This window comes from Pseudocolwellia sp. AS88 (assembly GCF_030551755.1).
Lineage (GTDB): Bacteria > Pseudomonadota > Gammaproteobacteria > Enterobacterales > Alteromonadaceae > Pseudocolwellia.
On the sequence record NZ_JAUPEC010000011.1, the window covers coordinates 1 to 115,343 of the forward strand.

General features: G+C 36.0%; 99 protein-coding genes and 1 pseudogene (1 of these 100 running past the window's edge). 58 read left to right on the top strand and 42 right to left on the bottom strand.

What is annotated here, in order from left to right; genetic code table 11:
- The first annotated feature begins 311 nt into the window (after nucleotides 1–311).
- Complete coding sequence (locus Q5N69_RS09440) at nucleotides 312–854, top strand: gamma carbonic anhydrase family protein (protein ID WP_304368649.1); 543 nt, start codon at nucleotides 312–314, stop codon at nucleotides 852–854.
- Between the two features lie 13 nt (nucleotides 855–867).
- On the opposite strand, the gene Q5N69_RS09445 is transcribed toward Q5N69_RS09440, so the two are convergent.
- The 11 genes from Q5N69_RS09445 to Q5N69_RS09495 form a co-directional block, all read right to left on the bottom strand.
- Nucleotides 868–1,095, bottom strand: a complete 228-nt coding sequence (locus Q5N69_RS09445) for a hypothetical protein (RefSeq protein ID WP_304368650.1) — start codon at nucleotides 1,093–1,095, stop codon at nucleotides 868–870.
- 135 nt (nucleotides 1,096–1,230) lie between these two features.
- Complete coding sequence (aroE, locus tag Q5N69_RS09450; protein ID WP_304368651.1) at nucleotides 1,231–2,046, bottom strand: shikimate dehydrogenase; 816 nt, start codon at nucleotides 2,044–2,046, stop codon at nucleotides 1,231–1,233.
- A gap of 115 nt (nucleotides 2,047–2,161) precedes the next feature.
- Nucleotides 2,162–2,839, bottom strand: coding sequence for an OmpW family protein (locus Q5N69_RS09455; RefSeq protein WP_304368652.1), 678 nt, complete (start codon nucleotides 2,837–2,839; stop codon nucleotides 2,162–2,164).
- A gap of 142 nt (nucleotides 2,840–2,981) precedes the next feature.
- Nucleotides 2,982–3,887 carry an oxygen-dependent coproporphyrinogen oxidase gene (gene hemF / locus Q5N69_RS09460; RefSeq protein WP_304368653.1) on the bottom strand — a complete coding sequence of 302 codons (906 nt, stop codon included), beginning with the start codon at nucleotides 3,885–3,887 and terminating at the stop codon, nucleotides 2,982–2,984.
- The gene (locus Q5N69_RS09465; RefSeq protein WP_304368757.1) at nucleotides 3,884–4,438 is read right to left on the bottom strand and encodes a Sua5/YciO/YrdC/YwlC family protein; all 555 of its coding nucleotides are present in this window, start codon (nucleotides 4,436–4,438) and stop codon (nucleotides 3,884–3,886) included. Before Q5N69_RS09465 ends, hemF begins: the two co-directional genes overlap by 4 nt.
- Nucleotides 4,439–4,492: 54 nt before the next feature.
- On the bottom strand, nucleotides 4,493–5,632 hold the full coding sequence (locus Q5N69_RS09470) for a 5-(carboxyamino)imidazole ribonucleotide synthase (RefSeq protein WP_304368654.1): 1,140 nt from the start codon (nucleotides 5,630–5,632) through the stop codon (nucleotides 4,493–4,495).
- A 9-nt stretch (nucleotides 5,633–5,641) separates the two neighbouring features.
- The gene (purE, locus tag Q5N69_RS09475; protein WP_077339624.1) at nucleotides 5,642–6,124 is read right to left on the bottom strand and encodes a 5-(carboxyamino)imidazole ribonucleotide mutase; all 483 of its coding nucleotides are present in this window, start codon (nucleotides 6,122–6,124) and stop codon (nucleotides 5,642–5,644) included.
- Nucleotides 6,125–6,271: 147 nt separating this feature from the next.
- Complete coding sequence (locus Q5N69_RS09480; protein WP_304368655.1) at nucleotides 6,272–6,832, bottom strand: type I DNA topoisomerase; 561 nt, start codon at nucleotides 6,830–6,832, stop codon at nucleotides 6,272–6,274.
- A 559-nt stretch (nucleotides 6,833–7,391) separates the two neighbouring features.
- Nucleotides 7,392–7,865: a DUF494 family protein gene (locus Q5N69_RS09485; RefSeq protein ID WP_304368656.1), complete on the bottom strand. Its 474-nt coding sequence runs from the start codon at nucleotides 7,863–7,865 to the stop codon at nucleotides 7,392–7,394.
- A gap of 58 nt (nucleotides 7,866–7,923) precedes the next feature.
- Nucleotides 7,924–9,072: a DNA-processing protein DprA gene (dprA, locus tag Q5N69_RS09490; RefSeq protein WP_304368657.1), complete on the bottom strand. Its 1,149-nt coding sequence runs from the start codon at nucleotides 9,070–9,072 to the stop codon at nucleotides 7,924–7,926.
- A 40-nt stretch (nucleotides 9,073–9,112) separates the two neighbouring features.
- Complete coding sequence (locus Q5N69_RS09495; protein ID WP_304368658.1) at nucleotides 9,113–10,198, bottom strand: LysM peptidoglycan-binding domain-containing protein; 1,086 nt, start codon at nucleotides 10,196–10,198, stop codon at nucleotides 9,113–9,115.
- 115 nt (nucleotides 10,199–10,313) lie between these two features.
- On the opposite strand from Q5N69_RS09495, the gene def reads away from it, so the two are divergent.
- Genes def through trkA form a run of 4 tightly spaced genes read left to right on the top strand, consistent with a single transcriptional unit; the run spans nucleotide 10,314 to nucleotide 14,532 of the window.
- Nucleotides 10,314–10,826, top strand: coding sequence for a peptide deformylase (gene def / locus Q5N69_RS09500; protein WP_304368659.1), 513 nt, complete (start codon nucleotides 10,314–10,316; stop codon nucleotides 10,824–10,826).
- Between the two features lie 16 nt (nucleotides 10,827–10,842).
- A complete protein-coding gene (gene fmt, locus Q5N69_RS09505; protein ID WP_304368660.1) occupies nucleotides 10,843–11,847 on the top strand; it encodes a methionyl-tRNA formyltransferase in 1,005 nt (334 codons plus the stop codon).
- Nucleotides 11,847–13,151, top strand: coding sequence for a 16S rRNA (cytosine(967)-C(5))-methyltransferase RsmB (gene rsmB, locus Q5N69_RS09510; RefSeq protein ID WP_304368661.1), 1,305 nt, complete (start codon nucleotides 11,847–11,849; stop codon nucleotides 13,149–13,151). The genes fmt and rsmB overlap by 1 nt, the downstream gene beginning before the upstream one ends.
- Nucleotide 13,152: 1 nt before the next feature.
- The gene (trkA, locus tag Q5N69_RS09515; protein WP_304368662.1) at nucleotides 13,153–14,532 is read left to right on the top strand and encodes a Trk system potassium transporter TrkA; all 1,380 of its coding nucleotides are present in this window, start codon (nucleotides 13,153–13,155) and stop codon (nucleotides 14,530–14,532) included.
- An 84-nt stretch (nucleotides 14,533–14,616) separates the two neighbouring features.
- Here trkA and Q5N69_RS09520 read toward each other — a convergent pair whose 3' ends face one another.
- The 4 genes from Q5N69_RS09520 to Q5N69_RS09535 form a co-directional block, all read right to left on the bottom strand.
- The gene (locus tag Q5N69_RS09520) at nucleotides 14,617–16,098 is read right to left on the bottom strand and encodes a TrkH family potassium uptake protein (protein WP_304368663.1); all 1,482 of its coding nucleotides are present in this window, start codon (nucleotides 16,096–16,098) and stop codon (nucleotides 14,617–14,619) included.
- Between the two features lie 39 nt (nucleotides 16,099–16,137).
- Nucleotides 16,138–16,773: a YigZ family protein gene (locus Q5N69_RS09525; protein ID WP_304368664.1), complete on the bottom strand. Its 636-nt coding sequence runs from the start codon at nucleotides 16,771–16,773 to the stop codon at nucleotides 16,138–16,140.
- A 5-nt stretch (nucleotides 16,774–16,778) separates the two neighbouring features.
- A complete protein-coding gene (gene pepQ, locus Q5N69_RS09530; protein WP_304368665.1) occupies nucleotides 16,779–18,095 on the bottom strand; it encodes a Xaa-Pro dipeptidase in 1,317 nt (438 codons plus the stop codon).
- A 125-nt stretch (nucleotides 18,096–18,220) separates the two neighbouring features.
- On the bottom strand, nucleotides 18,221–20,125 hold the full coding sequence (locus Q5N69_RS09535; RefSeq protein WP_304368666.1) for a transglycosylase SLT domain-containing protein: 1,905 nt from the start codon (nucleotides 20,123–20,125) through the stop codon (nucleotides 18,221–18,223).
- 236 nt (nucleotides 20,126–20,361) lie between these two features.
- On the opposite strand from Q5N69_RS09535, the gene tusA reads away from it, so the two are divergent.
- On the top strand, nucleotides 20,362–20,616 hold the full coding sequence (gene tusA / locus Q5N69_RS09540; protein WP_304368667.1) for a sulfurtransferase TusA: 255 nt from the start codon (nucleotides 20,362–20,364) through the stop codon (nucleotides 20,614–20,616).
- Nucleotides 20,617–20,729: 113 nt separating this feature from the next.
- Here tusA and glyS read toward each other — a convergent pair whose 3' ends face one another.
- The 6 genes from glyS to dnaA all read right to left on the bottom strand — a co-directional run bounded on the left by glyS (nucleotide 20,730) and on the right by dnaA (nucleotide 29,995).
- Nucleotides 20,730–22,796: a glycine--tRNA ligase subunit beta gene (gene glyS / locus Q5N69_RS09545; RefSeq protein ID WP_304368668.1), complete on the bottom strand. Its 2,067-nt coding sequence runs from the start codon at nucleotides 22,794–22,796 to the stop codon at nucleotides 20,730–20,732.
- A gap of 5 nt (nucleotides 22,797–22,801) precedes the next feature.
- Nucleotides 22,802–23,725: a glycine--tRNA ligase subunit alpha gene (gene glyQ, locus Q5N69_RS09550; protein WP_304368669.1), complete on the bottom strand. Its 924-nt coding sequence runs from the start codon at nucleotides 23,723–23,725 to the stop codon at nucleotides 22,802–22,804.
- A gap of 228 nt (nucleotides 23,726–23,953) precedes the next feature.
- Nucleotides 23,954–26,398 (bottom strand): DNA topoisomerase (ATP-hydrolyzing) subunit B, encoded by a 2,445-nt coding sequence (gyrB, locus tag Q5N69_RS09555; protein ID WP_304368670.1) that lies wholly within the window; start codon nucleotides 26,396–26,398, stop codon nucleotides 23,954–23,956.
- 10 nt (nucleotides 26,399–26,408) lie between these two features.
- Nucleotides 26,409–27,497: a DNA replication/repair protein RecF gene (gene recF / locus Q5N69_RS09560; RefSeq protein WP_304368671.1), complete on the bottom strand. Its 1,089-nt coding sequence runs from the start codon at nucleotides 27,495–27,497 to the stop codon at nucleotides 26,409–26,411.
- Nucleotides 27,498–27,501: 4 nt separating this feature from the next.
- Complete coding sequence (dnaN, locus tag Q5N69_RS09565; protein ID WP_304368672.1) at nucleotides 27,502–28,605, bottom strand: DNA polymerase III subunit beta; 1,104 nt, start codon at nucleotides 28,603–28,605, stop codon at nucleotides 27,502–27,504.
- Nucleotides 28,606–28,636: 31 nt separating this feature from the next.
- On the bottom strand, nucleotides 28,637–29,995 hold the full coding sequence (dnaA, locus tag Q5N69_RS09570) for a chromosomal replication initiator protein DnaA (RefSeq protein ID WP_304368674.1): 1,359 nt from the start codon (nucleotides 29,993–29,995) through the stop codon (nucleotides 28,637–28,639).
- Nucleotides 29,996–30,455: 460 nt separating this feature from the next.
- Between dnaA and rpmH the strand changes: the two genes are divergently transcribed.
- The 26 genes from rpmH to Q5N69_RS09700 all read left to right on the top strand — a co-directional run bounded on the left by rpmH (nucleotide 30,456) and on the right by Q5N69_RS09700 (nucleotide 57,584).
- Nucleotides 30,456–30,590, top strand: a complete 135-nt coding sequence (rpmH, locus tag Q5N69_RS09575; RefSeq protein WP_033080930.1) for a 50S ribosomal protein L34 — start codon at nucleotides 30,456–30,458, stop codon at nucleotides 30,588–30,590.
- A 40-nt stretch (nucleotides 30,591–30,630) separates the two neighbouring features.
- Nucleotides 30,631–30,987, top strand: coding sequence for a ribonuclease P protein component (gene rnpA, locus Q5N69_RS09580; protein WP_304368676.1), 357 nt, complete (start codon nucleotides 30,631–30,633; stop codon nucleotides 30,985–30,987).
- Nucleotides 30,954–31,202, top strand: a complete 249-nt coding sequence (yidD, locus tag Q5N69_RS09585; protein ID WP_304368677.1) for a membrane protein insertion efficiency factor YidD — start codon at nucleotides 30,954–30,956, stop codon at nucleotides 31,200–31,202. The genes rnpA and yidD overlap by 34 nt, the downstream gene beginning before the upstream one ends.
- Before the next feature lie 6 nt (nucleotides 31,203–31,208).
- Nucleotides 31,209–32,846 carry a membrane protein insertase YidC gene (gene yidC / locus Q5N69_RS09590; protein ID WP_304368678.1) on the top strand — a complete coding sequence of 546 codons (1,638 nt, stop codon included), beginning with the start codon at nucleotides 31,209–31,211 and terminating at the stop codon, nucleotides 32,844–32,846.
- Nucleotides 32,847–32,979: 133 nt separating this feature from the next.
- Entirely contained in the window at nucleotides 32,980–34,365 is a 1,386-nt protein-coding gene (gene mnmE, locus Q5N69_RS09595; RefSeq protein WP_304368679.1) for a tRNA uridine-5-carboxymethylaminomethyl(34) synthesis GTPase MnmE, read from the top strand.
- A 42-nt stretch (nucleotides 34,366–34,407) separates the two neighbouring features.
- Complete coding sequence (locus Q5N69_RS09600) at nucleotides 34,408–34,851, top strand: flavodoxin domain-containing protein (protein ID WP_304368680.1); 444 nt, start codon at nucleotides 34,408–34,410, stop codon at nucleotides 34,849–34,851.
- Between the two features lie 412 nt (nucleotides 34,852–35,263).
- Nucleotides 35,264–37,153: a tRNA uridine-5-carboxymethylaminomethyl(34) synthesis enzyme MnmG gene (gene mnmG / locus Q5N69_RS09605; protein WP_304368681.1), complete on the top strand. Its 1,890-nt coding sequence runs from the start codon at nucleotides 35,264–35,266 to the stop codon at nucleotides 37,151–37,153.
- Between the two features lie 30 nt (nucleotides 37,154–37,183).
- The gene (rsmG, locus tag Q5N69_RS09610) at nucleotides 37,184–37,810 is read left to right on the top strand and encodes a 16S rRNA (guanine(527)-N(7))-methyltransferase RsmG (protein WP_304368682.1); all 627 of its coding nucleotides are present in this window, start codon (nucleotides 37,184–37,186) and stop codon (nucleotides 37,808–37,810) included.
- 31 nt (nucleotides 37,811–37,841) lie between these two features.
- Nucleotides 37,842–38,636, top strand: a complete 795-nt coding sequence (locus tag Q5N69_RS09615; protein ID WP_304368683.1) for a ParA family protein — start codon at nucleotides 37,842–37,844, stop codon at nucleotides 38,634–38,636.
- A gap of 15 nt (nucleotides 38,637–38,651) precedes the next feature.
- The gene (locus Q5N69_RS09620; RefSeq protein ID WP_304368684.1) at nucleotides 38,652–39,530 is read left to right on the top strand and encodes a ParB/RepB/Spo0J family partition protein; all 879 of its coding nucleotides are present in this window, start codon (nucleotides 38,652–38,654) and stop codon (nucleotides 39,528–39,530) included.
- Nucleotides 39,531–39,717: 187 nt separating this feature from the next.
- Nucleotides 39,718–40,110, top strand: coding sequence for an ATP synthase subunit I (locus Q5N69_RS09625; RefSeq protein ID WP_304368685.1), 393 nt, complete (start codon nucleotides 39,718–39,720; stop codon nucleotides 40,108–40,110).
- Nucleotides 40,111–40,153: 43 nt separating this feature from the next.
- Complete coding sequence (atpB, locus tag Q5N69_RS09630; protein WP_304368686.1) at nucleotides 40,154–40,924, top strand: F0F1 ATP synthase subunit A; 771 nt, start codon at nucleotides 40,154–40,156, stop codon at nucleotides 40,922–40,924.
- Between the two features lie 117 nt (nucleotides 40,925–41,041).
- Nucleotides 41,042–41,263, top strand: a complete 222-nt coding sequence (atpE, locus tag Q5N69_RS09635; RefSeq protein ID WP_304368688.1) for a F0F1 ATP synthase subunit C — start codon at nucleotides 41,042–41,044, stop codon at nucleotides 41,261–41,263.
- Between the two features lie 47 nt (nucleotides 41,264–41,310).
- Nucleotides 41,311–41,781, top strand: a complete 471-nt coding sequence (atpF, locus tag Q5N69_RS09640) for a F0F1 ATP synthase subunit B (protein WP_304368689.1) — start codon at nucleotides 41,311–41,313, stop codon at nucleotides 41,779–41,781.
- A gap of 14 nt (nucleotides 41,782–41,795) precedes the next feature.
- The gene (gene atpH / locus Q5N69_RS09645; protein ID WP_304368690.1) at nucleotides 41,796–42,329 is read left to right on the top strand and encodes a F0F1 ATP synthase subunit delta; all 534 of its coding nucleotides are present in this window, start codon (nucleotides 41,796–41,798) and stop codon (nucleotides 42,327–42,329) included.
- A gap of 12 nt (nucleotides 42,330–42,341) precedes the next feature.
- Nucleotides 42,342–43,883, top strand: a complete 1,542-nt coding sequence (gene atpA / locus Q5N69_RS09650) for a F0F1 ATP synthase subunit alpha (protein ID WP_304368691.1) — start codon at nucleotides 42,342–42,344, stop codon at nucleotides 43,881–43,883.
- 30 nt (nucleotides 43,884–43,913) lie between these two features.
- The gene (gene atpG / locus Q5N69_RS09655; RefSeq protein ID WP_304368692.1) at nucleotides 43,914–44,774 is read left to right on the top strand and encodes a F0F1 ATP synthase subunit gamma; all 861 of its coding nucleotides are present in this window, start codon (nucleotides 43,914–43,916) and stop codon (nucleotides 44,772–44,774) included.
- Between the two features lie 58 nt (nucleotides 44,775–44,832).
- Nucleotides 44,833–46,218, top strand: coding sequence for a F0F1 ATP synthase subunit beta (atpD, locus tag Q5N69_RS09660; protein WP_304368693.1), 1,386 nt, complete (start codon nucleotides 44,833–44,835; stop codon nucleotides 46,216–46,218).
- A 67-nt stretch (nucleotides 46,219–46,285) separates the two neighbouring features.
- Entirely contained in the window at nucleotides 46,286–46,702 is a 417-nt protein-coding gene (locus tag Q5N69_RS09665; protein WP_304368694.1) for a F0F1 ATP synthase subunit epsilon, read from the top strand.
- 132 nt (nucleotides 46,703–46,834) lie between these two features.
- The gene (gene glmU / locus Q5N69_RS09670) at nucleotides 46,835–48,208 is read left to right on the top strand and encodes a bifunctional UDP-N-acetylglucosamine diphosphorylase/glucosamine-1-phosphate N-acetyltransferase GlmU (RefSeq protein WP_304368695.1); all 1,374 of its coding nucleotides are present in this window, start codon (nucleotides 46,835–46,837) and stop codon (nucleotides 48,206–48,208) included.
- Between the two features lie 26 nt (nucleotides 48,209–48,234).
- Nucleotides 48,235–50,148 carry a S9 family peptidase gene (locus Q5N69_RS09675; RefSeq protein WP_304368696.1) on the top strand — a complete coding sequence of 638 codons (1,914 nt, stop codon included), beginning with the start codon at nucleotides 48,235–48,237 and terminating at the stop codon, nucleotides 50,146–50,148.
- Nucleotides 50,149–50,261: 113 nt separating this feature from the next.
- Complete coding sequence (locus Q5N69_RS09680) at nucleotides 50,262–51,023, top strand: DeoR/GlpR family DNA-binding transcription regulator (RefSeq protein WP_304368697.1); 762 nt, start codon at nucleotides 50,262–50,264, stop codon at nucleotides 51,021–51,023.
- 26 nt (nucleotides 51,024–51,049) lie between these two features.
- Entirely contained in the window at nucleotides 51,050–52,882 is a 1,833-nt protein-coding gene (glmS, locus tag Q5N69_RS09685; RefSeq protein ID WP_304368698.1) for a glutamine--fructose-6-phosphate transaminase (isomerizing), read from the top strand.
- A gap of 175 nt (nucleotides 52,883–53,057) precedes the next feature.
- Nucleotides 53,058–53,876: a TnsA endonuclease N-terminal domain-containing protein gene (locus Q5N69_RS09690; RefSeq protein ID WP_304368699.1), complete on the top strand. Its 819-nt coding sequence runs from the start codon at nucleotides 53,058–53,060 to the stop codon at nucleotides 53,874–53,876.
- A complete protein-coding gene (locus Q5N69_RS09695) occupies nucleotides 53,863–55,947 on the top strand; it encodes a Mu transposase C-terminal domain-containing protein (protein WP_304368701.1) in 2,085 nt (694 codons plus the stop codon). The genes Q5N69_RS09690 and Q5N69_RS09695 overlap by 14 nt, the downstream gene beginning before the upstream one ends.
- Nucleotides 55,944–57,584 (top strand): AAA family ATPase, encoded by a 1,641-nt coding sequence (locus Q5N69_RS09700; protein ID WP_304368702.1) that lies wholly within the window; start codon nucleotides 55,944–55,946, stop codon nucleotides 57,582–57,584. Before Q5N69_RS09695 ends, Q5N69_RS09700 begins: the two co-directional genes overlap by 4 nt.
- A 32-nt stretch (nucleotides 57,585–57,616) precedes the next feature.
- On the opposite strand, the gene Q5N69_RS09705 is transcribed toward Q5N69_RS09700, so the two are convergent.
- Entirely contained in the window at nucleotides 57,617–58,024 is a 408-nt protein-coding gene (locus Q5N69_RS09705; protein ID WP_304368703.1) for a hypothetical protein, read from the bottom strand.
- A gap of 307 nt (nucleotides 58,025–58,331) precedes the next feature.
- On the opposite strand from Q5N69_RS09705, the gene tnpA reads away from it, so the two are divergent.
- A complete protein-coding gene (tnpA, locus tag Q5N69_RS09710; RefSeq protein WP_304368704.1) occupies nucleotides 58,332–58,814 on the top strand; it encodes an IS200/IS605 family transposase in 483 nt (160 codons plus the stop codon).
- Between the two features lie 704 nt (nucleotides 58,815–59,518).
- Nucleotides 59,519–59,737, top strand: a complete 219-nt coding sequence (locus Q5N69_RS09715; RefSeq protein WP_304368705.1) for a hypothetical protein — start codon at nucleotides 59,519–59,521, stop codon at nucleotides 59,735–59,737.
- A 27-nt stretch (nucleotides 59,738–59,764) separates the two neighbouring features.
- On the opposite strand, the gene Q5N69_RS09720 is transcribed toward Q5N69_RS09715, so the two are convergent.
- Both Q5N69_RS09720 and Q5N69_RS09725 read right to left on the bottom strand, forming a co-directional pair.
- Nucleotides 59,765–61,393, bottom strand: coding sequence for a Tn7-like element transposition protein TnsE (locus tag Q5N69_RS09720; protein ID WP_304368707.1), 1,629 nt, complete (start codon nucleotides 61,391–61,393; stop codon nucleotides 59,765–59,767).
- The gene (locus Q5N69_RS09725) at nucleotides 61,369–62,922 is read right to left on the bottom strand and encodes a TnsD family Tn7-like transposition protein (RefSeq protein ID WP_304368708.1); all 1,554 of its coding nucleotides are present in this window, start codon (nucleotides 62,920–62,922) and stop codon (nucleotides 61,369–61,371) included. The genes Q5N69_RS09720 and Q5N69_RS09725 overlap by 25 nt, the downstream gene beginning before the upstream one ends.
- Nucleotides 62,923–62,976: 54 nt before the next feature.
- Here Q5N69_RS09725 and Q5N69_RS09730 point away from each other — a divergent pair, with 54 nt between their 5' ends.
- The 4 genes from Q5N69_RS09730 (at nucleotide 62,977) to Q5N69_RS09745 (ending at nucleotide 67,326) form a co-directional block, all read left to right on the top strand.
- Nucleotides 62,977–63,231: a helix-turn-helix transcriptional regulator gene (locus Q5N69_RS09730; protein ID WP_342866531.1), complete on the top strand. Its 255-nt coding sequence runs from the start codon at nucleotides 62,977–62,979 to the stop codon at nucleotides 63,229–63,231.
- A gap of 70 nt (nucleotides 63,232–63,301) precedes the next feature.
- A complete protein-coding gene (locus tag Q5N69_RS09735) occupies nucleotides 63,302–63,466 on the top strand; it encodes an AAA family ATPase (protein WP_304368709.1) in 165 nt (54 codons plus the stop codon).
- 1,162 nt (nucleotides 63,467–64,628) lie between these two features.
- A complete protein-coding gene (locus tag Q5N69_RS09740) occupies nucleotides 64,629–64,850 on the top strand; it encodes an efflux RND transporter permease subunit (protein ID WP_304368759.1) in 222 nt (73 codons plus the stop codon).
- 280 nt (nucleotides 64,851–65,130) lie between these two features.
- Nucleotides 65,131–67,326 (top strand): multiheme c-type cytochrome, encoded by a 2,196-nt coding sequence (locus Q5N69_RS09745; protein ID WP_304368710.1) that lies wholly within the window; start codon nucleotides 65,131–65,133, stop codon nucleotides 67,324–67,326.
- Nucleotides 67,327–67,441: 115 nt separating this feature from the next.
- Here Q5N69_RS09745 and Q5N69_RS09750 read toward each other — a convergent pair whose 3' ends face one another.
- Nucleotides 67,442–67,642 carry a hypothetical protein gene (locus Q5N69_RS09750; RefSeq protein WP_304368711.1) on the bottom strand — a complete coding sequence of 67 codons (201 nt, stop codon included), beginning with the start codon at nucleotides 67,640–67,642 and terminating at the stop codon, nucleotides 67,442–67,444.
- Between the two features lie 36 nt (nucleotides 67,643–67,678).
- Between Q5N69_RS09750 and Q5N69_RS18370 the strand changes: the two are divergent.
- A pseudogene (locus Q5N69_RS18370) lies at nucleotides 67,679–68,074 on the top strand (YfbR-like 5'-deoxynucleotidase).
- Nucleotides 68,075–68,379: 305 nt separating this feature from the next.
- On the opposite strand, the gene Q5N69_RS09755 reads toward Q5N69_RS18370, so the two are convergent.
- Nucleotides 68,380–68,712 carry a circularly permuted type 2 ATP-grasp protein gene (locus Q5N69_RS09755; protein ID WP_304368712.1) on the bottom strand — a complete coding sequence of 111 codons (333 nt, stop codon included), beginning with the start codon at nucleotides 68,710–68,712 and terminating at the stop codon, nucleotides 68,380–68,382.
- A 449-nt stretch (nucleotides 68,713–69,161) separates the two neighbouring features.
- Between Q5N69_RS09755 and Q5N69_RS09760 the strand changes: the two genes are divergently transcribed.
- Nucleotides 69,162–72,089, top strand: a complete 2,928-nt coding sequence (locus tag Q5N69_RS09760) for a TonB-dependent receptor (protein WP_304368713.1) — start codon at nucleotides 69,162–69,164, stop codon at nucleotides 72,087–72,089.
- A gap of 199 nt (nucleotides 72,090–72,288) precedes the next feature.
- Here the strand turns inward: Q5N69_RS09760 and Q5N69_RS09765 are convergent, their stop codons facing one another.
- The 6 genes from Q5N69_RS09765 to Q5N69_RS09790 form a co-directional block, all read right to left on the bottom strand.
- Nucleotides 72,289–73,221 carry an IS4 family transposase gene (locus Q5N69_RS09765; protein WP_304368714.1) on the bottom strand — a complete coding sequence of 311 codons (933 nt, stop codon included), beginning with the start codon at nucleotides 73,219–73,221 and terminating at the stop codon, nucleotides 72,289–72,291.
- A gap of 77 nt (nucleotides 73,222–73,298) precedes the next feature.
- The gene (locus Q5N69_RS09770) at nucleotides 73,299–73,454 is read right to left on the bottom strand and encodes a hypothetical protein (RefSeq protein WP_304368715.1); all 156 of its coding nucleotides are present in this window, start codon (nucleotides 73,452–73,454) and stop codon (nucleotides 73,299–73,301) included.
- Between the two features lie 1,037 nt (nucleotides 73,455–74,491).
- Nucleotides 74,492–75,742, bottom strand: coding sequence for an MFS transporter (locus tag Q5N69_RS09775; RefSeq protein ID WP_304368716.1), 1,251 nt, complete (start codon nucleotides 75,740–75,742; stop codon nucleotides 74,492–74,494).
- An 88-nt stretch (nucleotides 75,743–75,830) separates the two neighbouring features.
- Nucleotides 75,831–77,651, bottom strand: a complete 1,821-nt coding sequence (locus Q5N69_RS09780; RefSeq protein ID WP_304368717.1) for an arylsulfatase — start codon at nucleotides 77,649–77,651, stop codon at nucleotides 75,831–75,833.
- 56 nt (nucleotides 77,652–77,707) lie between these two features.
- Nucleotides 77,708–78,778 (bottom strand): FecR family protein, encoded by a 1,071-nt coding sequence (locus Q5N69_RS09785; RefSeq protein ID WP_304368718.1) that lies wholly within the window; start codon nucleotides 78,776–78,778, stop codon nucleotides 77,708–77,710.
- A gap of 1 nt (nucleotide 78,779) precedes the next feature.
- A complete protein-coding gene (locus Q5N69_RS09790) occupies nucleotides 78,780–79,364 on the bottom strand; it encodes an RNA polymerase sigma factor (protein ID WP_304368719.1) in 585 nt (194 codons plus the stop codon).
- Nucleotides 79,365–79,597: 233 nt separating this feature from the next.
- Between Q5N69_RS09790 and Q5N69_RS09795 the strand changes: the two genes are divergently transcribed.
- Together Q5N69_RS09795 and Q5N69_RS09800 are read left to right on the top strand one after the other, a co-directional pair.
- Nucleotides 79,598–82,933, top strand: a complete 3,336-nt coding sequence (locus tag Q5N69_RS09795; RefSeq protein WP_304368720.1) for a TonB-dependent receptor — start codon at nucleotides 79,598–79,600, stop codon at nucleotides 82,931–82,933.
- 89 nt (nucleotides 82,934–83,022) lie between these two features.
- A complete protein-coding gene (locus tag Q5N69_RS09800; protein ID WP_304368721.1) occupies nucleotides 83,023–84,699 on the top strand; it encodes a sulfatase in 1,677 nt (558 codons plus the stop codon).
- Nucleotides 84,700–84,931: 232 nt separating this feature from the next.
- On the opposite strand, the gene Q5N69_RS09805 is transcribed toward Q5N69_RS09800, so the two are convergent.
- From Q5N69_RS09805 to Q5N69_RS09820, 4 genes are all read right to left on the bottom strand, one after another.
- The gene (locus Q5N69_RS09805) at nucleotides 84,932–87,187 is read right to left on the bottom strand and encodes a xanthine dehydrogenase family protein molybdopterin-binding subunit (RefSeq protein WP_304368723.1); all 2,256 of its coding nucleotides are present in this window, start codon (nucleotides 87,185–87,187) and stop codon (nucleotides 84,932–84,934) included.
- A 3-nt stretch (nucleotides 87,188–87,190) separates the two neighbouring features.
- Nucleotides 87,191–87,661: a (2Fe-2S)-binding protein gene (locus Q5N69_RS09810; RefSeq protein WP_304368724.1), complete on the bottom strand. Its 471-nt coding sequence runs from the start codon at nucleotides 87,659–87,661 to the stop codon at nucleotides 87,191–87,193.
- 13 nt (nucleotides 87,662–87,674) lie between these two features.
- On the bottom strand, nucleotides 87,675–88,037 hold the full coding sequence (locus Q5N69_RS09815; protein ID WP_304368725.1) for an aminotransferase class V-fold PLP-dependent enzyme: 363 nt from the start codon (nucleotides 88,035–88,037) through the stop codon (nucleotides 87,675–87,677).
- Nucleotides 88,038–88,124: 87 nt separating this feature from the next.
- Nucleotides 88,125–88,904 carry an SDR family NAD(P)-dependent oxidoreductase gene (locus Q5N69_RS09820; RefSeq protein WP_304368726.1) on the bottom strand — a complete coding sequence of 260 codons (780 nt, stop codon included), beginning with the start codon at nucleotides 88,902–88,904 and terminating at the stop codon, nucleotides 88,125–88,127.
- A gap of 184 nt (nucleotides 88,905–89,088) precedes the next feature.
- Between Q5N69_RS09820 and Q5N69_RS09825 the strand changes: the two genes are divergently transcribed.
- From Q5N69_RS09825 to Q5N69_RS09880, 12 genes are all read left to right on the top strand, one after another.
- Nucleotides 89,089–90,738 (top strand): sugar porter family MFS transporter, encoded by a 1,650-nt coding sequence (locus tag Q5N69_RS09825; protein WP_304368727.1) that lies wholly within the window; start codon nucleotides 89,089–89,091, stop codon nucleotides 90,736–90,738.
- A 42-nt stretch (nucleotides 90,739–90,780) separates the two neighbouring features.
- Nucleotides 90,781–91,692 carry a 2-dehydro-3-deoxygalactonokinase gene (locus Q5N69_RS09830; RefSeq protein ID WP_304368728.1) on the top strand — a complete coding sequence of 304 codons (912 nt, stop codon included), beginning with the start codon at nucleotides 90,781–90,783 and terminating at the stop codon, nucleotides 91,690–91,692.
- Nucleotides 91,685–92,329 (top strand): 2-dehydro-3-deoxy-6-phosphogalactonate aldolase, encoded by a 645-nt coding sequence (locus Q5N69_RS09835; RefSeq protein WP_304368729.1) that lies wholly within the window; start codon nucleotides 91,685–91,687, stop codon nucleotides 92,327–92,329. The genes Q5N69_RS09830 and Q5N69_RS09835 overlap by 8 nt, the downstream gene beginning before the upstream one ends.
- A 27-nt stretch (nucleotides 92,330–92,356) precedes the next feature.
- A complete protein-coding gene (locus tag Q5N69_RS09840; RefSeq protein ID WP_304368730.1) occupies nucleotides 92,357–93,526 on the top strand; it encodes a mandelate racemase/muconate lactonizing enzyme family protein in 1,170 nt (389 codons plus the stop codon).
- A 183-nt stretch (nucleotides 93,527–93,709) separates the two neighbouring features.
- Nucleotides 93,710–94,453 (top strand): FadR/GntR family transcriptional regulator, encoded by a 744-nt coding sequence (locus tag Q5N69_RS09845; protein ID WP_304368731.1) that lies wholly within the window; start codon nucleotides 93,710–93,712, stop codon nucleotides 94,451–94,453.
- A gap of 256 nt (nucleotides 94,454–94,709) precedes the next feature.
- Complete coding sequence (locus Q5N69_RS09850) at nucleotides 94,710–95,795, top strand: family 16 glycosylhydrolase (RefSeq protein ID WP_304368732.1); 1,086 nt, start codon at nucleotides 94,710–94,712, stop codon at nucleotides 95,793–95,795.
- A 191-nt stretch (nucleotides 95,796–95,986) separates the two neighbouring features.
- Entirely contained in the window at nucleotides 95,987–97,606 is a 1,620-nt protein-coding gene (locus Q5N69_RS09855; RefSeq protein ID WP_304368733.1) for a sulfatase-like hydrolase/transferase, read from the top strand.
- 40 nt (nucleotides 97,607–97,646) lie between these two features.
- Complete coding sequence (locus tag Q5N69_RS09860; protein ID WP_304368734.1) at nucleotides 97,647–99,116, top strand: sulfatase-like hydrolase/transferase; 1,470 nt, start codon at nucleotides 97,647–97,649, stop codon at nucleotides 99,114–99,116.
- Between the two features lie 351 nt (nucleotides 99,117–99,467).
- The gene (locus Q5N69_RS09865; protein ID WP_304368735.1) at nucleotides 99,468–100,619 is read left to right on the top strand and encodes a mandelate racemase/muconate lactonizing enzyme family protein; all 1,152 of its coding nucleotides are present in this window, start codon (nucleotides 99,468–99,470) and stop codon (nucleotides 100,617–100,619) included.
- Nucleotides 100,616–102,052, top strand: a complete 1,437-nt coding sequence (locus tag Q5N69_RS09870; RefSeq protein WP_304368736.1) for an aldehyde dehydrogenase family protein — start codon at nucleotides 100,616–100,618, stop codon at nucleotides 102,050–102,052. The genes Q5N69_RS09865 and Q5N69_RS09870 overlap by 4 nt, the downstream gene beginning before the upstream one ends.
- A gap of 13 nt (nucleotides 102,053–102,065) precedes the next feature.
- Nucleotides 102,066–103,508 carry a sulfatase-like hydrolase/transferase gene (locus tag Q5N69_RS09875; RefSeq protein ID WP_304368737.1) on the top strand — a complete coding sequence of 481 codons (1,443 nt, stop codon included), beginning with the start codon at nucleotides 102,066–102,068 and terminating at the stop codon, nucleotides 103,506–103,508.
- Nucleotides 103,509–103,534: 26 nt separating this feature from the next.
- Nucleotides 103,535–104,677: an SMP-30/gluconolactonase/LRE family protein gene (locus Q5N69_RS09880; protein WP_304368738.1), complete on the top strand. Its 1,143-nt coding sequence runs from the start codon at nucleotides 103,535–103,537 to the stop codon at nucleotides 104,675–104,677.
- Here the strand turns inward: Q5N69_RS09880 and Q5N69_RS18375 are convergent.
- The 3 genes from Q5N69_RS18375 to Q5N69_RS09890 all read right to left on the bottom strand — a co-directional run bounded on the left by Q5N69_RS18375 (nucleotide 104,661) and on the right by Q5N69_RS09890 (nucleotide 107,493).
- Complete coding sequence (locus Q5N69_RS18375) at nucleotides 104,661–104,951, bottom strand: transposase (RefSeq protein ID WP_369686663.1); 291 nt, start codon at nucleotides 104,949–104,951, stop codon at nucleotides 104,661–104,663. The genes Q5N69_RS09880 and Q5N69_RS18375 overlap by 17 nt on opposite strands.
- Before the next feature lie 469 nt (nucleotides 104,952–105,420).
- Nucleotides 105,421–106,515 (bottom strand): SMP-30/gluconolactonase/LRE family protein, encoded by a 1,095-nt coding sequence (locus Q5N69_RS09885; protein ID WP_304368739.1) that lies wholly within the window; start codon nucleotides 106,513–106,515, stop codon nucleotides 105,421–105,423.
- 93 nt (nucleotides 106,516–106,608) lie between these two features.
- On the bottom strand, nucleotides 106,609–107,493 hold the full coding sequence (locus Q5N69_RS09890) for an SMP-30/gluconolactonase/LRE family protein (RefSeq protein WP_304368740.1): 885 nt from the start codon (nucleotides 107,491–107,493) through the stop codon (nucleotides 106,609–106,611).
- Between the two features lie 179 nt (nucleotides 107,494–107,672).
- Between Q5N69_RS09890 and Q5N69_RS09895 the strand changes: the two genes are divergently transcribed.
- From Q5N69_RS09895 to Q5N69_RS09905, 3 genes are all read left to right on the top strand, one after another.
- Nucleotides 107,673–109,538 (top strand): CRTAC1 family protein, encoded by a 1,866-nt coding sequence (locus Q5N69_RS09895; RefSeq protein ID WP_304368741.1) that lies wholly within the window; start codon nucleotides 107,673–107,675, stop codon nucleotides 109,536–109,538.
- Between the two features lie 385 nt (nucleotides 109,539–109,923).
- Nucleotides 109,924–110,913: an aldose epimerase family protein gene (locus Q5N69_RS09900; protein ID WP_304368742.1), complete on the top strand. Its 990-nt coding sequence runs from the start codon at nucleotides 109,924–109,926 to the stop codon at nucleotides 110,911–110,913.
- 624 nt (nucleotides 110,914–111,537) lie between these two features.
- Entirely contained in the window at nucleotides 111,538–111,990 is a 453-nt protein-coding gene (locus Q5N69_RS09905; protein WP_304368744.1) for a hypothetical protein, read from the top strand.
- A 136-nt stretch (nucleotides 111,991–112,126) separates the two neighbouring features.
- Here the strand turns inward: Q5N69_RS09905 and Q5N69_RS09910 are convergent, their stop codons facing one another.
- On the bottom strand, nucleotides 112,127–112,495 hold the full coding sequence (locus Q5N69_RS09910; protein WP_304368745.1) for a VOC family protein: 369 nt from the start codon (nucleotides 112,493–112,495) through the stop codon (nucleotides 112,127–112,129).
- A gap of 451 nt (nucleotides 112,496–112,946) precedes the next feature.
- Between Q5N69_RS09910 and Q5N69_RS09915 the strand changes: the two genes are divergently transcribed.
- Nucleotides 112,947–113,483, top strand: coding sequence for a TetR/AcrR family transcriptional regulator (locus Q5N69_RS09915; protein WP_304368746.1), 537 nt, complete (start codon nucleotides 112,947–112,949; stop codon nucleotides 113,481–113,483).
- Between the two features lie 189 nt (nucleotides 113,484–113,672).
- On the opposite strand, the gene Q5N69_RS09920 is transcribed toward Q5N69_RS09915, so the two are convergent.
- Together Q5N69_RS09920 and Q5N69_RS09925 are read right to left on the bottom strand one after the other, a co-directional pair.
- Nucleotides 113,673–114,710: a mechanosensitive ion channel family protein gene (locus tag Q5N69_RS09920; RefSeq protein WP_304368747.1), complete on the bottom strand. Its 1,038-nt coding sequence runs from the start codon at nucleotides 114,708–114,710 to the stop codon at nucleotides 113,673–113,675.
- A 9-nt stretch (nucleotides 114,711–114,719) separates the two neighbouring features.
- Nucleotides 114,720–115,343: the 3' portion of a DUF748 domain-containing protein gene (locus Q5N69_RS09925; protein WP_304368748.1), read on the bottom strand. It continues 516 nt past the right edge of the window; the window shows 624 of its 1,140 coding nt (coding positions 517–1,140); its start codon lies off the right edge, out of view; the stop codon is at nucleotides 114,720–114,722.

Below are 115,343 nucleotides of genomic sequence, written 5' to 3' on the forward strand. Positions count from 1 at the left end.
CTTTCCATATGAAGTGAACTAAGTATTTCCTATACTTAACTTCTCTTGGTTTCCCTGAAGAAGTGGAGCGCATTTTAGAGATTTTTGAGGGTACGTCAACACTTATTTTATAATTAATGTTTGTTTGCTTTATTTTCGTACAGACCACAGTTTTATTGCTTTCTTTACGTACATATAGTGCATTTAAAGAGCGTTGTACCTATTCTTAATATGACTTATATTGACTCTCCATCTTCATTTAAATACTTTTATAGTTGTTTTTGTCCTGATAAATTTAAATAACTTTGATAAAACTGGAATATTTTCTCTATATGAACACTTTAAACATTAGATCTTTCAAAAATACCTCCCCTACCTTCGGAAAAAATAACTATATTGATTCGTCTGCTGTTCTTATTGGCGATATCAGAATTGGAGATGAAGTAAGTATTTGGCCATTAGTTGCTATAAGAGGTGATGTTAATCATATTATTATTGGTGATAGATCAAATGTTCAAGATGGTTCTGTACTACACGTTACCCATAAAAATAAGAAGAACCCTGAGGGCTACCCTTTAGTTATAGGCAATGATGTCACTATTGGACATAAGTGCATGTTGCACGGCTGCACCATAGGCAATCGTATACTAATAGGTATGGGCGCTATTATTATGGATAATGCGATTGTTGAAGATGATGTGTTTGTAGGTGCTGGAACACTGGTTCCTCCAGGCAAGGTATTAAAAAGTGGTTACCTATATATGGGTAACCCAATGAAACAAGCCAGAGAGTTGACTGAGGCTGAGTTAGATTTTCTAAAAAAATCTGCAGACAACTATGTGCGCTTTAAAGATGAATACTTAGCAGAGATATAAATTTTTCTTTAAGTTAGTTCATATTCAATTCTATTACGTTGTTGATTGGTTCATTTGATTCGAGCCAATCTTCTATTTCACACTCCCAATCAAATTTATTACCTTGGGTTAACTGCCCTGGTAATATTTCACTATATATTTTAATAATGACTTTTTCGCCAGAAAGCATAGCTGTACATTGCCAATATTTATTTTTGAGGTGATATTGGTGATCATCATTGATAATAATTGCTTGGTTCATAAGAAAGCTTCAATGTTAAATGTGAGTACAACTATATACTCACTAATACTTATATTAAGAGCTTAAGTAACCTCAGCTCGGGTTAAGCTATTTTACTCAATAATGAGTTATTAAATCCATTAACCCGAGTTGAGGTTAAGTATTTAGCTCTTCTCGTAATTTACTCAAGATGTTTTCAGTTTTTGGACGTACATTGCGCCATAAATAAAAACTCTCTGCCGCTTGCCCTACTAACATACCTAAACCATCAATAACCTGTTTTGCTTCACACTCTGTAGCCATTTTAAGAAATGGCGTTAGTTCTTTTCCGTAAGTCATGTCATAACAAATAGTATTTGCGGTTATAATTTTCTCTGAAATAGGTACTCCACTTCCAGACAAGCCTGCCGATGTTGCGTTAATGATAAGATCGAACGCTTCTTTATTGGCATCTTCGAATGACATTGCTTGTATGGGTTGATCATTATATTGCTGAGCAATAGCTTCCGCTTTCGATACTGTTCTATTTGCTATGATTAGTTGTTTTGGCTTTTGATGTAATAAAGGTAATACAACACCTTTTGATGCTCCGCCAGCACCGAGTAATAAGATGCGGCTATTTTCCAATGTAACATCTTGGGAAAGAAGGTCGTTAACTAGGCCTACGCCATCAGTTGTATCGCCATATATTTTTCCGTTTTTAAAAGTTAAAGTATTAACGGCCCCTGAAAACTTAGCATGCTCAGACAGCTCATCGCACATTGCCATAGCTTCTTCTTTAAAAGGTGCTGTGACATTTGCTCCCTTTCCTCCGCCCTTAATAAAAACTTTAACAGTTTCTTCGAAAGCATCTAGTTCTGCAAGTTGAGTTTTATATTCAATATTTTGGTTTGTTTCTCTAGCGAAGGCCGTATGAATAGTTGGTGATTTAGATTGTTTTATTGGGTTACCGTAAACGAGATACTGATCCATGATGACTTCTAGTTAATGCAATTTTTTTTAGCTTAAATCAGATAAGAAAAAAAAGCATCGACTTATCGATGCTTTTTTAGATGAATTGGTTTAAATAAATTATATAAAAGGTTATTTAGAACTTATAACCAAGCATTACTGAATAAACCATAGGGTCTATATCTATATCTGCTTTACCAATACTCTCTCCACCAACATCAAATGTAGCTTCTGTTGCAATATCGATATAACGAGCTGAAAAGTTAATATGGAATTTGTCGTTTAATAGATAATCTACTCCAACTTGAAAAGATAGACCTACTGATGAATCTAATTCTAAATTACTTAAACCTAATTCTTTTGGTGCATCTTCAAACTGTTCATCAAAAAATATAGTGTAGTTAACTCCAACACCTACATAGGGCTTAATGACAGATTCAGTATCAAAATAATACAATACACTTAGGGTTGGCGGCAGTTGTTTTGCGTCAGCCAATTGCACGCCATCAACATTAAGTACTGAGTTTTTATCATGAATGGTTACATCATGTGCAAACGGAGTTGCTGCTAATAATTCTACTGCTACATTGTCTGTGTAAAAGTATAAGAAGTTTAAGCCAAGCTGTGTACTATCATCTGTAGTTAATGTCATTGTTGAATCAGCACCACCAAGTATTACCGATGCATGATCACTGTCAGGATTAACATTTGTTAAACCACCACGAACAACAAAGTCGCCAGCTTGATAATCAGCAGCATAAGAAGATGCTGTAAGAATTGAAAGAAGTGTTAGTGTAAGTATATTTTTTTTCATGATTATTCCCTTTAAATTAATGACGTTATTTTAAAGGGAATAATTAAATAGATTTTTGATTTAGCTCAAGTTATTAGAGCCAACTCGACCTGAGTAGGTAAGTAACGGAGCAATACCTGATCTACATCAAGTATTGCTTAGGTTATACCCAAGAACGAGGTACTAAATACTGATTAAGTTTATATTCTTCAGAGCTAGCTTCTGCTTTGTAGTTATATTCCCATCGAGCGAGTGGTGGCATAGACATTAATATAGATTCAGTTCTTCCTCCTGATTGAAGACCAAATAAAGTACCTCGGTCAAAAACTAGGTTAAATTCTACATAGCGGCCACGTCGATATAGTTGGAATTGGCGCTCACGCTCGCCATACTCAATGTTTTTACGTTTTTCAATAATTGGTACGTATGCATCAATAAACCCCGCACCTACAGCTTTGATGTAATCAAAACATTTATCGAAGTCCCATTTATTTAAATCATCAAAGAATAAACCACCAACGCCTCGTGTTTCATCACGATGTTTTAGGTAAAAATAATCATCACACCATTCTTTATGAGCTTGATAAATTGATTCATCAAATGGCTGACAAAGATTTTTTGCTGTTTGGTGCCAATGAATAATGTCTTCTTCGAAAGCATAAAATGGTGTTAAATCAAATCCACCACCAAACCACCAAACAGGCTCTTCGCCTTCTTTTTCAGCAATAAAAAAACGAACGTTGGCATGAGATGTTGGTATATATGGGTTTTTAGGGTGAATAACTAATGAAACACCACAGGCTTTCCATGTTCTACCTGCTAATTCAGGACGATGTACAGAAGCAGAAGGAGGTAACTTGTCACCTGAAACTAAAGAAAAGTTTACTCCACCTTGTTCAATAACATTACCGTTAGTTATTACTCGTGTACGCCCTCCACCACCTTCAGCGCGGATCCAATTATCTTCAACAAATTTAGCTTCACCATCAGCTTGCTCTAATGCACCACAAATTTGATCTTGTAAGCCTTTTAAAAATTCAACAACAGTATTTATATCTACAGCACTCATGTGCGAAAAACCTCTCCTGTTAAACCATCAATAATTGTTGATGGCTGTGTGAATCCTAATGTTTCACCTTTAACTAGATGATCAATCATACTTATTAATTTTTCATCAAGCGTTTGCCACGTTCTGGCAGGCTCTAATCCAGATAAATTTGCACTGGTTGAAACAATAGGTTTATTAGTTTGTGTACACAAAGATACAACATCGGATTGATCTGTAACTCGCACAGCTATAGTTGAGAAATCACCGGTTAGGTATGATGATATTTCAGCATGAGCCGGTAATACTTGTGTAACACCATTTGGCCAGCGACTTAATATTAGCGTAATTTGCTCGTCACTCAGTTGAGTTAGATCAAGGTAAGGTACTAATTGTTCAAAACTGCTCGCCAGTAAAATCAAACCTTTAGATTTTGGTCTATTCTTAATTTTTAGAAGTTTAATGATCGCTTTTTGATTGTCAGGATCGCATCCTAAACCAAAAACAGCTTCTGTTGGGTAGGCAATTACACCACCTTGGTGATAAGTATCAATTACTGTAGGCATGTTGCTCATCATATTTATATTAGCACTCAAATAAAAAGCGCCTATCGCGGCGCTTAATATCAATTAAAGTGACTTCACGTATTCGCTGACGTCTGGAAAATCATCTTTGGGTAATATTTTGGCTAATTGGCTTAAACGCATAGTCAATTCAGCCTTATCTTTACCGCAAATATTAATATGTCCCATCTTGCGTCCTGAACGCTTGCCTTTTCCATACCAATGCATAGTTACGCTAGGTATTTCAAAAATATTATTGGGTACTGTATCTGTTCCCAATATGTTAACCATAGCAGATGGTCTTACTAATTCAGTTGAGCCTAAAGGTAATTGACAAACCGCACGTATATGATTTTCAAATTGTGAAGTATCAGCGCCCTGTTGTGTCCAATGACCTGAGTTATGTACGCGTGGAGCAATTTCATTAACGAGTAATGAATCGCCAACTTGAAAGAACTCTATAGCAAGTACACCGACATAATCTAAAGCATTTGCTATTTTATCAAAGGCTTCTGTTGCTTGTGCTTGCAGATGTTGATGCTCATTTAGTGCTAATGAAACGCTTAATACACCTTTACTGTGATGATTTTCAGTTAATGGGTAAGCTAATGTTTCACCTGTTTTGCTACGAACACCTACCATTGACACTTCTCTATCAAAAGGTACCATTTGTTCAACAACAATTGCTTGTGGTTGACCGCTAGTATCACCTTCAATAAATAATTGAATATCTTGCCAAATATCTTCAGCTTCAGACTTATCTTTTAATCGCCACTGACCTTTACCGTCGTATCCGGCTAACGCACTCTTCATGATAAGAGGCAAGCTTAACGATGCAATTGCTGAATCAAAGTCTGCTTTGTTGGCTACAACTTTATGTTTAGCATTAGTCACATGGGTTTGTTCAAGTAAGGTTTTTTCTAACCTTCTATCTCCACCCGTTTTAATTGCTTGGCTACTAGGAAATAACTTTCCTGATTGCTCACAAAGAGCCAAAACGTCATGGCTAATATGTTCAAATTCGGCCGTAATAAAATCAGCATCAGCAATACCTTGGTCTAGATCTCCATAATCAACACTTAACGATAAAGGGTCAACAACACGGTTACTACCAACATCATAAGCTTTAACATCTATGTTCAGAGGCTTACTTGCTAATGCCATCATTCTAGCTAACTGGCCTGCGCCTAATACTAAAACTTTCATTTAAATAACCTATTCAGCTGGGTTTGGGTTATCAAGAATGTTTTGAGTTTGTTCTTTTCTGAACTTCTCAATAGCGGCCATTACCGTTTCGTCATGAGTACCTATGATTTGTGCTGCTAATAAACCAGCATTTGCAGCGCCAGCATTACCAATAGCTAAAGTACCTACAGCAATACCTTTTGGCATTTGAACAATGGATAATAAAGAATCTTGACCACTTAGCGCTTTAGACTGAACAGGTACACCTAATACGGGCAAACTTGTAAATGCTGCTGCCATACCGGGCAAATGTGCAGCACCACCAGCGCCAGCAACAATAACTTTAATACCGCGTTCTTTTGCACTTTCTGCATATTCAGCAAGTAAGTGTGGAGTTCTATGAGCTGATACTACTTTAGTTTCATATGGAACATTAAGAAGATCTAGCATATCTGCTGCATGTTTCATTGTCGGCCAATCCGACTTAGAACCCATGATAATACCTACTTTCATGATCAAACGCCTTTATATTATTTAATATTAAATTCTAAAAATGTCTCATTTAAGAGGCATCACAATCGAACATTATAACCTTGTTCGAATTAGATAAAAACTCAGTAACTATCAATTTTTGTGCTTTGATAGCTCAACTTGTTATTACTACAGCTTTCGTTTGTAACTACATTTCTTTTGTGGGCATATCGCCACATTGCCACTCGCCATTTTACGAGTCACTAAAATAGCCCAATCACACTCAGGGCATGATTCATTGATTGGTGGATAATTAATGACATATTTACATGTTGGATACTGATCACATGAATAAAAGGCTTTTCCATAACGATTGGTTTTTTCGAATAACTTACCTTTAGCGCAGCTTGGACAGTGCACATCAACATCATCATTCTGGTTAGTATCTTCGATATGTTCACATTCAGGAAAATTAGTACAGCCAATAAACATTCCATAACGTCCTTGCTTCACAGCAAGCGGACTATCACAACTTGGGCAATGTGTACCGGGTAAAATTGTGTCTTCGACTTTTTCATGTTCAACAACAGGGCGAGTATATTCACAACTAGGGTAATTATTACAACCTAGAAAAGGCCCTGATTTACCACGTTTAATAGATAGTTCTGCCCCACAACTTGGACAAGGATCGTGGCTGTTTTCTAATGCATGTTCATGATGTTTAAAAATGGAATTATCGGGTTTAGACATAAACGCACCTATTTAACTTGAAATCGGGATAAGCAATAGCTTACGTAAATCATTACCTAAAGCTCGGATTATTTATCAACAGCTAAGTTGATTGCTTTAGTTCAAGTGCGCATTATGCCATAAATTTGAGGTGATTAACTAAACAGTTGCAAGACTAAATTTTTGACTATTTAACCTCAGCTCGGGTTAAGCTATTTTACTCAACAATGCTATTTAAGCGCCTATCTGCGTTGCCTGCATGGATGCAGGTACTTGGTTTTTATCAGGAATAAAAAAAACGTATTTTTACGCCCAATAGCCAGCTATTGGTTTATAAAAAAGCCTTGATAATCACATAAATTTCATCATTGAGAGAGAATTAAGGCTTTTTATGTTTTTTAATCTTGATAAAGCTAAAAGATACTTCAATAAATCAATGAGTTATTAAATCCATTAACCCGAGTTGAGGTTATTTAGAAACAAGAAAAACAAATCAAAACAATGGGAACCGATTATACAATTCGCCTATTTGATTTGTTTAACTTAGGTTAAGTAATCAATAATTCAAAGATACTTGGTATTAATGAAGTGGACCTTCTTGCTCATCAAATATCAAGTCTTCCATTTGAGAATATGCTGTTTCTTTTCCTGGTACGTTGAATAGCACCATTAGAACAACCCATTTCAAATCATCAATTGAAAAGAACTTAGTATCAAGCTCCATAACGCGATCAATAACCATCTCACGGGTGGTAAAGTCTAAAACATTGACTTGCTCTAGAAACATTAAGAATCCACGAGATTCTACATCGAGTAATTGCATTTCTTCAGAAGTGTAAACACGTGTAGATTTACTACCAATACGTGTTAAATAAGGATAAGCGTCACTATCTTGCAGAGCTGCAAGTTTTTCTAACCAAGCGAGTGCTTTATATATTTCATCTTGATGAAAACCCGCTCGAGTTAACTCATCAGTTAACACATCATGATCAACCATTACTTCGGCTTCACTATGAATATAATTTTCAAATAAATACATTAAGATATCAAACATAACTAGCCCCTTTAAAAAACACTGCTATAACAAACTAACTAACGATAAATTTCACTTATTAAGTTCTGAGGTATCCCCCTGGAACTGCTGATATTAAACCTTTCAGCTCTAAAATTGTTAACTGTGTTAATACTACGTCTATGGGTAGCTTACTCCTCAACACAATGGCATCTATTGGAGTAATTTCATATCCAACACTATCTAACAATGAATCGTTAAACAAGCCCTGTTGGAGATTTTTTTTCTCTATTTTAAGCGAATATTGTGTTTCGTCTTCACTGTATTCTTTTAAGTGTAGACCAGTTTTTGTAGGAATATTAAGATCTTCAATAATATCATTACAATCTTCAACTAACTTCGCTCCTTGTTTAATTAGCCAGTGACAGCCTTTACCTTGCGGATTATTAATAGAGCTTGGAATAGCGAAAACTTCACGATTTTGCTCCAACGCACAACGAGCTGTAATCAACGAACCACTTTTTATGGTTGCTTCAACCACCAATACACCATGACTCATCCCACTAATAATACGGTTCCGTTTGGGAAAGAAGCCAGCTTTGGGAATTGTTCCCGGTATAAACTCACTAATTATAAGTCCGTTACTATTTACTATGTCGTGCGCCAGCTTTTTATGTCGACTAGGATAAACTCGATCTAAACCAGTAGCCACTACAGCTATCGTTTTACCGCCATTAGAAACAGCACCTTTGTGGGCTTCTCCATCGATACCTAAAGCCAAACCACTAGTAACAACAATACCGCTTTTAACTAAATCTCTTGAAAATATAAACGCATTTTCTCGGCCAAAAGCCGTAGCTCCCCTGCTGCCCACAATAGCAATTTGGGGTTCTGATAATAATTGTTTATTACCTTGTGCAAACAATACCAGTGGAGGGTCATATATCTGCTTTAGCCGTTCAGGATATTCAGAATCATCAAAACAAATAATATCGCAACCACATAAATGGCAAGCACTAATGATTTTATTAATTTTATCCCAATCAGGATGTGTAACAGCCGCAAGTTGTTTATCTGTTAAATTTAAAGCAGCTAATCGTGAAGGCTGTAGAAACGAAAAAAGCTTCATCAGTCCAATTTCTTGAACTAAATGAAGCTTTTTATGAATGGCTAGCCGTGGAATAAATTTTAACGCTAGCCAAAAATGCGCATTTGTTTTTTTAATATCCGATACTGTGTTTATCGCCATTTATCTTCTCCTTAAGATTAGGCTGATATCGATAATTAAATTATGGAGCGGTTACCATATCAGTTATTCTAAGCGGCTGTGCAGTATGTATTATTAACGCCATACTCACTTTATCGTAGGTTCTAAATACCATCATATGACCTACAGATTCAACAGGCATCTCATATTCTTGTGATCCTGATGTTAATAAATGCCATTGAGAGCTATCTTTCTTATATACAGGTCCATCACCCGTTTCAATTATTGCCGGGCTTTGTCTTTTTATTGATAAAACATCACCTAATTGAATATCATTTTGTCGGCCTTTATTGATCATAACCACTTCAAATTTACCAAACTCACGAGTATCTGATGAAGTTTTAATAATAGAGGCTTTCAAAGTGGTTTTTGCTGCTTGCATAGTGAAAAACGAAGGTAACATTTGGCCTTCATTAATCGGAGCAACAAAATCACCTGAGCGGATTTCTCGTTTAGCACTATCTATATAGAGTGTTGCTGGCTCTTTATTATCTATATCACCAGCTCTTATTGCTTTTGATGTACCCACTAAACGTGCGTAGTATCCTAAACTTTCAAAAGTTTCAGGGTCAAAAACTTCTTCACCTTTTTCGTAAATAGCGTAACTTTGTCCAACAGCTAAATTATCATTAACATAAACTTTAATACCATCAACGCCCGATTTATATCCAGCTTCGTTACCTAACACATAAGGTAATTTATCGTACTCTTCTTCTGAAAATAGCGCATCATATTTGATATATGGAGCAACAACGTTTAGAGGAATAGTATTAATTGGTGATTGATCTTTTAGTGTTGTTCTAATTGATGGAGACCATTTTAGTTGAGGTTTGCCCTTAACTAACATTGGATTACCATCTTTATCAAAAACTAAACGTAATACATCGCCAGGATAAATTAAATGAGGATTACTTATATCAGGATTGATTCGCCATAATTTAGGCCATAACCAAGGTTGTTTTAAAAATATTCCTGAAATATCCCAAAGTGTATCGCCTTTTACAACCGTATACGATTTAGGTGCATTCTTATTTAATGTTAATTCATCGGCTAATAAGCCCATAGGTAAAAGTAGGCTAATTATTATTAATAAGACCTTTTTTCTCATGCTAGTCTTCCTATTCTTAAGCATTTATCCTAAACCACTATTATTAACTTAAATTAGTAGCTAAAATTGAAACATAACATTCTATGCGAATTTTCGCGAACCCTTTTGGAAAATTATGGCTATTTTATCTGTTTTACGCTTTCCAGACGAAAGATTAAAAACTAAAGCAACACAAGTTACTGAAGTTAACGATAATATTAAAACTATTGTTAATGATATGTTCGAAACTATGTACGACGAAAATGGGGTTGGTTTAGCAGCAACCCAAGTTAATATTCATCAACAAATTGTAGTAATAGACGTTTCTGAAAATAAAGAGAACCCTATTGTGCTTATAAACCCAGAAATAATTGCAAAGAGTGAAGAAACTCTGATCAATGAAGAAGGTTGTTTATCGGTACCTGGCTGTTACGCGAAAGTTGACAGACATACACAAGTTACTGTTAAAGCACTAGACATTAACGGTGAAGAATTTACATTAGATGGTGAAGAGCTTTTAGCTATTTGTATCCAACACGAACTCGACCACTTAAAAGGTATTTTGTTTGTTGATTATCTTTCTCCATTAAAACGTCAGCGTATAAAAACCAAGCTAGAAAAAGAAGCTCGTTTAAATAACGCCAAATAAAAATTTAGGAAATAAATTGTCTAAAGCACTTAATATCATTTTTGCAGGTACGCCTGATTTTGCTGCAAAACATCTAAAAGCATTAATCGACTCTGAACATAACGTAGTAGCTGTCTATTGTCCCCCCGACAAACCAGCTGGCCGTGGTAAAAAAATGATGGCATGTGCTACCAAGCTATTGGCTTTAGAGCATAACTTACCGGTTGAACAGCCTGTAAATTTTAAAGCAGAAACTGACCAACTTCATCTTGCAACGTATAAAGCAGATGTCATGGTAGTTGTAGCATATGGGCTTTTATTACCTGAAGTTATTCTAGAAACACCACGTTTAGGTTGTATTAATGTACATGGTTCAATATTACCTAAATGGCGTGGTGCAGCTCCTATTCAACGTTCTCTTGAAGCAGGTGATGACATTACAGGTGTTACCATAATGCAAATGGATAAAGGTCTTGATACTGGAGACATGATTTCTACTGCTACCTGTGACATTACACTTGAAGACACTAGTGCAACTTTATATGAGAAATTAGCTATTGCAGGTCCTGAAGCATTAACCGATGCTTTAAAGTTAATGAGTACTAACTCTCACTCTAGTGAACCACAAAATAATGATCTAGCAACTTATGCGGCCAAATTAGATAAGGCAGAAGCTGAACTTAGCTGGCAAGAAAACGCTATGGTCTTACATCGTAAAATTAGAGCTTATATTCCTTGGCCTGTAGCACAATTCACTTATGTTGAAGCAACATCTATGAAAGAGCATCGCATTCGAATTTGGCAAGCAAGTGTAGTTACAACCGAATCAGATGTTACAGCTGGTACGATTATATCGGCTGATAAACACGGCATCGTTGTTGCTACGGGTACCGCTAACCAAGCCATTCAATTAGAAATATTACAAATACCAGGTAAAAAAGCCTTAGCTGTTAGTGATATTCTTAATTCGAAAGCCGATTGGTTTGTTGCAGGTCAAATGATAACGGGTGCAAACTCAACGAATTTAGGAGCACAAAAGTAATGGCTGCTAATATTAGAGCGCTTGCCGCTAAATGTGCTTATTCTGTTATTGATCAAGGTAGAAGCTTAGGTGATGAACTACCAAAGCAAATAGCAAAAATAGACATAAAAGATAAAGGCCTACTACAAGAGATTTGTTACGGCGTTTTACGTTACCTACCTGAATTAGAAAATGAAGTTCAGCAACTTATTCAAAAGCCATTAAAAGGCAAACAACGTGTTTTCCATTTTTTGATGCTGGTTGGTATTTACCAATTAAAATATATGCGTATTCCAGATCATGCAGCGGTAAGTGAAACAGTAGAAGCGGCTAACGCATTAAAAAGTCGCCATCTTGGTGGTCTAATTAATGGTGTTCTAAGAAACTACCAACGCAAAGTAGAAAAGCAAACGGATGATACTAAACAACCTGAATTGTCAGATCCAGTAAAATACAGTCACCCTGGTTGGTTTATTAAAAAGATAAAAGTCGCCTACCCTGACCAATGGCAAAATATACTCATTGCTAACCAAGAACGTCCGCCTATGTGGTTAAGAGTGAATAAACAACATAATTCTCCAGAAAACTACATAGAACAACTTAAAAATGTTGCTGTAGATTTCGATTATATCGATCCGAAAAGTCAGGCAATTAAACTCACTCAAGCAGTTGGCGTAGACAAACTACCAGGCTTTGCACTTGGTCATGTGTCAATTCAAGATGGTGCAGCTCAACAAGCAGCGATACTTTTAGAATGCGAACCTAACGACAATGTTCTTGATTGCTGTGCCGCTCCTGGTGGTAAAACTTGCCATATATTAGAAAGTACACCTGACATTGCAAGCATGACAGCTATCGATATTGACGAAAATAGATTGGTTCGAGTAAATGAAAACCTTGAACGCCTTCAATTAAAAGCTAAAGTGATCACTGGAGATGCCGCCAGCCAAGATTGGTGGGATGGCACCCTTTACGACAAAATATTACTTGATGTGCCCTGCTCTGCTACTGGTGTTATTCGTCGACACCCAGATATAAAGTGGTTACGTAAAGCTGACGATATCGAAAAGCTCGCAGAACTACAGTCACAAATCTTAAAAAACATATGGTCATTACTTAAACCGGGTGGTACTTTGCTGTATGCAACCTGTAGTATTTTACCTGAAGAAAATAGTACGCAAGTTCAACACTTTATTGAAAACAACAATGATGTAGACCTTATTCCAATTACAGAGAATGAATCAGATATTGGTTGGCAAATACTACCTAATGAACATTCAATGGATGGATTTTATTACGCTAAACTAGTAAAAAAAGAACAATAAAATGAAAATAGTTATTATTGGCGCAGGTCAAGTGGGTGGTACTCTAGCTGAAAATTTAGTTAGAGAAGAAAACGACATAACACTTATAGATGTTAACAACGAAACCTTACTTGAACTTCAAGATAAAATGGATTTACAAGTTGTTCAAGGACAAGGTTGCCATCCTGATGTGCTAATAAAAGCAGGTATTGAAGATGCAGATCTGGTTATAGCTGTAACCAGTGACGACGCTACCAATATGATCGCCTGCCAAATCTGTTATTCTTTATTTAGAACTAGTACCAAAATAGCTCGTATTCGTTCATCTAAAATTTTGAAATACCAAGAGCAATTATTTCAAAACGAAAACATTCCTGTAGATCATATTATCGCACCTGAGCAACTCGTTACACGTGATATTGCACGGTTAATTGATTATCCGGGTGCACTCCAAGTGTTAGAATTTGCTGAAGGTAAAGTAAGCTTAGTTGCGGTTAAAGCTTACTATGGTGGATTATTAGTTGGTCATGCCCTCTCAACCTTAAAAGAACATATTCCTAATATTGATACTCGTGTAGCTGCGATTTACCGAAACGGAAAGCCAATAAGACCCTTAGGCACAACTATTATAGAAGCCGATGATGAGGTGTTTTTTATTGCAGCAAGTATTCATATTCGCGCAGTAATGAACGAATTACAAAAACTAGAGCCAGCTTACAAACGTATTATGATCGCTGGTGGCGGTAATATTGGCTCAGGTTTAGCTCGTATACTAGAAAAAAACCACCAAGTTAAACTTATTGAGCGTTCACCTGAACGAGCTGAATATTTAGCATCAGAACTAAGTGACACACTTGTATTTACTGGCGACTCTTCAGATCAAGAATTACTACTAGAAGAACACATAGATCAATTTGATGTATTTATTGCGGTAACGAATGATGATGAAGCAAATATTATGTCTTCGCTATTAGCCAAAAGATTAGGCGTGAGAAAAGCCATGGTGCTAATACAACGTGATGCTTATGTTGATTTACTTCATGGTAGTAACATAGATATTGCAGTATCACCTCAACACGCCACTATTTCAGCCTTATTAACTCATGTACGTCGCGGTAATATTGCGAATGTGTATAGTTTACGAGGTGGTTCAGCTGAAGCCATTGAAATAGCAGCCCAAGGCGATGAGAAGTCATCTAAAGTAGTAGGTAGAACAATCAAATCTTTGAAGTTACCACCAGGTGCTAATATTGGAGCTATTGTGCGTGGTAATGAAGTAATTATTGCTCATTCAAATACTAAAATATTATCAGAAGACCAAGTGATAATATTCTTAGTGAACAAACGTTACATTTCAGAAGTGGAAGCTTTATTTCAATTAGATGCTTTGAGTTTCTATTAACACTCTATTCTGCTTGCGTGTTTCAAACTAATCAAATCAACATATCCAAAGGGTGTGTTGGTTTAAACATTACTTATTGATAAATTATGAACGCCAAAATCCTGGTGTAAATAAAACCAATAGTGTAAATATCTCAAGTCGCCCAAACAACATAGCAACAATTAATACCCACTTACTGAAATCACCTAAGCTTGAAAAGTTGCTAGCCACTTCACCTAAACCAGGACCTAAGTTATTCAAACATGCGGCTACAGCAGTAAAAGCTGTTATTTCATCGACACCAGAAGCAAGTAATAACAACATACACACCACAAATACCGCAGTGTATGCTGAGAAGAATCCCCAGATCGCTTCTACTACTTTATTCGGCAATGCTTTCTTGCCCAACTTAATACTAAAAATAGCTTTAGGATGGATTAACTTATTTAATTCTCTAAAACCTTGTAAGTATAAAAGTAAAATACGTACTACTTTCATACCACCACCCGTACTACCAGCACAACCACCAATGAAGCTTGAAAAGATAAGCAATAAAGGTAGTAATGTTGGCCAACTAGCAAAAGAGACAGGAGTAACACCATCAACAACAGGTACAGAAGAAGAAAAACCTGCGGTTGTACTCATAGATACAGCATGAAATAAAGCTTGGTCAAAAGCCTCAAATTCGCTGTTATAGGTATTATGGGCTAGTAATACAGCAAAACAAATAGCAGTTAATACAAATTGAATTGAGATGAATACTTTAAATTCAGGATCATAAAAATAATTACGTAACGACTTACTGTGCAATACGGCAAAATGTAATGCGAAATTAACGCCAGCAACCAGTAAAAAGAATACACAAATGAAGTTAATCAATGGGCTACCGAAAGCTCCCATACTTGCATCATGAGTAGAAAACCCACCAATAGCAATTGTCGAGAAAGCATGACATATCGCATCAAAAGTCGACATACCTGCTAGCCAATAACACAACGAACAAAGCACAGTTAATGAAAGGTAGATGTACCATAAATGTTTAGCAGTATCGGCTATCCGAGGGGTCATCTTGGAATCTTTTACAGGACCTGGAGTTTCTGCTCTATATAGCTGCATTCCACCAACACCAAGCATAGGTAAAACAGCTACAGCTAATACAATTATCCCCATACCACCTAACCATTGTAACTGCTGGCGATACCATAATACGGCATGAGGTAAACCATCAATTTTAGTTAATATGGTTGCACCTGTGGTTGTCAATCCAGAAAAGGATTCAAAAAAGGCGTCTGCAAACGATAAGTTTGGCTCTTCAAGAAGTAATAAAGGAATTGCGGAGAAACTTGCTAAAACAGTCCAGAAAAGTACAACAATTAAAAAGCCTTCTCTAGGTCTTAAATCATCTTTATATGTTCGATTTGGATACCAAGATGCGATACCAACGACTAAACAAAATATAAAAGCCATTAAAAATGGTAACCCACCGCCATCTCTATATATCAAAGAGATAAATGCTGGTGGCAACATAGTTACACTTAGAATGGCAACTAATAGCCCTAAAATTCGAATTATATTTTTGTATTGCACGTTTTTTTGATCTTAATTGTAGTTATGACGGGTTATTTATTAGTTATTCTCGTCAGGCTGTTTATCTAGTTTACGTAACCTAATAGAGCCTGATGAGATAATTTGTATTTGCTGCTCTATTTGCTCAAGATTATCTTGTGGCACACTAACTAATAACTCAATTTCATCTGAAAAATCTTGTTCAACAACAAGACCTTTTGATTTTTCAATAACATGTAGTACATCATTTATTTGAGTATATTGACATGCTAGCGCCCTAGAAACCATAGGTATTTTTATTTTACTGGTTAACAAGGTTAATGCCTGTCTAACACTGCCACCGTATGCTCTTTGCAAGCCACCAGTACCTAATTTAGTTCCGCCAAAATAGCGCACAACTACAGCACAAACTTCACCAACACCATGGCCTTGTAAAACAGATAACATAGGTCGCCCTGCTGTACCTGAAGGTTCACCATCATCTGAAAAACCATAATGCTGACTACTATCAGCTCTATCAGACAAATAAGCATAACAATGATGCGAAGCCTGAGGATGCAATTGCTGAATATCTTTAACAATCACCTTGCATGCGTCTGTTGACGTGCAAGGTGATAAATAACAAATAAAACGACTACGATTAACGATTATTTCTTCAATAACATGATTATCAGCAACTAGATAAGAAGTAGACACAAAAGTTACAGTTCAAGATCTCTAGTCATATTTTCGTTATGAAGTTGATGAACGATAATATTATCTTCAATACGAATACCACCATAAACTTTCATTTCTTCTACGGCATTCCAATTGATCATTTTAGAATTTTTTGATGCTTTAAGTTTTTCTAAAAGCGAATCTATAAAATATAAACCTGGTTCAATAGTGAAAACTTGATTGGCTTCAATAATACGACTTGTTCTTAAGAATGGATGCTCTGCAGGAGATGCTACATGTGTTCCGCGCTCATCAGCCATAAAACCACCAACATCATGAGTTTGTAACCCTAAATGATGTCCTAAACCATGCGGGAAGAATGTAGAAATAATACCAGCTTCAAAAGCTTGCTCACCTGTTACATTGATAAAATCAAATTCAGCTAAAACATTACCTATGTCTTTGTATGTTTGAATATGTAAATCAACGTAACTAGCACCAGGCTTTAATTTATCAACAGCTTTAAGCATTAAGCTATCCATACGTGCGATAAGCTCTGCAAATTTATCACGCTTAAAAGAATATGTGCGGGTGATATCAGCTCCATAACCACTAAAACTAGCGCCAGCATCGATTAAAAATGAACGATGAGCTTGAGGCACACTTTTCTCAAGAGCAGTGTAATGCAATATTGATGCGTTTTTATTTAATGCAACAATGTTTCCATACGGGGTTTCGTTTGCAGTATGCTGAATAGTTTTTAAATACTCTTGTTGAATATCAAACTCTGAAGAGCCATCTAAAAAGGCAGCTTTAGCCGCTTTATGTCCTTTAACTGCAATTGCATTAGCACGACGCAAACACACTTGTTCGTATTCTGTTTTATAAGCTCTGTGGTAATGAATATAATTTAATGATGATTCAGGATTAATAAACTCAAAACCTAAAGCTTTAGCAACTTCTACATGTGCACCTATGTAAGCAAAACCTTTTTTATCATAAGGTAAAAGTTTTTCTACATCTTTAGCGTTGCTGATCACTTTAATATCAAAATGTTCATTCCAGTAGTTATCTTCTAACACTTCAACTTTGTGCCAAAAATCGTCTGGCTGATAATAAATAAGTGTAGGCTTATCTTCGCCGTTAATTATTAACCACGAATTAGGTAAGTTAGTTAAAGGTAACCACGTTTTAAAGTGAGGGTTAACTTTAAATGGGTAACTGTAGTCATCTAAGAAAACTTTGATTTCTTGTCCCGAATGAATAACAAAACCTTGCAGATTATCTCTGTGTAATGCTTTTTTACTTCTGCTTTGTAGTTCAGCTATGTGATTAGGATAGTACTTTTGTAATTCATTCATATAAGAAATTCCATTAAAACTTTGCGACTGTACACATTGTACCACTAGAGTTAAGTTTAGGATCGACTGATCTCTATAAAATTCAGCTTAACTCATTTATATGTATATGCCTGATATTTGATTAACTATATTTTACTTTTTAGTAGATCTGAAAAAATAGGATCAGTTTTACCCAGCTTAGATTGATATATTTGTTGATACGCCAATACACTTTTTACATATTCTCGTGTTTCTTTAAAAGGTATAGTTTCAATCCACATATCGATAGGCATACCTTCTACTTCTTTTATCCACTGTTTAACTCTATGTGGTCCAGCATTATATGAGGCTGTTGCTAAAACATGATTGCCAATATATTCATCTGATAGCATTTTTAAATATTTAGTACCTAACTTCACATTATATTCAGCGTTAAACAAGTAATGGCTAGAAACTCTTTTACGATCAAGTTGCCTTGCTGTTGCAGGCATTATTTGCATTAAACCTCTAGCTCCTGCGCCTGAATTAGCATCAGGCATAAAAGAACTCTCTCGACGCGCAATAGCAAATGCCCAAGCGGGATCTATATTGTTTTTCTTAGCATGTAGATTAATATCTTCTTCGAATGCTAAAGGAAACCTTAAATCAACATCATTCAAGTACCCTACTTTAGGTAAAGTAAATATTGCTCGATCAAACCAGTTATGTTCATTTGATACTTTAGAAGCAATTAACTTCTCACGCTCAGTTAGTTTAACTAACCAATAATTCCACTCTTTTCGTGCTTCACTATATTTTTCAATATGGAAAAGCTCAAACGCTCTTATGGCAGCATCATCTTTAAGTAATTTATTTCTTTCTATGTCTGTTATTTCTATTGGTTCATCTTGAAGGTGGTAAGGTGTTTTTAAGTATCCTGCGGCTAAAAACCCATAGTAATGCCTATTCGCTGCTAATGCTTTTAAACCCGCTAAACCTTGCTCTTTGTTATTAGTTTCTATCAAGCTTCTGCTGTGCCAATATTGCCATTGGTTGCTGTTTTGCTTTGCTTTAGGAAAGCTTTCCAACTCTCTTAATATAAGTTCCCAGTTTTGCGTTCTTAGCACATCAGTTATTCGCCACTGGGCGACACTAGAGCTTAGATAATTCTCATCTACTTGATGTAACCATTCTTGAGCTTTAGGGTGATTATTATTTGCTAATGATAATGCAAACTTTTGTGTAATTTCTTGCTGTTGTTTTTGTGTTAACTTTAATTTGTTTTTTAACTTATTATAAATGTTGATAGCTTTTTCAGGTTCACGCCATATCAATCTTTTTACACCATAAGTGAAGATTTCAGCTTCCCTAGCATTATATTTTTTAAATACATTTGTACGTGTAATATAAGAAGGGCTGCGTCTTACGTTATGCCATAAAGTACCTAAATATCGTTGTGAGCTAGGAAGTAACTTTGTTAGATAAGGTAATAATGTATGTTTTCCGCCATCAGCCGCTAAACCAATTCTTTTCCAAACAACATCTTCAGTTAAGTAACCTGATTTTTTCCATTTACTAAATAAAGGATCACAAATTTTAGGTTGAGATTTACCTACGGTCCAAAGATTAGTTACTTTAGGTAGAATAACGTCTTCAGCAGTGCCATTGTTTAAACTGTATCGATAATATGCACAATTTAATGTTGCTACACTTGTAGGCTTATAATGATATAAAAATAAGTTTTGTTGTTTGTTTTCTATTAAAAACTCTAACCATTTTTTTCTTAATGGCCAATCTAAAGGAGTGCCTTCATATTTTTCTAAAAATTGAGTTATTTCATTGCCGTCAGTAATGCTTATTTTATGCATTAAGCGTTGCTGATCTAGGTAAGGTCTTAACGGATAGTTATCTAGCTGATCATATAACTTTTGAAACTCATCAGGCTTTGATTGCCATATTTTTTTCTCTGCTTCTAAAAAAACATTACGCTGAGAGCTATTTACTGCTGAACTAGAGTTGGCAAAGAAACTCGGTAAAAGTACGGAAATTAATAAGACATTTTTAAAAAACAAGTTGGCTCCAAGCCTAAAAAGTATGTTTGAAAACTATATATACATTATTCTCTCAACGCCTTATAAATCAAGGTAAAATGAATGTTTTTGTAAAATAAATTTGTAACCAAATTACTGAGTTCTTTTTAAGAAATATTTAATTCATGATTTTTTCATAGTTATATATTTTTAATGGTTGATAAAATTAATGCAATGCTTAAACTTATGCTTCTTTTTACAAGGCTACCGAGGGTTTAATGTCTAACGGTTTAAACGATTTATTTCTTCAAGCAGATCATCAATTAGACACCATTGGTTTACGTTGTCCAGAACCTGTAATGATGATTAGAAAAAAGATAAGACAATTGGAGAGTGGCGAAACATTATTAATTACCGCTGATGACACATCAACAACTCGAGACATCCCAAGTTTCTGTCGTTTTATGGATCATGAGCTTGTAGCTAAAAAAATTGATGATAAGCCCTACTGTTATTTAATTAAAAAGCAGTAAGATTTCTATTCTCTTTATTATATTTTTCTTTGTTCCAGACAGAAAAAAGGAAGCATAATGCTTCCTTTTTAGTTTTAACTTTATTCACAGTAAAGATGAATTGTTAATAGGTTTTATTGAAGAACTGAAATATCAGCTATAGCAAAAAAGCTATTACGAACATCGTTTAATAAAGTTAAACGGTTAGTTTTAACGTTTTCATCATCAGCCATTACCATCACATTATCAAAGAATGTATCAATTGGATCTCTTAATAACGCTAGCTCAGTTAATGCTGCTTGGTATTCTTTAGCTTCTGTTAATGGTTTAACTTTAGCGCTTACCTGTTCGAAAACCGCTAATAAGTCTTTCTCTGCTGTTTCAGTTGCATATTCCGCTTTAACGTTAGCAAATAATTCACCTTTGAATTTAGCCAAAATATTACCTACACGTTTATTAGCTGCTGCTAAGTTTATCGCTTCAGGTAATTTTTTAAAGTGAGTAACTGCATTAATACGCTTATCAAAGTCTAATGGCGCTGTTGGCGAGTTATTTAATACTGCCTGAATAACATCAACACTTATGTTTTTCTCTTGGTAATAAGCTTTATAACGACCAAGAACAAACTCGACAACTTCAGCTAACGTATTTTCATTTGTTAACTTGTCACCGTAAAGCTCAATACTTTTCGCAAGTAAGTCAGCAATATCTAATTCAAGTTGCTTTTCAATGATAATACGAATTAAACCAATAGCTGCACGTCGAAGTGCAAACGGGTCTTTATCACCTTTTGGCTGTTGATTAATACCAAAAATACCTACAAGTGTATCAACTTTGTCAGCAATAGCGACTGCACACCCTATGTTACCTTCTGGTAATGTATCACCTGAAAATCTAGGTTTGTATTGATCTTCTAATGCTTGCGCTACCGCTTCATTTTCACCGTCATGCTGTGCATAGTATTTACCCATAGTACCTTGTACTTGTGGGAATTCTAATACCATTTCAGACATTAAATCAGTTTTACTCAATAAGCCTGCACGGTTAGCATCTTGCGTATTCTCGCCAATAATTCCTGCAATGAACTCACTTAATGAAGCAATGCGTACTGATTTACTTTTAAGTGTACCTAGCTGCTTTTGGAACAATACAGATTCTAAACTTTCTAATCTATCTTCTAACTTTTGCTTTTTATCTGTTTTAAAGAAAAATTCAGCGTCAGCTAAGCGTGGGCGAATAACCTTTTCGTTACCAAATATAACTTGGTTTGGATCTTTACTTTCAATGTTAGTAATAAAGATAAACTGATTTAATAGTTTTCCATCTTTACCATTTACAGGAAAATATTTTTGATGATCTTTCATCGAATAGATTAATGGCTCAGGCGGCACATTTAAAAACTCTTTATCAAAGCTTCCAGCTAACGCTACTGGCCATTCAACCAATGCTGTTACTTCATCTACTAGATCATCATCTAATAGAGGTACACCATTAATTTCTTCTGCTACAGCAGTAATTTGCTTTAAAATAAGTTGCTGACGTTCATCATAATCAACCATAACGTATGCATCTTGCATTATCGTTTCATAGTTATTAGCGTGACTAATAGTTACTAGACCTTCATGATGAAATCTATGACCCGTTACCAAGTTATTAGATTTAACACCTAATGTTTCGCCCGCAATGACTTTATCGCCATACATAAGTACTAAAGTATGAACAGGTCTAATAAATTGTGTACGAGAACTGCCCCAACGCATTGGCTTCGGAATAGGTAATTTATTAACTGCTTGGTTTACCATATCAGGTATTAAGTCTTCTACTGATTTACCTACTTGCACAGCTTTATGAAGTAACCATTCACCTTTATCAGTAACTAAACGTTCAGCTTGCTCAACAGTAATACCATTTGAACGTGCCCAACCTTCTGCAGCTTTACTTGCATTACCTGCATCATCAAATGCTACATTAACTGCTGGTCCACGCTTTTCAATCTCTTTGTCTTGTTGTTTTTCATCTAGATTAATAACTTTAACAGCTAAACGTCTAGGCGTAGCAAACCATTTAATATCACTATATTCTAAATTAGCGCTATCTAACTGACTTTTAATTTGATCAAAAAATGTAGTGGCTAATGTTTTTAAACTCTTTGGTGGTAACTCTTCAGTACCTAATTCAATTAGTAATGTTTCTTTATTCATATTAGTTACTCCTGTCCCACTTCTGATGTTTTGTTATTGCAAAGTGGAAAACCGAGTTCTTCACGTTTAGCATAATAAGATTCTGCACACGCTTTTGATAAGGCTCTAACACGTAGAATATAACGTTGTCTTTCAGTTACTGAAATGGCATGACGAGCATCTAATAAGTTAAATGCATGTGATGCTTTCATTACTTGCTCATAAGCTGGTAAAGGTAAATTCGCTTCATTTAAACGTTGGCTTTCAAGTTCACACTGATCAAATTGTTTAAATAACGCATCTACATCTGCATGTTCAAAGTTATACGTTGATTGCTCAACTTCATTTTGATGGAAGATGTCACCGTATAATACTTTACCCATAGGACCATCAGTCCATACTAGGTCATAAATACTATCAACATTTTGAATGTACATAGCTAAACGCTCTAAGCCGTAAGTGATTTCACCTGTCACTGGTGCACACTCTAATCCGCCTACTTGTTGGAAATAGGTAAATTGAGTTATTTCCATACCGTTTAACCAGATTTCCCAACCTAGTCCCCAAGCACCTAATGTTGGCGATTCCCAGTTATCTTCTACAAATCTTATATCGTGTACTAATGGATCTATACCTAACTCTTTTAAAGAATTTAAATATAGTTCTTGAATATTCTTTGGCGATGGTTTCAACATCACTTGAAATTGGTAGTAATGTTGAAGTCTATTTGGATTTTCACCATAACGACCATCAGTAGGACGTCTACAAGGTTGCACATACGCGCTACTCATTGGCTCTGGACCAATAGCTCGTAAGAAAGTCATAGGGTGGAAAGTACCAGCACCTACTTCTAGATCTAAAGGTTGAATAATTACACAACCCTGTCTTGCCCAATAATCTTGTAATTGTAAGATTAAACCTTGAAATGTTTTTATATTAAACGTACTCATGAATATCCAATTTTAAATAGTGTATAAGTTTCTATTTTGTGAGCAATTATACGCATTGTGCTTTTGTTAGCCTAGGTCTGTATTGTATTTTTTACATATTATTTTTTAACACTCAAATATGCTCTTAATTTGTTCACCCGGACATCAAATTTCATTTATAGTAATAAAAAAGCCATCCTAGTAGCTAGAATGGCTTTATCTTATTGAATTTAAAGAACTATATGATAACTATATATCTAAATTAGCTACTTTAAGTGCATTTTCTTCAATAAAGTTTCTTCTTGGTTCAACATGATCCCCCATTAAGGTAGTAAACAATTGATCTGCAGCAATAGCATCTTCAATAGTTACTCGAAGCATTCTACGTGTTGCTGGATCCATGGTTGTTTCCCACAACTGATCAGGGTTCATTTCACCCAACCCTTTATAGCGTTGTATGTATTGACCACGTTTTGATTCTGCCATCAACCAAGTTAAAGCTTCTTCAAACTCAGCTACTGGTTTAATCTTCTCACCACGTTTAACATACCCACCTTCTTCGATAAGTCCGTTAATTGCCGTATTTAAAGCTACGATAGATTTAAACTCGTTAGATTCGATAAATTCATAACTACAGTTATATTCTGTATCAATACCATGTTTACGAACAATAAAGCTTGGGTAAAATACTTTTCTTTCTTTATCTTGTTTAACTACTACAGAATAAATAGAACCATTACCGTCTTGATCATCTAACTGTTTAATTAAGTCAGCAGTCCATGCATCAACTAAAGCTTCATTATTAAAATCTTCTTTAGCGATAGGTTTTGAGTAAATCATCTTCTCTAAGATATCAGCTGGTATCTGTCTAGAAAGCGTTTTAATCGTCTCCATCGTTTTTCTGTATTGATTTACTAAACTCTCTAAAGCAACACCTGATATAGCTGGCGCAGATTCATTAACATGTAATTCTGCATTATCTAATGCTAATGTTGTTAAGTACTCAGTTAAACCATCATCATCTTTAATGTATCTTTCTTGCTTACCTTTTTTAACTTTATATAAAGGTGGTTGAGCGATATAGATATAACCTCGTTCCATAATTTCAGGCATTTGACGATAGAAGAATGTTAGCAATAATGTACGGATGTGAGAACCATCGACATCAGCATCGGTCATTATAATGATACTGTGATATCTTAGTTTTTCTGGATCGTATTCATCTCTACCAATACCACAACCTAAAGCTGTAATTAAAGTTCCAACTTCTTGTGAAGATATCATCTTATCAAAACGTGCTTTTTCTACGTTTAAGATTTTACCTTTCAATGGTAATATTGCTTGGTTTTTTCTGTTTCGTCCCTGCTTGGCCGATCCGCCAGCAGAGTCCCCTTCCACTATATATAGTTCAGAAAGAGCTGGATCTTTTTCTTGGCAATCTGCTAATTTACCAGGTAAACCTGCAATATCTAAAGCACCTTTACGTCTTGTCATTTCACGAGCTTTACGCGCCGCTTCACGAGCTCTTGCTGCATCAACTATCTTCATAATAATTGTACGAGCAACCGTTGGTTTCTCTAGTAAATACTCTCCTAGCTTCTCACCCATAGCTTGTTCAACAGCAGTTTTTACTTCTGATGACACTAGTTTGTCTTTAGTTTGAGATGAGAATTTTGGATCTGGAACTTTAACTGATATTACAGCGGTTAAACCTTCACGAGCATCATCACCTGAAGCGTTAGTTTCTGTACTACCACCTTTCTTAGTTTTATTTAAACCTTCTTTAACCATATAACTATTTAAAGTTCTGGTTAATGCAGTTCTAAAACCACTTAGATGTGTACCACCATCTTTTTGAGGGATGTTATTAGTAAAACAATGAATATTTTCTTGGAAGCCATCATTCCATTGCATTGCAACTTCTACAATAATTCCATCATCTTTTGCTAAATCAAAGTAGAATATTTCTTCATTTACTGGTGTTTTATTTGTATTTAAATAATCAACAAATGCTTGAATACCACCTTCAAAATGGAAGTGATCTTCTTTTCCTTCTTCTCTGTCATCAACTAATCTAATTGAAACACCTGAGTTTAAGAAAGAAAGTTCACGAATACGCTTAACTAATAAGTCGTAATGAAATAATACATCAGAGAATGTTTTAGAACTTGGCCAGAATCTTACTTCTGTCCCTGTTTTATCACTTTCGCCAATTTCTGCTAATGGTGCTTCTGGTTCGCCTGACAAATATATTTGTTCATATAGTTTGCCACCACGTCTGATATTTAGCTTTAATTTGTCACTTAAAGCATTTACAACTGAAATACCAACACCATGTAAACCACCAGAAACTTTATAACCTGAGTCTTCTCCACCAAATTTACCACCAGCATGAAGTACTGTCATAATAACTTCTGCTGCTGACACACCTTCTTCAGGGTGAATTTCAGTTGGGATACCACGACCATTATCTCTAACAGATACAGAGCCGTCTAAGTGAATTCTAACGACGATTTCACTACAATGACCAGCTAATGCTTCATCAATTGAGTTATCTAATACTTCAAATACCATATGATGTAATCCAGACCCATCATCTGTATCACCTATATACATACCTGGTCTTTTACGTACTGCATCAAGACCTTTTAGTACTTTTATACTGGCCGAATCATATTCATTTTCTATTGTCATAGCTTTTAGCCTATTCACTCATTTCAAAAATTTTACCATGTTTCACGTGAAACATTTTGTAATCATGGTCATTTGGAATCAAAGGTTCCACAGCGACTTTATCAATTGCGGTAATAATTACCTGACAATTTAACTGATTAATAGCGTCATTTAAAACAGTTCTAGAGTTTGAATCAAGTTCTGCTCCAACATCATCAATCAATAAAATTGGTTTTACTCGTTTTACTTTTTCAATTAGCTTAGCTTGTGCAAAAGTTAAAGCGAGTAAAAACAACTTCTGTTGCCCTCTTGAAAGTTGATTTTCTAAAGGCTGTTTGTTCATAATAAATCGTAAATCAAATTTATGCGTGCCTGAAATTGTGTAACCTAGTAGCACTTCTCTTGATCTATTATTTTGTAAAATATCTTCTAATTTTGTGTTTTGTTTCCACCCCTGAGAATATTGTATTTGAATATCCTCAAAAATATTAGGCAGTAGTAATTTAGCCCAATGTAAAAACTCTTCTTTAAAACTAGTAATATATTTAATTCTTAATTCAGATACATTATTAGAGTGAACACAAAAAACTTCATCCCAATATTTTATCCCTTCTATATTTATACCAGATCTTAAGTAAGCATTTCTTTGTTTTAAGATACGATTAAAATCTTTCCATTCTCTAGAAAATGATTGTTCCACGTGAAACAATCCTAAATCTACAAAACGTCTGCGTTCTTTTGGCCCACCAAAAAACAACTTAAAGCTTTCGGGTGTAATTATTTGAACCGCTATATTTTTAGCAAGTTCAGAAAGTTTGGTATGACGCTCTCCATTAATTTTTATTTCTGTTTGATTAGAAGTAAAATTTTTCGAGATACCTATCTGAGCGTCTAAATCATCTTTTATGCTTACAACAAAACTAGATTGTTCATGTGAAACTAAGTTTTCAATCTTAGAGGTGCGAAATGACTTTCCATGCCCTAGAAAAAAAATAGCTTCTAAGAAACTACTTTTACCACTTCCATTATCACCAACTAAAAAATTTAGTTGTGGATGTAAATCTATTTTAGCTTGTTCTATGTTTCGAAAATTCTGTGTAATTAATCGAGCTACACTCATTTAATTACAAACGCATAGGCATAACAACATAAGTAGCTTCGCCAGTATCTGCACCTTCAATAACCACACTACTGTTTGCATCAGCTAAAGTGAATTTAACGTTAGTATCTTTAATAGCATTAAGTACATCTAATACATAACTTACGTTAAAGCCAACTTCTACATCTTCAAACGGAAATTCAATTTCAATCACTTCTTCAGCTTGTTCTTGCTCAGGATTGTTTGCTGTAATTTTTAACTCGCTAGCAGAAAAGTTTAAACGTACACCTCTAAACTTTTCGTTAGATAAAATTGCAGCGCGCGATAATACTTGGCGCATTTGTTCGCGACTTGTTAATAATATTTTATCACCATTACGAGGAAGAACTCTTCGGTAGTCAGGAAAACGACCATCAACTAACTTACTTGTAAAAGAAAATTCGGTATCGATAATTCGGATATGATTTGATCCTAAAAATACTTTTACAGTTTCTTCTATAGGATCAAGTAAGCGAATTATTTCAAGTATACCTTTACGAGGCACAATAACTTGTCTTGTTGGAAGCGATAAAGACTCGTTAGATATTTTACATATTGCTAAACGATGTCCATCAGTAGCAACTGAACGAATTTCATTTCCCTCAGTTTCAATAGACATCCCGTTTAAATAATAACGTACATCTTGATTTGCCATTGAGAAATGAGTACTTTCAATTAATCTTAAAAATTCAGACTTTAATAATTGAAACTCAACATCACCTTTCCATTCTTCAATATTAGGAAAATCGTCAGCTGATAAAGTAGAAAGAGAATATTTACTTCTACCTGTAGAAATTTTAATTACGTCATTTTCTAGTTCAAATTCTAAAATAGAATCGTCAGGTAAGCTTTTACAAATATCCAGAAGTTTACGTGCTGGAATGGTTACTTCAGAATCTTCAGCATGATTGTCAATTTGAGCATAAGAAACCATTTCAAGCTCTAAATCAGTGGCTGTTAAAGTAAGTGATTGCCCACTAACTTCTAAAAGTACATTACTAAGTATTGGTAGAGTACTCTTTCTTTCAACAGCACCAGAAACAAGTAATAATGGTTTTAAAAGTAATTCCCTATTTATTGAAAACTTCATTTTTATACCTATAAAAATTTAAACTGACTGATTAAGATGAAAGTGTTCTTATTAAGTTTGAATAATCTTCTTTAATGTCGTGTGTTTCTTCTCTCAAAGATTTAACTTTACGACAAGCATGCAGAACTGTTGTGTGATCTCTACCACCAAATGCATCCCCTATTTCAGGTAAGCTATGGTTAGTAAGTTCTTTAGAAAGCGCCATTGCAATTTGTCTTGGTCGTGCGACAGAGCGATTACGCCTTTTAGATAACAGATCCGATACTTTTATTTTGTAATATTCAGCTACGGTTTTTTGTATGTTGTCAATTGTGACAAGTTTATCCTGAAGTGCAAGTAAATCACGTAGCGCTTCTCTAACAAAATCTATAGTGATAGCACGGCCGGTAAAATTAGCATTAGCTACAACACGGTTTAAAGCGCCTTCAAGTTCACGTACATTTGAACGTAAACGTTTAGCAATAAAGAATGCAACTTCGTCAGCGAGATTAATATTACTTTCTTGTGCTTTGCGTTTTAATATAGCTACACGAGTTTCTAATTCTGGAGGTTCAATGGCTATTGTAAGGCCCCAACCAAAGCGAGATTTTAGACGATCTTCTACATCGACTTCTTTAGGGTAACGATCACTCGTTAAAATGATTTGTTGGTTACCTTCTAGTAAAGCATTAAAGGTATGGAAAAATTCTTCTTGAGTGCGATCCTTTCCAACAAAAAATTGAATATCATCAATTAGCAGAGCATCAACAGAACGATAATATTGTTTAAACTTTTCCATTTCATTATTTTGTAAAGCTCGCACCATATCTTGAACAAAGCGTTCTGAATGCATATAAGCAATTTTAGCATCTGGCTTATTAGCTAAAATACCATTTCCTACTGCATGTAATAAATGGGTTTTACCTAAACCAGTACCACCATAAATAAATAAAGGGTTATATGCAGTACCTGGATTATCAGCAACCTGTGAAGCTGCAGCTCTTGCTAATTGATTAGATTTACCTTCAACAAAGTTATCGAAAGTATATTTATTACGTACATTAGCAGTTTTAGGTAAATTTGTATCAGCTGGGGTTTTGGCTTTCTTTACTGTACTTTCTTCTGCTGCAGGTACTTTACTAGGTACTTTTACAGAACTAGTTGTAGGGATGCTACCCACATCAAAACGCAGCATAGGCGGGTTTGCAGGATCGTTCAAAGAAACAAGTTCAGTTAAACGATTTAAATATTTATCTCTAACCCAATCTAAAACAAATCTGTTTGGTGCAAATAAAGTAACAATATTATCGTCGATAACGCACTGTAATGGACGAATCCACATACTAAATTGTTGGGCAGGCAACTCTTCTTGTAAGATAGACAGACAACGTTGCCAATGTGATTGATCCAACCAAAACTCCTAAGATGTCAGTTTTATTTATTCTAAATTAAAAGAACAAAATATATGACAGGAAACTAACTAAAATTAATATCTATAAATAGCATTATCTACGTACTTATCCACAACATCAATATTGACATTTACGATAATATAATAAATATCATCTAATTACACCTAACCTATTATTTAATATAACATTTAATTTTAATAACAATATAATATTTATATTAAATAGATAAAGATATTAGAGGTATATTTAACAAAATATTTGGAACAATTATTCAAAATGTGATGAAACTGTGGATACTTAAACCTTTTTAGTAAAGATCACCAACGATCCTTTGAAAAAATACATTGAGTTGATGTTGACGCCTATAATTATTGTGTATATAATTCTGCCTCTTTTTTAGACCAGTGTGCTCATTTTAAGGCGACTTGCCAGGGCAACAACAACCGACGGATTAGCGTAATGAAAAGAACATTTCAACCTAGTGTATTAAAGCGTAAACGCAACCACGGCTTTCGTGCTCGTATGGCAACTAAGAACGGTCGTGCAGTTATAGCACGTCGTCGTGCTAAAGGCCGTGCAAGCTTAAGCGCATAATCTCTATCTTGATTTATCAAATAGAGTTCGAGTAACTACCATGGTTACTTATGAATTTAATCGGGAGTCACGTTTGTTGACTCCCGGTCAATTTCAATCAGTCTTTACTAAGCCAATTAGATTTGGTTCTAGTCACATCACAATTCTTGTTTCTCAAAATCCAGATAATAATAATCGCTTGGGTTTAGCAATAGCTAAAAAACGAGTGAAACTTGCTGTTCAACGAAACAGAATTAAAAGATTGATTAGAGAAAGTTTTCGTTTAAATCAGCATGACCTCCCCCATATAGATATTGTCGTTATGGTGAAATCGGGTACTGATAAACTAGACAACACCCAAATTAATCAGCAATTAGAAAAAATATGGCGAAAAATAATTCAACGCCACAAAACATAGCTATTTTTTTTATAAAAGCTTACCAACGCTTGCTCAGCCCTCTACTAGGTAACAATTGTAGATTCAATCCAACTTGCTCTTTTTATGCTATTGAAGCAATTAATCGCTTCGGTGTGTTAAAAGGTTGTTGGTTAGCGAGCAAACGTATACTAAAATGCCATCCACTTAATGCGGGAGGATCTGATCCCGTGCCACCATCAAAAAAAGAGAAATAAGTCATTATGGAATCTCAACGCAGTTTTCTGTTCATTGCGCTACTGGTTGTAACCTATTTATTATTTAGTGAATGGCAAAAATCAAATGCCCCTGCACCAATAGTAATTGAACAATCAGAACAAGTACCAACGAATACTATTCAAAATGCTAATGGCGAATATATTCCAGAGTCTTCTTCAAATAATACTATTGTTCAAGAGTCAACGAGTCCTGTTAAGCAACTTATATCAGTTAATACTGATGTATTAGCATTACAAATTGATACTCGTGGTGGTGATATTGTTGATGCAAAATTATTAAAATTTGATACCGAACAAGGTAATGGCATTCCATTTACAGTAATGCAAAATGGCCCTAAAAAATATGTAGCACAAAGTGGCTTAATTGGTGAGCAAGGTATAGACCGTTTAATAGCTGGTCGCCCAATTTACAAAACTTCAGCAAAGCAATATGACTTAGCAGATAACGAATCATTAACTGTTGATTTAGATTTTGTAACTGAAGATGGTTTAGCGGTAACTAAGCGTTTCACATTTAATAAGTCGAGCTATAGTATTAATATAGAATACATTGTTAAAAACAACACTGCGACTATGGCTAGTGTTCAAATGTATGGTCAACTTAAACAATCAACACTAGTAGAAAGCGGTTCAGCACTTATGCCAACGTATCGCGGAGCTGCTTATTCAACTGATGATGATAGATATGAAAAATATAGCTTTGATGATATTTCAGAAACTAAGTTAAATATTTCAACTATGGGTGGTTGGGTAGCTATGTTAGAACATTACTTTGTTTCTTCATGGGTTCCACATCAAGATGATTCAAATCAATTTTATAGCTCTTATATAAATCAAGATGCAGTAATAGGCTTTAAAGCACCAGTTCTTAGTGTACAACCCAATACTGAAGCCGTTACATCGGCTATTTTTTATGTAGGACCGAAGGATCAAGTATTACTAGAATCTATAGCACCTCATTTAGGCTTGACTATTGATTACGGATTTTTATCAATGATAAGCCAACCATTATTCTGGTTGCTTATTAAAATACAATCTCTCGTTTCTAACTGGGGATTAGCAATTATTGTTATTACTTTAATTGTAAAAGGCGGTATGTACCCATTAACTAAAGCGCAATATACCTCTATGGCAAAAATGCGTGCATTAGCGCCTAAGATGGCACAACTTAAAGAACGCTTTGGTGACGACAGACAGAAGATGTCACAAGCGACAATGGAAATGTACCGTAAAGAAAAAGTAAACCCTGCTGGTGGTTGTTTACCTCTTCTTGTACAAATGCCAATTTTCTTAGCGTTATACTGGGTATTTTTAGAAAGTGTTGAATTGCGTCATGCGCCATTTATGTTATGGATCCAAGATTTATCAGCACAAGACCCATTCTACATACTACCTATTTTAATGGGTGTAAGTATGTTTGTTATGCAGAAAATGCAGCCAATGACAGTTCAAGATCCGATGCAACAAAAAATAATGCAATATATGCCAGTAGCATTTACTGTATTCTTCTTTTGGTTCCCTTCAGGCCTTGTACTTTACTGGTTAGTAAGTAACTTAATATCTATCGCACAAATGAAAATTATATTTTCAGGCATAGAGAAAAAGAAAGCACAACAAGCGTAATAAATAACGCAATACAACAAAGGTGGCTCAGGCCACCTTTTTTTATACCTATAAAAAAATCCTCTCATTTCATCAAAAGCATTCTACGTTTATAATGAAGTTGAAAATTAAATCGATTCAACTGAGATAAACAATGACAGAGCTTAGCTTTTCTAATACATCTAAAGAAACTATCGCCGCACAAGCTACCGCACCAGGTAGAGGTGGGGTTGGCATTATCAGAGTATCAGGTCCAGAAGTACAAAATGTAGCCAACGCTATTTTAGGTAAATTACCTGAACTAAGAAAAGCTGAATATCTTCCTTTTAAAAACTTAAAGGGTGAAACTTTAGATCAAGGTATAGCGCTGTATTTTAAAGGTCCTAATTCATTTACTGGTGAAGATATTATTGAATTTCAAGGACACGGCGGCCCTGTAATTTTAGATATGTTACTCAAAGAAATTTTATCCTTACCTAAAGTTAGAATGGCAAATCCTGGTGAATTCAGTGAACAAGCATTTTTAAACGATAAACTCGATTTAACACAAGCAGAAGCTATTGCCGATTTAATCAATTCAAGCTCAGAGCAAGCTGCAAAGTGTGCACTTAATTCCCTTCAAGGTGACTTCTCTAAACTTATTAATCAACTTGTTGAAGATACAATTCATTTAAGAATGTATGTAGAAGCTGCAATAGACTTTCCAGAAGAAGAGATTGATTTTCTCGCAGATAAAAAAGTTGTAGATAAGCTTAAAAGCATTATTACCCAAGTAATTGATGTCCGTAAACAAGCGCAACAAGGAGCCATTATTAGAGAAGGTATGCGTGTTGTTATTGCAGGTAGACCTAATGCTGGTAAATCAAGCCTACTCAACTCCCTTAGTGGTAAAGAAAGCGCAATAGTAACAGATATAGCAGGTACAACCCGCGACGTGCTATCAGAGCAAATCCATATTGATGGTATGCCATTGCATATTATTGATACCGCTGGACTACGAGAAAGCACAGATAAAGTAGAACAAATAGGTATTGAGCGTGCGTGGAATGAAATTAACCAAGCTGATCGTGTATTACTTATGGTAGATTCATCACTAAATATTGATGAGGATCCTAAACAGCAATGGCCAGAATTTTTTGCTAAATTACCTGAAAAAATAGGCTTAACCGTTATTCGCAATAAAGCAGATATTAGTAAAGCTCAAACAGGATACTCAAAGCCAAATAATACACCTACCATAACATTATCAGCTAAAAATGGTGATGGTGTTTCTGTACTAAAAGAACATTTAAAAGAGATTATGGGCTATCAGGGAAGCACTGAAGGTGGCTTTATGGCTCGTCGTAGACATTTGTCAGCATTAGAAAAAGCTCATAACCACTTAGAAATAGGCTTAGAACAACTAGAATCTTATGTAGCAGGTGAAATACTTGCTGAAGAACTCAGATTTTGCCAAGAAGAGTTGAACCAAATAACAGGTGAATTTACTAATGATGACTTATTAACTGAGATATTTTCATCGTTTTGTATCGGTAAATAAAGCTAAAAATCCGTATTATTTAACCCCATTTATGAGATAAATATGAGTACATATCAAATTATTGTTGGCAGTATGTTAGGTGGAACTGAGTACGTAGCTGAAGCTTGTGAAGAACAATTAAACGCTTTAGGGCATCAAACTCAGTTGCATTTAACACCTAATTTTGAAGAAATAGAAAATAAAAACACAAATTGGCTCATTTGCACATCAACTCATGGAGCTGGAGATTACCCAGATAATATCCAAAATTTTGTTTTAGATCTTGAAAACAGCTCACAGGATCTAACAAGTATTAATTATATGATCATAGGGATCGGTGATCGTAATTATGATACTTATTGTTTAGCTGCTAAAAACATAGATAAACTATTAAATTCAAAAGGTTGCAAAATAATAACAACAATAAATCTATTGGATATGTCACAAGATATAGATCCAGAAGATCTAGCTCAATGCTGGATCACTGAAAATAAAGATCTATTGTAATGATCTTACTAAGAAGTTATTCACAGATTTACCAAAATAAAACATGTAATGTGTATAACTCTGTGATCAAGCTATTATTTTCTTATTATTATTCAGTGTATATAAATAAAACTTATTCTCCTTGTGGATAACAGGCGCTTTTGATCATAGGTTTAAAGTTAAATGATCCAAGGTTGTAAACAAGCTTTATAGTAGTCTAAGTAATTGAAATTAAATCTATAAAAGTACTTATCAACAGAAAAAAGGATCCTTAATAAGTAATAACAACAAGATCTTTAAAAAGATCTTGTATATATTTAAGAGGATCATACTAAGATCTTTTTCGGTATTTGATCATTCCCCTCCTCTCAAAAACAAGCTAAAATACGCTCCCTAATTTAAAAAGATCATTAATCTAAAGGTTAAAAAATTTATGTGGTATCAAGAAACTTATGACGTGATTGTTGTTGGTGGTGGACACGCCGGAACAGAAGCTTGTTTAGCTGCTGCACGTATGGGTTGTAAGACATTATTGTTAACTCATAATATTGACACTTTAGGACAAATGTCATGTAACCCAGCAATTGGTGGTATTGGCAAAGGTCATCTTGTTAAAGAAATTGATGCTTTAGGTGGATTAATGGCTACAGCGACAGATCATGCTGCCATTCAATTTAGAACTCTAAACGCAAGTAAAGGCCCAGCAGTAAGAGCAACTAGAGCTCAAGCAGATCGATTATTGTATAAATCTTTTGTTAGAAACACTTTAGAGAACCATGAAAACTTAACTATTTTTCAACAACCTTGTGACGATCTTATTCTAGAAAACGATGTTGTAGTCGGTGTTTCAACACAAATGGGATTAAAGTTTAAAGCTAAATCTGTAGTTTTAACTGTAGGAACATTCTTAGCAGGCCAAATACATATTGGTTTAAATAATTACCAAGGTGGTCGCGCAGGGGATCCTGCTAGTGTTAACTTAGCTAAAAGCTTAAGAGACATGCCATTTAGGATCGATCGTTTAAAAACAGGAACACCGCCAAGATTAGATGCTAGAAGTTTAGACTTTTCTGTAATGCAAGAACAACCAGGTGACGATCCTAGACCTGTATTTTCATATATGGGAAATAGATCTCAACATCCTGAGCAGATCTCTTGTTTTATCACACATACAAATATTAAAACGCATGACATCATTCGTGGAGGTTTAGATCGTTCTCCAATGTACACAGGTGTTATTGAAGGAATTGGACCAAGATATTGTCCATCTATCGAAGATAAGATCCATCGTTTTGCTGATAAAGACTCACATCAAATCTTTGTTGAGCCGGAAGGTTTAACAACTCATGAAATTTACCCTAATGGTATTTCAACAAGTTTACCATTTGATGTACAAATGGACTTAGTAAGATCAATTGTAGGTTTTGAAAATGCTCACATTACAAGACCAGGTTATGCTATTGAATATGACTACTTTGATCCTAGAGATTTAAAACAAACTCTTGAAAGTAAATTTATTAATAACTTATATTTTGCTGGTCAAATAAACGGAACAACAGGATATGAAGAAGCTGGTGCTCAAGGCTTAATAGCAGCAACCAATGCAGCAGCACGTGTTCAAGGCAAAGAAGAACTTATTTTAGGTCGTGATGAAGCATACATGGGTGTACTCATTGATGACTTAGCAACATTAGGTACTAAAGAACCTTATAGAATGTTTACCTCTCGTGCTGAATACAGATTATTACTTAGAGAAGATAACGCTGATATCCGCTTAACTGAAAAAGGTTACAAACTTGGATTAGTCGATGAGGCTCGTTGGAAACGTTTTAATGAAAAAATGGAAAATGTTGAGTTAGAACGTCAGCGTTTGAAAACTACATGGATCCATAAAGATCATGCAGCAGTAAATGATATTAACCCACTATTGAAAACGCCTATTAGTAGAGAAAATAGCTTAGAAGATTTAATTCGTCGTCCAGAAGTTACTTATGATGACCTAATGAGTATTGAAAGCTTAGGACCAAAATTACACGATGTACAAGCTGCTGAACAAGTAGAAATACAAATAAAATATGCAGGCTATATTGATCGCCAGTTAGAAGAAATAGCGAAAAAGAAAAAACATGAGCTGACTTTGATCCCACATGATTTTGATTTTTCACAAATATCAGGCTTATCAAATGAAGTTATTGCAAAACTAACAGATACTAGACCTGAAACTATTGGTAAAGCATCGCGAATTTCAGGTATTACTCCTGCCGCAATTTCGTTATTATTAGTTTATCTTAAAAAGCATGGTTTATTACGTAAATCAGCTTAATCTTTAATCAAAAGAGCCAGTAATTTACTCATGTTAACTGATAAATTAAATACACTACTTAAAGAAACCGAATTACAGCTCACTAATCAACAAGTAATTTTACTTGTTGATTATGTAGAATTACTAAATAAATGGAATAAAACTTATAACTTAACATCTATTCGTGATCCTCAAGATATGATTGTAAAACATATTATGGATAGCTTAATGATTGGCCCTCTTCTAGAAGGCCAACATTTTATAGATGTAGGAACAGGACCTGGACTACCAGGTATTCCATTAGCTATCGCATATCCAGATAAAGAATTTGTTTTATTAGATAGCTTAGGTAAACGTATTACCTTTCTTAAACAAGTTACTTATCAACTATCCCTTAAAAATGTAACACCTGTACAAGCTCGAGTTGAAAAGTACGAGCCTGAAAAACCATTTGATGGTGTATTAAGTAGAGCATTTTCTTCACTTAATGATATGGTTACTTGGTGTGATCATTTAGTCACTAAAGATCATGGAAAGTTCTTAGCATTAAAAGGACAATTTCCAACAGACGAAATTGACAATTTACCTAGCAATGTAACAATGATAAAAAGTCATACTATAATTGTTCCTCAGTTAAATGCTGAAAGACATTTAATTGAATTAGTTAAAATACAATAAAATATTGTAAACGAGAATATTCGAGGGAATTGTGGGAAAAATAATTGCTGTAGCTAATCAAAAAGGTGGAGTTGGTAAAACAACAACTTCAGTGAATCTAGCTGCATCCTTGGCTGCAACTAAAAGAAAAGTACTACTTATCGATCTTGATCCTCAAGGTAATGCTTCTATGGCAAGTGGTGTCGATAAATATGATGCCCCTGCCACATGTTACGAATTACTTGTAGATGAAAAACCTTTCGAAGAAGTTGTTATTACAGAAACAACAGGTCTTTATCATCTTATAGCAGCAAATGCTGACGTAACTGCTGTTGAAATTAAGCTCATGGAAGTTTATTCAAGGGAGCAACGTTTAAAAAGAGCATTAGCAAAAGTTAAAAATGATTATGAATACATTATTATTGACTGCCCTCCTTCATTAAACATGCTTACCGTTAATGCAATGACTGCTGCTGACTCAGTTTTAGTTCCTATGCAGTGTGAATATTATGCATTAGAAGGACTAACAGCATTAATGGATACAATCTCACAACTTACTTCTGTAGTTAATGGCAACCTTCATATAGAAGGAATTCTTCGTACCATGTATGATCCAAGAAATCGATTAGCGAATGATGTATCGGAACAGCTTAAACGTCATTTTGGCGATAAAGTTTATAGAACCGTGATCCCAAGAAACGTTCGTTTAGCTGAAGCTCCAAGTTTTGGCTCACCAGCAATGTATTACGATAAATCGTCAACAGGTGCTAAAGCATATCTAGCATTAGCGGGCGAAATATTACGTAAAAATGAAAAGAAAGCTAACAAAGAAACCGTAACAAGTTAACATTCAAGGAAAACTATGAGTCCAACTAAACGCAGAGGACTAGGCCGAGGTCTAGACGCCCTTTTAACATCAGTACCTAAAGACTCATCTGACAATTCTTCAGCGGATTCACAACAAAGTGAGCTTCAAAAACTTCCCATTGAACAATTACAGCCTGGTAAATATCAACCACGTAAAGATATGTCTAATGACGCACTAATTGAATTATCAAATTCAATTAAGTCGCAAGGTATTATCCAACCAATTGTAGTTCGACAAACAGATAACGAAGAATATGAAATTATAGCGGGTGAAAGACGTTGGCGCGCTGCTCAACTTGCAGGATTAGATTTAGTTCCTTGTTTAGTTAAAGATGTGCCAGATGAATCCGCTGTTGCTATGGCATTGATTGAGAATATTCAACGGGAAGATCTTAATGCAATGGAAGAAGCGATTGCATTAGAAAGACTATTAATAGAATTTGAACTTACTCACCAAGAAGTTGCTGATGTTGTTGGTAAATCAAGAACAACGGTCAGTAACTTATTACGTTTAAATAATTTAAATAGTGAAGTGAAAACTTTTCTAGAACACGGTGATATTGAAATGGGCCATGCTCGTGCTTTATTAGGTCTCTCTGATGAAGAACAAAACAATACAGCAAGAATTGTGGTTGCCAAAGAATTAACTGTTAGAGAAACGGAAGCTTTAATTAAGAAGCTTCAAGAACCGGCCAAAGAAGAGAAAGTAAAAGAAATAGATCCTGATACTCAATCTTTAGAACAAAATTTGTCAGAAAAAATTGGTTCACAAGTCTCTATTAGCCACAATAAAAAAGGCAAAGGAAAACTTGTTATTTCATATACCAACTTAGAAGAACTTGATGGCATAATTGCAAAATTTGGTAAGGAATGAAAACTTTTATAGTGCCTTACAACTAGGCAATATTAAAAATGAAATATTTTGCACAATAATAGAGCTAGATAAGCCCTATTTTGTTGCAATAAAAGAGTAATTAAGTATACTTGCGCAGACTTTTTGGCATTTAAAGTAATTACTTTAAATGTTTATGTGAAATACGAATGTTTTAGTAGGAGTTCTAGTGAGCCTTTTTGCAGAAAATGAGCTATCTAAAATAGGACTACGAATAGCATTCAAGCAAATATTGATAACTTGTATTGTTGTAATATGTTTCACATTAGGTATTTATTTTATATGGGATATAAGTTCCGCTAAATCAGCATTAATAGGCGGTTTAATTGGAATAATACCTAATATAATTTTTGCACTGAAAGCATTTAGATATGCTGGTGCAAGATCAGCTAGAAAAGTGGTTGATTCCTTTTTTAGTGGCGTAAAAATAAAGATGGTATTAACGGCAATTTTATTTTCACTAGCCTTTAAGTTTTTAGTGATACAGCCGCTGCCTTTATTTGGCATGTTTTGTTTAGTAATGGTTATGCCGTTGCTACAACCAATTATAAATAAACAATAATTGGCATAGTTTTTTTAAACTTTAATCATTAGGGTAATTTAATATGGCTTCAGGTGCTGAAATAACCAGCCAAGAATATATTAAACATCATTTGCAAAATCTAACAGTGGGCGAAGGCTTTTGGGCTGTTCACATAGATACGCTAGGATGGTCAATATTTCTTGGTATCGTTTTCCTCTACATTTTTCGTTCGGTTGCTAAAAAAGCAAACACCGGCGTACCAGGAAAACTGCAATGTGCAGTAGAAATGGTAGTAGAATTTGTAGATGACAGTGTAAAAAGTACGTTTCATGGTAAAAACCCAGTTATTGCACCTTTAGCATTAACTATTTTTGTTTGGGTATTATTAATGAACGCAATGGATTGGGTGCCAGTTGACCTTATTCCTCGTATTTTTGAGTTGTTTGGTGTTCATTATATGAAAGCCGTACCAACTACAGATCCAAATATGACTTTTGCTTTAGCATTAGGCGTGTTTTTCCTTATCATTTACTATTCAATTAAAGTTAAAGGTGTTAGCGGATTCATTAAAGAATTAACGACCCAACCTTTTGGTCACTGGTCTTTATACCCAGTAAACTTTGTACTTGAAATGGTTACCTTATTAGCTCGTCCATTATCATTAGCGTTACGTTTATTCGGTAACTTATATGCGGGTGAGTTAATATTCTTGCTTATTGCAACAATTGGTTTATTCCAATTGCCAGTACACTTTTTATGGGCAGCTTTCCATTTATTGGTTATCCCATTACAAGCGTTCATTTTTATGATGCTAACTATTCTTTATTTAAGTTTAGCGCATGAAGATCACTAACTCTTCGGGACTGAGTTAGAACGACAATAGTCGGGCCGAAGGGTTTAGGGCAGGAAGCCCGTAAAACAAATTACAAATTTCAACTTTAAACTTTAACTTAAATAATCGGAGATAAATATGTTATATATCGCTGTTGCTTTACTAATCGGTCTAGGTGCTTTAGGTACTGCTATCGGTTTTGGTATACTTGGTGGCAAATTCTTGGAATCTGCAGCTCGTCAACCTGAATTAGCACCACAACTTCAAGTGAAAATGTTCATCGTAGCAGGTCTTATTGATGCTATCGCAATGATCGGTGTTGCTATCGGCTTATACCTATTATTCGCAGTTGGTGCTTAATTTTCTTTAAGTTGTTTTTTACGCGAATTAAAATAGGAGATACATAAATGAATCTTAATATGACCTTAGTTGGTGAATTAATCGCATTTATCGTATTTGTAATTTTTTGTATGAAGTTTGTATGGCCACCACTTATTGGTGCTATAGAAGCACGTCAAGCAACTATTGCTGACGGACTTGCTGCTTCAGATCGTGCTGCGAAAGAACTTGAGCTTGCTCAAGAGAAAGCCACAGCACAACTAAAAGAAGCGAAAGCTCAAGCTGCTGAAATTATTGAAGCTGCGAAGAAGCGTGAAGTTCTTTTAGTAGAAGAAGCTGCAGTTAAAGCCCAAGCTGAGAAAGAAAAAATCTTAGCAGCAGGACATGCAGAAATAGAAACAGAACGTAATCAAGCAAAAGAAGAACTACGTCAACAGGTTGCAGTTTTAGCTGTAGCTGGCGCAGAGAAAATTCTTGAGCGTTCAATCGATGCCGCTGCACATAGCGACATTTTAGATAAACTTGTAGCTGAACTTTAAGAGGGATAGAGCTTATGTCTGAATTGACAACCGTTGCTCGTCCCTACGCTAAAGCAGCGTTCGATTTTGCTGTTGAAGCAAATACAATAGATAACTGGTTATCTATGTTAGTATTTGCTGCAGAAGTTTCAGAAAATGAAACGATTAAAAACTACCTTTCAGGTGGTGTTTCTGCAGATCAAGCCACAGACTTATTTTTAAAAGTTTGTGAAGATCAATTAGACAGTAATGGCCAAAACTTAATTAAAGTAATGGCAGAAAATGAACGTTTGTTGGTACTACCACAAGTTCTTGTTCAATTTAGCGCTTTAAAAGCTGAATATGAAAAAGAAATTACTGTGGATGTAACATCTGCTGTTGAATTAGTAGCGGATCAAGTAACTACATTAAGTGCCGCGCTTGAAAAGCGTTTGGCTCGAAAAGTAAAGCTCAATTGTATTGTAGACGCGAACGTGGTTTCTGGCTTAGTAATAAAAGCTGGTGACATGGTAATAGATGGTTCAGTACGAGGTAAACTGAGCCGCTTAGCAACAACAATGCAATCTTAACGGGGACAGAGCATGCAACTGAATTCCACTGAAATCGCCGAACTGATTAAAAATCGTATTGAAAAGTTTGACGTAGTTAGTGAAGCTCGTAACGAAGGTACTATCGTTTCTGTAACTGACGGTATCATTCGCATCCATGGCCTTGCAGATGTAATGCAAGGTGAGATGATCGAACTTCCTGGCAGCCGCTTCGCAATAGCGTTAAACCTAGACCGAGATTCGGTAGGTGCGGTAGTTATGGGCCCATATGCGGACCTAGCTGAAGGCGTAAAAGTTAAAAGTACTGGCCGTATATTGGAAGTACCAGTAGGACGTGGCTTATTAGGCCGCGTAGTAAACACATTAGGTGAGCCAATTGACGGAAAAGGACCTATCGAAAACGATGGTTTCTCTCCTGTTGAAGTTATGGCACCAGGTGTTATCGAACGTAAATCTGTTGACGAACCTGTACAAACAGGTATCAAGTCAATTGATGCAATGATTCCTATTGGTCGTGGTCAACGTGAACTTATCATTGGTGACCGCCAAATCGGTAAATCTGCGATTGCACTAGATGCAATCATCAATCAGAAAAACACTGGTATCAAGTGTGTATACGTAGCAATCGGTCAGAAAGCATCTACTGTAGCGAACTTAGTTCGTTCATTAGAAGAGCACGGCGCGTTAGATAATACTATCGTTGTTGTTGCTGGTGCATCTGAAGCTGCTGCTTTACAGTACTTATCAGCTTACTCTGGTTGTACTATGGGTGAATACTTCCGTGACCGCGGTGAAGATGCGTTAATCGTATATGATGATTTGTCAAAGCAAGCAGTTGCTTACCGTCAAATTTCATTATTATTACGTCGTCCGCCAGGCCGTGAAGCTTACCCAGGTGACGTATTCTATCTTCACTCACGCTTATTAGAACGTGCTGCTCGTGTAAACGAAGCTTACGTTGAGAAATTCACTAATGGTGAAGTTAAAGGCAAAACAGGTTCTTTAACAGCATTACCAATTATTGAAACTCAAGCGGGTGATGTTTCGGCATTCGTACCAACTAACGTTATTTCAATTACCGATGGTCAGATCTTCTTAGAATCTAACCTGTTTAACTCAGGTATTCGTCCTGCTGTTAACGCTGGTATCTCTGTATCTCGTGTTGGTGGTGCTGCTCAAACGAAAATCATCAAGAAACTTGGTGGTGGTATCCGTTTAGCACTTGCACAATATGCTGAATTAGCCGCATTTGCTCAATTCGCATCTGATTTAGATGACGCGACTCGTGCTCAATTAGAGCATGGACAACGTGTTACTGAATTGATGAAGCAAAAGCAATACAGCCCATTATCAATTGCTGAAACAGCAGTATCTTTATTTGCCGCAGAAAAAGGTTATTTAAACGATGTTGCTATTGAAAAAGTAGTTGATTTTGAAGATGCACTTCGTTCATACGTGAACAGTGATCACGCTGAGCTTATGGCTACTATCAACGTGAAGGGTGACTATAACAAAGATATCGAAGCTGGTTTGGCTAAAGCTATTGAAGCTTTTAAAGCTACCCAAACTTGGTAATTTAGTTAACCTTTTCGCGGAGAATAAGTCATGGCTGGTGGTAAAGAGATTAAATCAAAGATCGGAAGTGTAAAAAATACACAGAAGATCACCAGCGCAATGGAAATGGTTGCAGCTAGTAAAATGCGCAGAGCGCAAGATAGCATGGCTGCATCTCGTCCATACGCTGAAAATATGCGAAATGTGATCGGTCACATCGCGCTTGGTAATTTAGAGTTCAATCATCCTTATATGGTTGAACGCGAAGTTAAGCGCGTAGGTTATATCGTTGTATCAACAGACCGTGGTTTGTGTGGTGGTTTAAATATTAATTTATTTAAAAAAGTACTTGCTGATGCTGGTAAACAGCAATCAGCAGGCGCCGATGTTGAATTTGCAGTTGTAGGCTCAAAAGCTACAGCATTTTTCAACAATATGGGTGCTAAGATCACTTCACAAATTTCAGGTTTAGGTGATAGCCCATCACTTACCGATTTAATCGGTAGTGTGAAAGTTATGTTAAATGCCTACGATAATGGTGATATAGATAAGCTGTTTGTTGTGTATAACAAATTTGTTAATACAATGACGCAAAAACCGACAATCGATCAACTTTTACCTTTGCCTAAGTCAGATGATGACGCAATTAAGCATCGCTGGGATTACATATACGAACCTGATGCTCAAGCATTGCTTGAACAACTATTAGTTCGTTATACAGAATCTCAAGTATATCAAGGTGTGGTTGAAAACCTCGCATGTGAACAAGCCGCTCGTATGGTTGCAATGAAAGCTGCAACAGATAATGCGGGTGACTTAATTGATGATTTACAATTGGTATATAACAAAGCTCGTCAAGCAAGTATTACTCAAGAATTGGGTGAGATTTGTGCAGGTGCAGCAGCGGTATAAGCAAAGGTTCTTTGTTTATTTTATTAGTAAATAAGAGCACAAGATTAGAGGATTAAACATGAGTACAGGTAAAGTCGTCCAAATCATTGGCGCAGTTGTGGATGTAGAATTCCCACAAGATGCTGTACCTCAGGTATATGACGCATTAAATATAACCGAAGGCAACTTAAGTGGCTTAGTACTAGAAGTACAACAGCAACTTGGTGGTGGCGTAGTTCGTACTATCGCTATGGGTTCTTCAGATGGTTTGCGTCGTGGTCTGAACGTAGTAAACACAGGTGATAACATCCAAGTTCCAGTTGGTACTGCAACTTTGGGTCGCATCATGAACGTATTGGGTGAGCCTATCGATGAAGCTGGCCCAATCGGCGAAGAAGAAAAATGGTCAATTCACCGTGAAGCGCCAGCATATGCTGACCAAGCGATGTCTAATGAACTATTAGAAACTGGTATCAAAGTAATCGATTTAGTATGTCCATTCGCTAAGGGTGGTAAAGTTGGTTTATTCGGTGGTGCTGGTGTTGGTAAAACTGTTAACATGATGGAACTTATTCGTAACATTGCGATCGAGCATAGCGGCTACTCAGTATTTGCTGGTGTAGGTGAGCGTACTCGTGAAGGTAACGATTTCTACCATGAAATGAACGACTCAAACGTACTTGATAAAGTATCGTTAGTTTACGGCCAAATGAACGAGCCTCCAGGAAACCGTTTACGTGTTGCCTTTACTGGTTTAACAATGGCTGAAAAATTCCGTGATGAAGGTCGTGACGTTTTATTCTTCGTAGATAACATATACCGTTATACACTTGCTGGTACTGAAGTATCTGCATTGTTAGGTCGTATGCCATCAGCGGTTGGTTACCAACCAACACTTGCTGAAGAAATGGGTGTTCTTCAAGAACGTATTACTTCAACGAAGAAAGGTTCAATCACTTCAATCCAAGCGGTATACGTACCTGCGGATGATTTAACCGATCCATCTCCAGCTACAACCTTTGCTCACTTAGATGCAACTGTTGTACTTTCTCGTGACATCGCTTCGCAAGGTATCTACCCTGCTATCGATCCATTAGATTCTACTTCGCGTCAATTAGACCCGTTAGTAGTTGGTGCTGAGCATTACGAAACAGCTCGTGGCGTTCAATCTACGTTACAACGTTACAAAGAACTTAAAGATATCATTGCTATCTTAGGTATGGATGAGTTATCTGAAGAAGACAAGCTTGCGGTAAACCGTGCTCGTAAAATTCAACGTTTCTTATCACAACCATTCTTTGTTGCTGAAGTATTCACAGGTTCTCCTGGTAAGTATGTATCTCTTAAAGACACTATCAGTGGCTTTAAAGGATTACTTGCAGGTGAATATGATGATTTACCTGAGCAAGCTTTCTACATGGTTGGTTCTATTGAAGAAGCAACTGAAAAAGCTAAAAACATGTAATGAAGGCTGGCGACTAATTAGTTAAGTAAATTACTTATTTAAACTAGTCGCCCATTTGGAGGTCAACATGGCAATACTTTCTGTAAATCTTAATGTAGTAAGTGCTGAAGAAAGCTTATTTTCTGGCAGTATTGAATCATTACAGATCACAGGTAGCGAAGGTGAATTAGGTATTATGCCTGGTCACGCACCTTTGCTGACCTCACTAAAACCTGGTATGGCAAGAATCGTTAAGAAAGGTGGTGAAGAAGAAATCATCTACTTATCTGGCGGTATGCTTGAGGTTCAGCCAAATAACGTTACAGTACTAGCTGATTCAGCTATACGTGGCGGTGACTTGGATGAAGAAGCCGCATTACAAGCTAAAGAAAGAGCTGAACAGCACTTAAATGATCATGGCGGTGACGTCGATTATGCTGAAGCTGCATCTGAATTAGCTCGTGCGGTAGCACAATTACGTGTAATTCAGGCTTCAAGTAAATAACAGTTTAAGCTTAAACACTAAGTTTTAGTGATACAAAAAGCGACCTTTACGTTAAGTAATTGGTCGCTTTTTTTATGGAAAAATAGTTACAATAAGCACAATATATCTTCAATCAGATAATGGAAATCAAAAATGTCACTTTCAGTCGTAATCTTAGCCGCGGGTAAAGGCACTCGTATGCGTTCTACTCTTCCTAAAGTTTTGCACCCTGTAGCTAACAAACCTATGGTCAATCATGTTATTGATGCAGCAAGACAAGTTAATGCTGAAAATACCTATTTAGTTTATGGATTTGGTGGCGATGTATTAAAAGAAAAAGTGCTGGGTGATGATTTAACTTTTGTTGAACAGAAAGAACAGTTAGGTACAGGACATGCTGTAGATATGGCTTCGCCTTATTTGAAAGATGATGAAGATGTATTAGTACTATACGGAGATGTTCCTCTAACTAAAGTATCAACGTTAAATCGACTACTTGAAGCGAAACCTGCTAACGGAATGTCACTATTAACGGTTCATCTTGCTAACCCTAATGGTTACGGTCGTATTATGCGTGAAGCATCTAGTGATAATAAAGGCAGTGTTGTTGGTATTGTTGAACAAAAAGATGCAAGTGCTGAACAGTTATTAATTAACGAGTGTAATACAGGTATTTTGCTTGCTAATGGTGGCGATTTAAAAAGATGGTTATCAAACCTGTCAAACGATAATGCTCAAGGTGAATATTACCTAACTGATATTATTGCTGCTGCCCATAAAGAAGGTAAAGAAATCGCTACAGCGCATCCTGACAGAGAAATTGAAGTTGAAGGCGCTAACAATAGAGTTCAACTTGCCTCATTAGAAAGAGCATATCAATATAGACAAGCAGAAGAGTTAATGATCGCCGGCGCAAGTATACTTGATCCAAACCGTATCGATATACGTGGTGAAGTAACTGTTGGGCAAGAAATTATCATAGATGTAAACTGTATTTTTGAAGGTAAAGTTACTATTGCTGATGGCGCTAAAATCGGCGCGAACTGTATTATTATCGATAGTACTATAGGTAAAAATGCAGAGATCAAACCTAACTCAATTATCGAAGGTGCGGTAATTGGTGAAAATGCTTCAGCGGGTCCATTTGCTAGAATCCGTCCAGGTTCAGTACTTAAAAATGATGCCCATATTGGTAACTTTGTTGAAATGAAAAAATCTACATTAGGCGAAGGTTCTAAAGCGGGACATTTAACCTACTTGGGTGATACCGAAATAGGTAAAAACTCAAATATAGGTGCAGGTACAATTACGTGTAATTACGATGGCGTAAATAAATCTAAAACTATTATTGGTGATAACGCCTTTATTGGTTCTAATGCATCAATCGTTGCACCTGTTACTATCGGTAATATGGCTACAACAGCAGCGGGTTCAACTATTGTTAAAAATGTAGAAGATAATGACCTAGCTGTAGCTCGTGGCAAACAAAGTAATATTAGTGGTTGGAGACGACCAACTAAAAAATAATAATAAACATCGGATAAGGATATTAGATGAAAATACTTCTACTCATAACGCTACTCTTTTTTAGTAGCGTTAATTCTTCACACGCTCAATCCCTCTCATTAGAAGACATTGTTAGCATTCCTGATGTAAGTGACGTTAGATTGTCACCAAACGGGCGATTTATTGCTTATTTAGTTCGTATTGAAACTGAAAAGCTTAGCGGTAAATTAATTAATGTTTACGATACTGATAATGAAACCGTTAAAAACTTAGCTTATTCACAGAACGAAAAATATATTATTGCGAATATTTTTTGGGGTAATAACGACGTAATACTTGTTAAAGCAAACTTTCCAAGTCACCGCGTTGGAGTTAAAACTACAGAAACTCGATTATTAAAACTTAATAGAAATGACGGTAAATTAACTGCGGTTATACCAAAGTCCTATTATAGAAAAATGCTGTATGTACCCAACATTCAATCTGAAGTGGTAGATATATTACCTAACGATGAAGATCATATATTAATGGCGTTGGGTGGCTTTACTGTTGGTTTAGGTGAAGCTGTATTTCGTTTTCCGATAACTGATAAAGGTAAAAGTAGAACCATTCAAAGAACGAAAAGCGATATGATTTCTTGGATCACAGATACCAATCACGATATCAGAATCGGCATACACAGGGATGAAACAACTTACACAATTAAAGAGAAAATATCATCAGGTAAATTTAAAAACTTATGGACCTTTGAGGCATTTAGTAAAGAATCTATATGGCCTTTAGCCTTTGGTGCGGATAACAATATTTTATATGTAAAAGCATTATATAACGGTAAAGATGCTATTTATAAAGTTAATCTAACAGACGAATCATTAAAAAAAGAGCTTGTTTATTATAATGAAAATTATGATGTAAATGGCGGTTTAAGACGCTCTAAAGAAACCAATGAAATTGTAGGAATAGGATATAACTACTGGGATGAAGAATATAAAAAACTAAATAAAATGATTGATGAAGCGCTTCCTGATACTGATAATTTATTATTAGACAAAAGTGCAGATGGTAATAAATACATTCTATTAGCAAGTAATGATAATCAACCTGGTGTTTATTTTATTGGTGATAAGGAAGACAACTCATTAAAAGTCCTTGCCTATAAACATGACAAACTTTATCCAGAAATATTAGCAACAAAGAAAAAAGTAAAATATAAAGCCCGAGATGGCTTAGAAATTGAAGGTTTTCTAACGTTACCAAAAGGTGAAAAAAATACAAATTTACCGACAATAGTATTCCCTCATGGCGGACCAATTAGCTACGACAGCGGCGGCTTTGATTATTGGACTCAATATTTTGCAAACAAAGGTTATGCTGTGTTTCAAATGAATTTTAGAGGTTCATCGGGTTATGGACATGACTTTATGAAGCAAGGTTTAGCTTCATGGGGTCAAGCAATGCAAGATGATGTAGAAGATGGAACTCATTGGTTAATAAAAGAAGGAACTGCAGATAAAAACAATATCTGTATCGCAGGTGCCAGTTACGGCGGTTATGCAGCATTAATGGGAGGAATTAAGACTCCCGATCTTTACAAATGTATTATAAGCTTTGCCGGTATTAGTGATGTAGAGCAACAGGTTAAATCACACCGTAGGTATACAAATTTCGATATAGTAAAAAAACAAATTGGTAGTGACTACGATAGTTTATGGGAAGCCTCTCCTTTAAAGCATGCTGATAAAATAACAAAGCCTTTATTACTTATTCATGGCTCTAAAGACCGAGTAGTAAACCCAGATCAAAGTGAAGATATATACGATAAACTTAAAAGAAAAAAAGACAAGATTGTTGAATACCATGAAATAGAAGGTGCAAATCATTACTTGAGTAATAATGAAGACCGGTTACAAACTTTCAGAGCTATTGATGCTTTCTTAGATAAATATATGCCTGTTAAATAAACACATTTTATTTCAAAAAAGAGTAACAGTTAAGTTGCTCTTTTTTTTGCTTTATTGATATCCTTTCGGTTTAGGGTATAATTCTTTCGATTCGAAACTTGGGGGGACGTGTTTTGTCAAAACGTAATACACAACAAAGACGACATACAATCATTACATTATTGAACTCACAAGGTGAGGTAGGGGTTGATGAATTAGCTAAAAGGTTTGATACGTCAGAAGTGACCATCAGAAAAGATTTAGCTATTTTAGAAAATAGTGGCTTATTACTGCGTCGATATGGTGGAGCAGTGCCCTTACCTAAAGAAATTACTGAAACTAAGAATGAAAATCTTTCCCAACGAAAGATATTAATTGCTCAAAAAGCAGCAATGATGATCAACGATCATAATCGTATTATTATAGATAGTGGTCATACTACGTCTGCACTTGTTACTGAACTTAATAACAAGAAAGGATTAGTTGTAATGACTAACTCTTTAGCGATAGCGAACAAGCTGCAAACTTTGGAAAATGAACCTACACTGTTGATGACTGGCGGAACATGGGATACCCATTCTGAGTCTTTTCAGGGACAGGTAGCAGAGAATTCATTAAGATCTTATGATTTTGACCAATTATTTATTGGTGCAGATGGTATTGATCTAGAAAGAGGAACAACAACCTTCAACGAGTTAATTGGGTTATCTCGTGTTATGGCTGAGGTTTCAAGAGAAGTTATTGTATTGGTTGAATCAGACAAATTTAATAGAAAAATACCCAATGTAGAAATACCAATGAACCAAATACATACCGTTATAACAGATAGAGAATTATCTGCTGAAAAACGACAAGAGATTATTGATCAAGGCGTAAATTTAATTATAGCCGATTAAAGAACAAACATTATTAAGGAAAAGTTATGTGTGGAATCGTAGGTGCAGTTGCACAGCGTGATGTAGTAGATATTTTAGTAGAAGGGTTACGTCGATTAGAGTACCGCGGATATGACTCTGCTGGTGTTGCAATTATTGATGAGAACAACAAAGTAAATCGTATTCGTCGTTTAGGTAAAGTACAAGAATTAGCAGATGCTGTTCAACTTAACCCACTAACTGGCGGTACAGGTATTGCTCATACTCGTTGGGCTACTCATGGTGCGCCAAGCGAAATTAATGCACATCCACATGTATCTAGCGATAACATTGCTGTCGTACATAATGGCATCATAGAAAATCATGAAGAACTTAGAACCAGACTTACAGGTTTAGGTTACGTGTTTGTTTCTGAAACAGATACCGAAGTTATTGCGCATCTTGTTCATCATGAGCTAAAAACAGCTTCTAGCTTGCGTGAAGCTGTTCAAACAACAGTAAAACAGCTTGAAGGCGCTTATGGCACAGTTGTATTAGACACTAACGATAAAGATCGTGTTGTTGTTGCTCGTTCAGGTAGCCCATTAGTTATTGGTTACGGTGTTGGCGAAAACTTTATCGCATCAGATATGATGGCGTTATTACCTGTTACACGTAAGTTTTCATTTTTAGAAGAAGGCGATGTTGCTGAAATTACTCGTTTTGAAGTTAGTGTTTTTGATACTAATGGATTACCTGTTACACGTGAAGCTAAAGAATCTGAAGTAAGTCATGATGCTGGCGATAAAGGTGAATATCGTCACTATATGCTAAAAGAAACTTACGAACAGCCAACAGCAATAAGAAATACCCTTGAAGGTCGCTTTACTGATAACACCATTGAAACAGATGCTTTTGGTAAAAATGCAGACGAAATATTCAAAAATATAGAACATGTTCAAATCATCGCCTGTGGTACAAGTTATCACTCAGGTATGGTTGCACGTTACTGGTTAGAATCATTAGCTGGCGTTTCGTGTAATATCGAAATTGCGAGTGAATTTAGATACCGTAAATCTCATGTACCTAAAAATGCATTGTTAGTAACTATCTCACAATCTGGCGAAACAGCTGATACTTTAGCCGCTCTTCGTTTAGCTAAAGAGATCGGTTATAAATCAAGTTTAAGTATTTGTAACGTACCAGGTTCATCATTAGTACGTGAATCAGACCTAGCTTTTATGACTAAAGCTGGCGTAGAAATAGGTGTAGCATCAACTAAAGCCTTCACAACTCAATTAGTTGGCTTATTAATGATGACTATAGCAATTGGTTCACATCACGGAATGAGCTTAGAAACTCAAGCTGAAATCACCAATTCGCTACAAAAACTACCAAACAAATTAGAAGAAGTACTCGCTTTAGCTGGTTCGATTGAAGATCTAGCAGAAGATTTTGCTGATAAACATCACTCATTATTTTTAGGTAGAGGTGATCAATACCCTATCGCGATGGAGGGCGCTTTAAAGCTTAAAGAGATTTCTTATATTCATGCTGAAGCCTACGCAGCGGGTGAACTAAAACATGGTCCATTAGCGTTAATTGATGCTGAAATGCCCGTAATTGTTGTTGCGCCTAAAAATGATTTAATTGAAAAATTAAAATCAAACGTAGAAGAAGTAAGAGCTCGTGGTGGTTTAATGTATGTGTTTGCTGACGTAGATGCTAAATTTGAAAGCGACGATACAATGAAAGTGATCAACGTACCTCATTGTGACGACATCATAGCGCCAATTGTTTACACCTTGCCTTTACAGTTACTTTCATACTACGTAGCTATTATTAAAGGTACTGATGTTGACCAACCACGTAACTTAGCAAAATCAGTAACTGTTGAATAATTAATTATAAAACAGTAACTTATGATGTAAGTGAATATTAATGTTGGTACCAGATATATTATATTTGGTACCAACAATATTAATATTGATACCAAACTCATAAATTACCGATTAAATTTGGTACCAATTAAAAGTTCCGTTATGCTTACCTATATAGCAAGTAACGAGAACACTTATGTCGCAACAATTCTGGTTCACAAAGGAAGAGATCAAAAAACGTCTGGAAAGTGGAAGAGGAACAGGACGTAAACAAAGCTACAAACCATGGATATACATTCAAGAAATATCCAGCAAAGGAACCAGTTATAGGGTCTTATCACACCGAACGGGACGTGTAGTTCACCTTTTATCCAAACTCGAATTCTTAACCTTTAGTCTGTTCGATTGGGATGAATCTATTTGTGATATCCGAGAACAGTATCCAATCGATATCGAAACAACCCTAGAAGTCGCTGAAAAAGCAGGTATTAAACACCCGAAGAAGGGCAATAAATATCACGTTTTCACAACAGATATCCTTCTTGATTACGACAATATCCAAAGCAATCAAAAGGCAATCCAAGTAAAGTACATAAAAGATCTTATGGACAAAAATACTATTCAAAAACTTGAAATTGAGCGGCGCAGTTTTCTTGCTAAAGGTATTGAATGGCAATTAATGACAGAGTTAGATATACCTCACACGCAGCAGGTAAATATAGATTGGATATTGGGCGGTAAAGACCTTGAGATAAGCGATGAAATTCATGAGCGAGTTTTTGACTTATGGGACGAAATAGAACACTTTCCCAATATTAAGCTAACTAAAGCATGTTCAGATTTTGACAAGCGCCATGGACTGATGCCGGGGGAGTCATTGAAAGTAGCTCGGAACTCTTTTAGCTATCGAATTCTCGCGTTTGACATCAAAAAACCATATACAACTCTTCAGTGTAAAGATATTCAATGTATCTCTCGTCAAATAAATACTGGAGGGCTTTATGCTGTTGGTTAATAGTGTTGTTGAATATCAACAACGTTCGCTTCGAGTATTGGCGATAACCCCTGACTATTGTATATGGATAGACATTCATAACAAGTTGGCAGACCCAGAACAGTTTGATCTTAACGAAATCTCTAAAGCTTTGAGAAATGATGACGTAAAAATTATTGAAGACCCGTTTTTCGATTTAATTTCTAGAACTATGACTAAGAAACAAAAAGAAAAACGAGACGTTACTTGGGTGACAATGCAATATGTAGTAGAAAATCCGCTACGACTTTTTAAAGAATGTTGGAGCCAATTACTACGAGAAGTAATAATCGATTCGGAAAAAGAGATTGGGAGGCAGCACTTTTATAAACTTTTACGCCAATATCTTCAACGCGGTCAGTGTAAAAATGGGTTAGCACCTGATTTTCATAAAATGGGAGCACCTAATCAGTCCAGACTAATAACTAATAAAAAAGTAGGCCCAAAACGAACGGCATCTGTAGGACAGGGAGTTCCCATTACAGAAGATATCAAAAAAATATTTAGACAAGCCATAGACACTTTCTATATGAAAGCCAATCGCATGCCTTGGGTAAAAGTGCACGACAAAGTGACCAAAGCCGTGAGGGAACAGTACCCCAAAATATCTAAATACGATTTGCCGACATTAGTACAGTTAAAACACTTATTTGAAAAAGAGTACAAAGCTGAAGAAACGTCAAAAGCACGCAATACAGATATCACGTTTGAAAAAGATAAAAGGCAATTAACAAGTACTGCTACATCACAAGTTTTGGGACCGGGAGATAGATTTGAGTTTGACGCCACTATTATCGATTTATATGTGGTAAGTGAAAATGATGCTCAAGATATTATTGGCCGACCCACACTATTGATTGCCATCGACGTATTTTCTCGTCTTGTGACGGGGTACTACCTCACTTTCGAACCTCCATCGTATGTAGTAGCAATGATGGCGCTAGCTAACTGCCTAGAAAACAAAGTCGACATTTGTGCATCATTAGGATTAACTATTAAACATGACTCTTGGCCAGCCATAGGCCTACCATCAGCGGTTCTTGCAGATAAAGGGGAGTTATTATCAAATCAAAGTAACACTTTAGTCGATTCTGCAAATGTTAGATTAGAGAACGCGACAGCCCGTCGCGGTGACGCTAAGGGTATAGTAGAACGAAAATTTCGGACTTTGCAGGCAGAGTTCAAGCCATACGCTCCCGGTGTGGTGACCGACGAAACAGCAAAAAAACGTGGCGGAAAAGATTATCGATTAGATGCCGAACTCAATATTCGACAGTTTGAAGAAATCATAGTTTTACTTATCTACAAGCACAACTTGAAGGTAATGAAAAACTATGACGCTGACCCCGATATTCCCATTGACCTTCCTTTCACGCCAAAAGATCTTTGGAATTGGGGAATAGAAAATCGCTCTGGTGCTCTGAAATCTTTTGACCTTCAAAAATTTAAAATCTTAACTTTGCCAAGAACGAAAGCAACAGTTTCAAACCTAGGCATTAAAGTTAACTCTTTAATCTACACATGCCCAGAAGCATTCGAAAAGGGCTGGTTTCTGCGCGATAAACATCGAACAAGACCCAATTCGGTGCAAATTGCGTTTGATCCAAGAACGACCAATACAATTTATATATTTCCAAATAATGGTTCAAATGAATTTTGGAGTGCGAGTTTAACTGATCGCAGCAGAGCGTATTCTGATATGACTGTTTACGAGGCTAAAAAAGCCATCCTGACTCGTAAGCGTAGTGGGGATAAAACGGACAAAGACAATGCCGATGAACGTCAAAAAATAGATGATGAAATCGATAAACGATTGGCATCTGCTCAGCGACGTTCCAAGAAAACTTCGTCTAATAAATCAGATAATGCAAGACTCAAAGAGATTAGAAAAAATAAGCAGGAAGCTATAACCAAAGAAAGGCTCATTCGATCAGTTGGAGAATCAAGCGAAAAGCAAAGCAATTCTCCGCCTAAAAATGTCGTGCCTATAATCAAACAGGATGACTTTTCTTTGCCTGATTTATATGTGGACTACGACGAGGACGAAACATGATTAATAACATAGTAGCCGTAACAGCTAATTACATTGAGCAGGATTTAGAAGAATATAAAGGTAATCCACTAATTGAAGCATTACCTAGTATTTGGCTTGATGACATTTCTCTAGCAAAGAGATTATCCTCTAGACCATCACATTCAAAAAATGACTTGGATCTACATCCTCGTTTAAGATTGCACACGATAGCTCGCTTACTAAGCGGCACCTTTTTCCATCCGTTACCAAGCCATCTAGATCTTGAAAGGAAACTGTCGTTAATGATCCGCACAGGGTATATAAAACGAAATCCTGCATTGAATCATGACAAACACGCTACCCAAGCAAACTATCTAGCGATGCAAGGTCATCAAAGCAATGCAAACTTGTTCCCAACAACCGACCGTTCAGCATTAGGTATGACGCTAATCGGATGCTCTGGCAGTGGTAAAACAACCGCAATGAAAAGGGTACTGTCAACATACCCACAGTTAATTGAACATCCAGATTACAATATGTTACAACAAATTCCCTACGTCGTGGTGGAATGTCCTTATGATGGTGAGCTAAGTAGTATGTGCTCAAATTTTTTCCTTGCAATCGATCAGATCGTTGGTACTGATTATCACAAGCGATATGGTCAGCAAATAAGAATTGGGGCTAAAACACAGTTACAAGCAATGTCACAAATAGCATTACAACACTCAGTTGGTTTACTTGTTATCGACGAAATCCAACATTTAAATACGTCAAAGTCTGACAGCGAAGAATTACTTAACTTCTTTACCACAATGACAAATGTTTTAGGGATTCCCATTTTTCTAATTGGGACATTAAAGGCAAAAATCCTGTTTGCTGATGGACTCAGAGGAGCAAGACGCACCATTGGTTTTGGCAGTATGGAATGGGGAATATCTAAAACACAAAATGATTATTTGAACTGGACACGTTTTATAAAGCGACTTTGGCGATTCCAATGGGTTAAAGCTAGCACCAAGGAACCTTCGCCAGAAATAATAGGACATTTGTTCGACCTTTCGCAAGGGATTCTAGATATCGCTGTTAAACTCTTTGTGATTGCACAAATACGAGCCATCGTATCTCAAAAAGAAGAGCTATCAATTCCCCTTTTTGACACCGTCTATCAAGAAGAAATGAAGAATGTTCACCCAATGTTAGATGCGTTACGTTCTGGAGATAGTGCTCAGATAGCTAAATTTTCAGATTTAACCATGCCAAAAATTGATGTTGAGACAGTGGCAAACCGAATGCCTCAAGAATTGTCTGAAGAACCTGAAGAAGAGGTATCACAGCAAAGTTATAAACCATCAGATAGTCAACTTGAGCTACTATTAAGTCTTCTAGATATCGATTACAAACAACATGCTTCACAAATTGGATTGTTAAAGGAACAACATCCAGACATAGATAATAAAACACTGTTCAAACAGTTGGTTACAGAAATTGAATCAAACAAATCGAGTTATATAAAACGTGAGTCTTTATCTAAACAGACTAAATCAAACGTTATTACACCATCACATTGGCACAAACTTGATCATGATGACTTACGCTATATTCATTCGCAATCACATACCGAGTCGGAGATGCATGCTAACCTTGTCAAAAATGGTCTGATAGCATCAGTCAAATAGTCACACTTTCAATTGATGATTAGCTTTGTTGTTCAGTTGGACTCAGACGACAACAAGAAATGCCCCACAGAAGCGCAAATTCCAACGATAAGTTGCGCTTCAGATTGTTTAGGTTCTCTTCCTTCACGGATATGCCGCCCAAACTCAGAGGCAAATCCCCATGCTTTTTTGACTGCTTCATCGAGAGGCGGCGGAATTTCAACTTGTCCCCGTTTGAGAATATCACCTAAGTTTGCATTTCGAGCACCAGATACTTCTCTTGCAACGCATTCAAGTGACGCCATAGCGTGTTGAATAGCGCCAGTGGAATCAGGTTTAGGTCGTCTAGATAAGTCCCTGATAGCTTCGTGCAGTTCGTTGCTGGCTGTCTCATTACCAGATTCCAGTTCCTTAGTTCTAGCATCTTTGATGATTACTTCAAACGCTTCAGGGCCTCTCATTTCAATTAAACCGTCTACTAGCTTCCAGCCGATCCCATTTTCAATGAAATACTCGTTTAATTCCTCACTAAATTCATCTTGACGATTGGACTTCCCTCGATAAAATGGACACTTCTATTTTAAGTTACTGCTAATTCATACACAGTAGGTGTTTTATATCCTAAACTCGAATGCAAACGTTGTCTATTGTAAAAAGAGTTCATATAACCTTTTAATAAGGGATGTAACTCTTTAAGCGATACTCCGATTGACATCCCCTTTTAACTAGCGAAGCGTAAATCTCGGGGGCTTGCCCCCGTGCTGGATAGTGTATACTGGGGGCACCCCAGTAAATACTATTCTGCTCATGGAAACTCAAAGAAATACACATCATGTTTATCGATTAATGTATCACTTTGTTTGGATACCTAAGTATCGTCACAAAGTATTCAATGAGCCTTATCGTTCTACGATGAAAGCGATAATTCAGAAAGTTGGATATGATTACGATATCGATATAGTTGAATTAGAAATACCAGAAGATCATATTCATATGGTGATTAGGGGAATACCGAAGCAATCACCAAGTGATGTAATGCAAATAATTAAAAGTATCACAGCACGTGAATTTTTCAGGATTTATCCTGAAATTATAAAGAAATATTTCTGGGGTGGTAAATTGTGGACTCAAAGTTTCTTTGTTGAAACTATTGGAAATGCCACTGAAGAAGTTATTCGGAAATATGTTCAAAACCAACTGATTGAATTAGATCGTAAAGAAATTAACTCAGATCAGCTGGATTTGTTTTAAAACTCGGTCGCTTGCGGCCGAGATATTTATCGAATAAAAAAAGGATTTAACTTCTTCTAGCTCATGTGTTTCAGAAGGGAATCGAAACTTTACTAATGTTAGTTAATATAAAACCTCTGAAATTTTGGTTTTTTCCGATCGACAGTTTGTACACGCCAACAAAGACCATTATCAACAATACTATAGGAGGGACTAATTTTCGTGAGCCTCAGCCACAAGATAAATATGTATAAATCACACATATAGCTTTGTAGTTGAGGATAGCTTAAACCAAACGATAAAAATTTCCGGCACATTTAAACTTAAAGGTACTTCCACTTTAAATCTAAGCTTAAGCATGACGACATATTAATGGTGCGCTATACTTGTTCATACCACTGCTCATCGAAGTCTTTAAATACTATATTGTAAATCTGCGTTCGAAATAAAATCGACTTCATCAGTTCTAGAGATACTTCCAGAATTCGTACACGAGCAATGTAACGCTACCCTATAAATGGTCGATATTTCACATCGACGGTGGCTTAAACGCCCTTCGAGCGATACGAAAAGATAATGAGAGTGTTTATGGTTTCTTTTGCCGCTATAAGCGTTATTTAAACAGGACGGAAGCCAAAGTCCAAGCATTTGCTAAAAACCATGATTTTAATGCCAATTGCTTGATATAGAGGATATTAGGAAATAAAGATATAGTGAGCTGAAATATGATTGATGACATAGATATAATGGCACTTAGTGAAGAGATTGAACGTGATAGCCAATCAGGTGCATTGCGTAAAGAGTTACTAGCAAAAGGCGAAACACTTTATGGAATCAACCCTGATTTCCCCGACTATATTGCCTGTGAGAAAAACGAAGGAAGTGTATCTCTTGGCCACTTGGAGAATGGATGTTTTGTAGCTGAAATATGCTTGTTGTGCTGACTTTTAGCCTCCTTAATTTATATTAACTCACAACTGTTCAATTTTTTTTTGGGTATTTACAACCCACCTATCAATTACATCAATGTCTGCTTTTTCTATCCGATAATTTTTTGGATGATTAACAAATTGCGTACTGATTTTATTTTGTTTAAAAAAATCTCTTGGCCAAGCGATCGATTGTATTATCAATTCATCAAGAATAGTTTCAACCTTTGCGCGAGCATCATCGAGGTGCGTAAATTTAAAAACTAGTGTAGAAATATTTTTTTTACTGCCTGTGTTTGGAAAGTCACTTTGGTCAATCTCAATTAGGGTAATTGTTTCAAAATTTACAGATGGGTTAGTTAGGTGAGCTACTGCGGCTTTTCTTATACCTGTACCATCTTTCTTCATATGTGATTTGAAACGACCAATTTTTCGTAATTTTTGTATTCTAAGTTCAGTTAATGATAAACCTGACTCTTCGCATAGTTTTTTCAACATCGACCTAAAATTATCAAATATATTTTTGTCATCCCCATTATCATCTTTTGTTGTTGCAACAAAAATTGCCGCACTTGCGGAACCTAAAAGTGTCGGAAGATCTGTACTAATTAGTTCTGAGCCGCTCGCTTCTGCTTCACTGCTTTCATTTATGACTCGAACTTTCCCCTTCGATGATTTAGTTCTAGCTGAACGATTTGGTGAAAGAGAAAACGTGCCGATTCCATTAGAAGAAATAATTTTAGTTGGCGAAAAACTGCTCGCCCCTTGTTCATCGTCTATGATGAACTCACCCGCAACTTCTAGCTTTTCTTCATTTAATGTTGATTGAGAAACACTCACTTTTGCCCATTTTTGACTAATAAATTCAATTTCTACAGGGAGGTTATGCGGAATACCTATAATGCTCTTAATCTCGTTAGCGATATATAGATTTTGCCCTTGATAAGTTGAAATATGCTCTGACAGCAGCAGTTCCATTTTTACCTTTTTTAAATTAGGCAAATTAAAACAGAAATTCCACCAAGTCACTTTACACCCATCTACCTTTGAAGTATTTTGCTTCAATCGAAAGTTTTCATGAATTGAGATAAATGAACTCAAGGCTGACGAGTCACAAAGAGTATAGGCGAGTTGTGTTGCGTTAAAACATTTTTCAAATTGCCCTTTAGACAATTGCACTGAATCCATTACTTCTATCATCAAGTTACTTTGAGATACGTTTGCTCTCCGAAAATCAATATTTAACGCCACTGGTGATAATGCATAACCAAACATTTTATTGTTTTGCAGAAATAAACTTCTAGCAAGTTCAAGTTGAGGTATAGCTAACCATGCATTTTTTTTCTGCAATAGAAAATATTTTTCATTTCTGTTTAATCCGTTGATTGGATTTAGACCAAGCGTCTTTCCATTTGCTCTTGCTTTAACATCACTCCATTTAATTATTATTTTTTTTGATTTAGCTTGGGTATCAAAGATATCAGTGACGTTATAATAACGGCCTACACAGAGGTCTGGAATCAGAGATGCTAGAACAGCTTTTTTCTTTGATTTACTGAATCTAACTTGGACATACCATTCACTATTACCAAAAAACCTAAAGATTCCACCGATGTAGAGCAATTGATCATTTTCTTCAACGCCCTTTATTTTATATGCACTATCAACCAATTATGACACCAAACAGCTACTTTAATGACTGTAGATGATATGTTTCTTTGAGCATTAATTCTAGCACTTCTATAAAGTTGCCAAGGTTCAAAGCGTTTTTTTTTATTGGCAAGATTAAGGGTAACTTGGGTAAGTCGTCTGCATTGATACTCCTCTACCGTTTCATTATAGCTATTAAGAAAAGCTGTACACTTAGGTAATCGGTATAGATTGTGTTCAATACTCGCTGAATTAGATAATTGAGAGAGAAACCATCTTTTTGAGCGCCTTGGGGAGTAGGTATCATCTGCACTATTTAAAATTTTAAATAGTTGCTTTACTGTTAAAATATCTCTTTTACACCAATTTACCCGGCAGTTTTTATTCTCTCTGATGATTCTGTTTTGAGCATTTACTTCAAGTAACCAAGTCTTATCATTGCGATAAAGTTTGGTGTAGAGGTTATAACTTTCAGTATTTAGATATCGAGATTTTTTTGGTCCGTACTGCTTTACCAGAGTTAACCATGACTGTTTTAGGTCAAGAATTTCAGAGGTGTTTATTGGTAGGTTAATCACTTGAGGTAAGCTTTGACTCGCGTTTTTAGGCATATTTGTGGCCAACAGAGCATTCCACCATTTTTCAATATCACCATTAAAAAAAGGCAATCCAGCAATAATATGATATGGATATTGATGTTGTTTGCGATGCTTCCGAAAAATATATGCGAGTCTTGTATCAAAATCTTGATCTCCGAATCCTCGGTCAACTAACCACTGTTGTTTCCAAAATTGTCTGACAAATGATGCAACAGCTAACTGATCAATCGAACTTCTTTTATTGAAATTATGTTCATATGCAATAGACCGATAGAAATCAGTTAATTTGTCGAATGAGATATTAAGCGTATGACTAGATGAAATGATTTTTGTAGCGGCCTTTGACATGTGCTGCTCTTGCCATTTAGCCTTGTTTTTTTCAACACCATATTGATCGAAGACTACATCTACTAACGGAATAAATGCGTGTCTAGAAAAATCATGGATTAATATATTTGTAGATTGGAATGTCAATCCATGAATAGGACAGCATGTAGTAAATATTCCAAACCAACGTCTATCCCAAAATGGTTCGCCGTGCATGGCTAACTGGTCTTTCACGCACTCTGAACAATATCGCATATACGGAAAAGTTTTCAGCATACAAGCAGCTAACCCAGCAGCAGTGGTATAGGTATTATTTACAGAGCTGAGCATTTCATTCTTAATTTTGTTTCTTATATTTTCTGGACTTAGGCCTGTATATAACGGATATAAAGTGTGATTTTCAATAATATCTAACCCTGAACACCTCATTTTTGGTCTAATATTAGCAATTGCAGCCTCAAGTCCATTGGGTATTTCAGGTGAAGCGAAGATCGTACGCTTATCAAATACATCAAATAGCAATTGCTTATCGGTCAATACCCCACACCGCACTTTATATCTAGCTAATCCGCTATAGAAAAGTTCGTGCTCATATAGTTTTGGAAAAAAAGGTAATGTTGTCACTATTCCCTAATTTCGGGACAAATGGTTTTGTCATCATAATGAGGACACAAGTTTTTGTCACGTTTTTGGGGACAAATGTTTAAATCAACAAATCACCAAGGCTATTTAAAGCTGATCGCATGGCTTAAAAAATCACGTCTTGAGAAACGATTAACAGTAAGGCAACTGGGTGAGATGCTTGACGAACCATTCCAGTTTGTGAGTAAAATCGAAAATGGGCAGCGAAACTTGTCAGTTCATGAATACGTGCAGTATTGTAATGCGCTGGAGATTGAAGCAGAGGTTGGACTTAAAATTCTCAGAAAATAATAATTAAATCGAAACTGCAAGATTTGGTTTGCTAAATAAATGCAATTTGAACAACCAAGGAATGGAATGTATGCCACACATCATAAAAGTAACACTCAAAAATTTTAAAAAATTCAAGCTATATGAACTTAATTTTGGCCCTGATAGAAATATTCTGATTGGAGATAATGAGGCTGGAAAAAGCTCAATATTAACAGCCATAGAGCTTACACTAAGCGAAGTAAGGCGAAAGTAGAGAGCTTTGGAATTGGAATGCTGATGTTGTTACAGAGTTTTTAGCGGGCGATAAAAAAATTGAAAAACTTCCTCATTTTTACATTGAACTATTCCTAAATGATACTGGCAACCATGACTTGAATGGTAGATGTAACAGTGAAGATAGCTCTGCCGATGTACTCCAATTAATCTGTGAGCCAAACGAAGATTTGAGTAAAGAAATAAGTCAAATACTGGAAACCGAAGGCAATAACTTTCTATTTGAATTTTACATCGCTAAGTTTATTTCATTTAGTGGTGAGGCATAGACTGGATATCGAAAGTTTTTGCGCTATTTATCCTTAGATAGCACTCAAATTAACAGTAAGTATGCAAACAGCCAATATATAAAATCAATGTATGAAGCTACTGTAGAGCAACCTCTGCGCTACAGTTTAAAGAATCAATATAGACAGCAAAAAACTACATTTAAGGACAATCACCTCAAAGGTATGTCTAAACTAATAAATCAAGTGGAAAATGCTCACGACAACCAAATAATAATTGCTACTCATAGCAGTTTGATATGTTCTAGGTTAGACCTGAGAAAATCAATTTTACTTAACAGCTCGGCCAATGTACCAGCTTCTCTTTCTGATTTGACTGATTGAACTGCAAAATTTCCCTAACCACAATATTCTAGAACTCGTTCTCTCTGAGAAAGTGATTTCATTCAAATCATAATATGTTAGCTAAGGCCTATAAATAGGGCTTTAGGCTAACTTTTATGTATCCCCCCCTTTCAAATCTATTCTAATAAGCTTGTTACGTTCTATTTATAAATTAATTAATAAATGGAATGTAACGATGCATACTGAATCATTAGATAATAAAAGAGTTATTACTCCTAATACACGCATGGCAGATCAACTAACACTGTCTATGGCCAAGAGTAATCTCGACAATGAATAGATTGTTCATATTATATTTAAAATGGTAGTATGTTTATGTAAAGAAGGTAATGTTGTGATAATTTTTAAAAATTAAGATCAAATCAACGAATTAATAGCTAATTAATTAAGAAAAGGATTTCATCATAAGTGAGAATTTTTATTTCAATTGAAAAGGGATAATTATGGGATTAAGTTGCCCGTGTAGTCGTAAATGACAGCTTAATTTTAGTGGAATATGCTAACAAAAAAATGGAGCAAGGTTCTCCTACTATACAGGCAATAAAGGAAGCGTGTAGAAGGCGTATCCGTCCTGTTTTATTAACCACTATAACGGCCTTTTGTGGTTTAGCGCCGATGGTTTTTGAAACATCAAGGCAAGCCCAGTTTGTTGTTCCTATGGCGGTTTCATTAGGTTTTGGCATTGTATTCACGACACTTGTTTGTTCGTATTACCGTCTCTGTATCTTGTGATTAATCAAGATGTCAAACTACAAAAATCTGAAGGAACAAACCTTTTACTCAATAAAGATCAAAGTACGGGCGACGGTATTAAGGGTAACGTTCTGTGCACGTGAACGGAAATTAGAGGAACTCTTTGAAGAGCTACTTATAATAGCTTTACTTGGATTGTTAAAGGGGTGGGGCTTATCGGGCAAGAATTAATGCAAGTTTCCCCCACATAGATGGGTATAATGACCCTTTAAGATGAAGTTAATTATTTTGTTAAGTTATTTAAAAGGTAAGTGAAATTTTGAAATTTTATCGTTTTTTTAGCGTTATTTTAATTAGTTTATTTTTTATAGTCTCAGTGCAAGCATCGAATATTGTAGAGCACGACTTTAAAAAATCTAAATCAATTTCAAATCAACAGTGCGTTTCATGCCATGAGAAGTCACAATATGATTGGCAACAATCCGATCATAGTAAAGCGATGGCCATTGCCGAAAAAACAACGATATTAGCTGACTTTAACAATAAACAGGTTGAGCATTACGGACAAAAAGCGCATTTTTTTATTAAAGATGATCGCTATCAAGTAACAATGTCCTACCATGATAAAGCCGATACATATCCAATTAGATATACCTTTGGTCATTTCCCGCTTCAACAATATTTAGTGGAGACTGAAAAAGGTAAGTTACATGTTTTACCGTTTGCTTGGGATGCAAGAAAAAAAGTAGATGGTGGCCAAAGGTGGTATCACAACTATAGTCATGAGGAAATAAGACCTGAAGACAGGTTGCATTGGCGTCAACCATTACAAAACTGGAATGGTATGTGTGCCGATTGTCATTCTGATGGCTTGGTTAGAAACTATGAGATGAAAGATAATAGTTTTAACACGCAGTTTGATAACATTAATGTTGGCTGTTTATCGTGCCATGGCGATATGACTGATCATTCAAAAAAAGCCGTAAAACGTAATGTTAGCGCTGATACTACCTCTTCTAAACATCCCACAGGGCAATGGTTAAGAAACCTTGGTGATAAAACGGCACATTGGCAAGGTGAAAAGCGTGATAATAAGTTTATGGATGGTTGTTTTGCTTGTCATTCATTACGTTCACCTTTAAACGATGGTATTAAGCCTAACACGCCGTTTTTAGATCAATTTAGCCCGCAGCTTTTATCATCACCCAATTATCATGCAGATGGTCAAATCAAAGAAGAAGTTTATGTCTATGGCTCATTTTTACAAAGTAAAATGTATACAGCTGGCGTTAATTGTATCGATTGCCACGACAAACACACCATGAAGTTAAAGATAGAAGGTAATGGATTATGCCTACAATGTCATGGCGGTGAGGTTTATAACGTAAAAGAACATCATCAGCATGATAACGATTCTAGCGGCGCACAGTGTGTCAATTGCCATATGCCTGACAATAGATATATGGGTGTTGATGACAGACGTGATCATAGCTTTAAAATTCCTCGTCCTGATATTTCTCAAGCGTTTAACACCCCGAATGCTTGTACAAAATGTCATGATGATAAATCTAATCAGTGGGCAAGTGAAAGTTTAGTGAAATGGCATGGTCAACCTAAGCCTATAACAACCAGTAAAGAATATTTGATGGTACTAAATTCAGGTCAAACGGTCAGTATTGCCCAACATTTATCGATAATTTCTGATGATAAACTCGATATCATTAGTAGAGCGACCGCCCTTCAATTACTGAGTTATACCACGCAAACAATAACCGCCGATGTTTTGGCGCCTTATCTAAGCCATTCTGAAGGGTTAATTAGGTTAAGTGCTGCGAATGTTGCTACATTATTGCCCCTTAAAGATAGGGTGAAATACCTCTCATTATTGTTACAAGATCAATACAAAGCAATAAGAGTCGCAGCGGCAAGGGGTTTGGTTACCAGTGAATTATTATCAACTGATAAGCCTCTGTTTGATAAAGCATTCAAAGCCTTAATTAATTCTAACCAAATTAATAGTTGGCGTGGTGAAGGGATAGCGAATCAAGGTGTTCTAGCAATTGAAATGAACAACATCAGTGCTGCAGAGAAATCATTTATAAATGCCATCAAAGTCGATCCGTATTTTGAAACAGGTTACATTAATTTAGCCGATATTTACCGTGCTCAACAAAAGCCATTTCAGGTAGCTTCTGTCTTGTCAAAAGGGATTAAAAACAATCCTAAATCAGCAGATTTACATTACGCTTATGGTTTATATTTTGTTCGTCAGAAAAAGATAGAAAAAGGAATAACCCTTTTTGAACAAGCAATGACATTAATGCCTGGTAACCCTCAATATGCTTATACGTATATTTTAGCGCTAGATGGTGCAGGGCAGGCTAATCAAGCTTTGGCAAAATTAAAAACGCTGATCATGAACTATCAAAACAATGGGCAACTAAAAGAGTTGGGCTTGTATCTATCGCAAAAATTAAATAATAGAAAAGACTATGATTACTTTAATTCTATTTAAGTTTGTTAAGCAAACATTAGACGTTTTAAAAATAAAGAAATATTATCAATTGAAATAATAAAAGGCCTTAATTGATTGCTCGACTAAGGCCTTTATGTTTTTATAAACAATATAATTAACATTGTTTAATTTCTATTGGTTCAACTTTACCTACTAGAAATAAGTAACTACTTAAACCAATTAAAGTAAGCATACCAATAAAGAGTAGTGCAGGTTTATAGTCACTACCTCCAACTAAGTAACCTATAATAATAGGAACAATCACACCTGATAAACCGCCGATAAAGTTACAGTAACCACCAATAAGACCGACCATGCGCTCAGATGCTAAACCATTGCAATATAGTATGAAATTTCACAGACAAAACTTCAGGTTCTTTCATCAAAAGTAAAATATAACAACCCCGAATTTACCAAAGAATATAAAAAGTTAGAGAAAATAGTTGAAAAGGAATGTTTAGAGACAATACCTGAAGACATCAGAGATGAATTTTAAGATTTACTTGCTCAGGATCAGGTAGATCCGGTTTATAAAGATATAGTTAAAACTGAAGACATTTTAGCAGCTCTAATCAAAGCAAATAACGAATTGAGATTCAATAATTTGGAGTTTTCTCACATCAAAGAAAACTTGGATAATAAGATCAACTCATCAAAACGCGATATGCTAGAGGTTGAATATCTTATAAAAATATTTTTAGAACCTTGTACTTCTTCTGTAGATCAATTAACGGATTTGGATGGGTAATTGATGCGGATTTAAGGATGTTTTATCTGCAATCACTTAATAGATAATAATTAAATGTAGTGAATGTCATTACATTTAATTTCTTTACAAAGTTGTATACACAATACAAAAGCAATTTATTCATTTCTAAGTGTTGTGTTCAATCAATGCTATTAACTAACTTCATTTTTTGATTGTGTAATAGTCTGAAAAAAATTGTTATATGCTAGGTTTTCGTCAGCTTTAGCATTTAAAGACTAAATTCTATTTAGTAGACTTAAAAGAACTTGCTGCCACAACCTTGTGATGAGTTCAAGACCATAGATTCACGCGATCCAACCCCCCATAGTGGCCTTGATGTCTTTACCAGACAAAATAAAGAACCTTAAATTTAAATGTCGAGACTGTAAACATGTATTACCCATAGTTGGAGTTGTCAATAGGGGTTTAACATTGGTTGCGCTACTATAGTTACGAGGGGAGCGATAATGAGTTTTTAAATTTATTATGCTCAGCCTAGATGCATGAGGGCCAATTAATATGCCATAACAACCTGACTCATCGGCAGGTTTTACAGCCATATTGGTAATGTTTTCTAGAACATACTCACGTTCAGCTTTGTCGTTATATCTAAAGGTGATAATTTTAATCTCATGCACGGATTCATAAAGTCTTGAACCAAAGTCTAGAGCTTTGTCAGCGAAGCCGATTATTCCTTATATGGTGAATCATGTGAAAGGCCAAGATATATCTACTGTTATTTATAAAAATGTCGTCATTTTGTTGAAAATATTTATAGACGTAGTAAATAATACAAAAGGCTGTTCGAAATACATACAATAAAATTCAAGAGCTTTAGCTAACTGTTAATTCATAAGTATTAAATGATTAACGTATTTAATTAAGATACACATAACTATCGACAATCCTGGATATAAGACCTATGACAAAAAATATGAAGGTTTTAATATTAAAATTTATTGTTATTGATTATATAAACATCATATGTTTAACTATGTTAGTTGTTCTGACTAAAAGATCAGGAATATCTACTGGTGAAAAGTAGTGATAACTAACAATAATTCAAATATCAAGGGGATATCAATCGATGCAAACTAAACATACAACTTTGTGGAAAAACACAGCAATCGCAATTGCTGTTGCGCAGTGCATTACTAGTGGAGCAGTTCATGCAGAAGAGCAAGGTAATAAAGCTAATGATGTAGAAATAATTACCGTTACGGGTATCAAAGCGAGTTTAAGTCAAAGCTTGAATCGCAAAAGAAACAGTGATGAACTTATCGACAGTATTGTGGCAGAAGACATCGGAAAATTTCCAGACACAAACGTGGCTGAATCATTACAACGAATTCCTGGTGTTGCTATTGATAGAGCCGGTGGCGAAGGTGCTCAAGTAAGTGTACGTGGCTTTGGTCCAGCCTTTAATTCAGTTTTAGTTGGTGGTCGTAGACTTGCAACCGATACTGCGGGCCGTAACTTTCGTTTTGATCTACTAGGTGCTGAACTGATTGGGGGGGTAGATGTTTATAAATCTGCACCTGCACATTTACAAGCAGGAGGGATTGGTTCAACAATCGACCTTCAGTTACAAAAACCTCTTAGTATTGGAAAAGAAAAAGCAATTATAAGTACAAGGGCGGTTTATGAAGACAACTCTGGTAGTGTCGCACCACAATTTTTTGGCTTGTACAGTAATGTTTTTGCAGATGGTAACATTGGTGCATTATTTTCTCTATCTTATCAAGAACGTCAATCTTCTCAAGATGCTGTTCACGCCGGTAACTTTATAAACGATACGGCAAGGTTTGAAATTAACGGCGCAGACGATGCGTCAGTGTTATTTGCTGATGGTGTAGGTAACGGAGTTGGACGATACAAAAATCAGCAACAACTTCGTTTTGCACGTGAAGAACAAGAACGTGACCGCATTGGTTTAACAGGTGTTCTTCAGTTTACACTATCTGACAATGCTCTTCTGACAGTAGACAGTTTGTATAGTAAGTTTGATATTTCCAACCAAACGACGCATATTTTTATGTTTAACGAGCGTGCTTCTTTTAATAATGCAGTAACTGACGAGAACAATATCCTTGTTAAATGGGATCAAATTGGCCGTCCTTTCCAAGCCGCAGTTGAAGACAATCGAGCATCCGAACTTTGGCAGGTGGGGGCTAATCTTGAGTGGGATATCAGCGATAACTTCGGCGCAGTTTTTGACCTATCATTATCAAAAGCTGAAGACGACTCGGCTGGTAAGGATTTCTTCTTTGTAGTTGCAGGCCCTGAAGCTGTTCAACGTTATGATTTCACTCAAGGTGGTGACTCACCTATATTCCAGAACTTTGAGTTTGAACTTTCGGATACAGATCTAAATGGTGACGGTGAAATTAACAACCTTGACCGGATTGTTGGAAATGAAATCCTTGCACCAGATCCAAATGATACCCATTCTTGGTTTGGTACTCGTGAAGGTCAAGGAAATACAGATGAGGTTTTTGAATTCCGCTCTGACTTTACTTGGTATGTTGATAAAGGGCCATTAGAAATAATCACTTTTGGTGGGTATTATGCTGAGCAAGAAAAAACTCGTTCAGAGGGCCGCACTCCAGGTGGTGGTGGTGGTGTTAGTAACGCTTACTTGCAATCGCAAATTCCTCTTCCTGCTAACTTGTTTACATTACAAAATAACTCAAATTTCCTTGATGGTACTAACACAACAGTTCTTTCTCAGTATCTTGAATATAACCCTGAAGAGATTATTGACTATTTAGAATCTCCTGAAGCACTTGCTCAACGCGATTCACTAAATGGATTAGCACCAGGAACAAGTGCTGCTCGATTAGGGTTTGATCCAGAAAATCCAAGAGCTGACGGTGGAGTAGGTTTTAACGCCATTGATTTGCCTAGGAATGGGTTTGTTATCGATGAAGAAATTATGGCGGTTTATGCAAACGCCAAATTTACTGCTGAGATTGCCGATATGAACCTTATCGTTAATACAGGCTTTCGTTATACGCAAACAGAAACAACATCCTCAGCCTTTGCTGAACCGTTTGCAACTATCTTCCCAGCACCAAGTAGAGAGGACATTTTGTTAAGCACAAGGCAACCAGCTCAGTCTATTTCTCAGACTGGAGATTATCATCATTTCCTTCCGTCTATTAGTGCTAAACTAAATATTACAGATGAAATTATATTGAGAACGTCTTACTCTAAATCTCTCACTCGCCCAAGCCTGACAGATCTTAACCCTGGTATTAACACTGCAGCAGAGTTACGACTTTCAGATTTGAGCGCTAGTTCTGGTAATCCTGATTTAGACCCATTCTTGTCTGATAACTATGATATTTCTGCAGAATACTACTTTGCAGATAGCTCCGTTATTAGCGTAGGATATTTCAAAAAGAATGTTTCGGCTTTTATTTCACGAGCAGAAGCAAGGGAAGGACTAACTCTACCTGCAGGAAATAGACTTGATGAGGTAACTGAAGATCGCACTGATATTGATGGTGATACTATTTTCTTAAACATTGAGCGTCCGCGTAATCTTAATTCGACAGTAGTTGATGGTATTGAGATATCGTTCCAGCATATCTTTGATAACTTACCAGGATTACTACAGCACGTTGGTGTGAGTGCAAACTTAACGTATGTTGATTCTGACGACAAAGTAGATGACAACAACATTGAATCTGCTGTTGCATTACCTGGTTTAGGTGATTCACAAAATTTTGTTCTATTCTACGATGATAGTGTGTTTGAAGCACGTATTGCTTACAACCAACGTGATCGATTCTTTAGTGGTCGTCAAGGATTAGAGCCTGTATTTACTGATGATTTTAGTCAACTAGATGCTCGTATCGCTTGGAATATCGGAGAGAACTATCAAGTATTTTTTGAAGGATCGAATTTAACTAATTCTTTTGTGAAAAGAGAAGGTAGAATTGATAGTCGCTTTGTTGGTATCGAAGATCCGGGCGCTCGATATGTACTTGGTGCAAGAGTTACTTTCTAGAAATACGCAACGAGTGTAACAATTGTTTGAGTTTAAGGCTCCTTATTGGTCAATGCCAGTCAGTTAAGCTGACTGGCATTTTTCTTTTTTAGGGGATACTTAGATGGTTTTGGCTTCACCCATCGGGTGATTTCTTCTATCTTTTCGTCTAGTTGGAACCTTAAATAAGACCAGTGTATTGGAGTGTTCCCTGGACTCATTATAGATACTGACGAGAAATACTGAATGACAGCCATCGAACTGCTGAGAAACTAAGCTGGTTAGGCCATATCTCTGTGACTGTCGCCGCCATCGTCATTATTCTTTGTATTAAATTATAGGCGAATAACACGCCCCATAGCTCCTCACGGACCATGTCTGGATGCTTACTTCTCAAATGGTATGAGCTATCAAGCATTGTCTGTTTGATTTCTCTAAACCCAAGTTCTATCTCCCAACGATGACAATATAATTCAACAATTTCATTACCTGGATAACGCAATCTATCCGTCATCGAGGTTAATATACGGTAGCTTTTGCCCTTTATTGTTTTACTGACTGATCTCGCTTTAATCATTTCAGGAACATATGGAACGTTTTTTTGTGCATGCTTGGTTGTTTTCAATTCAATGATATGATCATTTTTACCCGCGCTAGAGATGATTTCATACTGTAAGTCGGGCCTTGTTGGTATCAGCCAGTGCCTCATATTACCAGTTTGGTGCCAATTATTTAACAGGCCTAAATAATAATATCCTTTATCAAACATAGTCAGTGAATTATCTGGTGTACGTTCAATTAAACGCTCAGCTAATTTAATCTCGTTGGTTTTATAGTTATCAAACTCGCTACTTAGCTGTTGATGGCTGGTCAATTCCATATGACAGACCATGCGTATTTGAGGAAACGCTGCATCACCGTCTTGGTTGCTACCAGAAGAGAATGCTTTACGATTGTCAGGGGGGGCGGCTGTTCGCCACACAACACCGTCAACCACTAATAGATTCAAACCATTCCATGTTTCGAATGACTGTTGCTTATACATTGATTGAGCAGATTTGTTGAAAACGTGTTTAACGGAGTCATCACCTAACCTTTCCCTCGCTTGTACAATTGCACTTGGAGCAACGAGTTGTTTTTTGCCAGGTAACATGATGTCTAGCTTATTGGCGATATTTCAAACCGATTCTTTTCGAAATAGTGCCATGCTATAATTGACCATAAAACAGCCTAAAGCGGTAACCTTCGCTTACGAATGGTAGCAATCTCTGCTTGTTGAAAGCCTTGTTCAATTATTTCAGGGTCAAGAATTTCTGATAATTTTTGAAAGGTATGGTATCGGTTGCTTTCTTCAAGTGTTGCTTGCAGTGCATGTTCTATATTCACAAAAAAATCCGTAGTTCATTTCCTAACTACGGATTTTGCATGAGCGTTTGGATCGGTCAACAGGTCATTTTCTTAACTGATCGGCATTGACCTTAGTGGAGTCTTTTTTCTATTTAAATTTTAAGCCAATCAATAGTGTCATTATGTAAATGGGTAATTAGCCCCACATACCAATATTAATGAAGCCTTCGCATAATGACCTCAGAAAATTAACATGAGGTCATTTTTAATAAACAAAAAAATACAGCACTAGCAAAATATTTTTGAACAGTAACAACTTAGTGATTTAACAATCATTCAGTTTTGGTGGAATACAAAGGTTAACGTGTGTACTTTTTATGCTTGGCGTAAACTACTTTGAGATAAACCCAACCAATTAGACCTCAACATATGCCTCATTTGTTATCCGTGAGAAACCTTTAACACAATCTTCCATAATCAGAATTCGTAATTGCAGTGCCATGCCATGCATATCACCTTTAATTAACTTAACTGGTTTTGAAAAGTACCGCTTTCACTCCACTATATAAAAACTTTATGTGGACGCTCAGTAAGTAAAAGATTTTAACGTCCATTTGTATCTAAATCTCCCCTATAGCGCCATCTCATTTACGGCGGACTCTTACTTTAACGGGTAATATGCTGGTGGCTTCTATGAAAAGTGTCTTAGGTGCTTAGTAATTTAAAATTATTTTTTTATTCTATCGTTAACGTATTGTAAGCTGACCAATGAACCTGTGATAGAGTAGGTTGAATATCCAACCTTCTTCTATCAAAGTAGGACATCAATAGTTGACATTAGTCGTTGGAATAGCTTCAATAACGCATACTACGATTACTTTAATTATAATTAATTCTAATCAGAAGATTCGGAAGTGTTAACCTAGGATGGTCTTTAGGTTATTCATTAAGACCATATTAATGACAGCTACTTGTTTATAAGCAGAGGTTATCAGTATAAAAAATAATATGTATTACCAAGGGAATAACATAAAGGCTTTATTTAAAGCCTTTATGTTAAGAAATTAATATAAACGTTATTTAACTTCTATTTGTTCAACTTTACCTACTAAAAATAAGTAACTACTTAAACCAATTAAAGCAAGCATACCAATAAAGAGCAATGCAGGTTTGAAGTCACCACCTTCAACTAAGTAACCTATAATAATAGGAACAATCACACCTGATAAGCCACCGATAAAGTTAAAGCAACCACCAACAAGACCTACCATACGCTCAGGCGCTAATAATGAAACAAACACCCAAGTGATTGATGCTAGACCATTGCCAAAAAATGCTAGTGATAATAATGCAATAACAGCAAATTCACTTTCAACATAATTTGCACCCACTATACTGGTTGAAAGTAGCATTCCGGTAATAATTGGTGCTTTACGAGAGATTTCTTTAGATACACCTTTACGTACTAAAAAGTCTGAAAGTGTGCCAGAAATAAGCACACCAAAAAAAGCAAATATATAGGGAATAGAACCTAAGAATCCCGTTTTAAGTGTGCTAAATCCTTTAAACTCCATTAAGTACGTAGGAAACCAAGTTAAAAAGAATATTAACAAACCACCTAAACAGAATTGACCTATATAAATACCCCATAATTTTTTATGAGAAAAAGCTTCTTTTAAATTTTTCCATTCAAAAACAACAACTTCTTTTTTAGGTCGATCTTCTTTAGGCACTTCATTCACATCACTTGGATCGCGATAAACAAAATACCAGATAGCAGCCCAAACAATACCAATTAAACCTGAAATTATAAACAATCCTCTCCAGCCAAAGCTTGCTTGAATCATAAGAAGCACAGGCGTTAAAAAAGCTAAACCAATAAATTGACCAGAGGTATAAGCCGCAATTGCTGAAGCACGTTCTTCTTCACTAAACCATGCGGTTACAATTTTATTGTTTGCTGGATATGAAGGCGCTTCAAATACACCAATAGCCATTCGACAACCAATCAGTGCAGCAATACTACTCACAAAACCTTGAACTAGAGTCGCAAGTGACCATGCAGTTAATATAAAAGGATAGAGAATACGAGGCTTAACATAATCAACTAATATACCGCCGGGTATTTGCATTAATGCATACGTTACACCAAAAGCGGCAAATATATAGCCCATATGAACGGTAGTAAAACCAAGCTCCGCAGATAATAGTGGAGCAGCTACGGCCATGTTGCTTCTGTCCATGTAATTAATCACTACACTTAAAAAAATCAGTGTTAGTACTTTAAATCTTTCTTTAGATTTTTGATGACTTTTGTCGGTACTCATACGAGCTTCCTATAGGGAGATTGTTATTTTTTATTTAATAAAAAAGCATTCATGATGCTTAACATGAATGCCTAAGGCTAACGATTAACTATTTTTTGATACGGTTAACATCAACAAATAATGGACCTACGGGTAGCCTGTCCATTTTAATATAAGCGTGGAAATTACCTTCACCTTCAGGTAATTTAACGCGAGTAAAATTTACTTTCTTTTGTCCTTTTTTAACGGGTTTTTGTAAATGTACATTTTTATATTTTAAATGGGCAATACCGTCGCTTGTTAATTCAGGTAAATCATATGAAACGTTATAACGTCCTTTTTTACTGCGAACTTGCCAGTAACCCAATTGGTTATCTTCAATAACACGTGCCCCACCATAATCAAAACGAGAGATTACACGTGGCCCACCCCAATCAAAACGAGATAAGTTAACGTTTGGCTGTGCCTTAGTACCTAATGATATACGTTCAATACCTGCAGCATCGCGTTCTTCAGTGACTTCATCAAACCAGTTTTCGTAACGCTCTAACATTGCTTCTACAATATCAGGATGTTTAGAAGCAATATTAATACGTTCACTTGGATCATTTTCCATGTCGTAAAGCTCTAAGTTTTTAACCACATTTTTAAGGATATTATCGGTAGGTTGATGAACAATACCGTGAGGAAAGTTATGCGGGCTTACCAACTTATATTTTGGGGTTCTTAAGTTGAAATGCATATATTTAAAAGGGGTTGGTCCGTAATGCATTTGCACGAAGAAATCACGTTGCTCAAGGTTTTTAGTTTCACCTTTAGTCCATAGTGGTAATAACGACTGCCCGTCAATTTTAATGTTTTTTGGTACATCAACATCCGCAGCATCTAAAAGCGTTGGGAATAAATCAAGAATAGTCCCCATGTTTTTAGCTTGCTTTTGAGGTTCGATTTTACCTGGCCATTGCACATAAAATGGCACTTTGATACCCGCATCATATACACTGGTTTTAGTGCCACGTAAATTTGCTACCCAACGACCCGGAAAGTAATCATTTTTAGTTCTCCGGTGACGAGGGCCATTATCAGATAAGAAAAGAACAATGGTATTTTCTTCAAGCCCTAATTCTTTAAGTCTCGCAATTACACGGCCAACATTATAATCAATACTATCGATCATGCCGTAAACCAAAGCATTATCTTCATGAAGTCCTATTTTACGGTATGGCTCTGCTAATTTATCAGGAACCTGAAGAGGCAAATGAGGTAAGTTTGTCGCTAAATAAAGTAAAAATGGTTTACCGTCCTTTTTGGCCATAAAATCCATGGCAGCATCAGCAAAAATATCGTCACTGTAACCTTCGTATTTTTTAGATACATTATTGTGTTCAAGAATTGGGTTAAAGTAAGTGTTATTAGCTGGACCAGCCGCTTGACCAATACCTCCACCTTTATGCACTAAAGCTTCTTGGAAGCCTTGATCTGTTGGTCGCATTGGATGATTGTCACCTAAATGCCATTTACCAAAAATACCCGTTCTGTAGCCATTATCACTTAAAACTTCAGCTATAGTTATTTCAGTACCACGCATGAAGTGGTCAACTTGGGTTACCGCTGTAACACCTGTGCGATAAGGATAACGACCAGTTAAAAGACCGGCACGCGTTGCTGAACAATTTGGGTAGGTCATGAAATTAGTCATCTCAAGCCCTTGTTCACCAATGGCTTCAATATTAGGTGTTTTTAAATAGGGATTACCATGCGCGCCAATATCACCATATCCTTGGTCATCCGTCATCATTATCACAATATTGGGTTTATCTTTCGCATAGGATGCGGTTTGACTGAATGGGTTAACCACCAGCAAGGTAATTAAAAAAGTATATAAATATACGACTTTAATTAACGATATTTTATTATTAGTTGTTTTCATCTTTGGTTTTAAGTCCTAAAGTTAAATGGTATTGATATTGATACCAAACGGATTAACTAACTTGCGAAATAAAGCTTAATTTTATTATTGCTTGTTTTTTTATGAGTAATATTGAAATGTTTTTTAAATTCAGCGAGTAACTCGGTTACATCGCCCGTTTTAAACACGCCTATTACATTCGTTTTTTTCAATTTTTCGTCATTATCTAACTCAATTTTTAAGTCGGTATACCGGCCAATTTCATCTACCACATAGGCTAATGTTTCACCTCTAAAAATTAATTTACGTTCTTGCCAAGATAAAGAAGTAATAATATCGATAGGTGCCAATTTAACTACCTCTTTTGTTACAGTTGATTTTTTATCAATATCAAGATCAACTTTTTCACCTTTAGACACTGCTAAAGATGATTTAGGCAGTTTTATTTTATGGTTGGCGAGATCTGCTTTAAATTGATTAGTTGATTTGTTTTCAACTAATACCTTTCCTTCGGTAACAATAAGCTCGACAAGTTTCTTTGTTACTTCGACATTGAAAGAGGTTCCTACCGCTTGCATCATTTTACCGTTAGCTAACACACTTAATGGTCGTGATTTATCGTGTGCGACATCAATATGAATTTCACCTTGTTGCAGCTCTAACACCCTGACATTATTTGTATACTTCATATGTACAATGGTATTGGTGTTGAGTACCAAAACACTATCGTCGGGTAATGTTATGGTGTCAATTTCACCGGTTTTAGTTTGATATGTAGACTCGATGGGCTTTATCGCTATAACGTTATGATTGGTGTTAAATAAATCAGCTACGTTATAAAACGTTAATGTAAAAGCTAAAATTAACGAAGCGGCAAGAGAGCCCCAAACGATTGATGATTTTTTTCGTTTCACCTGATTTTGAGGGAAAATATCAGACAATCGTTCTAAATCATCCATTTTGTCCCACATTTTTGCTGTTTTAAGCATTTGCGTTAAATGCGCTGGCTTTTCGTATAACCATGCTTGGAATTGACTTGTTTCACTTTTTGACAAGCCACGATCAATTTTTGCAATCCAGTCACATGCATCTTCAAGGACTTTTTCCTCACTAAAGCGCATAGGCTTTAGAACATGTATATTATTCATACTAACCTCTGCTTCCATTTATTTTTAGTTGAATTTCATCGCTTTTATTTGATAATAAATCATCTTGCTGAACCATCATCATGCAACGCATGGTTCCTGACGAGATGTGTTTCTCAACTGTGCTTACGCTAATATTCATACTTTTTGCAATTTCTTTTTGTGTGTATCCGTAAACTTTTTTAAGAACAAAAACTTTTCTGCATTGCGTGGGTAATTGCCTAATCGCTTCACAAAAATTCGAAAATTCTTCATTGGTTATTACATCGTTTAAAACTGGGTCGTTATGCTTATTTTCGATAAGCTGTTCAAGTTCATCCCAATCAACTTTATTGTCGACTAGCCTAGTGCCCGCTCTTTTTTGATAGTCCAAAGCTAAATTTTTAGCTGTAGTAAACATAAATGATTTTTTTGATGATATTTTCTCAACGTTTTTTGCCTGACAAATACGTACATAAGTCTCTTGTACTACATCTTCAATTTCATGAGGTGGCACAATAGAAGCAACTATACGGCTGAGACTATCTTTTGAGGCAAGGTACAGTTTAGTAAATGTATTATTTTTTTGATTATTAATAGCGATTCTCACTTTTTAATACTTCATCTACGTAGCTTTCATAAAGTAACTAGACGATTGATGACAAAAAATCCGCCATTACTTTTTATGTTTTTTGATATTATCAATTTTAACATAGTAAGTTATTTTTGATATGATGTTTGTGTTTTTGTGATAATGTAAGTGAATTTTTTTAATCTATAAAAATAAATAAATTTATGTATTTTTTGTTTATTTTCTATTTAAATCAGGAGATTAATTAATTTATGATGTTATTAAAAAGTTTTGAATCTGGTTTGGTTTTAGTCAAACTATGGCGGAAAAATAGATCTCGATCGTCTTTTATCCCAGTACATCAAAAAAATGTACTGATGGAATGGACGAAAATTGGAAATTATATCCTTGTTTTATTTTTAGCTATGACTTTTTTTAATGAAGCTACTGCGACAGAGAACACAAAGAAATTAGCTTTCAACATTCCAAAACAATGGGCTTTCTCATCGTTGATTAATTTTGCAGAACAAGCTGATATTACTTTTATGTTTCCGATGGATAAAATTGAAAATATAAAAACCAATACAGTTGTTGGTAGGTACAGTTCAACTAAAGCATTAGAGCTGTTACTTAATGGCACAAGTCTCAAAATGATTTTTGATGAGGAAGGACAAATATCTATTTTATTAGGTCCAAGTTTTGAGAGAGAAGATATGTTCAATAATAAAAAAAGCAAAGTTGCAGGCGCTATATTATCTGTATTAAGTTCAGTTAACAGTGCGCAAACTCTAGCAGATGAAAATTCAAATAATACAACAAAAAATAATGAGGAAATTGAAGTAATATCGGTTACCGGTATTAGGCAAAGTTTAACAGCTGTTGCGGACTACAAAAAAAATAGTAATTTTATACAAGACAGTATCGTTTCTGAGGATATAGGTAAGTTTCCTGATTCAAATGTAGCCGAATCATTACAACGTATTTCAGGTGTATCAGTTGATCGAAGTGGCGGTGAAGGACAAAAAATAACGGTTCGTGGCTTTGGTCCTGAATTTAATACGGTATTAGTTAATGGTCGTCGTATGGCGTCTGATGCTGAAGGTAGAGCATTCAATTTTGATTTGATTTCTTCTGAACTGATGGGCAGCGTTGACGTATTTAAAACATCAAGTGTTGCTTTACAAGAAGGGGGGATTGGCTCAACCATTAATTTAAAAACACAACGCCCATTAGATATTGGCAAATTCAAAGCTGTGGTTAGTGCTAAAGGTTCGTACGAAGATAAAACTGGCGATGTTACGCCTAACCTTTTCGGTTTTATCAGTAATACTTTTGCTGACGATACTCTTGGTGTTTTATTTTCAATTTCACATCAAGAGCGTAAAGCAACGTTAGATTCATCTATAACATCATGGTCTGCAGATTCACAACGTTTTGACCCATGGGATATTGGTAACGATGATTTATGGCGTTTTGCTGATGGCGCAGGAAATGGTGTTGGCAGTTATATTTACCAACGACAACATAACTTTATGCGAACAGAAGAAGACAGAAAACGCACAGGTTATACCGGTACAGTACAGTATGAAATGACTGATAATCTGCACCTGACGGTAGATGGAATGTATACGGATTTTGATATTTCAACACAAGCAATTTCAAGAATTTCCCATCGGAATAAAAACGACCTTCATAATATGAAAGTCGATGAAAACAATGTTGTTACTAGCTACGATATGATTGAAGGACCAATGAATATTTTCCAAGCAAGAAACCGTCCTGCATCAGCAAGTCAGTTTGGCGCAAATTTAGAATGGAATATCACCGATCAATTCACAGCAAACTTCGATGTATCACAATCAAAATCTGAAAATCCAGCAGCCGGTAAAGATTATTATGTCGTTGTCAGAGCGAGTGATAAGTTACAGCGTATTGATAATAGCCAAGGTACTGATGCCCCCTTGTTAACTAATTTCAATTTTACCCCTTCAACGGTTGATCTAAATGGTGACGGTGAAGTAAACCAATTTGATTATACATTAGGTGCCCCAGTAACGATTGCTGATGTTAACGATCAAAATTCGTGGTTTACTCAACGTGAGGGCTTTACTTTTGAAGATGATATTACTGAAGCAAAAGTTGACTTTAGTTATGAGTTAGATAATGAATACCTAACACTTGTAAGCTTTGGTGCTATCGGCTCATCACAAGAAAAAACACGGATTAATATGCGCTCACCTAATCCACAGTTTTATCGTCTGCCCACACAAATTCCATTACCTGCTTCACTCTTTACTTCAGTCAATCGTGATAATTTCTTAAGTGCAGCTAATGGCGATTTTGCTAATGATTCTGTGCAATTTGACCCTGAAGCTATTTTTGATTATTACGGACAAGCAAGCACGTTAGCAATGCGTGACCAATTAGGTGGTTTAGCACCGGGTACATCGGCTGCACAATTTACTGATATTTCGGGTTATGATGCGCAAGTTGATCCCTCACGTGGTTATAACGTAAAAGAAGATATTTTTTCTGCTTATGTAAACGCGATGTTTGAGTTTGAAATATCCGATATGCCACTAATTATTAATGCTGGCGTACGTTATACCGACACAAAAGTTGACTCTACCGGAGCTAACCGTGTGTTTAAAGATTTAGCGCCAGCGGGGAATACTGGCGATGTATTGGTCAGCACCTTAGGTACAGCTGAAAACGTCACCGTAGGAGCTGATTACAGTAAAATACTGCCTAGCATAAACGCTAAATTAGATGTCACAGATGAAATTGTTCTACGTGCTGCCTATTCAGAAACGTTAACGCGTCCTGATATGACGTTTCTTAACCCAGCACCAGCATTTCCACAGCAAATTCGTTTATCAAGCTTAGAAGCGACAGCAGGTAACCCTGACTTAGACCCTTTTGTATCTAAAAACTACGATTTATCTTTCGAGTGGTATTACAGTGATAGTAGTTATTTAACGGTTGGTTACTTTAGAAAAGATATCGATGGTTTTATTGTTAGTGGTAAAGCGAGAGAGCCTATCACGCTAGCAGAACCTAATAGTTTAGATCTTATTACGGAAGATAGAACAAATATTGAAGGAAACACTGTTTATTTTGATATTACCCGTCCACGTAATTTAGAAGAAACCACAGTCGATGGTTTTGAAATTGGTTTCCAGCATACCTTTGATTCACTGCCAGAACCATTCAATTACTTTGGTGTGACTGCAAACTTAACGTTTGTCGATGCAAAAGATGAATTTGATGTCAATGTTGTTGATAATAATATTGCAATGCCTGGTTTAGGTGATTCTCAGAACCTTGTTATTTTCTATGATGATACCAAAATTGAAGCACGTATTGCTTATAATAATCGTGAAGAGTACTTCGCTCGCTTCCAAGGTGTTGAACCATGGTTTACCGAGCAATACGATCAATTAGATGCAAGAATTGCTTATAATTTTAATAAAGACTTACAAGTATTTATTGAAGGTACCAACTTAACAGATTCATTTACCAGACAACACGGTCGATACGAATCACAGTTTTTATCTTTAGAATCGAGTGGCCCTAGATATTCATTTGGTGTTAGAGCTAGCTTTTAATATTTTTTAATAACCATCTATAGCTTATAAAAGCAGAGATTATATCTCTGCTTTTTATTCAATTATTCATAATATATAGGAATTTATTAATGCCTAGTTTGATAACAAAAAGTGTTGTGACAGTACTTTGTTTTATTGGTTTAAGTGCCTGTAACAATAATGGCGTAAACAATGAAGCACTAAATAAAAATGTTGAAAAGAAAAAACCTAATATTCTTTTTATCGCCATTGATGATCTTCGTCCGGAACTGGGTAGTTATGGCTCCGACATCGCAATTAGTCCTAATTTAGACCGTATTGCTGCGGCAGGGTTGCAGTTTAACAAAGCGTATACCCAGCAACCCATTTGTGGTCCATCTCGTGCGAGTTTGATGACAGGAGGACGACCTGATTCGATTGGTGTTACACGCAACAAAACCTATTTTAGAGACCTTAACCCCAATATTATAACTTTACCCCAACATTTTCGTGAAAATGGTTACGAAACTGCTTTTGCTGGAAAAATTTATCATGACTCTGATAAACGTATGGTCGATGCGGCTCATTCTTGGAGTAAAATGAAGCCGGCTAAAATGCCAAAAAGAACAATAGAGTTATTTGATGGCTTTGCATTAAAAGAAAATCAAGATGTTACTCGTCAAGCGCGAGCTGATTTATATAAAAATTATGGCGAATCATCTATATCAGGTGTAAGAAGTTTAGCAAAAGGGCCTGCATTTGAAAGTGCTGATGTGCCAGATAATGCTTACGATGACGGTTACAATACCGATGTTGCCATTGAAATGATGAAAGAAATGGCCGCTAATCCCGACAAGCCATTTTTTTTAGCACTGGGTATGAAAAAGCCGCATTTAAACTGGGTTGCTCCTAAAAAATATTGGGATATGTATGATCCTGAAGATATTAAACTATCTACTCAAACAGAAGCACCTGAAGGTTCATCGACATTAGGGTTGCATCCGTCATTTGAACTACGTGTTAGACACGGAATTCCTAAAATGGGCCCGTTAGGAGATGACTTATCGGTTAAATTAAAACATGCCTATTTAGCTTGTATTAGTTATGTTGATGCGCAAATTGGCCGAATTGTCGGCGAACTAGAAAAAGCAGGTTTACGTGAAAACACCATCATTATTGTTTGGAGTGACCATGGTTGGCATTTAGGTGAAATGGGCACTTGGGGTAAAGCAACTAACTACGAAATCGCTACACGTGTGCCCTTAATGATTTGGACACCTGATATGCCAGATATAAATCGTGGTGTACAAACAGAAGCGCTGGTCGAATTAGTGGATATATATCCAACGCTTGCTGAGTTAGCCGGTTTAACATTACCTAAACATTTAGACGGACAAAGTTTTGCTCCTTTACTGGATAATCCTGAACGCGAATGGAAGCAAGCAGCATTTAGCCAATTTCCTACACCAGCGTTGCGAGAGTGGGCGTCTGTTGCATTAAAGCCTGCAATGCGAAATACATACTTTGGGGATTTAATTAAAGTGATGGAAGGTCGTATTAAAGAAGATCCTAAAGTTGAATGGAACCGAGAGTTGTTAGAGGAATATGTTATGGGATACGCAATGCGTACCCAGCGTTATAGATTGATTGCGTGGAAAGATGTGAGGGATTTAGATAAAGCACCTATTGATGTTGAGCTATACGATCATAATGTTGACCCGACAGAAACTAAAAATATTGCAGCTGAACACCCTAAACTTGTTGAGCAATTATTAGTTCAATTAAAAGCGGGTGGACAGGTAATTTAGCAAAAATTAATTAATCTTTGATACTGGGGCATTTTAAAACCTAAAATGCTCTGTATAGCCACTAAGCTATAATTTAACAAACAATCATTAGTTATTGGTAATTACCCAGGACAGCAATATATTGTTGTTGGAAATTGATGCGTTAGTATTAATGGTCATAATGATTTAATCAGTACACATTTCGATTTGAAAAAACTCAACATACATTCAAATTATAAAGGGTCGATAAAATTCAAATAATATTATATTGAGCTAGGGGTAACTTACGGTATCTATTCCCTGTTGCTGCAAATATAGCATTGCAAATAGCAGGTGCAATAGGAGGTACACCCGGTTCTCCAACACCACCTGGTGGTTCATGACTTGGAAGTATCTCAACTTCAATCGGAGGTACTTCATTCATTCTTACTAACCGATAACTGTCAAAATTACTTTGCTCAATCACTCCGTCTTTTGCAGTAATTTCACCAAATAAAGTTAATGAAAGCCCAAATACTGCAGCACCTTCCATTTGAGAAATAACACGTTCTGGGTTAACGATAGTGCCGCAATCAGCACTCATCCATATCTTTTCTATTTTCACATGGCCTTGAGGGTTTTTAGAAACCTCAACGACACAACCCACATATGAGGTAAAGCTTCGATGAACGGCAATACCCATGCCGTTGCCATTTTCTTTAACGGGTGTGAACTCAGCCATATCGGCAACTTTATTCAATGCTTGTTTTAATCTTGCAGTATCGATAGGGTATTCTTTAAGTTTTTCGCCATAATTTCCGTATTTAGCTTTCTCTTTGTTAACATTGATATGCCTATCACTACCAAGTAGCGTTAGTAAGCTCTGTTTAGGGTTTTCTTTTCTGGCGTGAGCAATTTCATCAGCAAACGAACACACGGCAAATGCTTGGTTAATATTTGTTACAGATCGCATCCAACCAATACGCGTGTGTGCGTCGGCTTTACCTGCGGTGCATTTGATATTGGCAATATCATATGGCATATCAATCATGCCTAAACTACCTTCAAAATTAATAACTTTCGCTTTAGCATTAAAGGTAGATCCAATCGGTGGTAATGCTGTTTTGTGTAGCCATGAAGTTACTTGGCTATTTTGATCGAATCCTGCCTCAAGTTTATGATAACTTACCGCATGATAATAACCATTTTGAATCTCATCTTCACGTGTCCACAGTACTTTAACTGGTAATGCTAGTTGCTTAGAGATAATGGCAGCTTCAGCGACAAAGTCGGGTTTTGATTTTCTGCCAAATCCACCCCCTAATAAAGTGACATTAATAAATACTTTTTCAGGTGCTAGTCCTACGGCTTTTGCAACCGTACCTTGAGCCGATTGCGGTGTTTGGGTGCAAGCCCAAGCTTCAAGAATTCCATCATGATAATGAGCCGTTGCCGCTGGAGGTTCCATCGGTGCATGAACTAATTCTGGAACATAATATTCTGCTTTTAATATTGATGATGCGTTGGCTAAAGCTGCAGTTGTATCGCCTTTATCTCGTAGAATTTTTTTAGGTGAATCGCAGCTTTCTTTTAGCATGGCTTTATATTCTGAAGAATTGTAAGAGCTATGGTGACTTACATCCCATTCTATTTTTAAGGCTTCTCTACCTTTAATGGCTGCCCATGTGTTTGTTGCAATAACAGCAATACCACCGAGAGGTTTGAATCCTACTGGGTCTTTAATGTCTTCAAGTTGAATAACCTTAATAACGCCTTTAATTTTTATTGCTTGGCTGTCATCAAAGCTTTTAACTTTACTGGCTAGTACCGGAGGTCGGGCGATAACCACATAGACCATGTTTTCTAGTTCAACATCAAAGCCATATATTGCTTTACCCGTAGCAATGTCCTGTCCATCAACAAGCTTTACATTACTTTTACCAATGAACTTAAAATCCGCTTTATTTTTTAATACTATATCTTTAGGCTCTGGCACAGGTAATGTTGACGCTATAGCGACTAATTCACCAAACCCAACCGATTTTTGTGATTTCTGGTGAATAATTTTTCCATCGATTGCTTTACATTCACCAACAGGAACTTTCCATAACTGTGCCGCGGCCTGTTCTAGCATTATACGAGCTGAAGCGCCTGCTTCTCTTAAAGGTTTATAAAAATTGCGAATTGATCGAGAACCATCGGTATTTTGACTACCGTATTTTTTATCACCAAGCCCCTGAACAACTTTGATTTGTTGCCAATCAGCTTCAAGCTCATCTGCAACAATCATTGGAATGCTTGTACGGATCCCTTGACCCATCTCTGAACGGTGAACGATGATTGAAACAATATTATTACTATTGACTTCAACATAAACATTGGGAATGAATTTTTCAGGATTTTCTTCAGCGGCAAAAACTTTGGGTAATAAAGATAAACCCGGTAAATTAACACTTAACACCAGTGCAGATGATGAAATACCTAATGCCTTTAAAAATTTGCGGCGACTAACATTGTTGATAGTTTGCATTTGCTAGCTTCCTTTTATTTCTGAAGAGAGCTCTGTAGCGAGATGAATGGCTTGTTTGATACGTGGGTAAGTGCCACATCGACAAATATTTCCACTCATCGCTTGTTCTATTTGCTCATCATTTGGTGAGGCATTTTCAGCAAGTAAAGCCGCGGCTGACATCATCTGCCCCGGTTGGCAGTATCCACATTGTGGAACATTCAAACTTTTCCAAGCTTGTTGAACAGGGTGGTCACCTTCATCTGACAAGCCTTCTATTGTGGTGATTTTATTCTGTCCAAGTACAGAAATAGGCAAAACACATGAGCGAGTTGCTAATCCATCTATATGAACGGTACATGCACCACAAAGCCCTTTGCCACAGCCATATTTTGTTCCTGTATATTTTAATATATCGCGAAGTACCCAAAGCAAAGGCATATCACCTTCTTCGTCAACGTTGTTTGGCTTGCCATTAATATTTAAAGTGAACATTTAATTCTCCATTTTATTGTGTCAGCTTTTTAAACTCAGCAAGCTGCTTTGGTGTATCAATATCATCAAAAGCAGGTGTTAATACCAAACTTTGATAATTTTCAGAATGTTTAGCGATAATATTAATGGCGTCCGTTGTACCACTACAAAAAATAATTTCTTTAGGGGAGTTAGCCTTAATAAAGTCACTTATCAGTGAACGTGATTGCTCAACTTTTGCTGTTACATTTTGGCTCAGTTGATAAATGCCTCGATGACTATTTGCATGCTCTTGGGTAAGGTATTGATAACTGCACTCGGCAACAACTTTAGGTACAAGACAAGTTACTGCACTATCGAGATACTGCAATTGTTGATGAAAATAGTGGAAAATCATCTTTCCAAGGGCTAATTATTTTCATAGTAAATATGATGCTTCACTCATTGTTCGTCTGTTATCTACTAATAGACTTTTTATCGCTTGTTACAAGTGATATACGACAGAGCGTCCGCCATCTACAATTAAACTTTGTCCCGTCATAAAGCTTGATTCTTTCGAGGCAAGAAATAGTGCAGGGTAAGCTATCTCATCACACGAAGCATTTCTTCTAAGTGGATGAATATCTGCAATCTTTTTTCTTGCTGCTACGGGATCTTCAGACTCAGCAAACCATTTAAATGCTGCAGCAGTTTCAACCATACCTGGGCAAAGGGCATTAACCCTTATATTATCTTCACCAAGTTCTACGGCTAAATTTTTAGTGAGGCCAATTATTGCGTGTTTGGTTACTGCATAAGGGAAATGATTAGGTACTATTTTGAATGAATGTACTGAACCAATATTTACAATGGTGCCAAACCCTACTTCTTTCATATAGGGAATAACCTGCTTACAGCAATGCCACATACCATCTAAATTAACGGCAAAACTTTTATCCCATTGTTCAGTTGGTGTTTCTAAAAACTTCTTATTTTCATAAATAATTCCGGCATTATTAATTAAAACAGTAGGCTTACCCAACAGATTGACTGTTTGGTCAACCATATTTTTAACCGAATCAATGTTTGAAACATCAGTGTTAACAAAGATAGCTTTTAAACCCTGTTCAGTTAAGTTTTTAACAACACTCTCGCCTAATGCTTCATTTACATCGGCAACGCATACGCTTGCCCCTTCTTGACAAAATAATTCAGCGATTGATCGGCCAATACCGTCAGCTGCACCAGTTACAATGGCAATTTGATCTTTTAATCGTTTACTCATAAAGGACCTACTCTATTAATTAGCTGGAATAGTTGCAGATACTAACCTAATTAATGAACTCACAAATGCGTGTTTTGTTAATTTGATTAGTGTTTTTTAAGCCTGCATTACTATTTATAGTTTCTATTTAGTATAGATAGTAATACATAAAACGATAAATATAAACATCATATGTTTATATTTATTGTATCTTTGTCGTTTCAATGCTAAATTTTATAAGTTATCGAGAGAAAATACTTTAAGTAAAATAATTATTATAGGTAAAAAGATGTCATTAATAGATAAGAACGTAGCCTTTTATTCGCTCATTGCCGCATTTGGTGGTTTTGTTTTTGGCTTAGATGCTGCGAATATTTCTGGTGCTATCCGTTTTATTAGTTCTGAGTTTGAATTAACAAGCTCTCAAACGGGTACCGTAGCAGGTATCGCTTTGATCGGGGTTATTTGTGCTTTATTTATTACTGGCCCTTTATGTGAACGTTTTGGTCGTAAAAAAGTATTGCTTGCTATAGCGCTAGCATATTCTGTTTCTACTATTTTATCGTCAACCGCTGTTAGCTACGAAATGCTTGTTATTGGGCGTTTTATTGGTGGTGTTGCTTTCGCATCGATTACGGTTTCAGCCATGTATATAGGTGAAATTGCTCCAGCAGACAAGCGCGGTAAGTTTGTATCTACTAATCAATTAATGATCGCGGTAGGTTTATTGCTAGCTTTTGTTATTAATTATTTTTTAATTAAAATGATGGGCGATATCAGTTGGATAAACAATGACAACATTTGGCGCTACATGTTAGGTGCTGAACTGATAGCCAATGTTATTTGGGTAACGCTTATATTTTTTATTCCTGAATCACCGCGTTGGTTAATAATGAAAGGCCGAAATGAAGAAGCAAAAACAATTTTGGCTAAAATTTCTTTAGCATACCAAATAGAACCAACGATTACTGAAGTTACTGCAAGTATTAACTTAGACAAAAAGAATTCAATTTTAAACCAACTGAAAGATCTTTTTAGTACAAGAATGCGCTTCGTTCTCGTTCTTGCCGTTGTTTATGCCGTTGTTCAAGGTGCTACAGGGATGAATGCGGTGTTATTTTTTGCTCCTTTAGTATTTGAACAGGTAGGTATGAGCGTTCAAGACACGTTTATGCAAACGATCGTTATGGGGCTTGTTGGTGTTATCTCTACAATATTTGCTATTGCTTTTGTCGAAAAATTGGGTCGTCGCTTTCTAACGTTAGGTGGTTTGCTGCTAGTTGTTGTTGCGCATGGTTCAACTTGGTTTGGTTTTAGCCAAGTAACTTACGAATTTGACCAGTCAGTAATGATGAAAATAGAGAAACAGTTTACTCAAGAAAATTATGATATTGAACGATTGAAGCCACTAGTCGGTAAAGTTTTTAAAAGTGATGTTGATTTAAAAGTGCAATTAGCGGAAATATTTAATAAGAAAGAATTACCGTTAGTGAGTGGCATTGTTATCAATGCGAGCATCCAAGGGGTGAATGCGGGCATGGTCTTGTTTGGTATCTTTGCCTTTTTAGCGGCATTTAATTTATCAATAGGACCAATTCTATGGGTTATATTCTCAGAAATATTCCCTAACAATGTTAGAAGTGTGGCTTTGCCTTTTGCTGCATTAGTGCAAACCATTGCCTCTTGGTCAGTGAGTGAGTTTTTCCCTTGGCAATTAGAACACCTAGGTGTGTCTAATATTTTCCTTATTTATGGTTGCATAGGCTTATTTGGTTTGGTGTTAATGTTCTTCATTTTACCTGAAACAAAAGGTAAGACGATTGAAGCAATAGAAAAAGAATTAGTGACGGCTTAAGCTGTTTAATAAGTCGATTTTTTTGGAAGTAGAGTAGAGTCAATGACTAAAAATTTATTATCGAAAGGCTACCTAATTGTAGATTGGGGAACAACTAACTTTCGCGTGTTTTTAATGAATAAAAATAGTGAGTTAGTAAAGAAACAAGAGCTAGCACTTGGTTTGTTACATGTTAAAGACGGCGACTTTGCTAACGCTCTCGAAGGTGTTTTGTCTGATTGGTTAGATGAATATAAATCTTTGCCTATTATCATGGCGGGCATGGTAGGTTCTTTACAAGGTTGGTTTGATGTTGATTATGTACAAACTAATGTTGATAAGAATTTATTAGCAAATAACTCCTACAACTTTATCTTACCTTGGGGAGCTCCGGCGACAATAATACCTGGTGTTACGCATCAATTGCCTGAAGAACGATATGACGTAATGCGCGGTGAAGAAGTACAGATTTTTGGTTTAGCAAAAATAGTCGATAAAACATTATTTAATGCTATTTTACCTGGCACGCACAGTAAACATATTCGCGTAGTGAATGGAAAAATAACCGAACTTTTTTCTTTTATGACTGGCGAGTTATTTTCGGTTATAACCGAGCATACTATCTTAGGTAAGGGGCTACCTGAGCAAGAAGACAGTGCAGAAGCCTTTTTGCTTGGTGTAAAAGAAAGTAAAACGGATAAGTTAACCAATGTTCTTTTTGCTGCTCGAACGCATCGCCTTTTTAACAATATTTCAGACAATGAAGTCTCTAGTTACTTATCCGGTTTACTAATCGGTAACGAATTACATAGTTTAAGTAGTAATCATGTTTACATGGTTGGCGGCGAAAAATTATGTTCAAAATATAAACTTGCTTGTAGCGCATTATCCATTGCTTTTACGTATGTTAATGGCGATGAGTGTTTTCTTGCAGGTATGGCAGATTTAATTAAGGTGTTACATCAAAGTGAATAAATTTAACTTAGAACAACAGTTCCCGCTTATCGCGATCATTCGCGGTGTTTTACCAAATGATGTTATTCGTATTGCTAAAATTCTAATAGAAGAAGGGTTTACGATGATTGAAGTACCATTAAACAGTCCTGACGCACTAGACAGTATAAAACGTTTAGTGGATGAATTTCTTGTCAACAACAATACACAATACTTTGTTGGAGCTGGTACAGTTACTACTGTTCAAAAAGCAAAAGATGTTATTGCTACAGGCGCAAACTTAGTGGTAACGCCTAACATGAATCCAGAAGTAATTAAGCTGTCGATTGCAGCGGGTTGTGCAACATTTCCTGGTGTTGTTACACCAACTGAAGCGTTTGGTGCTTTGGAAGCAGGTGCAACTGGTATCAAGTTATTTCCTGTTTCAGCATTGGGAGAAGATGGCTTTAAAGCGTTAAACTCTGTGTTACCTAAAGGGACATTGTGTTTCCCTGTTGGCGGTATTGACCCTACCGAAGAAAGTATGAAACCCTTAATGGATATTGGCGCTCAAGGTTTTGGTTTAGGCTCATCTTTGTACAAGCCAAATATGTCTGATGAAGAAATACGATCTGCTGCAAAAGCGTTTGTCAGTACGTTTAAAAAATTATCAAAATAAAATCATTTAGTAAACAAGGTTAACGTTATGAAAATTACCGCAATTACCCCATACGTGATATGGGTTGGAACTCGAAATCAACTGATTGTTAAAGTTGAAACAGATGACGGAATATATGGCTGGGGTGAGGCTGGTTTTTCTTTTCGTGAGCAAGCCGTAGCAATGATGATTGAGCATTTCTCTAAGTTTATTATCGGCCAAGATCCAATGAATATCGGTCGTATTTGGCAAGAATGTTACCGAAGTCATTATTTTGAAGGTGGCCGAGTGGTTACCGCAGCTATGGCTGCTATTGATATCGCACTACACGATATCAAAGGTAAAGCGCTAGGCGTGCCTGTTTATCAATTAATTGGAGGTAAGCAGCGTGACGTGGTACCTGCTTTTGCGACTGTACCTGCAGAGCCAAGTCAGTTAATGATTGACCAAGCTGTTCAACTTAAGGAAATGGGGTGGAAATGTATTCGTTTCATTGCTGATGGTATGGGCGCTGCATACAATAGCACAGGTGTTGCCGGCTTTGAGCCACGCCAATCAATTAATACAACAGTACCTTGGTTAATCAAAGCACGGGAGGTGCTGGGACATGAAGTTGTACTTGGGCTAGAGTTTCATCACCGACTGAGTGTTGCTGAAGCTGCTTCTTTATGTCAAAAGATTCCGCCAGGAACGATAGACTTCTTGGAAGAGCCTATTCGTGACGAAACGCCTGAGGCATATGAAACCCTAAGAAAGTTAACCAACATTCCATTTGCAATTGGTGAAGAGTTTTCTTCAAAATGGCAATTTATGCCATTTATTGAACGAGAACTAATGCAATACAATCGTTTAGATATTTGTAATGTTGGTGGCTTTACAGAAGCGCTGAAAGTAGCTGGCTGGTCTGAAGCACATTACATTGATTTAGTTATGCACAACCCACTAGGGCCTATTTGTACTGCCGCTTCAATACATTTAGCAGCCGCGGTTCCCAACTTTAGTTGGCTAGAATGTCGTTCTTCACCATTTGAGCAATTAGGTTTTGATAATCCTGAGTTATTTCCTGTGCAAGCAACAATGGAAGGGCCAAATTTTGTTATTCCTGAATTGCCAGGGTTAGGGGTTGAAGTGAATGAAGAGAAAATTGCCGAGCAAAGTGCAACTTTTACTGAAGCACCTCATTTAACGAGAGAAGATGGCAGTGTCACAAATTGGTAAAACATATTTTTACTGATCATTGAGCAAAGTTAAAATATGGCTTAGTTGCAATAAATAAAAAAGAATAAACTGAGAAGTTAGTTGAAATTAATTATTAGTTACGTTGTGTTCAATAGACTATTACAGTAGAATTTCAACTATTACCTATAACTTTTATAAACGTCTAATGTTTGTGTATCTATTATGAGTGAATTAGTTTATTACGATTTAAAACGCGCGGCAACAATGACGCCTAGTATGCCTATTCAAGTCGCGCGAGAACTAGGGCGACGTATTGTTGCTGGTACCATTGAAGAAGGGACATTAATTGATGACGAAGCTTCTTTAACTGAACGCTATCAAGTAAGCCGCGTTGTTATACGAGATGCAGTTAAGATTCTTGTTGGCAAAGGCTTATTGGATGTTCGTCGCGGTATTGGCACACGTGTTAAACCTCGTAGTCAGTGGGTGCTTTGGGACGACGACGTGCTTGCTTGGCATGTGAACGCGCCACCAAATCAAGATTATATCAATCAGTTAATGGATATTCGTTTAGCGTTTGAACCTAAAGCATCACGTTGGGCTGCCGAAAGGGCCACACCTGAGGCATTAGCTGAAATTGAAGCTGCTGTTGTAGGTATGGAGCTTGAACAAGGTTCGGTTGAAAAATTCATTATTGCTGATGCATTATTTCATCGTGCCGTTTTAAGGGCAGCACGTAATGATTATTTAACGGCAATGGAAGGTGTTATTTATTCGGCGTTGTTGATTAGTGTTCAACTAACTAATCAAGATCCAAGAAAAAATAGCTCTTCAGTTTCTTTTCATCGAGACGTATATCAAGCGATTGCCGATAAAGATGGTGAGTTGGCAGAAAAGCTAACAAAAAAACTCTTAAAAGATGCAATTAGGCGTTTACATGAAGCGTTTGCAAATAGAGAAAGTTAGCTTAAAGCTTTTCAAATTATTAAAAAGCAGAGGTTGCGTAAAGCAATCTCTGCTTTTTTTTGTTTTAAGCTTTAATTATTTCATAATGATATTAGTGTATTGATAATTATTATCTAAAAATATTTTGAATACTTCTTGTATGCTAAAACGTCATATGTTTATATATGTATTACATAAATAATTATCTTTAATAAGCTATGGTGAGTGTTAAGTTTTTACCATAGTACTAAAGAATGCCTATTGGGGTCGTTAACACATGAAAAAATTTGCATTTAGTCGAAATTTATCTTTATTCGCAGTGTCTACATTATTGTTCGCTGGCTGTAATGCTTCACAGGGGGAATTGGAAGTTGTTTCTAAACCTGGTGAAATTAAACAACAGACAACATTTTTACCTTTATCGGATCCTCATAATGAAGGCGGTTGGACTTTAAATGAGGATGTAAGTGATGAGTTTGATGGTAAAGCTTTAGACGAAAGTAAATGGTTTATTGTTGGTAAGATAGATAAAGATGGTCAACCAATTTATAAAGATCCAGATTATCCAGAACGTGAAGTTTGGATTGGTCGTGCTCCAGCACAGTTTTCTGGTGGTAATGTTCGGTTAGAAGATGGCATGTTAAAGTTATCAGCTCGTTGGGAACCTGATTTTCCATTCACGAATGAGCAAGGTCTAGATAACGTTAAATGGCAGTATGGTAATTTTACTACTGCAGCTATTATTAATCGCAAAATGTTCAAATACGGTTATATGGAAGTACGCGCTAAAGCAGCCGATGCTGAAGTTTCAAGTGCTTTATGGATGACTCGACATGCTTTTAAAAATGGTCAACGTAATGATACATCATTAGAGTTAGATATTTTCGAACATTTCGGTAGTCACCGTATGGAAGGCCAAGAACATAGAGATAGAGATTTATGGTGGACTATTCATGACTGGGATCCTAAATATGGTCACGAAAACGGCAAAAACGTTACTTATACTGAAACTAAAGATTTAGGTTTTAGAGTAGCTGATGCTTTCCATATTTATGGCTTTGAGTGGAGCGAAACAGGTATCCGATATTATGTTGACGGTAAATTAGTTTCAGACGTGTCTATTGCTGATGTTGAAGCTTTTGCTAAGACGAAAGGTCGCGATAAAGGTTGGGTTATTGATAAAGCTATGCATCTTTGGCTTGATACTGAAACTTTCCCATGGAGAGGTTACCCAGACTCAAAAGCTGACTTAGAGAAAAACAGTCCTGAAGGCGAAAAAGAAGATGGTATTGTTGATTTTGAAGTTGAATATTTAAGAGTTTGGCAAAAACCTGAACATATGACTTACAAAGTAGAACACTAGTCAATTGCGCTTATTTAGTAGGCCTATATTAGGTATCGATTAAGCAAAACCGAACAGTAAATATAACCAGCTCACCTCTAGGTGAGCTTTTACCTATTTATACCCTTTCGACTTGAAGATACCTGAAACAAGCATCTTCAAGTCGAAAGGGTATACTAAATAAATTACAAACGAGAATTTTAAGGTTTAAAATGAACTTTCATTTAAAACAATTATTTTTTAATCCACGCTCTTCTCAAGAAAAAATTACATCGAAAAATACTTTAGTATCGGCACTGCCGAGTAAAACTAATTTATTGGCTTTAACAACAAGTGTTGCTGTTGCATTATTTTCCCAAGCAGCACACAGCAATCATAACGGTGATACACCTTTAGCCGAATCAAAAGAAAATGTTCTAGTCATTATGTTTGATGACATGCGTTTTGACACATTTTCATATCGTGGTGGGCCAGTTAACACCCCTAATATTGATGAACTTGCCAATCAGTCTATTCGTTTTGATAATGCAATGACTACCACTGGTTTATGTTCTCCTTCGCGTGCAGCGATGTTTACGGGTAAGTGGGGACATAAAACAGGTTTAGATGACAATGTTGAACTTTATCATTCACGTTTAGCCGAGCTTGATCCAAAAGAAGGCGGCATTATGCGAAAAGCATCAGACGCTGGATATTTAGTAGGGTATGTGGGTAAGTGGCATTTAGGTGCGCAAGGTACAAAAATGCGTGGTGCCGAAATAGATTTAGGTCAAGGCCATGAACCTCGTGAGCGATTCACTCGTCCTTGGACGCCTTATGCAAAAGTACCGCAAGTGAAAGGTTACTATGAAGGTAAGCTCGATAAAAACGGTGAAAAGCATGAATACTACATAACCCTAGATGGGACTTATGAAGATACTCAAGCCTATAAAAAATTGGTTCACGGTAAAAACATGTTAAAGCAAGCGGCTAAAGATGATCGCCCTTTCTTTGGCGTGGTGAGCTTTAATCAACCACACCCAGCCTATAGAGTACCAGAGCCTTACGCCAGTATGTATGACCCCGCTGCGGTTAAATTACCTGAAAATCATTTGATTCCACGGGTAAACAAACCATTAGCGCAAGACGGTATATGGTGGCCTTGGCATGATGTTGGTCATATGACGGATTTAGATTGGCGTAAATCACGATCTTTTTATTATGGTGCTATTGCCATGGTTGATCGAATTATTGGTGAGTTAATTCAAACGGCGAAAGAAGAAGGAATGTATGAAAACTTAACCATTGTTTTAGTGGGCGACCAAGGCAGCATGTTGGGTGAACATGGTCTTTATGATAAAGGCCCTTATGCCTATGACGAATTAATGCGTATGCCATTGCTTATTCGCGCACCTTCGCTTGCGCCTAAAATTGTGAATCGCCAAGTGTCGATTATTGATATTGCGCCAACGTTAAACGACATTATGGGCTTTTCGTCTGATACTGATATCGATGGCCGTACACTGCTACCTTTAATGACTCAAGGTGATGTTGCAGATAAAGGAAAAGTCGATTCAGCTCTTTATGCCTATGAGTGGTATAACGGTTCTTGGTTTGGTATTAGAGCAATCAGAACACCTGAAATGAAATTTGTATGGAATCCAGGCGATAGCCGAGATGAGCTTTATGATCTGGTGAATGATCCTATTGAAAAAGATAATCAAATTCAGAATAAATCATATCGTAAGAAGTTAAAGAGCATGGTTGCATTGCTAGAGAAGGAACTAGTAAGAGTTAGCGATCCTTCTGTAGAAAAATTCCGTCATCATATGAGTGCACGTGGATTACTTTAGTTAATTCAGCATTTAGATAGCAATTTATAGGTAAATAATAATGATTAACAAATTTTCACTAAGTAAATTAGTTGTAGGTTGTTTTTGTTTGATTTCTAGTGCGGCAACTATTGCTTCTGACGTAAACAAACGACCAAACATCCTCGTCATTTTAACTGATGACATGGGTTATGCTGACGTAGGCTTTAACGGTTCGCCCGATATAAGAACGCCAAGTTTAGATCAATTAGCATCAGAAGGGGTAGTCTTAACGTCGGCTTATAACGCACATCCATTCTGTGGGCCAAGTCGAGCAGGTATTATGACCGGTCGATACCCACATAAATTTGGTTCACAGTTTAACTTACCTACCAGTAATCGCTCTGGTGGCTTAGGTGTGCCAACCTCTGAAGTATTTATCAGTAAAGTGTTGCAAGATGCTGGTTATCGCACGGGCGCTATTGGTAAATGGCATTTAGGAGAAGAGGAAGAATTTCACCCGAATAATAGAGGCTTTGATGAGTTTTATGGCTTTCTTAATGGTGGTCATGACTATTTCCCTAAAAAATATAAACCTCAATATGAGCGTCAAAGAAAACAAGGTTTAAATCATTCAATTTTTCATTATCTAAGACCGTTCGAACGTAATGGAAAAGAGGAAGAGGAAACCGAATATGTTACAGACGGTTTGTCCCGTGAAGCGGTTAGTTTTATTAAAAAATCAGCATCTGATGAAGATCAGCCCTTCTTTTTATACTTAGCTTACAATGCACCGCATTCGCCTATGCAAGCAAAAGAAGAAGACATGGCGCAATTTCCTGAGATTAAAGATAATAAGCGGAAAGTGTATGCCGGTATGGTCTATGCGGTAGATCGTGGTGTCAATAAAATTGTGAAAGCGTTAAAAGACACAGGACAATACGACAACACATTGATTGTCTTTTTCAGTGATAACGGCGGTAAGCCAAACCTTGGTGCTAATAACCATCCGTTGCGCGGCAGAAAAGGTAGCGTATTAGAAGGGGGTTATAGAACACCCATGTTTTTCCATTGGCCTGAACAGGTACCTGATGGACAAACTTTTACTCATCCTATTTCAACGTTAGATTTATACCCAACGTTTGCAAAAGTTGCTGATGCCAAAATACCTCATAATAAAAAGCTAGACGGTAAAAATATAATGGAAGATTTGATAGCGGGAACAAGTCCTCGACAAGGGGAAATGATTTACGCCCTAAGACATCGAAAGGGCTATTCAGAAGCCGCAGCTAGAAGAGATAATTGGAAAATTGTTAATACGGGAAAAAAATGGCAATTATTTGATGTTGCAAATGACAGTAGCGAAAGTAAAGACGTGAGTAGCAAACATCCACTTATTGTTCGAGAAATGGTTGCCGAAATGGAATTGTGGAGCTGGACTAATCCTCAACCTTTATGGTTTCATATTCATGAAGAAGGTGTTCAATGGCGAGAAAAAGGGATGCCAAGGTTTCATGAAACCTTTAGTTTAAAAAATAATAGTACAAATTAATAACTAACAATCTACCTTCTCTAGTTCGCTCAAACTCTTATTTTGTGCGGGTAGAGAAGTTTAATTTTCCTCCTCATTTATCTTCATCAACTTTATTAACTATTGTTACATCAATCAGCTTTCAACCATTATTTTTATACCGCTCTTCTTTTCTATGTAAAAAATGTCATGTTTATTATTTTTACTGAAACTATTTTCAATTACATTCGCAATATCATATTGCAAATATAAACATCATATGTTTAAATATGTTATACTTTTCTGGTGTCAGCAATTTTAACTGAATATAAGTTTGAATGTGTTGATAGGTTAAAAAGTTTCCCAAGAAGTTAAACAGATAGGTTTAAGATTATGAAAATAGAGTGTATAAGAACTCACCATATTAGATGTGAATTGAAAGAAGCGTTTGGTTTCTCTCAATGGTTCTATAACCAACGTAATGTATTGCTTATCGAAGTGATTGCTGATGATGGTACATCTGGCTGGGGTGAATGCTACGGTCCTGCTGATGTAACTCAAGCAGCAGTAGAAAAGTTTTACGCACCAAGAATAATGGGAATGGACGCCCAATCTATAGAAGCTATATGGCAAAGCATGTGGCGCTCATCACTAGATTTTGCTCGAGCAGGCATCATGATGGGAGCAATGTCAGGCATTGATATGGCTTTATGGGATTTAAAAGGTAAAGCTTTAAACCTAAGTGTTAGTCAATTAATGGGTGGAGCTGCTAGAAATACAGTTCCCTGCTATGCCACGGGTATGTACTATCAAGACCTCCCTGAAGATAGATTACTCGATGTTTTAGTATCTGAAGCTGTTAGTTATTCAGAACAAGGCTTTAAAGCCATGAAAATTAAGGTCGGTAAGAATCTAAATTTTGATGAAAAACTTATCATAGCCATGCGAAAGGCGCTGCCAAATACTATTTTGGCCGCTGATTCTAATCACGCTTTTGACTTACCCGAAGCCATTAAAATTGGGAGAATTCTTGAAGATAATGATTATGCTTGGTTTGAAGAGCCTCTATCTCCAGAGCATCCTGATTTATTTAGACAGTTACAAGACAAAATAAATATCGCTATTGCTACTGGGGAATGTGAACAAACCCGTTTTGGCTTTAAAAAATTAATAGAACAGGGCGGTGTTCAGTTGGTTCAAGCCGATTTAGCGTATTGCGGTGGTATTAGTGAAGCATTAAAAATACGCGCAATAGCGTCTGCAAGCGGAATTAATATGATACCCCATGTTTGGGGCACACAACTCAATTTAGCAGCTGCAACACACTTTTTAGCTACCAGCTACTCTGAGCCAGGACGTTCAGAGTCTAAACCTTTATTTTTAGAGTACGACCGAACTGAAAACCCATTAAGAGACAATCTTTACAAGGTTAATGTTGAAGTTAAACAAGGCGAAGCGATTGTTCCTACTACACCTGGGCTTGGTGTAGAATTGGATAACGATGCTTTATCTGAATTTATTATTTGTACTACGGAATCAAAATGAACGACATTAAATATAAAATGATTATAAATGGTGAACTTGTAAGCTCATCTTCCACTTTTACGGTAATCAATCCAGATAATGAACAAACCGTTGCACAAGTGCCTCAAATTGAAGCGCAGCAAATTCAGGACGTTCTTCTTGCAGCAGAGCAAGGTTTTAATGCTTGGTCTAAAGTATCTATCGCGAATAGAGAAAAATTAATCCTAGCCTATGCTGATTTGTTAGAGCAGCATAAGGACGAAATTGTCGATATTCTCATTAGCGAATCAGGCAAACCTGCAGATAATGCTGAATATGATTTTGGTATGCTAATTAATTGTTTACGCTTTTTTGTTGAAGAAGCTAAACGTGTAGAGCAACCAGTCATTATTGATCCAGATGGTCGATTCCATCATTACATTCAACGTCAACCTATTGGAGTTGCCGTGGGTTATTTAGCATGGAACTTTCCTTTGCTTAATTTTGGTTACAAGCTTGCTCCTGTATTGGCATCTGGTTGTAGTAGCATTATAAAGCCTTCACAAGTAACACCACTTGCTACCTTGAGATGTGCAGAGTTAGCACTTGAAATTGCTTTTCCCGCAGGTGTTATTAACGTTATTACCAGCAACGACTACGATGTTACAAATCCATTACTAACCAGCCACGTTCCTGCTTTATTTACCATGATTGGTTCAACTAATTCAGGTGTTAAAGCCATGCAAATGGCGTGTACAAGCGTAAAGCATTTCTCAGTTGAGCTGGGTGGTAATGCCCCTGTTATTGTTTATGACGATGCAGAAGTGAAAAAAGCAGCGCACAGTATTATTGACCTAAAATACGGTAACAGTGGTCAAGTTTGTGTATCGCCTAATCGTTGTTTTGTTCATGAATCGGTATACCAAGAGTTTATTACCGAAGCTAAAGCTCACGCCGAAGGTTTAGTACTGGGGGCTGGTCGAGGTGAAGGACGTCGAATGGGACCTGTTATTAATGAAAAAGAGCGTGGGCGCATTCTTTCTCTTGTTGATGATGCTGTTGCTCAAGGGGCAACATTAACGTTAGGCGGGAAAATTCCAGCTTCTAAAGCAAAAGGCTACTATATGGAGCCAACCATCCTTACTGACGTTACTGTTGATATGTCTGTAGCGCGTAACGAAATTTTTGGCCCTGTTTTACCTGTTATCCCCTTTAGTGATGCAGATGACATTATCGCTTTAGCTAATGATTGTGAGTACGGCTTATCTGCTTACGTTTACACCACTAATTTAAAGCGCGCAATGCAAGCTGCAAATGAAATTCAAGCAGGTAGCGTTTGTATTAATGAAGTGCACTATGCGGTTCATTTACCACACGGTGGCTTAAAACAAAGTGGTGTTGGTAAAGATTGTTCTCGCTATAGCCTTGAAGAGTATTTAACCAATAAACGTGTTTCTATTTTGGTCAATGATTAATATGAGTATGTCAATGAAAGCTCAACTTCTTAGCGTTGCACTACTAAGTGCATTAACATTGTTTACATCCAATATTGCTTTGGCTGATGTTGCTAGTTCAAAAAAATCAGCCGTAAAGCAACCAAATATTGTCTTACTGTTTTCTGATGATGCTGGCTATGCTGATTTTGGTTTTCATGGCAGCAAAATCATGAAAACCCCGCATTTAGATAAGTTGGCGAAAGAAGGCGTTAGGTTTGAACAAGCCTATGTTACTGACCCAACTTGTGGTCCTTCTAGAGCGGGGTTAATTACCGGTAAATATCAACAACGTTTTGGTTTTGAAGAAAACAATGTTCCTGGTTATATGAGTGAAAACTCTGCTGCAGATGGCAGCGATATGGGAATACCTGTTGAAGAAAAAACCATGGCTGATTACCTTAAAAACCTTGGCTATACCTCTGGTTTCTACGGTAAATGGCATGTTGGCGGTGCAGATAAATTCCATCCACTTAACAGAGGTTTTGATGAGTTTTACGGATTTAGAGGGGGAGCGCGTAGTTATTTTGCCTACTCAAAAGCTCCTGCAAGTAAGTTAGATCTTAACGAACGTAACTTCGGTAACTTTGAAGAACCTCAAGATTACTACACCGATGTACTAGCACAAGAAACTGTTGAGTTTATCGAAAATAGCGTTAAAAAAGATAAACCATTTTTTGCTTTTGTTTCTTTTAATGCCGTTCATACACCAATGGACGCTCGACCAGAAGATCTTGCACAATTTCCAAACCTACAAGGTAAGTTAAAAACATTAGCAGCGATGACACTTGCGTTAGACCGAGCTTCTGGAAAGATAATGGATAAATTAGCTGAGCTAGGTATTGATGATAATACGATTGTTATTTTTACTAACGATAATGGCGGCCCAAGTGATAAAAATGCTTCAAGCAATGCACCGTTTAGTGGAACAAAGTCTAACCATTTAGAGGGTGGACTTAGAGTGCCTTTCTTAATGAAATGGCCAAACAATATCCAGCAAAATTCTACTTTTAGTGCACCTGTTAGTTTATTTGATCTTTTACCTACTTTTTACGCTGCTGGTGGTGGTATGACTAAAGATTTACAAGATGTTGACGGTGTAGATCTTATGCCGTACATCCAAAACATAAAAGTTAGCCGCCCGCATGACGTTCTTTTTTGGAAAAAAGATACACGAGCAACCATACGTGATGGTGACTGGAAACTTATACGTTTTCCTGACCGTCCGGCTGAACTCTACTATATTCCTGAGGATATTCGAGAAATGAATGATCTTGCAGCTGAACATCCAAAAAAAGTGAAAAAAATGTTTAAGGATTTATTTGAATGGGAATCTACTTTAGAACGCCCACGATGGTTACTTAAACGAGAATTTGAAAACTATGATATAGAACGAATGGACCGGTATAGAAGAGTAAATTTAGAGAGAAGAAATTAAAATAATAAAAAAGAAAGGAAGATATTATGTTATTTAAAAGCCACATCACTAGTATGTTAAGGAGTTTACTCTGTAAGCACAGACCAAAAATTTTATTAACACTTGTTATTAGTGCTTGTCAATCGCCTTCAAATATCAATAAAGAAACTGCAGATTTATTTGTTATGCCAGATGCCAATGAAACCATTGGCTCTGTTGAAATTTATCATCCTCGTGCACTTGAATTTATTACTAAAGAAACACTAATTAGTGTGCGAGGAAAAGACTTTGATTGGGTTGAAGGACCTGTTTGGGTTAAAGATCATAATTTTCTTTTGTTTACTGATATTCCCAAAAATATTATTCGAAAGTTTGATGCTCAAAAAGGGACAAGTGTTTACCTAGAAAATGTTGGTTTTGATAAGCCAAGTAATAAAGGCCCTGGTGCCAATGGTTTATTGCTAAATAAACAAAATCAATTAGTGATGATGCGATCGGGTAGTAGAACAGTTGCCGTAATGAACAGCGATATAAACCGTCCTAAAACTGACTTTACTACATTGGCAAGTCACCATAATAATATGCGATTAAATAGTACCAATGATGGCACTATGCACAGTGATGGTAGTATCTATTTTACAGATCCTCCTATTGGCTTAGATTTTGTTTTTGATAACAGTAGCGCGTTGGTAGCAAAACATAAACGTGTTAATAAAGTAGTTAATAAACGTATTCAAGAGACACCTTATGCCGGTGTTTACAGGTTATCTACTACAGGTGAACTCACGCTTTTAGATGACACGTTAACCGTCCCAAACGGTATTGGCTTTTCACCTGATGAAAAAACCTTGTATGTTGCTGTTTCTGATAAGGATGCCTCATCTTGGTTTGCTTTTGATGTGCTAGAAAGTGGCATGTTAACAAATAAACGTGTATTTTATAATACTCAACACCTCATCGGGAAAAAAGGTGAGCAAGGCTACCCTGATGGTATGGCTGTGCATTCTAGTGGTGTTATTTTTGCCACAGGCCCAGGGGGAGTTTGGTTGTTTGATAAACAAGGTAAAGTGCTTGCAAAAATCAAAACAGGATTACTCACTTCAAATTGTACCTTTAGTACAAACGAAGAATATTTGTTTATTACTGCAGATGACTATTTGTTAAGTATTCCACTCAATAGTAAACTTTGAACTCATTTTGATAAATTATCCTAGCAAAGATTTTATGCTGAGTAATTCGAATGTTATGGCTGACCTCTAGTGTAGTTGAATCAATAAATTCGATGCCTTTAGGTTTGCTTTTTAATAAGATAAAATAGGCAACCATAGAAGGAATAACTCTAGGCATGACATAAAGAACACGTGTGTAGCTATGAAGATTGGAAAATCTTTGCGGTAAAATTGAGATACATAAGTTTTTTATAATCGCAGTAACGAGACATAAAATACTAATAACAATACTCATTATTTCATTACCGTCATTTTACATTCACGCTGACGTTTTCTCGTTCCATCTTCAAGTAGCTTTTTTTGCCGTTGAGGAATAAATACTTTGAAAATAATGATCGACATCGCAATAAGTCAACTAATTTATTCATACCTGTTCCTACTTGTTATTGAATCGTTCTTAGTCGAAAGATCCGAATATGGAACAGGCATTTTGTTCGGTTTCCCCCCCCCCTACTGAGGTTAGTTAAAGCAAGTAGTTGATAAGTTAAAAAGTATAAAATAAAATCCCTATTATATAATGCATGAAGAATTTTTGTGAGTTCGTTATTTTATTGTTTTATATTCACTATAACTGTGTATTTTATATTGTAATAAACTAAAAGAAGAAATTCTTAAAATAGCTACCCCAATTATATATAATAAAGTCAAAAACTAAGGTCATGAAAATTTTTCCCATAACTCCAATTACTATACTCATTGTTTTTCTAGTTTAACTGAATAGATGAAAGTGTATATGGGGCGCTATGTTTTGTGTTAACTATTCCTTCGCCACGTAATAAGTCAAAATTAGAAATCACTAAATTATTACCATAAACAATGACTTCAGAAGGTTGATCGAGCTCGCCGTTGCTACTGTTATTATCAGAGTACTGGGCAATAACGGTGACATCTCGATTAGTATCAACTTTAAGTATTTGGTTTTTTAAAAAACCAGCGACATAAAGATTTCCAGTTTTATCAATAGTTATACCGTCTAAACCTGTGTCATTAGGTAGTTGAGCGTAAACTTCTTTATGGGTTACTTTTTTACCGTCTGCACTTAAGGTTAACTTGTATATTTCTCCATCACCAAAGTTTCCTGTGTATAAATGACCTTTTTTATCAAAAACTAATCCATCTAACCCAAATTGGCGTACAGGATTTTTAGTTTCAACTTTAAATAACAATTGATGATCTTGTTCGGTACTTTTAACTTTTACATTTCGGTCATTAAGTGAAAATCGATATATAGCACTCGTCATATTGGCACTTTTAATATTTTTCATTTGAAGCAAACTGATATAAATAGCGCCATTATGTATTCGTATACCGTTTGGTGACGTCAACCCTCTAGCCACAATTTCTGTGGTCGCTATTAATCCGTCCTTAAACGTTAATCGTAAAATACGTCCACTGTCGCAAACATATAGAGAGCCATCAGGCGCATATGCTATCCCCATTGGACGGCCTTTGCCATTTTTCTTTTTACTGGGCGTTTTACCAAGGTTGGTAATTCCCCCAGCGGAAGAAATTGATAACAACATGCCTGGTTTGTTCCCTTTATTTGCGTAGTTTGTACAGGCAAGCGTTAATGAACCGTTGGGTGCAATCGCTAATCCATCAGGGGTTGGGCAGTTATCAGGAAGCGCGGCGAACAATTTTGCACTGTGTAAGTTTTCTACATAGTTAACCGCTTTTATTTTATTATTATCAGCTATATGAGTATTAGAAGCACAACTATAAATTCCCGTTAAGAGCATTACTGTAGTAATTATTTTTTTACATTGTCTATTTTGTGTAGTTTTATTGCTTTTAATCATTAGGGGCTCGTTATTTCTTTTGGTTAATTGCTTTATTCAAGGAAAAGGTTGAACGATAGGTAAATTCATAATAATTACTTTAAAAGTAATTAGTTATATTGGAATTATATTTGGTGAGAGCCCTGCAATATCACTCTTAAATAACTGAATACTACCGCCATCTTCTTCATTGTCTTCGGTTAGTGAGGCAGTGGTTACCAGTAGGGTTTTTAAATCTTTTCCGCCAAAGCATGTATTAGTGACTTGGGAGGCATTTAAATGAAAAAACTGTGATAACTCTCCATTAGGCGAAATACGACCGAAGCCATTACCATCCCAGCGAGCGCTCCAAATAAAACCTTCACTATCCGTGGTACCGCCATCAGGGTGACCGAATTTATCTTCTAATTTACAAAACAAGGTTTGGTTTGATAGCGAAGCATTTTTTTGGTCAAAGTCGCAAGAATATATTTCATTAGTGAAAGAGTCAGCATAATAGAAGGTTTTATTATTAGGCGAAAAGGTTGCCAAGTTAAATATCGCAATGGCTTCTTTTTCAAGGGTAACTGATTTATCTGGAGTAACTTTAAATAAATGGCCAAATTTACCCATTTCAATTTCATTGCCATTTTTATCAGGGCTCATTAGCATGGTGCCTAACCAAATATTGCCGCTGACATCCACACAGCCATCGTTAATTCTTAATTTTTTATCAGGTTCGACATTAAGCCACAATTTCCAACTTTCATTTTTAATATTGAATATATATAAACCATCAAAAAGTGACACTAACAATAATCCAGAAGATTGCACAAGCATTATGTTTGCTGGCTGATTAGGCGTGTCAAAGCGATGTAGTGATTCATCTTTAAGCGAATATTTGTAAAGGTGCGATTTGACGATGTCGATCCAATAAAAGGCATTGTCTGCTTCAGACCATATACAGCCCTCTGCTAAACCACAGTTTATGTTAAGTTTTTTCTTAAAAGTTAAATTCATTCTTAAACCAGTAACTAGTTAAATATTTTATAAATGACAAAATAAAAGGAAAACCCTTTTATTCATATTAAGATTGCATTAGTATGATGTTTAAGTAAGGGGAGTGCAAGTCTAAATTATTACTTCTTAATTTCTTGTACTTTAATATTATTTTAGCTCAAATCTAAAAAGGTTTTTACATGTTATATGGCAAGAAAAGAATTTCTGGGGTTATGTTACTCGCATATGGTTTTATGACCCTTGGTTGTACACAAGCAAATGATAACTCTGCAGCCGACAAATCCGCTTTTTTTGTCGAGGCGACAGATGATATTAAACTTGAAGATGCAAACAGAAGAAAGTGGGGCAATGCTGTTATCGCTGACTTGGATAATGATGGCTATCAAGACTTACTGCTGACTGATCATGGTTTCTCAATTAAATTATACTGGAATAACAAAGGTAAATACGGTAAAGGCATCGATTTATTGGTTGGTGATACCCATGGTATTTCGGTAAGTGATTTTAATAAAGATGGTGTGACCGATGTGCTAGTTTCTCGTGGTGGTGGCTCTGGTGCAAATGCCAGAAATTCAAAACTTTTTCATATAACTAACCAACGAAAAGTCATTGAAGCTAAAGAATTTGATGTACCCCTTAAATTTATTCGTGGAAGAACATCAAAATTTTATGATGGCGATAATGATGGGGATTTAGACTTATTGTTACTAGGCTTTCCGGGTAACAAAGGTGAAAGTGAAGTACCAAGTTTTTCCTATGAAAATGACGGAAAAGGCCAACAAGTTTTATCTTCCTATTTACCTAAGACAATGAGAGATGGTCAAAAATTATTAGTAACCGATTTTAATCAAGATAATATAAGTGATTTTGTTTTGTATGGTGATGGTCGTATTACCTTTCATCAAGGTGAGGGGGATTTAACCTTTACTGATGTTACCGATTCATGGTTAACGAAAAATATTGAAGATGTAACAAGCATTTCAGAAATTGATTACGATAATGATGGTGACTTTGATCTGTTTTTAACAACAGGAAAAGAATTGAAAATTGGTGAAACGTTTCACGACACGCAAAATAATATTTTTACATTTTTTACTAAACGTGGCCCATTTAAGCTTAATGATTTGGTCTTAGGTGACATTCTTGAATTAGAAAACTACCAATCTATGTGGCCAATGCAAGACATCTATATTGGTGAGAGTTCCTATAAATATGAACATCCAGGTGAATATCATCAAGGTCAAAATATACGTTTCGTTAATAGTAATGCATTAGGTTGGCCTGATAAACATGATAAAAAAGGCTTATATATCGGTTATATTGGCAATGACACATGGCGTATAGCGGGTAACACACGGTCGCCGATAACGGGCGTTATTCATGGTGTAAAAAATCCCCCCGCTTTTGTGCATGACAAAGGGCTAGCGAATATTTTACTTGAGAATGTTGACGGTAAATTTACTGATGTAACCAGTAAATTGGGTCTCGATCAATTAAGTCATAGTAACGCTGCTGCTGTAGGTGATTATGATAATAATGGTTTACAGGATTTATTTATTGTCGAAAGAGGAAATCCTTCAAAACAGAATATTCAAACGCTTTGGTTAAACCAAGGGATTAATGGATTTGAAAAAGTGTCAGGACATGGTGTTGTTTCATCGGAGCTAGGAGGCGTTGGTTTAGGTGCAGAAACCTTTGATTATAACCAAGATGGCAAACTCGATTTGGTTTTTGCAAATGAGCGTGGGAAATGGCATTTATTCAAAAACAACCTGAACAACAATGCTAATTATATTGAGGTAGATGTTAAAAACTCCCCCGAGGGTGCTTCTCCTATTGGCGCTGTAGTTAAAGTAACGGCTTGTAAGAAATCTCAAGTTAGAAGAGTTGGCTCGTCAAGTGCGCCTTATTCTCAAAGTAGGGATACGATGATTCACTTTGGTTTAGGTAATTGTCAACGTATTGATAGTGTAAAAATACAGTGGCCTACAGGTGAAGAACAGCTCACTGATAAAGCTAAAATAAATCAAGTATATCGGTTTTAGTTGTTATTAGGGTAAGTAAAAAAATAAGGGACAGCTTGAAAGGTTTTCTTGCAGTCTTATGTTTATCTCGTAATAGGCTTTGTTGACTTTGTCTCTGAAATAAGTCGAAATTTACAATGATTTTTGGTGTTATAACGTTTATATTTAAGTTTGTCATCTATCGAAATCGCTTTATTCACGTTTTAGTAAAATAGAGAATAATGTTGATGCAAGATCATTTAAATGTCCTGTAGTTTAAATTTTCATAGAACTAACTTACCCTAAAATCATTTACTAATAATATCAAGCGTTTGATATCACTTATTGCTCTTTAGTATATAATTTTTTTATTCATAATAAGTGTGATTGGTCGAGGGCAGATATGCCCAGCCATCAAGGAATTTTTTTGAATCTATTACGATCAGTTACTCTCTCAAATCAACAGGGTATGGTTGTTGAAATATTGAACCTAGGGGCTCGGATTAAATCAATTAAGTTTCCTATTGCAGGCATTAATACAGAAATGACACTTGGGTATCTAAATGCGATTGACTATATCAATGACGATTATTATTTAGGTGCAACCTGTGGCAGGGTATGCAATAGGATAGAAAATTCGCAGTTTGATATCGGAGAAGAACGTTTTTATCTAAGTAAAAATGATGGTGAAAATTGCTTGCACGGTGGTGAAAATAATTTTTCAACTCGAATGTGGCAAGTAGTTCGTTCATCAGGAACTGAAGTTACACTCGATTTAGAGTCCCCAGACGGTGATCAAGGATTTCCCGGTCATTTACTAGTGAACGTAACATATTCACTAAATGACAAAAACGCTTTAGAAATTCGTTACACCGCACGAAGTAATAAACCAACACCGATAAATTTGACTAATCATACCTACTTCAGCCTTGGTGAAAAAAGTGCTGAAAATCTAGCGTTAAAAATTGATTCATCAACAATGCTTGAACGCAAAGAAAATGGCTTACCTAGTGGTTCAGTGTTGGACGTTAAAAATACAGACTTTGATTTTACAGATTTTAGAAATATTGGTGATAGTCACCAAAATGCTTCAGATGAATTATTAAAACTCATGCAATGTTATGATCACTGTATGGTTTTTAATAAAGTAGCTTCCCAAAAAAATCGACGACCTAATGCATCATTACTATCGGTTAACAATAAAGTAATTATGAACCTTTATACTGATCAATTAGCGGTACAGTTTTATAGTGGAGTAGCATTAGGTGGTCAATTCAAACCTTATCAAGGGGTGTGTTTAGAAGCTCAAAACTATTCTAATGCATTGAATATTAATCATTTCCCTAATAGCCTGTTATTTCCTAATGTTGAATATAGGAAAAAAATCATTTATGAATTTGAAGGTATCTGTAATTGAAAAACTATGTTTAACGAGCTAGAAGATAAAATAAAGTGACTAATGGATAGTAAATGATATTTAGGAACGTTGGTGATTAGCAATACTGATAACTGCCTAGAGTTTATGTACGGCGATTAGAGAATTGCTGAATATAAATATGCAAATAATATTTGGCAGCCATCATACAATAGAAATGCGAACCCTAATACGATCTCTATTTTAATGTTCAACAAAAAGAATAGAAAAACTTGGTCTGAACCTATAAAAGATGAAACTTATTATTGTAGGATTAAAGTTATTAAAAAGAAGGAATCATATTCAGACGTTGAAGTTTTTGAGTACACTCGTTTCATAGAGACCTCAAATTAGCTGTATAGCAAATTGTTTAATTACTTGAGCGATTAGCTGCTTTTAGGGCTATCGTTACATTAATCAAAAGATGATTGGTTTTTATTTGAGAAATTTTCGCTGAAATTTGACGCTAGAAATTCATTAGTATTATATTTGGTACCAAATATAATGCACTTTTGGTACCAATATTAATATGCACTTACATATGATGTAATTAAACATTGAAAAAGGTATCAGATATATTATATTTGATACCTTTTTTATTTTAAGATGAAGTGGTGTTAATCAATTATGTATAAACAAAGTTTACAATTGTTAGGTTTTTTATTTACTTTGTTACTCTTGTCGTGCGCTAAAACAGTAACAAAGAGTCAACCCATACCTGAAAATGTTGTAAAACAAAAAGACCTTTGTCCAATTATTAGTAGTGATAAGTGGCATGCTTGGCTAGATAAATATAATCAGAAAGAAGGTTCATTTCGGCTTAACGTAAGCGGTGAATTAACTTTACCTAATCCTGCATACCATATTGAGTGGACTGCGGGACCAATTGATAGAATGTATCCACCAGGATTAAGGTTGTTTTTAAAACCTAAAAAACGTGACGGTATGTCTATCCAAGTTATTACTGATATACCTACTTCTTATCAAATGGATACACCTATTTCTAAATATAGATATGTGTCGATATATTGTGAAGGAGTAGAGTTAGCTAAAATTGAAAATGTGGTATTAACTGATTAATATGTTTTTAGTCATATGTATAAATATAGTATGTGTTATAGAATCTGTTTTTGGGACTAATATATTATTTTACGTTTAATAAAAATGGCCGAGAAAAACTCAGCCATTTTTATTAATTTTAATCTTTAATTGACGATTAAGTCATATGGTAAAAGCAAAGTTTATTGCCATCCAAATCAAAAACGTATGAACCGTAAAAGAAGTCTAAACGTTGACCTGGTTCGCCGCCATCGGTAGCACCTAGCTCTATAGCTTTATTGTATAATGTTTCAGCCATTTCTTTAGAGCCGGCAGCAATTGCTACCATTTGTCCATTACCGCAGCTTTGAGTTCCTTCATCGGCAGGAGTACAAACAGCTAACATAGCGCCACCTGCATCAGTACCATAAAACTTGATGCGGTCTAACTCCATTAACCTTTTACCACCAATAAGTTCTAGTAAGTTATCGTAAAAAGAAATTGCTTTGGTTAAGTCTTTTGCGCCAATCGTTGTATATCCAATCATTTTTAGTGCCTTTGTGTTGTGTATTAAAGAACAAACATATTTTTGAATTTATTAATATAAGTTCAAAAATATATCGCTAGTTGATGGCTGTTAATTTATATACCTACCAGTAGGTAGTCAATGGTTTTTTTATATTACTTTCAATATATGTATGATTTATTCGCTATTTTTATCTGTTTTTGTGTAAGGATATAATAATGATTTTAGCTATATTTCGTTATGTGACAAGTAGATGGGATTGAGGTTTTTTGGTGTTAAATAATCCAGAGTTGAGTGTTTTTAGAACTCATTGAAGTGCTTGTGTAAATGTATACTGTAGCTTTCAAGTCTGATCGTTATAGATAAATGAAATATCTCGAATTAGTTAACGTCAGTCAGGTAAACTACCCGTTAGAATATATGAAAACATCAATAAAACGTTAGGTTAAGTAATTGATATGAGTGCAGTAGAATGAGTAACAGTAAAGAAGATTTAATCTTACAAGTAACTGAAAATATGGTTCGCCAAGGTGGTTATAATAGCTTTAGTTTTCGTAAAGTTGCAGAAGAAGTTGGCATTAAGAGTGCGTCAGTTCATTACCATTTTCCTACCAAAGGCGAACTTGCCGCTGCTGTAACCAAGCGCTATACCGAAAACTTTATTAATGCGATTGGTCAGCCTGAAGCTATTTATGCATCTGGACAAAGCCCTATTACTGTTTATATTTCGGCATTTCGTACCGCGTTAATTGAAGATAATGGTGTGTGTTTAGGTGGGATGCTTGGAGCAGAAACAGGATCATTACCAGAGTCTGTAATAGAAGAAACTAGAGAGTTTTTCTCTCGTAATGTTGAGTGGTTAGAAAGGGCTTATCAATGTTTAGGTTATAAAGGCGATATCAAAGCTAAAGCGATGCAAACAGTGTCTTTACTCGAAGGCGCCATGATAATCAGTAATGTGATGAAAGACATTGCGTATTTTGATTCATCAACAGAGTTATTAAAATGAAGTTAATCAATTTTTATAAATTTTATTCGTAACTCCATTAGTAAGTATCATTGATTTTGACTACCTAGCCTCATTGTAATATTTGTTAATGTGACTTGTAGTAGCTCAATCTAAGTTGACATGACAGCTTAAAAATAAGGTAACTGTCAGATCTAAGCTACTACAATTTATTCATGCATTTAGTTACTCTTATAAAATATTTTGTCCTTGCTCGGGCTCTCTAGCTAACATTGCTTGTTTGCGAATGTCGTTATCATCACTTTCAAGGTTTTCATCTTCATTTGTTATATTAGGTTTCTCTACGATATTCTGAATATTCTGCTGGCGATTTGTATTTTCTTTTTGTTGTGCTCTATTATCACTATTATTAATCTGATGAATAGGTACGCCATCAGGAAATACTACTTCTCTTGCATCATCTGGCATACTTATGCCTGCAGCATCAAAGGCTTGCACTATTCGCTTCATTGCAAGTGAAGAAACTTTTAAACGACTATACTTATGGGTGTCTGTCCAAAAATAAACTTTAAGATTAATCGTAGAAGAGGCTAATTCATTAACCAATATTTGAGGCTCTGGATCTTCTAACACAGCACTCATTTCATTTAATACTTTTGTTCCTATAGCTTGAGCTTCACTTACTGGCGCATCATATCCTATTCCTATTACAAAGTGACCTCGAGAGTTTGGATTAGCTGTATAATTTCTTATGGTGTTTTTATAAACATTCGCATTGGGTATTTGAATATGATTTCCGTCAAAGTCTACTAAGGTAGTTGCTCGTGCAGTAACTTGTTTTACCACGCCTACATGTCCATCAACTTCAATTACATCATTGAGTTTAAATGGTTTTTGAATACTTAATAACAAACTAGACATAAAGTTTTCAGCTATATCTTTAAAAGCAAATCCAATAATAAGTCCGGCCACTCCTGTTCCACTTAAAATTGCTACAGCAAATGAACTTAAACCAGCCATTCTAAGAAACAGGTAAAGCCCAAATAAGATAATAACTAAACTTATTAAACGTCGAACAACCACTTTAATTAACATACTTGTATGTGCGTATTTTAATGGTTTTACCAACATGCGCGAGATAGGTCCTGACAAACCATAAAAGATTACAAATAAGATAATACCGACACTGATTTGTGGTAGTTGCTCAAGAAACACGGTGTAATATCTATCTATTTCGTTAACTAGCACTTCAGTTTCATCTACTTTCATGATATTTCCTTATTTATTTAAATATTCAGGTTCTGTTGCGGAAGTAGTTCCAAGCTTATGATTATCGTTGCTGTGTAATTTATCACCTTGCAGGTTAATAGAGTCATCTATTTCGATTTTATAGGTATTGATAAAGGCGTTATGAAATAGTGATGTAATAGTGCTCCATGTAGATACTTTTGTTTTTTCAAGGGTTCCTGTGATTGGAACTTTTACGGCAATTACTTCTCTTTTACCACTTTCAAAAATGGTAGAAAGTCCGTCAATGATTCCTTCGAACATACCCGTGATGATGCCATCATTATCTTCGGTAATATCTTCTTTCCATTTGAATATATCTGCGTTGTAAATCCCCGCTTTCACATAACCATTTACAGTACCATTCGTTGCAGCGATCTCTAATGCTACATCTACCTCACCTTGTTCTATATCGAAGGGGGCATAGAAGTTAATCATGCTATCTAATTCTGTAACATTAAGCGCAGTCATTTCCATATTGATATCAAATGTTGGTTTTGGTGATTCAGGATCAATAAATCCATAAAGTATTATGTCAGCTCGTGACATTAACTTACCTTGGATATCAAAGCTGGTGATTTTATTACCTGTGAATTCACGTGAGTTGGTTATATT

Excerpts from the sequence above, each read along its gene's own strand:
- Q5N69_RS09440 (WP_304368649.1), top strand. The coding sequence starts at position 312 with ATGAACACTTTAAACATTAGATCTTTCAAAAATACCTCCCCTACCTTC.
- Q5N69_RS09445 (WP_304368650.1), bottom strand. The coding sequence starts at position 1,095 with ATGAACCAAGCAATTATTATCAATGATGATCACCAATATCACCTCAAA.
- aroE (WP_304368651.1), bottom strand. The coding sequence starts at position 2,046 with ATGGATCAGTATCTCGTTTACGGTAACCCAATAAAACAATCTAAATCA.
- Q5N69_RS09455 (WP_304368652.1), bottom strand. The coding sequence starts at position 2,839 with ATGAAAAAAAATATACTTACACTAACACTTCTTTCAATTCTTACAGCA.
- hemF (WP_304368653.1), bottom strand. The coding sequence starts at position 3,887 with ATGAGTGCTGTAGATATAAATACTGTTGTTGAATTTTTAAAAGGCTTA.
- Q5N69_RS09465 (WP_304368757.1), bottom strand. The coding sequence starts at position 4,438 with ATGAGCAACATGCCTACAGTAATTGATACTTATCACCAAGGTGGTGTA.
- Q5N69_RS09470 (WP_304368654.1), bottom strand. The coding sequence starts at position 5,632 with ATGAAAGTTTTAGTATTAGGCGCAGGCCAGTTAGCTAGAATGATGGCA.
- purE (WP_077339624.1), bottom strand. The coding sequence starts at position 6,124 with ATGAAAGTAGGTATTATCATGGGTTCTAAGTCGGATTGGCCGACAATG.
- Q5N69_RS09480 (WP_304368655.1), bottom strand. The coding sequence starts at position 6,832 with ATGTCTAAACCCGATAATTCCATTTTTAAACATCATGAACATGCATTA.
- Q5N69_RS09485 (WP_304368656.1), bottom strand. The coding sequence starts at position 7,865 with ATGTTTGATATCTTAATGTATTTATTTGAAAATTATATTCATAGTGAA.
- dprA (WP_304368657.1), bottom strand. The coding sequence starts at position 9,072 with ATGGCGATAAACACAGTATCGGATATTAAAAAAACAAATGCGCATTTT.
- Q5N69_RS09495 (WP_304368658.1), bottom strand. The coding sequence starts at position 10,198 with ATGAGAAAAAAGGTCTTATTAATAATAATTAGCCTACTTTTACCTATG.
- def (WP_304368659.1), top strand. The coding sequence starts at position 10,314 with ATGGCTATTTTATCTGTTTTACGCTTTCCAGACGAAAGATTAAAAACT.
- rsmB (WP_304368661.1), top strand. The coding sequence starts at position 11,847 with ATGGCTGCTAATATTAGAGCGCTTGCCGCTAAATGTGCTTATTCTGTT.
- trkA (WP_304368662.1), top strand. The coding sequence starts at position 13,153 with ATGAAAATAGTTATTATTGGCGCAGGTCAAGTGGGTGGTACTCTAGCT.
- pepQ (WP_304368665.1), bottom strand. The coding sequence starts at position 18,095 with ATGAATGAATTACAAAAGTACTATCCTAATCACATAGCTGAACTACAA.
- tusA (WP_304368667.1), top strand. The coding sequence starts at position 20,362 with ATGTCTAACGGTTTAAACGATTTATTTCTTCAAGCAGATCATCAATTA.
- glyS (WP_304368668.1), bottom strand. The coding sequence starts at position 22,796 with ATGAATAAAGAAACATTACTAATTGAATTAGGTACTGAAGAGTTACCA.
- glyQ (WP_304368669.1), bottom strand. The coding sequence starts at position 23,725 with ATGAGTACGTTTAATATAAAAACATTTCAAGGTTTAATCTTACAATTA.
- gyrB (WP_304368670.1), bottom strand. The coding sequence starts at position 26,398 with ATGACAATAGAAAATGAATATGATTCGGCCAGTATAAAAGTACTAAAA.
- recF (WP_304368671.1), bottom strand. The coding sequence starts at position 27,497 with ATGAGTGTAGCTCGATTAATTACACAGAATTTTCGAAACATAGAACAA.
- dnaN (WP_304368672.1), bottom strand. The coding sequence starts at position 28,605 with ATGAAGTTTTCAATAAATAGGGAATTACTTTTAAAACCATTATTACTT.
- rpmH (WP_033080930.1), top strand. The coding sequence starts at position 30,456 with ATGAAAAGAACATTTCAACCTAGTGTATTAAAGCGTAAACGCAACCAC.
- rnpA (WP_304368676.1), top strand. The coding sequence starts at position 30,631 with ATGGTTACTTATGAATTTAATCGGGAGTCACGTTTGTTGACTCCCGGT.
- yidD (WP_304368677.1), top strand. The coding sequence starts at position 30,954 with ATGGCGAAAAATAATTCAACGCCACAAAACATAGCTATTTTTTTTATA.
- yidC (WP_304368678.1), top strand. The coding sequence starts at position 31,209 with ATGGAATCTCAACGCAGTTTTCTGTTCATTGCGCTACTGGTTGTAACC.
- mnmE (WP_304368679.1), top strand. The coding sequence starts at position 32,980 with ATGACAGAGCTTAGCTTTTCTAATACATCTAAAGAAACTATCGCCGCA.
- Q5N69_RS09600 (WP_304368680.1), top strand. The coding sequence starts at position 34,408 with ATGAGTACATATCAAATTATTGTTGGCAGTATGTTAGGTGGAACTGAG.
- mnmG (WP_304368681.1), top strand. The coding sequence starts at position 35,264 with ATGTGGTATCAAGAAACTTATGACGTGATTGTTGTTGGTGGTGGACAC.
- rsmG (WP_304368682.1), top strand. The coding sequence starts at position 37,184 with ATGTTAACTGATAAATTAAATACACTACTTAAAGAAACCGAATTACAG.
- Q5N69_RS09620 (WP_304368684.1), top strand. The coding sequence starts at position 38,652 with ATGAGTCCAACTAAACGCAGAGGACTAGGCCGAGGTCTAGACGCCCTT.
- atpB (WP_304368686.1), top strand. The coding sequence starts at position 40,154 with ATGGCTTCAGGTGCTGAAATAACCAGCCAAGAATATATTAAACATCAT.
- atpE (WP_304368688.1), top strand. The coding sequence starts at position 41,042 with ATGTTATATATCGCTGTTGCTTTACTAATCGGTCTAGGTGCTTTAGGT.
- atpF (WP_304368689.1), top strand. The coding sequence starts at position 41,311 with ATGAATCTTAATATGACCTTAGTTGGTGAATTAATCGCATTTATCGTA.
- atpH (WP_304368690.1), top strand. The coding sequence starts at position 41,796 with ATGTCTGAATTGACAACCGTTGCTCGTCCCTACGCTAAAGCAGCGTTC.
- atpA (WP_304368691.1), top strand. The coding sequence starts at position 42,342 with ATGCAACTGAATTCCACTGAAATCGCCGAACTGATTAAAAATCGTATT.
- atpG (WP_304368692.1), top strand. The coding sequence starts at position 43,914 with ATGGCTGGTGGTAAAGAGATTAAATCAAAGATCGGAAGTGTAAAAAAT.
- atpD (WP_304368693.1), top strand. The coding sequence starts at position 44,833 with ATGAGTACAGGTAAAGTCGTCCAAATCATTGGCGCAGTTGTGGATGTA.
- Q5N69_RS09665 (WP_304368694.1), top strand. The coding sequence starts at position 46,286 with ATGGCAATACTTTCTGTAAATCTTAATGTAGTAAGTGCTGAAGAAAGC.
- glmU (WP_304368695.1), top strand. The coding sequence starts at position 46,835 with ATGTCACTTTCAGTCGTAATCTTAGCCGCGGGTAAAGGCACTCGTATG.
- Q5N69_RS09675 (WP_304368696.1), top strand. The coding sequence starts at position 48,235 with ATGAAAATACTTCTACTCATAACGCTACTCTTTTTTAGTAGCGTTAAT.
- glmS (WP_304368698.1), top strand. The coding sequence starts at position 51,050 with ATGTGTGGAATCGTAGGTGCAGTTGCACAGCGTGATGTAGTAGATATT.
- Q5N69_RS09690 (WP_304368699.1), top strand. The coding sequence starts at position 53,058 with ATGTCGCAACAATTCTGGTTCACAAAGGAAGAGATCAAAAAACGTCTG.
- Q5N69_RS09695 (WP_304368701.1), top strand. The coding sequence starts at position 53,863 with ATGCTGTTGGTTAATAGTGTTGTTGAATATCAACAACGTTCGCTTCGA.
- Q5N69_RS09700 (WP_304368702.1), top strand. The coding sequence starts at position 55,944 with ATGATTAATAACATAGTAGCCGTAACAGCTAATTACATTGAGCAGGAT.
- Q5N69_RS09705 (WP_304368703.1), bottom strand. The coding sequence starts at position 58,024 with ATGAGAGGCCCTGAAGCGTTTGAAGTAATCATCAAAGATGCTAGAACT.
- Q5N69_RS09715 (WP_304368705.1), top strand. The coding sequence starts at position 59,519 with ATGATTGATGACATAGATATAATGGCACTTAGTGAAGAGATTGAACGT.
- Q5N69_RS09735 (WP_304368709.1), top strand. The coding sequence starts at position 63,302 with ATGCCACACATCATAAAAGTAACACTCAAAAATTTTAAAAAATTCAAG.
- Q5N69_RS09740 (WP_304368759.1), top strand. The coding sequence starts at position 64,629 with ATGGAGCAAGGTTCTCCTACTATACAGGCAATAAAGGAAGCGTGTAGA.
- Q5N69_RS09750 (WP_304368711.1), bottom strand. The coding sequence starts at position 67,642 with ATGGTCGGTCTTATTGGTGGTTACTGTAACTTTATCGGCGGTTTATCA.
- Q5N69_RS09760 (WP_304368713.1), top strand. The coding sequence starts at position 69,162 with ATGCAAACTAAACATACAACTTTGTGGAAAAACACAGCAATCGCAATT.
- Q5N69_RS09765 (WP_304368714.1), bottom strand. The coding sequence starts at position 73,221 with ATGTTACCTGGCAAAAAACAACTCGTTGCTCCAAGTGCAATTGTACAA.
- Q5N69_RS09775 (WP_304368716.1), bottom strand. The coding sequence starts at position 75,742 with ATGAGTACCGACAAAAGTCATCAAAAATCTAAAGAAAGATTTAAAGTA.
- Q5N69_RS09780 (WP_304368717.1), bottom strand. The coding sequence starts at position 77,651 with ATGAAAACAACTAATAATAAAATATCGTTAATTAAAGTCGTATATTTA.
- Q5N69_RS09785 (WP_304368718.1), bottom strand. The coding sequence starts at position 78,778 with ATGAATAATATACATGTTCTAAAGCCTATGCGCTTTAGTGAGGAAAAA.
- Q5N69_RS09795 (WP_304368720.1), top strand. The coding sequence starts at position 79,598 with ATGATGTTATTAAAAAGTTTTGAATCTGGTTTGGTTTTAGTCAAACTA.
- Q5N69_RS09800 (WP_304368721.1), top strand. The coding sequence starts at position 83,023 with ATGCCTAGTTTGATAACAAAAAGTGTTGTGACAGTACTTTGTTTTATT.
- Q5N69_RS09805 (WP_304368723.1), bottom strand. The coding sequence starts at position 87,187 with ATGCAAACTATCAACAATGTTAGTCGCCGCAAATTTTTAAAGGCATTA.
- Q5N69_RS09810 (WP_304368724.1), bottom strand. The coding sequence starts at position 87,661 with ATGTTCACTTTAAATATTAATGGCAAGCCAAACAACGTTGACGAAGAA.
- Q5N69_RS09815 (WP_304368725.1), bottom strand. The coding sequence starts at position 88,037 with ATGATTTTCCACTATTTTCATCAACAATTGCAGTATCTCGATAGTGCA.
- Q5N69_RS09820 (WP_304368726.1), bottom strand. The coding sequence starts at position 88,904 with ATGAGTAAACGATTAAAAGATCAAATTGCCATTGTAACTGGTGCAGCT.
- Q5N69_RS09830 (WP_304368728.1), top strand. The coding sequence starts at position 90,781 with ATGACTAAAAATTTATTATCGAAAGGCTACCTAATTGTAGATTGGGGA.
- Q5N69_RS09840 (WP_304368730.1), top strand. The coding sequence starts at position 92,357 with ATGAAAATTACCGCAATTACCCCATACGTGATATGGGTTGGAACTCGA.
- Q5N69_RS09845 (WP_304368731.1), top strand. The coding sequence starts at position 93,710 with ATGAGTGAATTAGTTTATTACGATTTAAAACGCGCGGCAACAATGACG.
- Q5N69_RS09850 (WP_304368732.1), top strand. The coding sequence starts at position 94,710 with ATGAAAAAATTTGCATTTAGTCGAAATTTATCTTTATTCGCAGTGTCT.
- Q5N69_RS09855 (WP_304368733.1), top strand. The coding sequence starts at position 95,987 with ATGAACTTTCATTTAAAACAATTATTTTTTAATCCACGCTCTTCTCAA.
- Q5N69_RS09860 (WP_304368734.1), top strand. The coding sequence starts at position 97,647 with ATGATTAACAAATTTTCACTAAGTAAATTAGTTGTAGGTTGTTTTTGT.
- Q5N69_RS09865 (WP_304368735.1), top strand. The coding sequence starts at position 99,468 with ATGAAAATAGAGTGTATAAGAACTCACCATATTAGATGTGAATTGAAA.
- Q5N69_RS09870 (WP_304368736.1), top strand. The coding sequence starts at position 100,616 with ATGAACGACATTAAATATAAAATGATTATAAATGGTGAACTTGTAAGC.
- Q5N69_RS09875 (WP_304368737.1), top strand. The coding sequence starts at position 102,066 with ATGAAAGCTCAACTTCTTAGCGTTGCACTACTAAGTGCATTAACATTG.
- Q5N69_RS09880 (WP_304368738.1), top strand. The coding sequence starts at position 103,535 with ATGTTATTTAAAAGCCACATCACTAGTATGTTAAGGAGTTTACTCTGT.
- Q5N69_RS18375 (WP_369686663.1), bottom strand. The coding sequence starts at position 104,951 with ATGAGTATTGTTATTAGTATTTTATGTCTCGTTACTGCGATTATAAAA.
- Q5N69_RS09885 (WP_304368739.1), bottom strand. The coding sequence starts at position 106,515 with ATGATTAAAAGCAATAAAACTACACAAAATAGACAATGTAAAAAAATA.
- Q5N69_RS09890 (WP_304368740.1), bottom strand. The coding sequence starts at position 107,493 with ATGAATTTAACTTTTAAGAAAAAACTTAACATAAACTGTGGTTTAGCA.
- Q5N69_RS09895 (WP_304368741.1), top strand. The coding sequence starts at position 107,673 with ATGTTATATGGCAAGAAAAGAATTTCTGGGGTTATGTTACTCGCATAT.
- Q5N69_RS09905 (WP_304368744.1), top strand. The coding sequence starts at position 111,538 with ATGTATAAACAAAGTTTACAATTGTTAGGTTTTTTATTTACTTTGTTA.
- Q5N69_RS09910 (WP_304368745.1), bottom strand. The coding sequence starts at position 112,495 with ATGATTGGATATACAACGATTGGCGCAAAAGACTTAACCAAAGCAATT.
- Q5N69_RS09915 (WP_304368746.1), top strand. The coding sequence starts at position 112,947 with ATGAGTAACAGTAAAGAAGATTTAATCTTACAAGTAACTGAAAATATG.
- Q5N69_RS09920 (WP_304368747.1), bottom strand. The coding sequence starts at position 114,710 with ATGAAAGTAGATGAAACTGAAGTGCTAGTTAACGAAATAGATAGATAT.